Annotated in this window: 99 protein-coding genes and 1 tRNA gene (2 of these 100 only partly in view); 25 read left to right on the top strand and 75 right to left on the bottom strand. The window is 67.1% G+C overall.

Annotated elements, in window-relative coordinates; all coding sequences use genetic code 11:
- On the top strand, positions 1-129 hold the final stretch of the coding sequence (locus AC1DDH_RS09800) for an ABC1 kinase family protein (RefSeq protein ID WP_476955326.1). The gene continues 1584 nt to the left of window position 1, outside the view; only the last 129 of its 1713 coding nucleotides appear in the window; the start codon falls outside the window, past its left edge; its stop codon occupies positions 127-129.
- Between the two features lie 70 nt (positions 130-199).
- Positions 200-1252, top strand: a complete 1053-nt coding sequence (locus AC1DDH_RS09795) for an alpha/beta hydrolase (protein WP_476955325.1) — start codon at positions 200-202, stop codon at positions 1250-1252.
- 43 nt (positions 1253-1295) lie between these two features.
- On the opposite strand, the gene AC1DDH_RS09790 is transcribed toward AC1DDH_RS09795, so the two are convergent.
- The 5 genes from AC1DDH_RS09790 to AC1DDH_RS09770 form a co-directional block, all read right to left on the bottom strand.
- Positions 1296-3050: a gamma-glutamyltransferase family protein gene (locus AC1DDH_RS09790; protein ID WP_476955336.1), complete on the bottom strand. Its 1755-nt coding sequence runs from the start codon at positions 3048-3050 to the stop codon at positions 1296-1298.
- Positions 3051-3156: 106 nt separating this feature from the next.
- Positions 3157-3285, bottom strand: a complete 129-nt coding sequence (locus tag AC1DDH_RS09785; protein WP_263407449.1) for an MFS transporter small subunit — start codon at positions 3283-3285, stop codon at positions 3157-3159.
- A gap of 1 nt (position 3286) precedes the next feature.
- Entirely contained in the window at positions 3287-4681 is a 1395-nt protein-coding gene (locus AC1DDH_RS09780; RefSeq protein WP_476955324.1) for an OFA family MFS transporter, read from the bottom strand.
- 200 nt (positions 4682-4881) lie between these two features.
- Positions 4882-7440, bottom strand: coding sequence for a helix-hairpin-helix domain-containing protein (locus AC1DDH_RS09775; protein WP_476955323.1), 2559 nt, complete (start codon positions 7438-7440; stop codon positions 4882-4884).
- 23 nt (positions 7441-7463) lie between these two features.
- A complete protein-coding gene (locus AC1DDH_RS09770; RefSeq protein WP_476857137.1) occupies positions 7464-8069 on the bottom strand; it encodes an SOUL family heme-binding protein in 606 nt (201 codons plus the stop codon).
- 139 nt (positions 8070-8208) lie between these two features.
- On the opposite strand from AC1DDH_RS09770, the gene AC1DDH_RS09765 reads away from it, so the two are divergent.
- Positions 8209-11850: a TM0106 family RecB-like putative nuclease gene (locus AC1DDH_RS09765; protein ID WP_476955322.1), complete on the top strand. Its 3642-nt coding sequence runs from the start codon at positions 8209-8211 to the stop codon at positions 11848-11850.
- 426 nt (positions 11851-12276) lie between these two features.
- Here AC1DDH_RS09765 and AC1DDH_RS09760 read toward each other — a convergent pair whose 3' ends face one another.
- The 14 genes from AC1DDH_RS09760 to AC1DDH_RS09695 all read right to left on the bottom strand — a co-directional run bounded on the left by AC1DDH_RS09760 (position 12277) and on the right by AC1DDH_RS09695 (position 28091).
- Positions 12277-13104, bottom strand: a complete 828-nt coding sequence (locus AC1DDH_RS09760; RefSeq protein ID WP_476955321.1) for a triose-phosphate isomerase family protein — start codon at positions 13102-13104, stop codon at positions 12277-12279.
- A gap of 70 nt (positions 13105-13174) precedes the next feature.
- The gene (locus AC1DDH_RS09755) at positions 13175-14524 is read right to left on the bottom strand and encodes an MFS transporter (protein ID WP_476955320.1); all 1350 of its coding nucleotides are present in this window, start codon (positions 14522-14524) and stop codon (positions 13175-13177) included.
- Between the two features lie 115 nt (positions 14525-14639).
- On the bottom strand, positions 14640-14765 hold the full coding sequence (locus AC1DDH_RS09750; RefSeq protein WP_476955319.1) for a hypothetical protein: 126 nt from the start codon (positions 14763-14765) through the stop codon (positions 14640-14642).
- 12 nt (positions 14766-14777) lie between these two features.
- Complete coding sequence (locus AC1DDH_RS09745; protein ID WP_026539080.1) at positions 14778-15545, bottom strand: SDR family NAD(P)-dependent oxidoreductase; 768 nt, start codon at positions 15543-15545, stop codon at positions 14778-14780.
- A gap of 36 nt (positions 15546-15581) precedes the next feature.
- A complete protein-coding gene (locus AC1DDH_RS09740) occupies positions 15582-16568 on the bottom strand; it encodes a 3-hydroxyacyl-CoA dehydrogenase family protein (protein WP_476955318.1) in 987 nt (328 codons plus the stop codon).
- Positions 16569-16570: 2 nt separating this feature from the next.
- The gene (locus tag AC1DDH_RS09735; protein WP_018775886.1) at positions 16571-17053 is read right to left on the bottom strand and encodes a ribose-5-phosphate isomerase; all 483 of its coding nucleotides are present in this window, start codon (positions 17051-17053) and stop codon (positions 16571-16573) included.
- A complete protein-coding gene (dhaL, locus tag AC1DDH_RS09730) occupies positions 17050-18822 on the bottom strand; it encodes a dihydroxyacetone kinase subunit DhaL (RefSeq protein ID WP_476955317.1) in 1773 nt (590 codons plus the stop codon). The genes AC1DDH_RS09735 and dhaL overlap by 4 nt, the downstream gene beginning before the upstream one ends.
- A 115-nt stretch (positions 18823-18937) precedes the next feature.
- Positions 18938-19942 (bottom strand): sugar phosphate isomerase/epimerase family protein, encoded by a 1005-nt coding sequence (locus AC1DDH_RS09725; RefSeq protein ID WP_476955316.1) that lies wholly within the window; start codon positions 19940-19942, stop codon positions 18938-18940.
- Positions 19943-20020: 78 nt separating this feature from the next.
- A complete protein-coding gene (locus AC1DDH_RS09720; RefSeq protein WP_476955315.1) occupies positions 20021-21133 on the bottom strand; it encodes a 2-hydroxyacid dehydrogenase in 1113 nt (370 codons plus the stop codon).
- Positions 21130-22470: an MFS transporter gene (locus AC1DDH_RS09715; RefSeq protein ID WP_476955314.1), complete on the bottom strand. Its 1341-nt coding sequence runs from the start codon at positions 22468-22470 to the stop codon at positions 21130-21132. The genes AC1DDH_RS09720 and AC1DDH_RS09715 overlap by 4 nt, the downstream gene beginning before the upstream one ends.
- Before the next feature lie 170 nt (positions 22471-22640).
- Positions 22641-23351, bottom strand: a complete 711-nt coding sequence (locus AC1DDH_RS09710; RefSeq protein WP_459383989.1) for a GntR family transcriptional regulator — start codon at positions 23349-23351, stop codon at positions 22641-22643.
- A gap of 593 nt (positions 23352-23944) precedes the next feature.
- Entirely contained in the window at positions 23945-25015 is a 1071-nt protein-coding gene (locus AC1DDH_RS09705; RefSeq protein ID WP_230008495.1) for an alkene reductase, read from the bottom strand.
- A gap of 82 nt (positions 25016-25097) precedes the next feature.
- Positions 25098-26153 (bottom strand): 2,3-butanediol dehydrogenase, encoded by a 1056-nt coding sequence (locus tag AC1DDH_RS09700; RefSeq protein WP_476955313.1) that lies wholly within the window; start codon positions 26151-26153, stop codon positions 25098-25100.
- Positions 26154-26300: 147 nt separating this feature from the next.
- The gene (locus AC1DDH_RS09695; protein ID WP_476955312.1) at positions 26301-28091 is read right to left on the bottom strand and encodes an NAD(P)-binding domain-containing protein; all 1791 of its coding nucleotides are present in this window, start codon (positions 28089-28091) and stop codon (positions 26301-26303) included.
- Between the two features lie 205 nt (positions 28092-28296).
- Between AC1DDH_RS09695 and AC1DDH_RS09690 the strand changes: the two genes are divergently transcribed.
- Entirely contained in the window at positions 28297-29634 is a 1338-nt protein-coding gene (locus AC1DDH_RS09690; protein ID WP_476955335.1) for a helix-turn-helix domain-containing protein, read from the top strand.
- Positions 29635-29641: 7 nt separating this feature from the next.
- Here AC1DDH_RS09690 and AC1DDH_RS09685 read toward each other — a convergent pair whose 3' ends face one another.
- Both AC1DDH_RS09685 and AC1DDH_RS09680 read right to left on the bottom strand, forming a co-directional pair.
- Positions 29642-30526, bottom strand: a complete 885-nt coding sequence (locus tag AC1DDH_RS09685; protein WP_476955311.1) for a hypothetical protein — start codon at positions 30524-30526, stop codon at positions 29642-29644.
- A gap of 33 nt (positions 30527-30559) precedes the next feature.
- On the bottom strand, positions 30560-31216 hold the full coding sequence (locus AC1DDH_RS09680; protein ID WP_476948326.1) for a DUF6318 family protein: 657 nt from the start codon (positions 31214-31216) through the stop codon (positions 30560-30562).
- A 199-nt stretch (positions 31217-31415) separates the two neighbouring features.
- Between AC1DDH_RS09680 and AC1DDH_RS09675 the strand changes: the two genes are divergently transcribed.
- The 3 genes from AC1DDH_RS09675 to AC1DDH_RS09665 all read left to right on the top strand — a co-directional run bounded on the left by AC1DDH_RS09675 (position 31416) and on the right by AC1DDH_RS09665 (position 32989).
- The gene (locus AC1DDH_RS09675) at positions 31416-31850 is read left to right on the top strand and encodes a pyridoxamine 5'-phosphate oxidase family protein (protein WP_223915503.1); all 435 of its coding nucleotides are present in this window, start codon (positions 31416-31418) and stop codon (positions 31848-31850) included.
- A 162-nt stretch (positions 31851-32012) separates the two neighbouring features.
- Complete coding sequence (locus tag AC1DDH_RS09670) at positions 32013-32486, top strand: very short patch repair endonuclease (RefSeq protein WP_079550431.1); 474 nt, start codon at positions 32013-32015, stop codon at positions 32484-32486.
- A gap of 146 nt (positions 32487-32632) precedes the next feature.
- A complete protein-coding gene (locus tag AC1DDH_RS09665; protein WP_476955310.1) occupies positions 32633-32989 on the top strand; it encodes a hypothetical protein in 357 nt (118 codons plus the stop codon).
- Here the strand turns inward: AC1DDH_RS09665 and AC1DDH_RS09660 are convergent.
- The 14 genes from AC1DDH_RS09660 to AC1DDH_RS09595 all read right to left on the bottom strand — a co-directional run bounded on the left by AC1DDH_RS09660 (position 32986) and on the right by AC1DDH_RS09595 (position 50862).
- Positions 32986-34338, bottom strand: coding sequence for a 5-methylcytosine restriction system specificity protein McrC (locus tag AC1DDH_RS09660; RefSeq protein WP_476955309.1), 1353 nt, complete (start codon positions 34336-34338; stop codon positions 32986-32988). The two genes, AC1DDH_RS09665 and AC1DDH_RS09660, sit on opposite strands and share 4 nt — an antisense overlap.
- Positions 34331-36562 (bottom strand): McrB family protein, encoded by a 2232-nt coding sequence (locus AC1DDH_RS09655; RefSeq protein WP_476851384.1) that lies wholly within the window; start codon positions 36560-36562, stop codon positions 34331-34333. Before AC1DDH_RS09655 ends, AC1DDH_RS09660 begins: the two co-directional genes overlap by 8 nt.
- 68 nt (positions 36563-36630) lie before the next feature.
- On the bottom strand, positions 36631-36975 hold the full coding sequence (locus AC1DDH_RS09650; protein ID WP_308288878.1) for a hypothetical protein: 345 nt from the start codon (positions 36973-36975) through the stop codon (positions 36631-36633).
- Between the two features lie 59 nt (positions 36976-37034).
- Entirely contained in the window at positions 37035-37466 is a 432-nt protein-coding gene (locus AC1DDH_RS09645; protein ID WP_230007937.1) for an acyl-CoA thioesterase, read from the bottom strand.
- Between the two features lie 149 nt (positions 37467-37615).
- Positions 37616-39691, bottom strand: coding sequence for an ABC transporter ATP-binding protein (locus AC1DDH_RS09640; protein WP_476859698.1), 2076 nt, complete (start codon positions 39689-39691; stop codon positions 37616-37618).
- Positions 39688-41421 carry an ABC transporter ATP-binding protein gene (locus AC1DDH_RS09635; protein WP_028275633.1) on the bottom strand — a complete coding sequence of 578 codons (1734 nt, stop codon included), beginning with the start codon at positions 41419-41421 and terminating at the stop codon, positions 39688-39690. The genes AC1DDH_RS09640 and AC1DDH_RS09635 overlap by 4 nt, the downstream gene beginning before the upstream one ends.
- Positions 41422-41732: 311 nt before the next feature.
- Positions 41733-43730: an MDR family MFS transporter gene (locus tag AC1DDH_RS09630; RefSeq protein ID WP_476955334.1), complete on the bottom strand. Its 1998-nt coding sequence runs from the start codon at positions 43728-43730 to the stop codon at positions 41733-41735.
- 103 nt (positions 43731-43833) lie between these two features.
- The gene (locus AC1DDH_RS09625; RefSeq protein WP_079550568.1) at positions 43834-44319 is read right to left on the bottom strand and encodes a MarR family winged helix-turn-helix transcriptional regulator; all 486 of its coding nucleotides are present in this window, start codon (positions 44317-44319) and stop codon (positions 43834-43836) included.
- 204 nt (positions 44320-44523) lie between these two features.
- Positions 44524-46200: a thiamine pyrophosphate-binding protein gene (locus AC1DDH_RS09620; protein ID WP_476955308.1), complete on the bottom strand. Its 1677-nt coding sequence runs from the start codon at positions 46198-46200 to the stop codon at positions 44524-44526.
- Positions 46197-47276, bottom strand: coding sequence for an agmatinase (gene speB / locus AC1DDH_RS09615; protein WP_476955307.1), 1080 nt, complete (start codon positions 47274-47276; stop codon positions 46197-46199). Before speB ends, AC1DDH_RS09620 begins: the two co-directional genes overlap by 4 nt.
- An 89-nt stretch (positions 47277-47365) precedes the next feature.
- The gene (locus AC1DDH_RS09610) at positions 47366-47707 is read right to left on the bottom strand and encodes a P-II family nitrogen regulator (protein ID WP_230007931.1); all 342 of its coding nucleotides are present in this window, start codon (positions 47705-47707) and stop codon (positions 47366-47368) included.
- The gene (locus tag AC1DDH_RS09605; protein ID WP_476873515.1) at positions 47704-49167 is read right to left on the bottom strand and encodes an ammonium transporter; all 1464 of its coding nucleotides are present in this window, start codon (positions 49165-49167) and stop codon (positions 47704-47706) included. Before AC1DDH_RS09605 ends, AC1DDH_RS09610 begins: the two co-directional genes overlap by 4 nt.
- A gap of 240 nt (positions 49168-49407) precedes the next feature.
- Entirely contained in the window at positions 49408-50184 is a 777-nt protein-coding gene (locus tag AC1DDH_RS09600; RefSeq protein WP_476873514.1) for a hypothetical protein, read from the bottom strand.
- Between the two features lie 102 nt (positions 50185-50286).
- Positions 50287-50862, bottom strand: a complete 576-nt coding sequence (locus AC1DDH_RS09595; protein ID WP_018775913.1) for a helix-turn-helix domain-containing protein — start codon at positions 50860-50862, stop codon at positions 50287-50289.
- Positions 50863-51144: 282 nt separating this feature from the next.
- Between AC1DDH_RS09595 and AC1DDH_RS09590 the strand changes: the two genes are divergently transcribed.
- Positions 51145-52668, top strand: a complete 1524-nt coding sequence (locus tag AC1DDH_RS09590; protein ID WP_476851375.1) for a sodium:solute symporter family protein — start codon at positions 51145-51147, stop codon at positions 52666-52668.
- A gap of 108 nt (positions 52669-52776) precedes the next feature.
- Here the strand turns inward: AC1DDH_RS09590 and AC1DDH_RS09585 are convergent, their stop codons facing one another.
- The gene (locus AC1DDH_RS09585) at positions 52777-53013 is read right to left on the bottom strand and encodes a hypothetical protein (protein ID WP_079550403.1); all 237 of its coding nucleotides are present in this window, start codon (positions 53011-53013) and stop codon (positions 52777-52779) included.
- Positions 53014-53247: 234 nt separating this feature from the next.
- Here AC1DDH_RS09585 and AC1DDH_RS09580 point away from each other — a divergent pair, with 234 nt between their 5' ends.
- Both AC1DDH_RS09580 and AC1DDH_RS09575 read left to right on the top strand, forming a co-directional pair.
- Positions 53248-54540 (top strand): VIT1/CCC1 transporter family protein, encoded by a 1293-nt coding sequence (locus tag AC1DDH_RS09580; protein ID WP_476955306.1) that lies wholly within the window; start codon positions 53248-53250, stop codon positions 54538-54540.
- Positions 54540-55499, top strand: coding sequence for a matrixin family metalloprotease (locus AC1DDH_RS09575; protein ID WP_223914243.1), 960 nt, complete (start codon positions 54540-54542; stop codon positions 55497-55499). The genes AC1DDH_RS09580 and AC1DDH_RS09575 overlap by 1 nt, the downstream gene beginning before the upstream one ends.
- A 4-nt stretch (positions 55500-55503) precedes the next feature.
- Here AC1DDH_RS09575 and AC1DDH_RS09570 read toward each other — a convergent pair whose 3' ends face one another.
- From AC1DDH_RS09570 to AC1DDH_RS09550, 5 genes are all read right to left on the bottom strand, one after another.
- Positions 55504-56637 carry an LOG family protein gene (locus tag AC1DDH_RS09570; protein WP_476955305.1) on the bottom strand — a complete coding sequence of 378 codons (1134 nt, stop codon included), beginning with the start codon at positions 56635-56637 and terminating at the stop codon, positions 55504-55506.
- Positions 56638-56745: 108 nt separating this feature from the next.
- Entirely contained in the window at positions 56746-57522 is a 777-nt protein-coding gene (locus tag AC1DDH_RS09565; protein WP_476873511.1) for an SDR family NAD(P)-dependent oxidoreductase, read from the bottom strand.
- A 27-nt stretch (positions 57523-57549) separates the two neighbouring features.
- On the bottom strand, positions 57550-58923 hold the full coding sequence (locus tag AC1DDH_RS09560) for an MFS transporter (RefSeq protein WP_476851305.1): 1374 nt from the start codon (positions 58921-58923) through the stop codon (positions 57550-57552).
- A gap of 193 nt (positions 58924-59116) precedes the next feature.
- Positions 59117-59824 (bottom strand): FadR/GntR family transcriptional regulator, encoded by a 708-nt coding sequence (locus AC1DDH_RS09555; protein WP_079550394.1) that lies wholly within the window; start codon positions 59822-59824, stop codon positions 59117-59119.
- 14 nt (positions 59825-59838) lie between these two features.
- Positions 59839-60333 (bottom strand): SRPBCC family protein, encoded by a 495-nt coding sequence (locus tag AC1DDH_RS09550; protein WP_230008250.1) that lies wholly within the window; start codon positions 60331-60333, stop codon positions 59839-59841.
- Positions 60334-60372: 39 nt separating this feature from the next.
- Here AC1DDH_RS09550 and AC1DDH_RS09545 point away from each other — a divergent pair, with 39 nt between their 5' ends.
- Complete coding sequence (locus AC1DDH_RS09545; RefSeq protein ID WP_476931864.1) at positions 60373-61146, top strand: gamma-glutamyl-gamma-aminobutyrate hydrolase family protein; 774 nt, start codon at positions 60373-60375, stop codon at positions 61144-61146.
- Between the two features lie 21 nt (positions 61147-61167).
- Here AC1DDH_RS09545 and AC1DDH_RS09540 read toward each other — a convergent pair whose 3' ends face one another.
- From AC1DDH_RS09540 to AC1DDH_RS09515, 6 genes are read right to left on the bottom strand one after another with little or no spacing between them, the layout of a single operon-like run.
- Complete coding sequence (locus AC1DDH_RS09540; RefSeq protein ID WP_476955304.1) at positions 61168-62202, bottom strand: Gfo/Idh/MocA family oxidoreductase; 1035 nt, start codon at positions 62200-62202, stop codon at positions 61168-61170.
- Positions 62199-62993 carry a TIM barrel protein gene (locus AC1DDH_RS09535; protein ID WP_476851302.1) on the bottom strand — a complete coding sequence of 265 codons (795 nt, stop codon included), beginning with the start codon at positions 62991-62993 and terminating at the stop codon, positions 62199-62201. Before AC1DDH_RS09535 ends, AC1DDH_RS09540 begins: the two co-directional genes overlap by 4 nt.
- Positions 62993-64096 (bottom strand): Gfo/Idh/MocA family oxidoreductase, encoded by a 1104-nt coding sequence (locus AC1DDH_RS09530; RefSeq protein ID WP_476955303.1) that lies wholly within the window; start codon positions 64094-64096, stop codon positions 62993-62995. Before AC1DDH_RS09530 ends, AC1DDH_RS09535 begins: the two co-directional genes overlap by 1 nt.
- A gap of 31 nt (positions 64097-64127) precedes the next feature.
- The gene (locus tag AC1DDH_RS09525) at positions 64128-65045 is read right to left on the bottom strand and encodes an ATP-binding cassette domain-containing protein (RefSeq protein ID WP_476851300.1); all 918 of its coding nucleotides are present in this window, start codon (positions 65043-65045) and stop codon (positions 64128-64130) included.
- A gap of 15 nt (positions 65046-65060) precedes the next feature.
- Positions 65061-66110, bottom strand: coding sequence for an ABC transporter permease (locus AC1DDH_RS09520; protein ID WP_028275613.1), 1050 nt, complete (start codon positions 66108-66110; stop codon positions 65061-65063).
- 52 nt (positions 66111-66162) lie between these two features.
- Complete coding sequence (locus tag AC1DDH_RS09515) at positions 66163-67158, bottom strand: substrate-binding domain-containing protein (RefSeq protein WP_028275612.1); 996 nt, start codon at positions 67156-67158, stop codon at positions 66163-66165.
- A 348-nt stretch (positions 67159-67506) separates the two neighbouring features.
- Here AC1DDH_RS09515 and AC1DDH_RS09510 point away from each other — a divergent pair, with 348 nt between their 5' ends.
- On the top strand, positions 67507-68247 hold the full coding sequence (locus AC1DDH_RS09510; protein ID WP_243181584.1) for a GntR family transcriptional regulator: 741 nt from the start codon (positions 67507-67509) through the stop codon (positions 68245-68247).
- 94 nt (positions 68248-68341) lie between these two features.
- Positions 68342-69238, top strand: coding sequence for a 5-deoxy-glucuronate isomerase (gene iolB, locus AC1DDH_RS09505; protein ID WP_476955302.1), 897 nt, complete (start codon positions 68342-68344; stop codon positions 69236-69238).
- A 27-nt stretch (positions 69239-69265) separates the two neighbouring features.
- On the opposite strand, the gene AC1DDH_RS09500 is transcribed toward iolB, so the two are convergent.
- Together AC1DDH_RS09500 and AC1DDH_RS09495 are read right to left on the bottom strand one after the other, a co-directional pair.
- On the bottom strand, positions 69266-70093 hold the full coding sequence (locus tag AC1DDH_RS09500) for an aldo/keto reductase (RefSeq protein WP_476857106.1): 828 nt from the start codon (positions 70091-70093) through the stop codon (positions 69266-69268).
- Positions 70094-70139: 46 nt separating this feature from the next.
- A complete protein-coding gene (locus AC1DDH_RS09495; protein ID WP_476955301.1) occupies positions 70140-71405 on the bottom strand; it encodes an MFS transporter in 1266 nt (421 codons plus the stop codon).
- Between the two features lie 164 nt (positions 71406-71569).
- Between AC1DDH_RS09495 and AC1DDH_RS09490 the strand changes: the two genes are divergently transcribed.
- The gene (locus tag AC1DDH_RS09490; protein WP_223915289.1) at positions 71570-72019 is read left to right on the top strand and encodes a MarR family winged helix-turn-helix transcriptional regulator; all 450 of its coding nucleotides are present in this window, start codon (positions 71570-71572) and stop codon (positions 72017-72019) included.
- Between the two features lie 102 nt (positions 72020-72121).
- On the opposite strand, the gene AC1DDH_RS09485 is transcribed toward AC1DDH_RS09490, so the two are convergent.
- The 9 genes from AC1DDH_RS09485 to AC1DDH_RS09445 all read right to left on the bottom strand — a co-directional run bounded on the left by AC1DDH_RS09485 (position 72122) and on the right by AC1DDH_RS09445 (position 82647).
- Complete coding sequence (locus AC1DDH_RS09485) at positions 72122-73537, bottom strand: sugar porter family MFS transporter (protein WP_476955300.1); 1416 nt, start codon at positions 73535-73537, stop codon at positions 72122-72124.
- Positions 73534-74409 carry a sugar phosphate isomerase/epimerase family protein gene (locus AC1DDH_RS09480; RefSeq protein WP_476851295.1) on the bottom strand — a complete coding sequence of 292 codons (876 nt, stop codon included), beginning with the start codon at positions 74407-74409 and terminating at the stop codon, positions 73534-73536. The genes AC1DDH_RS09485 and AC1DDH_RS09480 overlap by 4 nt, the downstream gene beginning before the upstream one ends.
- Before the next feature lie 82 nt (positions 74410-74491).
- A complete protein-coding gene (locus AC1DDH_RS09475; RefSeq protein ID WP_476872066.1) occupies positions 74492-75505 on the bottom strand; it encodes a Gfo/Idh/MocA family protein in 1014 nt (337 codons plus the stop codon).
- 16 nt (positions 75506-75521) lie between these two features.
- Positions 75522-76433 carry a sugar phosphate isomerase/epimerase family protein gene (locus tag AC1DDH_RS09470; protein ID WP_230010006.1) on the bottom strand — a complete coding sequence of 304 codons (912 nt, stop codon included), beginning with the start codon at positions 76431-76433 and terminating at the stop codon, positions 75522-75524.
- A 91-nt stretch (positions 76434-76524) separates the two neighbouring features.
- Positions 76525-78033, bottom strand: a complete 1509-nt coding sequence (locus tag AC1DDH_RS09465; protein ID WP_476872065.1) for a CoA-acylating methylmalonate-semialdehyde dehydrogenase — start codon at positions 78031-78033, stop codon at positions 76525-76527.
- Between the two features lie 47 nt (positions 78034-78080).
- The gene (gene iolD, locus AC1DDH_RS09460; protein ID WP_476872064.1) at positions 78081-80009 is read right to left on the bottom strand and encodes a 3D-(3,5/4)-trihydroxycyclohexane-1,2-dione acylhydrolase (decyclizing); all 1929 of its coding nucleotides are present in this window, start codon (positions 80007-80009) and stop codon (positions 78081-78083) included.
- Positions 80010-80048: 39 nt separating this feature from the next.
- Positions 80049-80999 carry a Cgl0159 family (beta/alpha)8-fold protein gene (locus tag AC1DDH_RS09455; protein WP_476872063.1) on the bottom strand — a complete coding sequence of 317 codons (951 nt, stop codon included), beginning with the start codon at positions 80997-80999 and terminating at the stop codon, positions 80049-80051.
- Positions 80996-81997 carry a 5-dehydro-2-deoxygluconokinase gene (gene iolC / locus AC1DDH_RS09450; RefSeq protein WP_223914263.1) on the bottom strand — a complete coding sequence of 334 codons (1002 nt, stop codon included), beginning with the start codon at positions 81995-81997 and terminating at the stop codon, positions 80996-80998. Before iolC ends, AC1DDH_RS09455 begins: the two co-directional genes overlap by 4 nt.
- 245 nt (positions 81998-82242) lie before the next feature.
- Positions 82243-82647 carry a tautomerase family protein gene (locus AC1DDH_RS09445; protein ID WP_223914264.1) on the bottom strand — a complete coding sequence of 135 codons (405 nt, stop codon included), beginning with the start codon at positions 82645-82647 and terminating at the stop codon, positions 82243-82245.
- Positions 82648-82893: 246 nt separating this feature from the next.
- Between AC1DDH_RS09445 and AC1DDH_RS09440 the strand changes: the two genes are divergently transcribed.
- Both AC1DDH_RS09440 and AC1DDH_RS09435 read left to right on the top strand, forming a co-directional pair.
- On the top strand, positions 82894-83256 hold the full coding sequence (locus tag AC1DDH_RS09440; RefSeq protein ID WP_223914265.1) for an ArsR/SmtB family transcription factor: 363 nt from the start codon (positions 82894-82896) through the stop codon (positions 83254-83256).
- Positions 83253-83735, top strand: a complete 483-nt coding sequence (locus AC1DDH_RS09435) for an SRPBCC family protein (RefSeq protein WP_476857098.1) — start codon at positions 83253-83255, stop codon at positions 83733-83735. The genes AC1DDH_RS09440 and AC1DDH_RS09435 overlap by 4 nt, the downstream gene beginning before the upstream one ends.
- A gap of 184 nt (positions 83736-83919) precedes the next feature.
- Here the strand turns inward: AC1DDH_RS09435 and sucD are convergent, their stop codons facing one another.
- The 4 genes from sucD to AC1DDH_RS09415 all read right to left on the bottom strand — a co-directional run bounded on the left by sucD (position 83920) and on the right by AC1DDH_RS09415 (position 90176).
- Entirely contained in the window at positions 83920-84822 is a 903-nt protein-coding gene (gene sucD, locus AC1DDH_RS09430; RefSeq protein WP_028275595.1) for a succinate--CoA ligase subunit alpha, read from the bottom strand.
- A gap of 12 nt (positions 84823-84834) precedes the next feature.
- A complete protein-coding gene (gene sucC, locus AC1DDH_RS09425) occupies positions 84835-86004 on the bottom strand; it encodes an ADP-forming succinate--CoA ligase subunit beta (RefSeq protein WP_018776032.1) in 1170 nt (389 codons plus the stop codon).
- Positions 86005-86398: 394 nt separating this feature from the next.
- A complete protein-coding gene (pcrA, locus tag AC1DDH_RS09420) occupies positions 86399-88957 on the bottom strand; it encodes a DNA helicase PcrA (protein WP_476955299.1) in 2559 nt (852 codons plus the stop codon).
- 361 nt (positions 88958-89318) lie between these two features.
- Complete coding sequence (locus tag AC1DDH_RS09415) at positions 89319-90176, bottom strand: inositol monophosphatase family protein (protein ID WP_476857096.1); 858 nt, start codon at positions 90174-90176, stop codon at positions 89319-89321.
- A gap of 101 nt (positions 90177-90277) precedes the next feature.
- On the opposite strand from AC1DDH_RS09415, the gene AC1DDH_RS09410 reads away from it, so the two are divergent.
- Positions 90278-90928, top strand: a complete 651-nt coding sequence (locus AC1DDH_RS09410; protein WP_230009516.1) for a hypothetical protein — start codon at positions 90278-90280, stop codon at positions 90926-90928.
- A gap of 257 nt (positions 90929-91185) precedes the next feature.
- Here the strand turns inward: AC1DDH_RS09410 and AC1DDH_RS09405 are convergent, their stop codons facing one another.
- A complete protein-coding gene (locus AC1DDH_RS09405; protein ID WP_476872058.1) occupies positions 91186-92211 on the bottom strand; it encodes a hypothetical protein in 1026 nt (341 codons plus the stop codon).
- Between the two features lie 208 nt (positions 92212-92419).
- On the opposite strand from AC1DDH_RS09405, the gene AC1DDH_RS09400 reads away from it, so the two are divergent.
- Positions 92420-92569: a hypothetical protein gene (locus tag AC1DDH_RS09400; RefSeq protein ID WP_164468567.1), complete on the top strand. Its 150-nt coding sequence runs from the start codon at positions 92420-92422 to the stop codon at positions 92567-92569.
- A gap of 144 nt (positions 92570-92713) precedes the next feature.
- Here the strand turns inward: AC1DDH_RS09400 and AC1DDH_RS09395 are convergent, their stop codons facing one another.
- From AC1DDH_RS09395 to AC1DDH_RS09385, 3 genes are read right to left on the bottom strand one after another with little or no spacing between them, the layout of a single operon-like run.
- Positions 92714-94246, bottom strand: coding sequence for a putative bifunctional diguanylate cyclase/phosphodiesterase (locus AC1DDH_RS09395; protein ID WP_476955298.1), 1533 nt, complete (start codon positions 94244-94246; stop codon positions 92714-92716).
- Entirely contained in the window at positions 94236-94745 is a 510-nt protein-coding gene (locus AC1DDH_RS09390) for a DUF7793 family protein (protein ID WP_476858036.1), read from the bottom strand. The genes AC1DDH_RS09395 and AC1DDH_RS09390 overlap by 11 nt, the downstream gene beginning before the upstream one ends.
- Complete coding sequence (locus AC1DDH_RS09385; RefSeq protein WP_476858035.1) at positions 94742-96775, bottom strand: glycosyltransferase family 2 protein; 2034 nt, start codon at positions 96773-96775, stop codon at positions 94742-94744. Before AC1DDH_RS09385 ends, AC1DDH_RS09390 begins: the two co-directional genes overlap by 4 nt.
- Before the next feature lie 519 nt (positions 96776-97294).
- Here AC1DDH_RS09385 and AC1DDH_RS09380 point away from each other — a divergent pair.
- Positions 97295-98896 carry a chitinase gene (locus tag AC1DDH_RS09380; protein ID WP_476858034.1) on the top strand — a complete coding sequence of 534 codons (1602 nt, stop codon included), beginning with the start codon at positions 97295-97297 and terminating at the stop codon, positions 98894-98896.
- 75 nt (positions 98897-98971) lie between these two features.
- Here AC1DDH_RS09380 and AC1DDH_RS09375 read toward each other — a convergent pair whose 3' ends face one another.
- The gene (locus tag AC1DDH_RS09375; RefSeq protein ID WP_476858033.1) at positions 98972-99769 is read right to left on the bottom strand and encodes a DUF998 domain-containing protein; all 798 of its coding nucleotides are present in this window, start codon (positions 99767-99769) and stop codon (positions 98972-98974) included.
- Between the two features lie 82 nt (positions 99770-99851).
- On the opposite strand from AC1DDH_RS09375, the gene AC1DDH_RS09370 reads away from it, so the two are divergent.
- From AC1DDH_RS09370 to AC1DDH_RS09360, 3 genes are all read left to right on the top strand, one after another.
- A tRNA-Arg gene (locus tag AC1DDH_RS09370) sits at positions 99852-99924 on the top strand.
- Between the two features lies 1 nt (position 99925).
- Complete coding sequence (locus AC1DDH_RS09365) at positions 99926-100543, top strand: DUF6314 family protein (RefSeq protein ID WP_476955297.1); 618 nt, start codon at positions 99926-99928, stop codon at positions 100541-100543.
- Complete coding sequence (locus AC1DDH_RS09360) at positions 100540-100947, top strand: NUDIX hydrolase (RefSeq protein ID WP_223914278.1); 408 nt, start codon at positions 100540-100542, stop codon at positions 100945-100947. The genes AC1DDH_RS09365 and AC1DDH_RS09360 overlap by 4 nt, the downstream gene beginning before the upstream one ends.
- A 46-nt stretch (positions 100948-100993) precedes the next feature.
- On the opposite strand, the gene AC1DDH_RS09355 is transcribed toward AC1DDH_RS09360, so the two are convergent.
- Together AC1DDH_RS09355 and AC1DDH_RS09350 are read right to left on the bottom strand one after the other, a co-directional pair.
- Entirely contained in the window at positions 100994-102907 is a 1914-nt protein-coding gene (locus AC1DDH_RS09355) for an ABC transporter ATP-binding protein (protein WP_476887445.1), read from the bottom strand.
- On the bottom strand, positions 102904-104571 hold the full coding sequence (locus tag AC1DDH_RS09350) for an ABC-F family ATP-binding cassette domain-containing protein (protein WP_476955296.1): 1668 nt from the start codon (positions 104569-104571) through the stop codon (positions 102904-102906). Before AC1DDH_RS09350 ends, AC1DDH_RS09355 begins: the two co-directional genes overlap by 4 nt.
- A 278-nt stretch (positions 104572-104849) precedes the next feature.
- Here AC1DDH_RS09350 and AC1DDH_RS09345 point away from each other — a divergent pair, with 278 nt between their 5' ends.
- From AC1DDH_RS09345 to AC1DDH_RS09335, 3 genes are read left to right on the top strand one after another with little or no spacing between them, the layout of a single operon-like run.
- Complete coding sequence (locus AC1DDH_RS09345) at positions 104850-105596, top strand: hypothetical protein (RefSeq protein WP_230012263.1); 747 nt, start codon at positions 104850-104852, stop codon at positions 105594-105596.
- On the top strand, positions 105593-106324 hold the full coding sequence (locus tag AC1DDH_RS09340) for a hypothetical protein (protein ID WP_476858029.1): 732 nt from the start codon (positions 105593-105595) through the stop codon (positions 106322-106324). Before AC1DDH_RS09345 ends, AC1DDH_RS09340 begins: the two co-directional genes overlap by 4 nt.
- Before the next feature lie 43 nt (positions 106325-106367).
- Entirely contained in the window at positions 106368-107111 is a 744-nt protein-coding gene (locus AC1DDH_RS09335; protein WP_476858028.1) for a hypothetical protein, read from the top strand.
- A gap of 258 nt (positions 107112-107369) precedes the next feature.
- Here the strand turns inward: AC1DDH_RS09335 and AC1DDH_RS09330 are convergent, their stop codons facing one another.
- The 6 genes from AC1DDH_RS09330 to AC1DDH_RS09305 form a co-directional block, all read right to left on the bottom strand.
- On the bottom strand, positions 107370-110405 hold the full coding sequence (locus AC1DDH_RS09330) for an alpha-mannosidase (protein WP_476955295.1): 3036 nt from the start codon (positions 110403-110405) through the stop codon (positions 107370-107372).
- A gap of 90 nt (positions 110406-110495) precedes the next feature.
- A complete protein-coding gene (gene fdhD / locus AC1DDH_RS09325; RefSeq protein ID WP_476955294.1) occupies positions 110496-111368 on the bottom strand; it encodes a formate dehydrogenase accessory sulfurtransferase FdhD in 873 nt (290 codons plus the stop codon).
- Positions 111369-111502: 134 nt separating this feature from the next.
- The gene (locus AC1DDH_RS09320) at positions 111503-113092 is read right to left on the bottom strand and encodes a molybdopterin molybdotransferase MoeA (RefSeq protein ID WP_476955293.1); all 1590 of its coding nucleotides are present in this window, start codon (positions 113090-113092) and stop codon (positions 111503-111505) included.
- The gene (locus AC1DDH_RS09315; RefSeq protein ID WP_079555354.1) at positions 113089-113376 is read right to left on the bottom strand and encodes a DUF6457 domain-containing protein; all 288 of its coding nucleotides are present in this window, start codon (positions 113374-113376) and stop codon (positions 113089-113091) included. The genes AC1DDH_RS09320 and AC1DDH_RS09315 overlap by 4 nt, the downstream gene beginning before the upstream one ends.
- Positions 113377-113397: 21 nt before the next feature.
- Complete coding sequence (mobA, locus tag AC1DDH_RS09310) at positions 113398-114069, bottom strand: molybdenum cofactor guanylyltransferase (RefSeq protein WP_476858025.1); 672 nt, start codon at positions 114067-114069, stop codon at positions 113398-113400.
- 94 nt (positions 114070-114163) lie between these two features.
- Positions 114164-114524, bottom strand: partial view of an HNH endonuclease gene (locus tag AC1DDH_RS09305; protein WP_026266867.1) — the 3' portion only. Its footprint extends 140 nt past the window's final position; 361 of the gene's 501 nt are visible here — the last part of the coding sequence; its start codon lies beyond the right edge, outside the window; the stop codon is at positions 114164-114166.

Here is a 114524-nt window from a genome sequence, read left to right as displayed (position 1 = left end):
ATCTTCGGCGCCCTGCTGGTTTCCGGCTCCGTGGTCCGCGCGGATGACATGGTGCTCGGCAATGTCCTGATGATCGCGTCGGTGCTTCCGCTGCTGCATGGGCTGTGGGCGGGGCGCAGCGGCCGCTGATCGAGCCGGTGACGGGGTTTTGTCGCGCCGGACCCGTTTGGGTTCCGTTGCCGGGGGTTATCATCAAACCGTGAAGGAAGGCCAGCCTTTTCGTCCTGCGAACCCCACCGAAACCCCCGGCCCCGGCCCCACAGGGCCCAACCCCACTTCCTGGAAGTCCTCGATCCTGAACGGGAGCGGCGCTCTCGCGGCGGCCGCCCTGATAGTGGTCCCGCTCTGGATGCTGCTCAGCAACCCGGCCGTCCTCGGCGGCCACCCCGCCCTGCCAACTCTCCTGGTGGCCGCCGTCGCACTGGGGATACTTTGGGCGCTGATTCTGGTCAGACGCTGGTGGTTCGGCGGCAAACAGCAGCGTAGCGGTGACATTTCCACCTGGCAGTTGGTCCGCGGGATCGCAGGCAGGCTCACGGTCCTCGGTTTCGTGGCGGCGCTGATGTGGCTTAGCCCGTTCCCCCACCAACCCGACCGGGAGAATACGGTCCCGGCCAATGGACCCACCGCGACCGCGCCAGCCGGGCCAAAGGCTGCAGAAGACGCAACTTCAATCACCCTTGCCCCGGCGGGCGAAGCCACCACGGGTCTCGTCTTCTACCCGGGCGCCAGGGTCGACGCGCACGCCTATCAGGAGCTGCTGCAGCCGCTCGCGGACGCGGGTCATCTAGTCGTCATCCTGAAACCACCCCTCGGCGTCTCCCTGCTGGACACCAACCAGGCCCGTGCAGCCATGGACCGGCATCCCGAAATCACTTCCTGGGCCGTCGGTGGTCATTCGTTGGGCGGCGTGAGCGCATCATCCTTCGCGGCGGCGAATCACGACGTCTCCGGGCTGCTGCTCTTTGCTTCGTACCCCGCAGAGAACATGGCGGACGCGCAGGGCCTCTCGGTGCTCTCCATCTCCGGCGCAAACGATGGCCTGAGCACGCCGGACAAGATCGCGGCGTCAAGGTCCCTGCTCCCGCCAACCACCACCTACGCAACGGTTGTGGGCGGCGTGCACGCGTTCTTCGGTGACTACGGTGGGCAGCCCGGGGACGGCGAGCCGGGCATCAGCCGCAACGAGGCGCAGCAGCAGATAGTTGCCGAGTCGCTCCGCTTCATGGACCGGCTCAAGGCTTCCGGCTAGGAAGCGAGCATTCCTCAGCTCCACCGCTACGCACCGCCAACCGCTACCGGCCCGCGGCGTACCCTTGCGCACCGCGCGGATTCGCGGCAGCCTGCAGGATCCCGGTCTCAGGATCCCGCACGACGGCGGACAACCGCCCCAGCGCCCAGTCACCAGCCCGGCTGACCACATGCCCGCGGCGTTCCAGCCCCGCGATGACGTCCTCACCGAGCCGGTCCTCGACGACGGCGCCGCCGGGCTCCCAGGTGCGCGGCCAGAAGGACCCGGGCACCGACGTCGTATGGAACGTCGGTGCGTCGATGGCCTGCTGCGGCGAATACCCGCCCACGATGGTCCGCAGCAGGTACGGCAGCTGCCACTGGTCCTGCTGGTCGCCGCCGGGCGACCCCAGCGCGGTCACGGCGTGGCCGTCCCGCAGCACGAGCGTTGGCGTCAAGGTGGTGCGCGGGCGTTTGCCGGGCGTCAGAGTGGACGGCGTGCCGGGCTCCAGCCAGGTCATCTGCAGCCGGGTGCCCAGACAGAAGCCCAGCTCCGGGATCGCCGGGGAGGACTGCAGCCAGCCGCCGGACGGCGTGGCGGAGACCATGTTGCCCCAGCGGTCCACGACGTCGATATGGCAGGTATCGCCGCGGGTCTCCCCCGCGGGTGTCACGGTGGGCTCGCCGAAGCCGAGTCCGGCCGCGGAGGCATGGCCCGCGAGCGCCGGCAGCGTGTAATTGGTGCGCAGTGGCGGCCTGTACGGCGCCAGCCCGGGCACGGTGCCAGGCCGGAAGTCGTGGGAGGCCCGTTCCGTGATCAACGCCCGGCGGCCGGCACAGTAGTCCTCCGACAAGAGGTAATCGAGCGGCACGTCCGTGTCGCCGTAGTACGCTTCCCGGTCCGCGAGCGCGAGCTTCTGCGCTTCCAGTACGGTGTGCGCCCCGAGCTCGGTGGACGGATCAAGGAACCGGTCCTCGAAGCCGGACAGAATGGCCAGGGTCTGCAGCAGCGCCGGCCCCTGGCCCCACGGCCCGGTCTTGGCGATCGTGTGGCCCCGGAACTCCACGGTGGCGGCCGCCTCATACCCGGCCTCGAATCCCGCGAGATCGTCCAGGGCGAGCACTCCGCGGTGATCCGTGCCCGAGGAATGCCGGTGCGGGGACTGAACCGACTCCACGATGGCGCGGGCCACGAACCCCTCCCGCCACTCGCGGCGGGCCGCATCAATTCCCGCCTCGCGGGTGGATTCCCTAACTCCGGCCTGCACGAGCCGTTCCAGGGTGCGGGCATAGGCCGGGTTCCACACCAGCTCGCCCTCAACCGGGATTCGGCCGCCCGGCATCCACAGCTCAGCGGACGTGGGCCAGTGCGCCTCGAACAGCGCGGACACGGCCGCGATGGTGGTTCCGACCCGGCCGAGCATCGGGTGCCCGTCCCGCGCGTAGCCGATCGCGAAGTCCAGGACCGCGTCCAGCTCCCACGTCCCGTGGTCACGCAGCAGCAGGAGCCAGGCGTCGACGGCGGCAGGCACCGCGGCGGCCAGGGCACCCGATCCCGGAACGAGGTCCAGGCCTTCGGCCACGTAGTGCTGCACGGTGGCCCCGGCCGGCGCAGGGCCCTGCCCCATCAGGACTATGGGCTGCTCCGGCCGGTCCGCGGTGACGAAGATCCCGGTCATGTCTCCGCCGGGCCCGTTGAGGTGCGGTTCCACCACGTGGAGCACGAACGCTCCCGCCACCGCGGCGTCGAAGGCGTTCCCGCCGCGCTCCAACACGGACTGGGCCGCCGCCGTCGCAAGCCAATGCGTGGACGCGCTCATCCCGAACGTGCCCTGCAGCGTGGGGCGGGTGGTGAACGCCTCCGGGCGTGTGAACGGCACACTCACCGCGCGCGAACTACCACCGAAGACTTCTGCCACCACGGTGTCAGCCAAACAGGGCCGCCACGCGGGTGAGGGTCTCATAGACGCCATACGCGAGCGGCACGCCGACAAGCCCCCAAGCGATGACCAACCTCCCGGTGGACGGTGTGACCGAACTCTGTGCAGTACTCATTTCAGCCCTCCAAGGCAGGTTCTTCGGCCCGGACGCGGCCAGGACGTGGTTCGTGGAATCGTGCGTCCACCGGCGTGACCAAGAGGTTCGCCACGAAACCGATCACCAGCAGCCCCACCATGGTCAGCAAGGCGGGCTGGTAGGACGCGGCGTTGAGCGCGCCGGGCTTGCCCTGCGCGTCCAGGAAAGCGTTGACGATCAGCGGCCCGGCGATGCCCGCCGCGGACCAGGCCGTCAGGAGCCGGCCGTGGATGGCTCCGACCTGGAACGTGCCGAAGAGGTCGCGCAGGTAGGCGGGGGCCGTCGCGAACCCGCCGCCGTAGAAGGAGATGATGACGAACGCGAGGGCCACGTAGAGGACGGTGGACGTAGAGCCGGCCAGCGCCAGCACGGTGTAGAGCACGGCGCCGACGCCGAGGTAGACCATGTAGATGCGCTTGCGGCCTGTGACATCGGAGGTGGCGGACAAGGCAAAGCGGCCGGACATGTTGCCGATCGAGAGCAGCCCCACGAAGCCGGCGGCCACTGCGGCGCTGGCCAGGGACGTGCCGTCGGGCTGGCGGAAGAAGTCCTGGATCATCGGAGCGGCCTGCTCAAGGATGCCGATCCCTGCCGTGACATTGCAGAACAGGGCGATCCAGACGAGCCAGAACTGCCTGGTCTTGACCGCGTTCCGGGCGGAGACGTTGTCCGTGGTGACCAGCGAGGCGGCCTTGACCTTTGCGGGGTCGAAACCTGCCGGTTTCCAGCCCTCGGCCGGAACTCTGATGGTGAACGCGCCGAACATCATGTAGGCCAGATAGACGACGGCGAGGGTCAGGAAGAGCTTGCCCACCGACTCACCACTGGCCACCCAGCCCTTGGCCCCGGAGTTGGGATCGTACATTTTCAGCAGGGCCGTGGAGACCGGGCTGGCGATCAGGGCGCCGCCTCCGAACCCCATGATCGCCATGCCCGTGGCCAGTCCGGGCCGGTCCGGGAACCATTTGATCAGGGTGGAGACCGGGGAGATGTAACCGATCCCCAGTCCGATGCCGCCGACGACGCCGTAGCCGAGGTAGACGAGCCAGAGCTGGTGGCTGAAGATGCCCAGGGAGCCGATCAGGAAGCCGCTCGCCCAGAACGCGGCTGAGGTGAACATCGCCTTGCGGGGCCCGTTCTTGTCCACCCAGGTGCCCATGATGGCGGCCGAGAGGCCCAGCATCACGATCGCAACGGAGAAGATCACGCCGATCTCGGTCAGGCTCGCGCCGAAGTGCTTCACCAGCGCGGTCTTGTAGACGCTCGTCGCGTAGGCCTGGCCGATGCACAGGTGCACCGCGAGGGCTGCCGGGGGTACGAGCCACCGGTTAAATCCCGGCGGGGCGATGGTTCGTTCGCGGTCCAGCCAACCCATAAGTACTCCCCCTGCTCGTCAACGGACATCGGTGTCCAGCACATTGCGGAAACGGCCCTCTGCCAGGTCCTCTGACCGAGCTTCCGGTAGAGGGCCGTTGCCTCCGGCAATCATGGTGCAGATCGTCAGCAAACGTACTAGTTATGCGCCAAGCGGTAGGGAATCCGCGACGAACGGTGGTGCGGCAGCCGCACCGGGCGCTACTTGCCCAGGCCGGCCTTCCGGAGTGCCTCGGCCATCGCGGTGTTGACCGGCGACGGCGTGGGGGCCGGCTTCTGCGGTTGCCTGCCCGGCGTCCGCCGGTCGGCTGCCGGTTTCCCGGACGGCTGCCTTCCGGACGGTTGATTCGACGGCTGGGTCGACGACTGGGTCGACTGCGCCTGCGCCGCCGGCTGCCGCGGACGTTCCGGCCGCGAGTCCGCACGACCGCCGGCCGGGCGATCTCCGGCACTGCGGCCGCCCGCCGCACGACCGCCGGAGGCCGGTTCGTCGTCGAGCCTGAGGGTGAGCGAGATGCGCTTCCGCTCCGGATCCGCCTCCAGCACCTTGACCCGGACCATCTGCCCGGACTTCACCACTTCACGGGGATCGGAGACAAAGCGGTTGGCCAGGGCCGAGACGTGCACAAGCCCGTCCTGGTGCACCCCGACGTCGACGAACGCGCCGAACGCGGCCACGTTGGTCACCGTTCCCTCCAGCACCATGCCGGGCCTGAGGTCCGAGATCTTCTCGATGCCTTCAGAAAACGCTGCCGCCGCGAAGGCAGGACGCGGGTCACGGCCGGGCTTCTCGAGCTCGGCGATGATGTCCTGCACGGTGGGCAGGCCGAAGGAGCCGTCCACGAAGTCCTGCGGATTCAGCTCCGCAAAGCTTCCCGCAGCGGGCGCTTTACCGGCGGCCGCCTTGATTTTCCGGGCCACGGGGTAGGCCTCCGGGTGCACGCTGGAGGCGTCCAACGGCTCCGCTCCCCCGGTGATCCGCAGGAAGCCGGCGCACTGCTCAAACGCCTTGGCGCCCAGCCGCGGGACCTTCTTCAGCTCGCTGCGCTTGGCGAAGGGCCCGTGCTCGTTCCGGTACGCCACAATGTTCTCGCTCAGCAGCGGCCCGACCCCGGCCACCCGGCTCAACAGTGCGGGCGAGGCGGTGTTGACGTCCACGCCCACCGCGTTCACGCAGTCCTCGACCACCGCGTCCAGGCTGCGGTCCAGCTTCGCGGCCGTGACGTCGTGCTGGTACTGCCCGACGCCAATCGACTTCGGCTCAATCTTCACCAGCTCCGCGAGCGGGTCCTGCAGCCGCCGGGCGATCGAGACGGCGCCGCGCAGGGACACATCCATGCCGGGCAGCTCCGCCGCGGCGAGCGCCGACGCCGAATACACCGACGCCCCGGCCTCGGACACCACAATTTTCTGCGGCTTGTTTTCCGGTCCGGAGGAGAGCTGCTTGAGCAGTTCGGCGGCGAGCTTGTCCGTCTCCCTCGACGCGGTGCCGTTGCCGATCGCGACGAGTTCGACCCCGTGCTTCGTGGCGAGGCCCACGAGGGTCCGCAGCGCCTCGTCCCATTTCCGGGCCGGGGCGTGCGGGTAGACGGTGTCGGTCGCGACCACCTTGCCGGTGCCGTCCACCACGGCGACCTTGACGCCGGTGCGCAGTCCCGGGTCCAGGCCCAGGGTGGCGCGGTTCCCGGCCGGCGCGGCGAGCAGCACATCGCGCAGGTTCGCGGCGAACACACGCACGGCCTCGTCCTCGGCGGCGGCGAACATCCGGCTGCGGAGGTCTGCCGTCAGCCGCGCCAGGACGCGCGAGCGCCAGGCCAGCTGGGCGGTCTGCAGCAGCCAGGCATCGGCGGGCCGGCCGCGGTCGGCAACCCCGAGGAACCTGGCCACGGCCGCCTCGTACCGGCCGCGCGCGGCAGTGAGGGCGGCGTCGTCGTTCGGATCAGCCTCGGCGAGGTCCAGCTCCAGCGCGCCGTCCTTTTCTCCGCGCAGCAGCGCCAGGACACGGTGCGAGGGCATTCCGGCCGGCTGCTGGGAGAACTCGAAGTAGTCCTTGAATTTCTGGCCTTCGGCTTCCTTGCCTTTCTTCACCCGGGACACCATCCGGCCCTGGGTCCACAGCCGTTCCCGGAGCGTGGCGGCCAGGTCGGCGTCCTGCGCTACGCGCTCCACCAGGATGGAGCGGGCACCGGCGAGCGCCGCGGCCGGGTCCCCGATCGAGTGTTCGGCGTTGAGGTAATTGGCCGCCTCGCTCTCCGGGTCCAGTTCGGGGCGCTTGAGCAGGGCGTCGGCGAGCGGCTCCAGTCCGGCTTCGCGGGCGATCTGCGCCTTGGTGCGCCGCTTGGTTTTGAACGGGAGGTAGATGTCCTCCAGCCGCGATTTCGTGTCGGCGCCGACGACGGCGGCCTGCAGTTCCGGGGTCAGCGCGCCCTGGGCGGCAATCGCCTCGAGGATACTCCGGCGGCGGTCCTCAAGCTCGCGCAGGTAGCGCAGCCGCTCCTCCAGCTCGCGGAGCTGGGTATCGTCCAGGGTGCCGGTCGCTTCCTTCCGGTAGCGGGCGATGAAGGGCACTGTGGACCCGGCGTCGAGCAGATCTACGGCGGCCTTGACCTGCCACGGCAGAACGCCGAGCTCGCCGGCGATCTGGGCGGCGATGCCGGACTCCTGGGTGTGCGGCGTGCCGGTCTGTGGTGAGCCGGTCTTCGCGGACGGGCCGGAGGCGGGCGAGGCGGGTGAGGCGGGGCGCTGCGGGTGTTGGGTCACCAAACCATTTTGCCTTACCCCGGTCAGCGGCCGGGCTCGCCCGGAGGAGTAAAGGGCTCCTGCACGTCCTGAACAACCTCGTTGCGGCGCAGGAACCACGGCTTGAACGGCGGATCAAAACGGGCGAATCGTGGCGGCCCCACAGGCTTCAGCCCGGCTAGCTTCAGTGCCTCCTGGAGGCCATCGTTTCGCCGTACAAAGGCCGCCTCCGACCCGCTGCCGGAGAACCGAAGGGCGGCTGCCAGGGAACCTGGCTGGGCCCGGACTCTAACGTCTGGGTTCGCCGGGACCGGCGCCGTCTCCGCCGTCACCCCAGCGGGGAGCACAAAGGCCACGATGAAATCAGCGGGCTCTGCGCTTCCCGGCAGCGGGCCGCTTTGCAATACCGGCGCGGTCATCGCCAGCTTTTGCGACGGCCCGGGCCCCTGGATCACCGGGGCCGTCATCGCCAGCTTCCGTTGCGCCGTGTTGCTGCCGCTGATGTAGTTGAACAGGTGCCGGAAAGCGGCATTCCCGGCGCGGTCGAAGGTCGCTTTGACCTCTATTTCCGCTACGGCGTACGCGGGATAGCGGCGCAGCTCGAAGTGCGCGTAGCGCTGGACCAGCTCATACGGTTGCTGTTCGGTCATAGTCCTCAGACCCTACGCCGGTCCTGCGACAGGAACCAGAGGGCATTGCCTGGTACCTGTCCCGTGTTTGACTGTCAGAGGGCTTTGATAGCTTGAATAGCGGAGGCACCAACAACGGGGCACCACCAACGGGGGCACAGTGTTTTTTCTTGAACCTGAGGTACCGGGCTCATCACCGGATCTGGTCTACTCCGCGAGCGACCTCGTGGTGGCAGCGAGTTGCGAGTATCAGCTGCTGCGCAAACTCGACGAGAAGCTGGGCCGGTCCCCCAGGGCTACGTTCGAAGACGACGAGATGCTCAAGCATGCAGCGGTGTTGGGTGACCTCCACGAGCGCAAGGTCCTCGGCGGTTTCGTGGCGGAGTTTGGCGACTGGGATCCGGCCACCGGGCACGGCGTGTACGACGTCGTCCCGGCCGAGGCCATGGACCGTGCCACGCTGGCGGCCAAGCACGCCGAGTCCATTGGGGCGCTGCGCGAGGGAGCCGACGTCGTCTTCCAGGCCGCCTTCTTCGACGGCCAGTTCCACGGTCGCTCCGACTTCCTCGTGCGGCAGTCCGACGGCAGCTACGCCGTGTTCGACACCAAGCTCGCCCGCCACGCAAAGGTGACGGCTCTGCTCCAGCTGGCCGCCTACGGCGACCAGCTGCTGAAGGCCGGGATCCCGGTGGACCCGGCGGTGACACTCGTCCTTGGCTCGACGGTGCAGCTGCCCGGTGGCGGATTCGACTACGTGCGAAGCCACCACAAACTCTCCGAGATCCTGCCGGTTTTCCGCGAGCGCCGCGAGCGTTTCCTCGCGCTGACCGCCGCGCACATCGCACAGCCGGGAACAGTGGGCTGGGGCGCGCCCGGGCTCACCGCCTGTGGCCGCTGCGATTACTGCCAGGAGCAAGTCAAAGCCACCGACGATCTCCTCCTCGTGGCCCGGATGAACTCCGTGCAGCGCAAGAACCTCCACGAACGTGGGATTAGTTCAGTCACTGACCTGGCGCAAGCGACCCTCACCAAGCCCACACCTACGCTCCTGCGCCTGCAGGAACAGGCGCGGATGCAGAGCGGCGTTGGCCCTGCCGACGGCGAAGTCTGCTACCGCAAGGACGGCGAAGAGCACACCATCCGCTACGGCGTCCTGCCCGGGAACACCTTGGCCGAGCTGCCCCCACCGAGCCGGGGCGATATTTTCTTCGACTTCGAAGGCGATCCGCTGTGGCAGGACCGCGCCACGGGAGTGTGGGGGCTCGAGTACCTGTTCGGCGTGATTGAGGCGCCCACCGAGCCCGGCAGTCCGGGGATTTTCCGGCCATTCTGGGCCCACAGCCGGGAGGCGGAGAAGCAGGCGTTCCTCGATTTCCTTGACTATGTCGAGAAACGCCGGCGGGACCACCCGGACATGCACGTCTACCACTACGCACCGTATGAAAAAACGGCGCTTCGGAAACTCTCGGTGATGCACGTTGCCGGGGAGGACATCGTGGACGAGTGGCTCCGCGAAGGCCTGCTGGTGGACCTGTACCAAACGGTCCGGAACAGCATCAGGATCTCCGAGAACTCTTACAGCATCAAGAAGCTCGAGCCGCTCTACATGGGGGCGAACCTTCGAACTGGCGAAGTGAAGGATGCCGGCGCCTCCGTGATTGCCTATGCACGGTTCTGCGACGCGAGGGACAATGAGCGGCCCGACGAAGCGGCCACAATCCTCGCCGGGATCTCCGACTACAACGAATACGACTGCCTCTCCACGCTGGAGCTCCGGAACTGGCTGCTCGGGCTGGCCAAGGAACGCCGGCTGGAGCCGCACGGCGCGGAGGCGGGCGCGGCGTCCGGCGCGGAGGCGGGCGCGGCGTCCGGCGCGGAGGCGGGCTTAGAGGACGGCCCCGACGACGACGGCTCGGCACGAGCCGATGCCGCGCTTGCCCCGGCTGAGCTGGCACTGATGGAATTTGCTGAGCCGGGCGGCGGCTTGTCCGAGGACGACCGTAAGGCCGTCGCCATGCTGGCCGCGGCCGTGAGCTATCACCGCCGGGAGCGCAAGTCGTTTTGGTGGGCGCACTTCGACCGGTGTGAGCACGGTCCGGACACGCACGAACGGGACCGGAACGTTTTCCTCGTCGAATCCGCGGAACTCCTCGACGACTGGCAACAGGCGGGGACCAAACTTCCGGAGCGGCGGGTCAAGCTGTCCGGCTCCGTGAGTCCCGGGTCGGACCTCCGCGAGGGCAGCAAATGGTTCCGCATGTACGAGCTGCCTCTTCCCGTCGGGCTGGAGGGTACCGGCAAGAACGGAACCGGGCGGAGCGGATGGTTCGGCACGGAGGTCCTGGAGCTGGGGCATGAGGACGGCAAGGACACCGTCATCATCCGGGACCGGCTGCACCGGAAGATACCGCCCTACAATGACCTCCCCATTGCGCTGACGGAAGACCAGCCCCTCGCGACCAAAAGCCTCGAGCAAGCACTGGCAGCCCTCGCTGACACGGTGGTCGCCGGCCTGGGGTCCGGTTCCCTCCCCCGCCATCCTGCGCTTGACCTCGTCCGGCGTCAGCCGCCGAGGCTGGCCGCCGGAGCTTCACTGCCGCAGCCTGGTGCCGGACCGGACCGCTTCATTGAAGCCATCACGGCGGCCGTGCTGGCCCTTGACCACTCCTACCTGGCGGTGCAGGGTCCGCCCGGAACGGGCAAGACCCATGTGGGGTCCCACGTCATCGCCCGGCTCGTGGCCCGCGGCTGGAAAGTCGGCGTCGTCGGCCAGTCGCATGCGGTGGTGGAGAACCTGCTGAAGACCGCCGTCACGAAGGCCGGGGTCGACCCGGCGCTGGTGGCAAAAGACGTGAAGCACAACGACGCCCTGCCGTGGGCCCGGCGCACCGGCAAGGACGTTGCGGAGCTGTTGGGTGCGCCTGGAGGCGCCCTCGTCGGTGGCACGGCGTGGACCATGACCGGCGCCACCGTCCCGGCCGGCTCCCTGGACCTCCTGGTGATTGACGAGGCCGGCCAGTTCTCGCTGGCCAACACCCTTGCCGTGGCCCAGGCCAGCAGCCGGCTGCTCTTGCTCGGCGACCCGCAGCAGCTGCCGCAGGTCAGCCAGGGCAGGCACCCCGAGCCGGTCGACGACTCTGCCCTGGGCTGGATTTCCGCAGGCCACGCCACGTTGCCGCCCGAGCTTGGCTACTTCTTGGCCGACTCGTGGCGGATGAACTCAGAGCTGTGCCTGGCCGTCTCGGAGTTGTCCTACGAAGGCCGGTTACGTTCCGCCCCGCCCGCGGATCTGCGCCGTCTGGAGGGTGTGCCCGCGGGGATTGAGACGGTGATGGTGCCGCAGAGCGGGAACACGACGTCGTCGGCCGAGGAGGCTGCCGAGGTCGTCGGGCAGGTGCGCCGCCATTTGGGCCTTTCCTGGCACACCGCAGACGGAGCCCGGCCATTGGAGGCGGCCGACATCCTGGTGGTGGCTGCCTACAACGCACAGGTCAACGTCATCCGCGATGCGCTGGACGCCGCGAATCTCTCCGGCGTGCGGGTGGGGACCGTGGATAAGTTCCAGGGACAGGAGGCCGCGGTCGTGATTGTGTCCATGGCATGTTCTGCGGTGGCCGAGGCTCCGCGGGGTATGGAGTTCCTGCTCTCGCGGAACCGGATCAATGTGGCGGTGTCCCGCGGCCAATGGCGTGCCGTGATCGTCCGCGCGCCCGAACTGACCAACTACCTCCCCGCCCACCCCGAGGGTCTGGAGCAGCTGGGCGGCTTCATCGGCCTGTGCCAGAGGTCAGTCCGCGCCTAGCTGTCTTTGCCGCACCCTCCGACGAGGGACATGCTCATTCTTCGGTGGCCCGCACCCTCCGACGAGGGACATGCCCATTCTTCGGTGGCCTCAGCCTGGGACATGCCCATTCTTGCCCGCCGACCAAGGGACATCTAGGCATCATGCCCGTCGCACGCGGCCAAGGCCGGACATGTCCACTCTTCGCTGCCCACCCAACGGAACATGCCCATTCTTCGATGGCCACAGCATGGGACATGCTCATTCTTGCCCTCGACCAAGGGACATCTAGACATCATGCCCGTCGCACGCGGCCAAGGCCGGACATGTCCACTCTTCGCCACCCACCCAACGGAACATGTCCATTCCTCGCCAGCCACCCCACGGGACATGCTCATTCTTGCCCTCGACCAAGGGACATCTAGGCATCATGCCCGTCGCACGCGGTCAAGGCTGGACATGTCCCACGGGGGTTGGTTCCGGTGCAGTGAAGCCCTCGGCCAGCAGGAGTGCCTCATCCAGCACGGCGCCGAAATTCACGGGGTCGTGTGCAAACCGGCCGAGGAACAGGCCCGAGAGACCCTCAAGCGTGGGCAGCAGTCCGGGCTTCGCCGATCCGCCGTAAATGAGCGGCAACCCCGGCACGCCGGCGGCGGTGAGCTGGTCCCGGAGCCGGCTGACGACGTCGGACACGTACGCGGCGGCGGCCGGCTCGGCCGCGCCGATGGCCCAAACCGGTTCGTAGGCCACCACCAGGCGGCCGGCGAGGTCCCAGTCGCCGTCGACGGCCGACTCGATCTGGCGAAACACAAAGTCCGCCGCGGCCGCCGGCTGCCCGCCGTCGCGCTCCCCCACGCACAGCAGCGGGGTGAGCCCGGCGTCGTCCGCGGCCCTGACCTTGAGGGCCACCATGGCGTCGTCCTCGCCGAAGTGCCGCCGGCGTTCGGCATGGCCGATCTCCACGAGCCGGACGCCGAGTTCCGCCAGCATGGACGGGGCTACTTCCCCGGTCCAGGGCCCGTCCGCCCAGCCGCAGTTCTGCGCGCCGAGGAGCAGCGGCGAACCCGCCAGGAGCCGGGCCGCCGCGGGCAGGACGGGGAAGGACGGGATGACAAACGGGACAACCCGCCCGGCCGCGAGGGCCGGGCGGGTGTCCACTTCGTTCTGCAGCCGCTCGAGCCAGTCCAGGCTGTCCCGGTAGCCGAGGTACATCTTGGTGCTGACCCCAACCATGATGCGGGTGCTGGAGGTCTGGCTGCCGGGAATCTGCTGCATGTGTTGGTGCTTTCTGCTGGATCCAGTGGATGGGCGCTGGACGTCGCGCTGGAAGTGAGGCCGGGGGCCTTTACTGCTCCAGCAGCTCGTCGGCCTTGTTCTTGAAGCGGCGGGTCGCGAACATCATGGCCGCTGCCAGGAACGGGAGCACGCCGAGGGCATAGACGCCCATGGTCCCGGTGTCCGAGGCGGTCATCTGGTTGACCGAGGTGCGCAGGATCGGCGCGACGAAGCCGCCGAGGTTTCCGAGCGAGTTGATCAGGCCGATCCCTGCGGCCGCGGCGGTTCCGGTGAGGAACGCCGTCGGGTAGGACCACGCGATGGGGCCGATGGAGAGGAACGAGCACACGGCGAGGGTGATGAAGATGATGCCGAGCGCCGGAATGTGGTTGGCGCCGGCCCACGCGGAGCCGAAGATGCAGAGTCCGGTGGAGATGAACAGCCCGGTGCCCCAGACCCGGCGGCGGATCACGGTGTTCGCTGCCTTGCCGATGAAGTAGCAGGCGAAGATGCCGAAGAACCACGGGATGGCTGCCATCAGGCCGACGGCGATGCCCACCTTCTGGCCGGTCAGCTGGGCGACCTGCTGCGGCAGGTAGAAGGTGACGCCGTAGACGGCGATCTGCAGGCAGAAGTAGATGACGGTGAAGTACCAGACCTTGCCGTTCTTCATGGCCGCCAGGACGCCGCGCGGCCCGGACTCTTCCTTGACGGTGTCCTCCAGCGCCATGACCTCCAGGAGCGCGTTCTTCTCGTCCTTGTCCAGGAACTTGGCGTCCTGCGGGCTGTTGATCAGGAAGAAGTACGCGGCGATGCCGGCGATGACCGCCAGCATGCCTTCGACGAAGAACATGACCTGCCAGCCCTGGACGCCGGGGACCTGGTCGCCGATGTTGATCAGCCAGCCGGACAGCGGGGCACCCAGCATCTGGGAGAACGGCTGGGCCAGGTAGAAGATGGCGAACATCTTGACGCGGACCTTGTTGGGGAACCACGCGGCCAGGAACATGATGACGCCGGGGAACAGCCCGGCCTCGGTGACACCCAGCAGGAACCGCAGGATGATGAAGGATGTCTCACCCTGGACGAACGCGAAGCAGGCCGAGACGATGCCCCACGTGATGGCGATGCGGGCCAGCCACACCTTGGCCCCGAACTTGGTCAGGAGCAGGTTGCTCGGGATTTCGAACAGGGCGTACCCGATGAAGAAGATCCCGGCGCCCAGCGCGTAGGCGCCGGCGGTGATGCCCTTGTCCACGCCCAGGGCGGCTTCGGCGAAGCCCACGTTGGTGCGGTCCAGGAAGGCGACCACATACAGGATCACCAGCATGGGCATCAGCCGGCGGGAGGCCTTGGAGATGGCCGATTTTAGGACCGGTGTCTCCAGTAGGTCACGGGTGGACGTTGTTGTTACGGTCATCAAAAAACTCCTCGTCGAGCAATCAGTGGTGTAACTCAGGGGGTAAATCAGTTGCATGAAAGTGGCCGGATGAGGCCAGTCCAAAACAAGCCAGGCCGGCTCCGGTCGGAGAAAACTAGCGCGAAAAAACCATCATCAGGACGCCGGCCACGCAGGCGAGGATCCCGACGGCGAGGTAGATCTTCCGTCCCTTGCTCCAGGTTGCGAATCCGGACGCGGGGGCTTGGCTGTGTTGTGCCACGAGGCTTCTTCCTTAGTGCATGTAGAGTCCGCCATCCACATTCAGCGTCTGGCCGGAGATGTAGCCGGCGTCCTCGCTGATGAGGAAGGCGATGGCTGCTGCGATGTCCCGGGTGGAACCGACCCGGTTGACCACGAGGTCTTTGGTGAGTTCGTCCTTGCGTTCCTCGCTGAGGGTGCCGCCCATGATGTCGGTGTCGATGGGCCCGGGTGAGATGGCGTTGACCGTGATGTCGTATTCGCCCAGTTCACGGGCCGTGGCCCGGGTCAGGCCGATCACGCCGGCTTTCGCCACGGAGTACGGCGTCTTGGAGAAGGTGCCGCCGCCACGCTGCGCTGAGACAGAGGAGATGTTCACGATGCGCCCGATCCTGTTCTTCACCATGGATTCCGCGACGCGGCGGGTGGCGTAGTGGACGCCGTTGAGGTTGATGTTCAGCACCCGGTCCCATTCGGCGGCGTCGAGTTCCAGGTAGGGCACCGGAGAGCTGACGCCGGCCACGTTGGCGAGGGCAACGATCTGCGGCAGTTCCGCCTCGATGGCGTCGATTGCCGCGCGGACCGAGCCTTCGTCGGAAACGTTGGCGCCGGCGCCGAAGGCCTTGACGCCGTGCTCGGCTGCCAGTTCCTTGGCCGCCGCCTTGCAGAGTGCGTCATCGAGGTCGATGATGCCGATGTTCCAGCCCTGTGCGGCCAGGTAGCTGGCGGTGGCGCGGCCGATGCCGCGCTCGGACACGGCGCCGGTGATGATGGCGGTGCGTTCTGTCGGGAAAGTGCTCATGGGAAGGCTCCTGAAGTGAAAGAGGAAGATGCGGAATCAGCTGATGGGGGCGGGGCCGAGCTCGTCGATGAGCTTCTGCATGGCCACGTACGCCTTGTTCCGGTAGGCGATCAGTTCCGGCGTGCGCTCCGCCGGGACGTTCAGGAAGCCGGCTCCGGTCTTGGTGCCCAGCTTTCCGGCCTCCACCAGGTCGGTGAGGATCTTCGGCGTCGCGAACCGTTCCGGGAAATCGGTCTGGAGGGACTTGTAGCAGAAGTTGTAGACGTCCAGCCCGGCCATGTCGGCGATGGCGAAGGGCCCGAAGAACGGCAGCCGGAAGCCGAAGGTGGTGCGGACCAGGGTGTCGACGTCCTCCGCGGTCGCGATCTCCTGTTCCACCAGCTGGGCGGCCTCGTGGAACAGCGCGTACTGGAGCCGGTTGAGCACGAAGCCGGTGACGTCCTTGACGACGGCGGTCTGCTTGTTGGCCGCGTGCACGAGGTCGCGGACGGTGCCGACCGTCGCGGCCGAAGTGCCGGCATGGGGGATGATTTCCACGCCCGGGATGAACGGGGACGGGTTGGAGAAGTGCACGCCCAGGAAGCGTTCCGGGTTGGTGACCGGCCCGGACAGGTCCGCGATGGAGATCGTGGACGTGTTGGACCCGATGATGGCGTCCGGGCGGGCGGCCGCGCTGATGCGGGCGAGGGTCTGGTGCTTGATCTCGATGACCTCGGGGACGGCTTCTTCGATGAAGTCGGCGTCCGCCACGGCCTCCTCGATGTCCTTGGCGGGCCAGAGGTTTTCCTTCAGGATTGCGGTGGCGCCTTCCGGGAAGAGCCCGGCGGCAACGAATTCGTCGGATTCGGCCAGGAGCCGCTCGTAATTCTTCTGGGCCACTTCCGCTGACACATCCGCGAGCGCCACCCGGGCGCCACCGAGTGCCAGGACCTGTGCGATCCCGCCACCCATGTAGCCGGAGCCGACGACGGCGATCTTGCGGGCGGCGTTGATGGCGGCTGCGGTTGCTGTTGATTCGGTCATGTTCAGACTGCTTTCGTGTATTCGGGTTCGTACGAGCAGATGGCGTCCACCTTCGCGGCGGAGGAGGAGTTTTCGTCGAAGCGGTGGCTCAGCCATTCGCCCACGAGCTTCTTGGCCAGTTCCAGCCCGATAACGCGCTGCCCCAGCGTGAGCACCTGGGCGTTGTTGCTCAGGACGGACCGCTCCACCGAGTAGCTGTCGTGGGCCGTGACGGCGCGGATGCCGGGGACCTTGTTGGCCGCGATCGCCACGCCCAGGCCGGTGCCGCAGATCAGCAGTGCCCGGTCGGCGTCGCCGTCGGCGATCTTGCGGGCCGCGTCGACGGCGACGTGCGGATAGGCGGTGGAGTCGTTGGCGCCGACTCCCACGTCCTGCACGGACGCCACGCGGGGGTCGGCTTCCAGGAGCGCCTTCAGCGCGTTCTTGTATTCGACGCCGGCCTCATCGTTGCCGATGACCACCCGCCAGCCTGTTGCTGTGCTCATGCTTGTGCTCCTTGTTCCGCCGGCTCGGGGGTGCCGGGCCGGGATCCTGTGTCTGTGGTGTCGGTGTGGGTGGATATCCGGGTCGCGATGAGGGCGAAGGACACCGCTCCGGGGTCGGGGTGGCCGAGGCTCTTCTCGGCGAGCGGGCGGGCCCGGCCTTTGAGCGGACGCAGCCCGGCGGTCCGCTCTGCGGCGGCTGTGGCGGCGGCCGCCGCCGCCGCGAGGGAACCGGCCACTGGTGTGCCGGCGTCGAACGCGGTGAGGAACGCGTCCTGGAACGGCAAGAGGGCGTCCACCATGGTCTTGTCCCCCGGCTCGGCCTTGCCGAGCGCGGTGATGGCATCCACGAAGGCCGTGACCGCGGCGGCCGCGTCCTCGCCGCTGTAGCTGTCCTGGTTGCCCAGGGCCTGTCCGGCGGCGATGATCGCCGAGCCCCAGAGCGCACCCGAGGTGCCGCCGGCGCGTTCGCTCCAGGCCTCCCCCGCAGCGGTCAGGACCCGCGACGGCGAGGCGCCGCCGTCGTTCGCGGCAGCCTGTTCGGCCGCGGTGACTGCCGCGTCCACGCCGCGGCGCATGCCGATCCCGTGGTCGCCGTCGCCGGCGACGGCGTCCAGGCGGCCCAGTTCTTCCTCATGCTCGACCACCACGTCCCGCGCCTGGCCGAGGAAGTCGGCGGCCATCCGGCCGAGGGCTGCCGCCGCGGCGGTGGGCCGTTCGACGTCGGCGGTCTCTTCGGCGTCCGGACCGGCGAGTTCGCGGCGGGCACGGGGTGCCAGGTTTCCCTTGCGGAACGCCGGGGTGTCGGCCGGGGCGGCCCAGTACTGCTCGAGTTCCTCGTCCAGCCACAGCAGGGTCAGGGACAGGCCGGACATGTCCAGGCTCGTGACGAGCTCGCCGCATTCGGGTTCGACGACGGTGAGCCCGGCGGCGGTGAGGAGCTTCTCGATCTTGCCGAACAGCAGGAAGAGTTCGTCGTACTTGACCGTGCCAAGGCCGTTGACGATTGCGACCACGCGGGTGCCGGCGTCGTCCGGTTTGTCGGCCAGGAGCCGGCTGACCAGGAGTTCGGCCAGTTCGGAGGCGGTGGGCATGGGGTGGTCGGAGATGCCCGGTTCGCCGTGGATGCCCAGGCCCAGGGACATGTGCCCCGCGGGGACAGAGAACAGCGGGGCCTCCGCGCCGGGCAGCGTGCAGCCGTCGAAGGCCACGCCGAGGGACCGGGTGCGGTAGTTGGTCCGGATGGCCAGCCGTTCGACGTCGTCCAGGCTCAGTCCCGCCTCTGCGGCGGCGCCGGCGATCTTGAAGACCGTCAGGTCCCCGGCGATGCCGCGGCGCTTCTCGATCTGCTCCAGCGGGGCGCTGGCGATGTCGTCGGTGACCAGGACAGTGCGGGTTTCGATGCCTTCGGCGTTGAGGCGCAGCTGGGCCTGGCCGAAGTGCAGGACGTCGCCGGCGTAGTTGCCGTAGCTCAGCAGCACGCCGCCGCCGGCGTTGGCCGTCTTGGCCACGCGGTAGACCTGGCCGGCCGCGGGCGAGGCGAACATGTTGCCGCAGGCCGAGGCGGTGGCCAGTCCGGGCCCGACGAGGCCGGCGAAGGCCGGGTAGTGCCCGGAGCCGCCGCCGACCACCAGGGCCACCTGCCCGGAGGCGACTTCGGTGGAGCGGACGACGCCGCCGTCGACTCGGGCCACGTAGCCGCGGTTGGCCGCAACGAAGCCGTCCAGTGCCTCATCCGCGAAATCAGCGGGATTGTCGAAGATCTGGGTCATGGTTCCTCATTGAATCCGTGTTGGAGAACTGATGCTGTGGGTAGAGAGGTGGGGTGGTGCGGCCGCCCCCCCAAGTGGCTTGACGGCCGCACCACGCGCCGGTGTCGGCGCCCGTTCAGGCGCTGGCGAGTACCGTGGCCGCCGGCAGCTGCCGGCCCTGGGCCACCTGGCTCGTGCCGAGGGCGTAGCCGTCGGTCTTCGGCAGGACCTGGCGGCGGAGGTAGTCCTGGTTGCTGGCCGTGACGCTGAGGCCGTCGCCGCCGTAGTGCTCGGTGCACAGGATGCCCTGGAAGCCGACGGAGAGCGCGGTCTTGAACGCCTCGCGGTAGTTGATGAGGCCGCTTTCCATCGGGGCCGGCATCGCCACGTAGGTGTCCCGGGCGACGTCCTCGTCGCGGATGTAGTTCTTCATGTGCCAGTAGTTGGAGTACGGGAGGGTCTTGGCGACCATCTCGCGCCAGTCCTCGATCGGGCGGTGCAGCCGGATGAGGTTGCCGATGTCCGGGTTGATGCCGACGTTGGCCAGGCCGATGTCCTGGACCAGCTGAACGGAGGAATCCGCGGTGCCGAGGTACGTGTCCTCGTACATTTCGAGCGAGAGCAGGACGCCGACCTCGGCCGCGTGCTGGCCGAGTTCGCGCAGGCGGCTGACAGCCTTACCCCACGTTTCCTTGTCCCCTACCGGGTCCTTGTACCCTTCGACGGTCCAGAACCAGAGCTGCTTCTGCTGCTCGGCGGTGATGGCCTGGTGCAGTCCGAACGAGACGACCTCGCAGCCCAGCTCGGCGGCGGCGTCGATGGTGCGGTGGCTGTACGCCAGGTTCGCTTCCCAGTTGCCTTCCTCGATCACGCTGCGGCGGATGGCCGAGATGACGGGGATGCCGATGCCGACGTTATCCGCGGTCTGCTTGAACTCGGCAAGCCGCGCGGAGCTCAGGTCGCCGGGGCGGACCCAGCTGTCCGTGAGGTCGGCATTGGCAAAGCCGGCGTCCTTGACCTCGCTGAGGACCTCGGCCCAGGCGGAGGCGTCGGCGTCGTTGATGTGGCTGCCCTGCGCGTCGGTCCCCGGGAACTGCAGGAGCGCTGCGGTGATGGGCCAGTTTTCGGCTGTATAGGCCATGGGTTCACTCCTTCGTGGAATCCTGTTTCCTATAGGATTTACTATCTATAGGGATGTTGTCAAGGTCACACCCCCGGGTTACGGGCGCTTCGCGGCGAAGGCCGCGGTCGCGAAGACCTCCGGATTCAGGACGTTGGCAGGGCGCTCCCCTGCCGCGACCGCCAGGATTGACCCAATGGCGCTGGCAGCGACGTCCCGCGTGAAGTCCTCGGTCCAGCACAGGGAATGCGGGGAAAGCACCACGTTGTCCAAGGTCAGGAGCTCGTCGTCGGGAAGCAGGGGTTCCGGCTCAAAGACGTCCAGGCCGGCGCCGGCGATCCGGGCGTCCCGCAGGGCGTCCCGGAGGGCATCCGTGTCCACGAGCTTTCCGCGGCCGATATTGATCAAGTAGGCGCTTGGCTTCATCCGCGCCAACGCGGCCGCGCCGATCAGTTTTTCGGTCGCCGGTGTCAGCGCGGCGCAGAGCACGACGTAATCCGAGCGCTCCAGGAGCTCGTTCAGGCCCAGCAGCTGGACGCCGAGTCCGGCGGCCTCCGCGTGGCGGCCGCTGCGGTTGTTGCCCACGACTTTCACCCCGAGCGGGGCCAGGAGGCGGGCGAGCTCAGCGCCCACGCTGCCGAAGCCCACGATGCCGACCGTCTGGCCCACCAGCGGCGCGCCGCGGTAATGCTCGCGCTGCGCCCAGTCAGAGGTCCGGGTCAGCCTGTCCTTAGCCAGGAGCTTGTGCGAGAGCGCCAGGAGCAGCGTCAGTCCCGCCACCGCCAACGGCCGCCGGATGGCATCCGGGGTGTTGGTGACAACGATGCCGGCGCGGGTGCAGGCGTCCAAGTCGATGGTTTCGTAGCCGGCCCCGAACCGGGCAATCAGCCTCAGGTCCGGGGCGTGGTCCACGGTGAGTGAGTCGAAGGCAATGTGCCCCAGGGACAGCACGGCCTGGACCCCGGCGAGGTCGGCCAGCGGAACCGGGTCTGTGTAACTGGGCAGGACGCACCAGCTGATGCCATGCTCGCTGAGCCGCTGCAGCCCCAGATCCCCGTGAATGGAGCTTCCGTCCGGCCGCGCGGCGTCGGCGGTGACGGCCACGGTGAACGGCGAGCGGGCGGTGCCCGCAGTGGAGGTTCCCGCCGCAGTGGTGGTTTCCGCCGCCGGGGCGGCCGCCGTCGTCGTCAATGCATTTGTTGCTGTGCTCATGCGTCGGTTCGGCTTTCTGTCTGCGTTGCAGCGGCCTTGTCCTTGATGGGTTCGCGGACCAGCACGGTGTATGCCACTGCGGCCAGGGCGGCGATGACGCCGCCGATCACGAACGACGGCGCGTAGGAGCCGGTGGCATCGGCGATCACACCGGTCAGCAGAGGGGCAAAGGCGCCGCCGAAGTAGCCGCCGAAGTTCTGGATGGCACCGACGGAGGCAACCTGTGAGTTGTCCACGATGTCGCCGGGCATGGCCCACGCGGCCGCCTGCATGGTGGCGACGAAGCCCAGTGCCACGGTCATGACAGCGATGGCGAGCGGGAGGGAATCTACGAACGGGATGAGGCAGATCAAGATGCCGGCGGCAATCGCTGCAATGGACATCACGTGGCGCTTGGCCAGCAACGGATCGCGGCCGGCCTTCTTCGCATAGCGCGTCATGACCCAGCCGCCGGTGATGCCGAGGATGGCTGCGCCGAGGTACGGGACAGCCGCAAGCCAGCCGGAGGTGGCGATGCTGGCACCGCGTTCTTCCTGCAGGTAGAGCGGCAGGAAGACGATGAAGATGTTCCAGATCCAGATGACGCAGAAGAATCCGGCCATCATGCCCCAGATCTGGCGGTGCTTAAAGAGTCCGAGCCACGAAACCTTCTTGGCAGTCAGGAGCTGGGTGGTGCGCTGGCTTTCGATGTAATCCAGTTCCTTCGCGCTGATGCGCTTGTGCTCTTCGGGAGCGCGGTAGTAAAGGAAGAAGGCCAATGCCAGCACGATGCCTGCGACGCCGAGGAAGAGGAAGATGGCCTGCCAGCCGAACGCGAGCATGATGGCGGTCAGGACGGGCGGCGCGATGGCGGGTCCCCACTTGGAACCGCTGTCCCAGATGGCGGTGGCCTGTCCGCGCTCGGCCCGGGGGAACCAGTCAGCGGTGAGCTTTGCCGACGCCGGCCCGTTGGGGGCCTCGGTGATGCCGAGCAGGACGCGGAAGGTGACGAATTGCCACATCTTGGTGCCGACGGCCATCAGCGCGGTTGCGATGCTCCAGCCCGCGATTGCGAGGAAGTACATCCGTCGGGCGCCCAGCTTGTCCACGAGCCAGCCAGCGGGCAGCTGGGCAAAAGCGTAGGTCCAGGAGAACACGGTGCCCAGGAGGCCAATGTCCGTCCGGGTCATGCCGAAGTCTTTGATCAGTTGCGGCGCGGCGATGGAGATTGCACTGCGGTCCATGTAGTTGATGATGCCGGCGGCCAGCGCCCAGCCGAGAATCCACCACCGCAGATTCTTGATGGCGCGGCGTGTTGCGGACTCCTTGGGCCCTGCGGCCAAAGTTTCTGTTTGCACTCTTCACTCCCTTGTGACTCCCCATGCCGGCACCGTAGCCGTCACAATCGAAGATCCTATAGGGTCTTCGATCAGCTGTGAAGGGGGTCACAAAAAGAGGGCTCAGAAGCCGGGCGCGGCGCGCTGTTACGCGGTGTTGGGCCCGCGTGCGTCAGCCTGGGAAGTGAGCCTCATTCCGCGGGAGCGTCCGCGATGGCGCGGCCGCGCACCTTTTGCACGTGCTCGGCCATGGCGGCTGCGGCCTTCTCCGGATCGCCCGTCGCCAAGGCATCCAGTACGGCCTGATGTTCGGCGATCGCGTGGTCGGCGTCGGTGATCCCCACTCCCCCGAACAGGCGGAAGCGCTGAATCTGTCCGCCGAGGGCGGCGTAGGCGGCCACCATGAACTGGTTGCCCGTCTGCTCCGCGATCAGCCGGTGGAACCGCTCGTCGGCCTCGAGGTAGCCGCGGAACTCGGCGAAGGAAGGCCCGCGCGGCGCGTCCTTGAGATCGGCGACTGCCCGTTCCAGTTCGGCCAGGTGGCCGGGCGTCAGCCGTGCACACGCCAGGCGGGCGTTCACGGGCTCGATCGCGAGCCGGGCTTCCATGAGCTCGGCGAAGTCTTCCCGGGTGAACACCGGAGCAACCCGGTAGCCCTTGAGGGCCACGCGGCGCACCATCCCGGTGTGTTCCAGCCTGGCGAGCGCCTCCCGCACGGGGGTGGGCGAGACGTCGAGTTCACGGGCGGTCCCGTCGATGCTGACCGCGGTTCCGGGTTCCAGCCGGCCATCCATCAGCGACGCCAGAAGTTCTTCATAAACGTGGTCCGCCAGGACCTGCCGGCTGACTGCGCGGCCGGCGGGGCGCCCATCAGAATGGCTGCCGGTGGAAGCTAATTGCATCTTCAGATCCTATAGGACTAGGCACGGCGAGGCCCCCTCCGGGACATGCCCATTTGCCGCCCCCACCGCTGGACATGCACCTCGCTCCGCACCATGGGCCCACGGGGGACATGCCCAATCCCGGCGCCAGCCACGGGACATGTCCAGTGGCCAATTCGTAGAGGGAACATGTCCCGGCGGCTCCGATGTGCAGGACGGGACATGCCCAGCCACACATGTCACCGCGGAGCATGTTCAGTGTCGGACCTGCCCTGCGAGGGACATGCTCATTGTTAGATGCGACCAGTGGGCAGAATGGCATTCTGCCCACTTGTCGTGGCGGCCGCTGGGCATGTCCCATGGCCATGATGCGCCGCGAGGAACATGCTCTCTCGTGCAGATCATCGCGGCACATGTCCGGCAGCGGGTGCGGCCCTGTGACTCGCGCACCCGGTCTCGGACCTGCCCTGCGAGGGACATGCTCATTGTTAAATGCGATCAGTGGGCAGAATGGCATTCTGCCCACTGATCGTGGCTGCGGCTGAGCATGTCCAACCGAGCGTGACCTGCGCGGCGCGTGCGGCGCCGCGGGAGTCACCGCACCGCAGTTGGTCCTAGTTCTGGTAGGCCGGGTAGTCGGTGTAGCCCTCGGCGCCGTCGGTGTAGAACGTGGCCGGATTCGCCTCGTTGACCGGCAGGCCTTCGCGCCAGCGGCGGACCAGGTCCGGGTTGGCGATGGCGGGGCGTCCGACGACGACGGCGTCAGCGTGGCCGTCCGCGACCAGCGCCTTGGCTTCGTCGCGCGTGGTGACGATGCCGAAGCCCGTGTTGATCAGGAATGTCCCGTTGAACCGTGCGCGCAGGTCCTGGACAAGCTCGCTGGTGGGGTCCTTGTGCAGGATGCTGAGGTAGGCCAGCTTCAGCGGAGCCAGCGCGTCCACGAGGTGGGCGTAGGTGGCCCGGACGTCAGCCGCATCGAGTTCGAGGGCACCCTGGACATTGTGCTCCGGCGAGATGCGGATGCCAACACGGTCCGCGCCGACGGCGTCCACCACTGCCTGGGTAACTTCAATCACGAAACGAGCCCGGTTCTCCGGAGAGCCGCCGTAGACGTCGTCGCGCTGGTTGGCGGCCGGAGTGAGGAATTCGTGCAGCAGGTAACCGTTGGCCGAGTGAAGTTCGACGCCGTCGAATCCTGCCTCAACCGCCTTGCGGGATGCCGTCACGAATTCGTCGACAATGCCCGGCAGTTCCTCTGTGGTCAGGGCGCGCGGGACGGGGAACGCCTGCTTGCCCTCATACGTGCGGGTCTCGCCGTCGATGGCAATGGCGCTGGGTGCGACTACTTCGTATCCACCGGTAGTGTCCTGGTGAGTGACGCGGCCGGCGTGCATGACCTGGGCGAAAATGCGGCCGCCCTCGGCGTGCACGGCGGCTGTGACGTTGGCCCAGCCCGCGAGCTGCTCGTCGGTCACGAGGCCGGGCTGGCCCGGGAAGCCGCGGCCTGTGTGGCTGGGGTATGTGCCTTCACTGACGATCAGGCCGAGCGAGGCGCGCTGACGGTAGTGTTCGACCACCAACGGGCCGGGGATTCCTTCTTTGCCGGAGCGGACGCGGGTAAGCGGCGCCATGACGAGCCGGTTGGGTAGTTCCAGCTCGCCGAGGGTCATCGGGGAAAACAGCATGCGCAGTTCCTTTCGCAAGGGGTTGGTTCATTGGCGGCAACTGCGAGGCGTCTGCAACTATTCCCGCGTGAGACTCGGATCACTACGGGTGGACGATGATCTTCACCGCGGTGTCGTTGTGGTTGATCAGCGTGTCAAACCCCTTGTCCACCAAGTCGTCCAAGGCGATCCGCCCCGTGATGAAGGGTTTCAGGTCCACTTTTCCTTCCTGGACGAGCTTGATCGCGGCTTCGTGGTCGCCGCAGTAGGCGATGGTGCCGCGCAGGTCAATTTCCTTCAGCACCACTTTCTGCATGTCGACCGTGGCCGGGTGCCCCCAGATCGAGACGTTGACGACGACGCCGGCGGGCCTCACGACGTCGAGCATGGTGTCCAGCACCGCATTCACACCGGCACATTCAAACGCCGCATCGGCCCCCGTACCGTTGGTCAGTTCCAGCACGCGCGCCTTGACGTCCTCGGCACTCGGATCGAGCACGTGATCCGCGACCCCGGACGAAGTCGCCTTGTCTTTGCGGGCGGCCGACAGCTCGGTAACGATAGTGGTGACGCCGATGCCTTTGAGGACCGCGGCGGTCAGCAGGCCGATGGGTCCGGCACCCCCGACGACGGCGACGTCCCCGCCTTTGACGCCGCTCCGGCCGACGGCGTGATACGCCACCGCAAGGGGTTCGATCAGTGCGGCCTCGTCCAGGGGGATGTCGCCGACAGGGTGCACCCACCGGGTGTCGACGACGATCTTCTCGCTCAAGCCGCCACCGCCGCCCGCCAGGCCGATGAAGCCCAACCTGGTGCACAGGTTGTAGTGGCCGCTGAGGCAGGGACCGCATTCATTGCACACGTAGTACGGCTCCACGACGACGTTGTCTCCGACAGCCAGACCGCTGACGCCTTCCCCCAGCTCCTCGACGGTGCCGGAGAACTCGTGGCCGAGGGTGACCGGGGCGGCCTCGTGGGTGAGCCCGTGGGGGTGGCCGGGCGGCGGGGTGAAAATGGGTCCTTCCAGGAATTCATGGAGGTCGGTGCCGCAGATACCGCACCAGGCCACGGCGATCTTCACCGTTCCCGGTCGCAGCTCCGGCTCGTGAATGTCTTCGATCCGGAGATCCTCGCGGGCGTGGAATCGTGCTGCTTTCATGGTGTTTCACCTTCGCAGTCCAGGACCGTGGATGCGCCCGGTCAGGCGCATCCACGGAATAAAAGTTGGATTTTCACAGCGGGGCCGTAGCCCCAGTCTGGTGGCCGTGCCTGAGATTGTCACGACCCCGTGAGTCAGCGCGTGCGGTTAGCGCGCGTGATGCGTGGGCTGCAGCTCGAAGACCGGCGTCGGCAGTCCTTCCATCCTGGCCTTGAGCTGCAGGGCAAGATAGTTCGAATAGTGCCGGCTCTGGTGCAGGTTGCCGCCGTGGATCCACAGGTTCTCCACGTTGGTGGGCTTCCACATGTTGCGCAGTTCCCCCTCCCACGGCCCCGGATCCTTCGGCGTCTCCGATCCGAACCCCCAGCACTTGCCGACGGCGTCCGCCACCTCGGGCGAGACCAGATCAGCCAGCCAGCCGTTCATCGACCCATACCCGGTGGCGTAAATAATGACGTCGGCATCCAGCTCCGTTCCGTTGGCCATCACGACGGAGTTGCCGGTGATCTTGCTGACCTGGCCATTGGCCAGCTTGACCCGGCCGTCGATGATCAGCTGCGAGGCGCCGACGTCGATGTAGTAGCCGGAGCCGCGCCTCAGGTACTTCAGGAACAAGCCGGAGCCGTCAACGCCGAAGTCCAGATCAAAGCCGGCAGCCTCGAGCTGGGAGTAGAACTCCGCGTCCCGGCGGGCCATCTCCGCATAAACAGGAATCTGGGCTTCGGGCAGAATCCGGTACGGCAAGGAGGCAAACAGCAGGTCGGCTTTCTCCGTGGTGACGCCGTTGGCCAGCGCCTCTTCGGAGTACAGCCCGCCGAGAGCGAGGTCCATGAGGGATTCGCTGCGGGCAATATGCGTCGAGGACCGCTGGACCATGGTGACGTCCGCGCCGTGTTCCCAAAGGTCGGCGCAGATATCGTGGGCCGAATTGTTGGAGCCGATGACCACGGCTTTCTTGCCGGTCCAGTCGCCACCGCCCGGGTGCTTGGACGAGTGGTACTGCTCCCCCAGGAAGGACTCGGCGCCGTCGAACGTGGGGACGCTCGGGTACCCCGATACACCCAGGGCGAAGACGAGCTGCTTCGGGCGCAGGGTGACCGGTTCGCCGTCGCGCATCACCTCAACCACCCACTCCTGGGACGTTTCGTCGAAGCGGGCGTTGGTGCACTCGGTTTTGGACCAGTAGTTCAGTTCCATGATCCGTGTGTAGTTTTCCAGCCAGTCGCCGATCTTGTCCTTGGCCGCGAAAACCGGCCAGTCGTCGGGGAACTTCATGTAGGGCAGGTGGTCGTACCAGACCGGATCGTGCAGGTGGAGGGACTTGTAGCGGTTACGCCAGGAGTCACCCGCGCGCTCATTCTTTTCGATGATGATGGTGGGCACTCCGAGCCTCCGCAGCCGCGCGCCCAGCCCGATCCCGCCCTGGCCGCCGCCGATGATGACGGTGTAGGGCTGGTCTTCGTAGCCGAGTCTCGCCTCCTGCTCCTCCTTCAGTTCCAGCCAGGATTTGCGTCCTTTGGTGATCTCGTGGGCGACCCCCTTGTCCCGGTTGGGGCCCTTCTTTTCCTCAAAGCCCTTCAGTTCCTGCATGGTGGTGAGCAGGGTCCAGCATTTGCCGTTCCGGAGGCGCAGATGGGCGTAGCCCCGGGCCTGGGCGGTCTCGAAGTTTACCCAGGCCTCGGCATTGGCGGCGTCCCCGGTGGCGTCCTCGGCGAGGGTCCAGTTGCTGGGCTGCACGTCGCCCAGGGTCGCCTCGAGCATGCGCCGGATGTCCTCTTTGCCCTCCAGCGTCTTGAGGTTCCAGGTGAAGGAGACGAAATCGCGCCAGTACGAGTCGTCGTCAAAAAGTTCCAGTGCGGCGTCCGTGTTGTGGCTGCGCAGTGCCTCATCGAACTGCGCCAGCCACGCCCCGACGACGCCGTTTGGTGTCTCAGGCATGTTTCCTCTTTCCATTGCTGACAGGGGGCCGCTCCCGTTGCGTGGCGCATAGACCACGCAGTGACCCGCATCACAAGTAAAAGTCGCAGGGGGTTACAATCGGGTTACACGGAGCTCTCAAGCTGCCGGCGGGCGCGCAGGTTGGCCTACGGCGGCAGGGACCCAGCCGGGTGCGACGATTCGAGGGCGAGTTGAGAGAATGAGCATGCGGCAGGGCAACGGCCCCATCACGCATCCCTCGGACCTCAGGTTTTCTGCACCGGCGGAGTACGCCCGAATTCTCCGGGCGGCGCACGAGACCACGATTTCTGGCACTCCGGATCCGCACCTCTCGCCGTCGCTTATCAAGTCCTGGCAGCGTTCCCTGGCTCTGGGCATCAATCCGGACAAGCACCGGCCCCTGCACCGGCATGAAGTCTCCGAGGCGCGATCCCTCAGCACCGGCCATCGGCTGGCTGCGGTGATGCCGGCGCTGTCACAGCTTCTAGCCGATGAGACCGTGACCGGACGCCATCTGCTGATCGTCACCGACCACGAGGGCGAAGTGCTGTGGCGCGTCGGCAGCAAGCAGGCCTTGCGGCTCGCGGACTCGCTGGAGTTCGTGGAGGGCGCCGACTGGTCCGAATCAGGGGTGGGCACGAACGCCATTAGCGAGGCCTTGGTGACGGGTGCGCCGGCGCAACTTTTCTCGGCCGAGCACCTCGTGCGGACCCACCATGACTGGGCTTGCACCGCATCCCCCATTCGCGACCCTTTGACCGGCGACATCGTCGGCGTCCTGGACGTCTCTGGCCCGTTCGAATCGGTCACGCCGGACAGCCTGCGGCTGGTGCGTTGCGGAGTGCGGCTCGCAGAGGAGCTGCTGAAGTCGGCCCCGTTTCCCGACGGCGGCGTCGGGCGCTCGGGGCAGCGGTCCCCGGGTGGCGAGCGGGCAGTGCGCGACGGCGGCGCCCGACCCCAGCTCGTGCTGCGGCTCCTGGGGGACGCGCCATCCGCGGCGGTCGACGGCGGCATCAGCCGTCCGCTGACTGTGCGCCGCGCCGAGATCCTGGCCCTGCTGGCCTCGCGTGATCAGGGCTGGAGTGCCGAAGAATTGGCGTACGAGATCCATGGCGATGCGGGCACCGGTGCGGCGATCCGGACCGAGATGCACCGGATCCGCGCCATTCTGGGCGATGTCCTGGAAGCGAACCCCTACCGATTCTCTTCAACCCTCAACGTCGTGACCGACGTTTCCGACGTGGCCGGTCATCTGCGGGACGGTCGGGTTGCCGAGGCGTTCGCGGCGTACCCTTCAAAACTGCTCACCCGTTCGGTCAATCTGGCGATCGGGTTCATGCGCGACGAGCTCAACACGGCCGTGGGAGCTTCCGTCCGGTCAAGCGGTGATGCCCGGCTGATGCTGCAGTGGTGCACGAGCGACATGGGGTCCTTCGATACGGCGACTGCGGCTGCCGTGGCTGCTTTTATGGGGCCGGACGACCCGCGTTGCCAGCTCGTGAATGCCCGGATGGAACGGGTGGACCGGGAATTGCGAGCCTAGCCACGGACTAGGGCGGCGGCGGGGCGACCCCCGGGCAGCCTTGGCCTCGGGGATTCTGCAGACACGTGTCTGCGTAGTTCCTGGTGATAGTCCGCCAGACACTGACGGTCTGTGGCGGCGAGCTGAATTGCCCTTGGCCGGGGATGGGCAGCGGCGGTCCGCCATTGACGGAGTAGGTTCCCTGGAAATGCGTCGTCAAAACCACCGGGAAGTCGCCGGTCTGGGTGTACACGTGACTCGTCAGGGTCTTCTCGCCCCAGCGATCCTGTGGAAGCGGTCCGCCGGCCACCGCTTGCGGGCCGAGAGAGGTGCCGTCGCCATAGCTCCAGGAGTACTGGACCGGCTTAGCCACAATAGCGACACTTTGGCCCAGCATATCGACGCCAAATGTTTGCTCGATGGCCTCGGCATAGAAATTTGTCTCGGCACCCCTGAGAGTGTGTGGGCTCGGCTGCATGACGCTGCGGCCGGCATTGATTGGTAGTTGCTGAAATTTGGTCTGAATCTGGGTGGCAATCTGGCCCAGCACGTCTACGGGTTTCTCGAGATAGACACACCGATCTGGACGAATCGTTGACCATATGGGTGGGTCAAATACTCGCAGGGAAGTGTACCAACGCACGGGCCGCCCATCGCGACCTTGATCGCACCGAACCGCTCCTGCAAGGCAATCAACGTCGAAGTTGTTCTTTGTGGCGTCGAGACAGAGATACTCGAATTTGTAGATGTTGGGGTTTTCTGCAACTGCACCTGGCGCATCCACCCATACGCCAGCGCCTGCATCATAGCGCCAGACTCCGAGTCCAGAGGTGCTCCAAGAAACTTCTGAGTCGTCAGCCACCGCGGAAATTGGAATCACAAGCAGGGCGACTAATCCAAGGAAAGCCGTCACGAACGATCGCCATGCAATAGGTCCCGGCATTGCCTAGCTCCCGAGCCGATCGACGTTCTGAACGGCCCAACTTCCTTTCTCGTATCTCGCCACCATCAAGTCCCCCAGCATGGCGGACTCGGAAATCGTCTGCGCATCAGTTCCGTCGGCGTTTTTCAGCGATCCAGCCTGTTGTTGCGACTGGATGGCAACTTGGAAATCTCCATTCGGCGTCTTCACGAAAGTCGATTGAACTGCATGGACCGTAACCGTCCCACCGACTATCCACCTTCCCTCACCGTTCCATTTCTGGATCCCAGGAAAGACTTTTCCGCATAGGGCGCATGAAGGGCTGGAGATCGAGTTGATACCAGATAGGTCACCGGTCTCGTACGAATAGTTCAGGAGCGCGTACCAGTACCGCGCAAACGCCTCCAGTCCTTCCTTCGTCTCCGCCTTCGCAGCTTCCGGCAACTCGGGTACTGGCACGTTCTGCGCCTTGCCGGTCGCGTCGGCGGGCTTGTAGCTGGCAGTAGGTGTCGGAGTTGCGCTCGGGGTGGCCGGCCCTGAGGGACTCTGCGAAGCAGCCGGTGCAGATCCGGGAGGCGGCGTTCCACCCCCGCTGCACGCTGTGGCCGATATCAGGGAGATCGACACCCAAGCGACCGCACAGGCTCGCCAGGGACCGGAAAGCGAAGTGCGAGAGGTCATGGTCAGCTACTCCCCCGATAGAAAATCAAGACGATTGAAGCCAATTTGTGGCTTAAGGGTAACCGAGATCACATTTTGCCGGTCAAAATTATCCACAGGCAGCATGTGCCCGCCCCTCGGACCGGCAGAACACCCCGGCTGTCCCTTGCCAGTCCTTTAGCCCCTAGCCAGCGACGGCCTGATTCAGAACAATGAACCCATGATGTTCGAACACGAAGACGGCAATCCGATCCTTACACTTGACGACGACCAAGCCTGGACATTGATTGAGGGCACAAAGCACGGCAGGCTCGTGGTCACCGTGGCCGGAGAACCCGACATTTTCCCGGTGAACTACGCGGCCAGCGGCCGGAAACTGTTCCTCCGCACCGCCCCGGGAAACAAACTGGCCGAGCTCACCATCAACTCGAAGGTACTCTTCGAAACCGACGGAATCCTGTCCGACGAAGCATGGTCAGTAGTCCTGCGCGGCACTGCGCGCGTGCTCGACCAATCGGCGGATATCGCCGACGCCGAGGCCCTCGGGCTGAAACCGTGGGTTCCAACGTTGAAGGACTTCTACGTCGAAATTACGCCGACGTCGCTCAGCGGACGCCACTTCCAGTTCGGCGAACACCCGGAGCGCGAAATCTAACGCCCGACGGCGGCTGCCGGCCCGCCGTTCCCCGGCCCGCCGTTCCCCGGCCCGCCGTTCTCCGGCCCGCCGCCCCCGGTCCGCTTCAGACCCGCGCCCCGAGGCTGCTGCCCGACGGCTGTTGCCCGGCGCCAAGACTTGGCACCCGCCTAGACTTAAACAATGGCGGACAAGCTGACTCCGGAGCGGCGCAGCTGGAATATGTCCAGGATCCGGGGCAAGAACACCAAGCCGGAAATGCTGGTCCGCAGGCTGCTGCACGCGAAGGGATACCGCTACCGCCTGCACGGCACCGCGGGCGGCGGCAAACTTCCGGGCAACCCCGATCTCGTCTTCGCCGGCCGCCGCAAAGTCATCTTCGTCAACGGCTGCTTCTGGCATTTCCACGACTGCCGGGTGGGCCAGCACGCACCCCAGGCAAACGCCGAGTTCTGGGAAACCAAGCGCACGCGCACCCGGAACCGCGACGCCGCCCAGCGGCTTCAGCTCGAACTCGATGGCTGGGAAGTCCTCACCGTGTGGGAGTGCGAACTGAAGGACCGATCGGCGTTGGAGCTCCGCCTCGATGCCTTCCTCCAGGGCCCTCCCCTCCACAGTCCCTTCCTGCACAGCCCGGCCCGGGACGAGCCCTCCTGAGGATCTTCGCTGAGCAGCAACGCCCCGCGTGTCGCGCGGCCCACCTCCGGTGCAGGCTGAACGACCTCAGCTAATATTCGACTCCGGGGGCGATAGGCATTATTCGGTCAGTACCAACGCGTACTGCAAACACGGGAGAGCGCACGATGCCGCACTTGCTGATGTCCAACGACCAGCCCGAAACGGCTGCTGCGCCAACAGATTCCAGTCCCACAGATTCCAGCCCCACAGATTCAGACCCCACAGTTCTGCCGTTCCGTCGCCTCGGCCACGCGAGGCTCCACGGCTTCCGGCCCCGCTCGCTCCGCGGAGCGAACCCGGATCTGGAGCCGCTGCGCCGGCAGGCGGCCTCGATCATTGATGAGGTTCTGGCTGGCACCAACCCGGAAGAAGCTGACGTGCGGGAGAAACTCCAGTGGCACGTCGCCAACAACCCGGGCCAGCCGGAAAAGGCGCTCCTGGAACATTTGCGAACAGTGGCCGACCAGCAGGAATCCGCCTAGCCGGCGGACCTGTCGATACTGGCCTGCCGGAGCACTTCGCCCCACGACTGCTGGGCAAGATCTGCCACGGCGGCCAGGATTTCCGACGGCGGTAGCGACAGATCCAGCGGGAACTCAACAATGTCGATGTCGGTATTGAGAATTCGGCGCAGCTTGATTTCCCCGGCTCCCGGGTAAACGATCCACGCCGTCGGCACCCGCAAGGATGTGCAGTAGGCCAGCATCCGGTAGTGGTCGCCCGAGAGGGACGCGCCGATGTCGGCCGCGGCCTTGTACTTGGCGTCGTACACCATCACGGGCCGGCCGCCGAGGAAGTGGACGGCACCGGGCTGCACCACAATGCGGTCCGAGTCGCGGACGGCCTCGTTCAGCAGGGCGTTGTAGCGCAACCGCATTTCTCCGGGGTAGGCGGCCATGGCTTCGCGCAGGGCTGTTCCCACGAAGTCCTCGAACACCTTTGCCATGTCCACCACGAACGACGCCGACTGCTGCTTTCCGTCGCCGGCCTCCGCCGACGCGTTCCGCAGGATCAGTTCGGCGAGCCGAAGAGCGGCGTGGTAGCGGGTGTTCATCCGGCTGGGCCGCCACTGCGGCAGCGGCGCGCCGGACTGAAGGCGCGTCACGGCGTCGAGCTTTCCCTTGAGCTGGCGCAGGCGGCTCAGGACTTCCGGCCGAACCCGCGGCACCTGGGACATCCGTTCCAGTGCGGCGCGCAGAATCCGGTTCTCCGCGATGTCCTCGGTGAACTCGTCGTAGGAGACTTCCAGCGGAACCAGCATGCCGGGCCGGCGGGAAATCTGGTCCGACATCCGGATCCGGCCCTTGACGGTCCGGAGGGATTCTTCCACCATGAGATACCCCTGCAGCACGCCGCGGCTCAGCGCCCGGTCAGCGAGCTGCGCCAGGGATTCGGCCAGGGCGCTCCAAAGGTCGGCATGCTCCACCGCGGCGACAGAGTCGTCCCGGAACCCCTGGTCCCCCGCGTAGCCGAGCAGGAACAGCAAACGGCTCAGACCGAGCCGACCTTTCGGTCGCACCTCCAGCTGAACGGCGGGAGTGCGCACCGAGCCGACGGTCCCCACCGGTTCGACCCGGTACAGGCCCATGCCCATCGGCGAGGCCTTCGCCAGGCCGCTGGCGTTGACGTAGGCGGCAGTGTCCGGATCAAGCCGCTCCACGACGCCGACGGAGAGTTCGTCGAGGACAATGTGCCGGCAGGCCTCCGCCCCGCCGCGTCCGGATGAACCGCGCCCGGCCGGACCGGCTCCGGATGATCCCCGGTGGTCCGAGGCCTCGCGGTCCGACGAACTGCGGTCCAGTGCTATGGCGTCTCCGGCCAGCCTAGGCATGCGCCAGGCGGCCCAGGAGTTGTTCCAGTCCGAACCGTTCCTCGAGCTGGGCGCGGTTGAGTTGCCCGTGATAGTGCTCCTCCAGCAGCGGCATGAGCTCGTATTTCCAAATTCTGCGCAGGCCCTTAGGCGTCTGCGCGGACTTCTTCATGAAGTACGAGGGACCGATCATGAGGTCGCGGTCCCACTCGTCGATCGCGTCGTTTAAAGCGTCAAGCAGCAGGGCCGGGGTCGTGTCCAGGTCACGGGCTTGGAGGAAGCGCAGCAGCGAGCCCTTCACCGGTTCCGTCTTCGGGTGCAGCTCGATGAAGGAGAAGCGCCGCCGGATGGCCGCGTCCATCATCGCGATGGAGCGGTCCGCGGTGTTCATGGTGCCGATGATGTAAAGATTGTCCGGCAGGGTGAACGGCTCGTTGGGGCTGTACTGCAGGTAGATCCGGTCGTCACGGTATTCGAGCAGGAAGTACAGCTCGCCGAACACCTTTGCCAGGTTGGCCCGGTTCATCTCGTCGATGATCAGGAAGTACGGTTTGCTCTCGTTCCCGGGCTTGGCCGCTTCCTCGGCGAGCCGGCGCAGCGGTCCTGCCACGAGCTTGAAGGAGACCTGTCCCTCGTCCGTCTTGTCCGGGCGGAAGCCCTCGAAGAAATCCTCATAGGCGTACGACGGGTGGAACTGGACCAGCTTGACCCGCTCGTCCGTGGTGTCGCCGGCGAGCTCGGCGGCGAGGTGTTTGGCGAGGTACGTCTTGCCGGTTCCCGGCGGACCGTAGAGCACCAGCTGCCGGTTCTCCTCGAGGAGTTCGGCGATTTCCTGCAGCGGCTCCAGGTCCATGTGCAAGGACGCGGCGAACTCCGGCGTCAGCGGCCGGAACCCGTCACAGGCCGGTTCGACGGCGGCATCCGGCGCGGCGCCGTCGCCGTCCTCGGCTTCCGCTTCAGCCGGCAGCAGCGCCTCGAGCGCCTGGATCACGCGGGTGATGTCCACGATGTTGCCGGAGGTGGTCAGCTGGCGCTGCACGTGGCGGGGCAGGCCGGTGGCGTCGTGTTCCTCATCGAACCAGCGGACCTTGCGGCGGAGCTGGCGGTTGTCTTTGGCATGCTCCGGTTCGCCGAGGACCACGCCGATCCGGACCTTGCCCGAGCTCTGGTAGAGCGCAAGGTCACCCGGCTTCATGACGGTCAGGAAGGCGAAGACTGCGGTCTTGGTGTCCTCACGCTCCACGTAGCCGAGGTGCTTGTAGTCCTCGTCAACGGCATTCTGGACCAGCCCCGCGGAGACGCCGGGGTCCAGCAGGCGGAGGTGTTCGACGTCGAGCGTCACCGCTTCCTCGTCCCGCCACTCCCCCAGCAGCTCGGCGTTGTCGTGGTGGGTGCGCAGGAGCCAGGCGCGGCGGCCGGGGTCGCCGACCTTCCGCCACTGGCTCACCAGCTGGCGTGAGTACCAGTCGATCCGCTGCCCGGCCTGCTGGTCCAGGTGCAGGCGGATCCGGTGGATGTCCGCCGAAATGTCCTCGTCGCTGTCCCCCTTGGCCCCGCCCACGAGGGAAGCGAAAGCGTCACGGATCTCCTGCCGTTCGACATCGGCCACCACGGGTTCGAAATAGCTGGGCCAGACCAGGAACTCAATGCTGCGGCGGATGGCCGGCTGGTCATCCGGGGTGCCGGCGACCAGCCGGTGGAAGGCCAGCGGATCCTTGACCGCGGCCTGGACGACGTGGGCCGGCCGCTGTGCGACATGCTGCACGAAGCGGCAGAGCCATTTCAGGTGGTCCCAGATGGTCCAGTTGAATTCCGCGGTGCGGTCCCGGATCACGCCGTGGTCCGTCATGCCCGCGTAGAGCTCGTCGGGGAGCTCCAGGGCAGGCTCCAGCCAGGATGCCGCCTCGGCGACGCGGGCCCGCTTGACCTTCAGCGACTTGACCTCGTGGGCCAGCGGCAGGGACTGGAGGAAGAGTAGCTCCACGGCCAGTTGCTTCGCCCCGCGGGTGGCGTCTTCCAGGTTCTGGCGCAGGTTAGTCATCATCGGCGCCTTGGGATCCGGAACGCCCCGTTCGAGGCGTTCCAGCAACTCCGCGGCAGCCTGGACGGACCACGTTTTGGTGCGGCCGTCCAGGGGGGACGCCTTGCCGAGCAACCCCGGGCCCAGCACAAACCACGCCGCGTCTTCAATCTCCTTGGAGATACCGAGGGCGCGGTGCAGGGCAGGCTTCTTGGTTGGGGTCATACGTTCAATTTACAGGCTTAAACTGAACGCGCCCATTTAACGCCGCCCCTAAACTACCGGCCAGTAGATTATGGACGGGCGGGCAGCAGACCCGATTTCGCGCCGGGCCGGCGCTTCACGCCGAAGGTGAAATACGTGGCCGGACCGATGAAATTCACCAGCGTGGCGAGCCGCCACATGGCCTTGCTGCCACGGATCTGCGCAGCCGGGCGTCGGCTGATGTCCGTCTGGGCTGCGACCAGCAGCGAGAGTTGGACGATGCCAGCCGAGATGGTTCCGAACCGTGCCATCGGCGAGAGTTCGTTCCACTTCTTCTTGCGGGTGTGCTGCTTGTGGATGTTCTGGTGCAAGGTGTTGCCTAGGTTGTGATGCATGTTCTTGTGCATGTCTTTGCCCATGTTCACGGCGACCACGCCTCCTTATGCGTCGGGATTGTTCATTCTAGGAGCCGTGCCGGGAACCGGAACAGAGGCTATGGGACCGGGTGGGCGCGGGTGTGGGGAGCCAGCCGGTCCTTCTGCTCCGGCGTCAGCCGCAACACCCGGCCGGTTGCCTCGTCCACAAAGGCAAGATGGCTCGTGGCCCGGACACAGTCCTCCCGCGTGACGGGATCCTGCACCAGGTAGTGGATGTCGAAACTGGCGCCCTTAACCGCCCCGATCCACAACTGGACGACGGCGGGCACGTTCCGGTACTCAAGGGTCCTGACGTACCTGATCTTGTGCTCGACGACGAGCGCCAGCGTCCCTTCCGGAATTTCATTGAAGAGCGGCACCAGCGGTTCGGTTCCCGGCAGCCCGGGACCCCGGGGCGGCCCGAAAGCCGCGATCCGTGCTTCTTCGAGGATCCGGACAATCTGGACGTTGTTGATGTGCCCGTAGGCATCCATGTCGCTCCAGCGCATCGGCACCTCCACCTCGAGGCGCCAGGGCTCCGTGGATGTGTTCTCCTCAGCGGGTCCACCCTTCCCGGCGGGGCCCGCGGCTGTGCCTGCGCTCTCCCTGCCGGGCCCGTTCCCGCCGGCTGCGCCGTTCCCGGCGGGGCCTGCGGCGCTCAGCTGTGCACCGCCGTCGCGTCCTCCGCGGAATCCGCCACGGCAGACTCTGCGTCCTCACCGGCGAACTGGGACATGTACAGCCTGTAGTACGCGCCCTGCAGGGCCAGCAGTTCGGCGTGCCGGCCCTGCTCGACGATCTGCCCGTCCTCCATGACAAGGATGGTGTCCGCGTCCCGGATGGTGGAAAGGCGGTGGGCGATGACGAAGCTGGTGCGCTCCGTCCGCAGCGCCGCCATGGCCTTCTGGACCAGGGCTTCGGTGCGGGTATCCACGGAACTCGTGGCCTCGTCCAGGATCAGCAGCGACGGGTTCGCCACAAAGGCCCGGGCGATGGTGATCAGCTGCTTTTCGCCGGCACTGACGTTGTTGCCCTCTTCGTCGATCACCGTGTTGTAGCCGTCCGGCAGCGCCCGGACGAAGCGGTCCACGAACGTGGCCTTGGCCGCCGCCATGATCTGTTCTTCGGTGGCGTCCAGCTTGCCGTAGCGGATGTTCTCGTAGATGGTGCCGCCGAACAGCCAGGCGTCCTGCAGCACCATACCGACCTTGGCGCGCAGCTCCGAACGGCTCAGCCGGGTGATGTCCACCCCGTCCAGGGTGATGCTGCCGGAGTTGAGCTCGTAGAAGCGCATCACGAGGTTGACCAGGGTGGTCTTGCCCGCCCCGGTCGGTCCCACGATCGCCACCGTGTGACCGGGCTCGGCCGTGAAGGACAGGTCCTCGATCAGCGGCTTGTCCGGCGTGTAGCTGAAGGTGACGTGCTTGAACTCGACGTGCCCGTCGGTCTTCGCCGGGAGGTGCTCGGTGGCGGTCTCGGCGTCCTGTTCGTCGGCGTCGAGGAATTCAAAAACCCGCTCGGCGGAGGCGACACCGGACTGCAGCATGTTGGCCATGCCGGCCATCTGGCCCAGCGGCTGGGTGAATTCGCGCGAGTACTGGATGAACGCCGTGGCGTCGCCCAGGCTCATGCTGCCCGAAGCCACGCGCAGCCCGCCGACGACGGCGATCCCGACATAGCTGAGGTAGGAGACAAACTGCATGACCGGCATGATCATGCCGGAGACGAACTGGGCTCCGAAGCTGGCCTTGTAGAGTTCCTCGTTGCGCTCGTCGAAGCGGGCCAGCATGTCAGCGTCGCGGCCGAACACGCGGACGAGGTCGTGGCCGGAGAACGATTCCTCGATCTGGCCGTTGAGCTCGCCGGTGTTCTTCCACTGGGCGGCGAAGAGTTTCTGGCTGCGGGCGCCGATGATGCCGGCGGCCACGCCGGAGAGCGGCAGGGCGACGAGGGCGATCAGGGCCAGCTGCCAGGACACGATGAACATCATGATCACGATCCCGATGACCGTCAGGGCCGAGTTCACGAGCTGGGCGAAGGCCTGCTGGAGCGCCTGCTGGATGTTGTCGACGTCGTTCGTGACACGGGAAAGGATGTCGCCGCGCTGGCGGGTATCGAAGTAGTTCAGCGGCAGCTTGTTGAGTTTCTTCTCGGTGTCATCGCGCAGCGTGCGCACCACGCGCATAACCAGCACGTTGAGGACATAGCCCTGGAGCCACAGAAAGATGTTGGCGACGAAATACATCACCAGCACCACGCTGATGAGGAACGCGAGCTTCTGAAAATCGATGCCGGCGCCCGGCACGACGTCCATCTTGGCCAGCATGTCGGCAAAGTTGTCCTGGCCCTGGGAGCGGAGTCCTTCGATGAACTGTTCTTTGGTGGCCCCGGCCGGGAGCTGCTTGCCGACCACTCCGGCGAAGATCACGTCCATCGCCTGGCCCAGGATCCTCGGGGCAATGACGTTGAGGACGACGGCGACCGTCACCATGGCGAGCACGGCGGTGATGCCGGCGCGCTCGGGTTTCAGCAGTCCCATGAGCCGTTTGGCCGAGGGCCAGAAGTGCTGGGCCTTCTTGGCCGGCACGGCGCCGAACATGCCGCCGTCGGCCTCGCCGGGCGTGTACTCCTCCTCGATGAAGTCATCTTCGATCAGGTCGGTGGCGTCCGTATCGGCAGCGGCCTGGCCGGCTGCGGTGGCCGGCGTGGTGGAGACTTTCTCGTTGGTGCTCATGCCACTGCCTCCGCGCTCAGCTGGGATTCGACGATTTCCTGGTAAGTGCTGGAGCTTTCCAACAGCTCCTCATGTGTTCCGCGGTCCACGATCCTGCCGTTGTCCAGCACGAGGATCTGGTCCGCATCGGCGATGGTAGACACCCGCTGGCCGACGATGATCACCGTGGCATCGGCCGTCTTGGCCTTGAGCGCCCGGCGGAGCCTGGCGTCGGTGGCGACGTCAAGGGCCGAGAACGAGTCGTCGAACAGGAAGACCTTGGGTTCGGTGACGAGCGCGCGGGCGATGCACAGCCGCTGCCGCTGGCCGCCGGAGACGTTGGTGCCGCCCTGGGCGATCCGCGCTGCGAGGCCACCCTTCTTTTCGCGCACGAACTCCGCGGCCTGGGCGACCGTCAGCGCCTCCCACAGGTCCGAGTCCGTGGCCTCGGGCTTGCCGAAGCGCAGGTTGTGCTCAATGGTTCCGGAGAACAGGTAGGGCCGTTGCGGCACCATGGCCACGCGCTGCGTGATCTCGGCGCGGTCCAGCTGGGTGACGGGGACGCCGTCGAGCAGGACCTCGCCCGACTCGGCGTCGTAGAGCCGCGGGAGCAGGGCCAGCAGGCTGGACTTGCCGGCGCCGGTGGAGCCGATGATCGCCACGGTCTGTCCGGGCTCGGCCGTAAAGCTGATGTTGCTGAGCACGGGAGCCTCGGCGCCGGGGTAGGCGAAGGTCACGTTGCGGAATTCGACGCGGCCGGCCTTTGCCGCAGGCGCCACCGGGGTGAGCGATTCGTGGATGGAGGGTTCGACGTCGAGCACTTCACCGATCCGGTCGGCGCAGACCGAGGCGCGGGGAATCATCATGGCCATGAAGGTGCCCATCATGACGGCCATGAGGATCTGCAGGAGGTACTGGAGGAAGGCTGTCAGGGAGCCGACCTGCATCTCGCCGGCATCGACGCGCTGGCCACCGAACCAGAGCACGGCGGCCGTGGAGATGTGCAGGATCATGCCGATGGCGGGGAACATCAGGACAAACAGGGAACCGATCTTCAGCGAGACGTCGGTGAGGTCCTGGTTGGCCGCGCCGAAGCGCTCGGCCTCGTGGGGTTCGCGCACGAAGGCCCGGACCACGCGGATGCCGATGATCTGCTCGCGGAGGACACCGTTGAGCCGGTCGATCTTCTCCTGCATGGAACGGAAGAGCGGCATGAGGCGGACCACGAGGTAGCCCACCACGACTACGAGCAGGGGCACGGACACCCAGACGAGCCAGGACAGGTTGAGGTCCTCGCGCAGGGCCATGAAGATCCCGCCGATGCACATGATGGGTGTGGCCACCATGAAGTTCAGCGCCATGAGCATGAGCATCTGGACCTGCTGCACATCGTTGGTGCCCCGGGTGATCAGGGTGGGGGCGCCGAAGAGGTTGACGTCCCGCGCCGAGAAGCTGCTCACCTTGCGGAACACGCCGCGGCGCAGGTCCCGGCCGAATGCCATCGCCGCCTTCGAGCCGAAGTAGACGCCGGCGATCGCGGTGGCCACCTGGATCAGCGCGACGCCGAGCATGACGCCGCCGGTGCGCCAGATGTAGTCCGTGTCGCCGCGGGAGACGCCCTCGTCGATGATCTGGGCATTGAGGCTGGGGAGGTACAGAGCCGCGATGGTCGAGGCCAGCTGGAAGATGACCACAGCCGCGATGTATGGCAGATACGGCTTGGAATAGCGCCGCATGAGGGTAACGAGCATGCCCACGAGTCCTTACGAAGACTGAATTATAGGGAGACCAAATTATGGGGAGAGCAAAGTATGGGAGAGCTAAATAGTGAAGTTTATTGGAAGGCTGATTGGAGACTAGCCCATGGGACCGACAGCCTTAGCCACCCAACTCTACGAAAACCCTCGCCCGGGAGGAACATCGGGAGCTGAATATCATCCAAACGGCGTACTTAAGCGGCTGCTGTGGTCTCCCCCGCAACCGTCTCGCCGCAAACGAAGGCCCCGCAGCCGCCCCTCGAGGCGGCCGCGGAGCCTCTGCGGTCCGGTACTGTGCGCCGGCGCTACTCGGTGCGGTGCCGGCCGTGGGTGGCGATGTAGTCGGCAGCCGCGCGCTGCATCTTGCGCTGCTTGGCGAGCTGCCGGCGCAGGGCCGTGAGCTCCCCGGCAACCCGGGCCTGTTCCGCGGCGATGGCACGCTGCTCGGCGGCCTGCTCGTGCACGGCGCGCAGGGCGTCCGCCAGCAGCAGCTGCTGCTCCGCGAGGAGCCGCTGGGTCTGGAGCATCACAGGTACGACGTCGGCGGCTTCGGGCCGGTCCTCGGCAACCAAGGTCCGGGTCCGCTGGCGGGCGGCATCGGGGAAGCGGGATTCGGCGCGCTCCCGGCTGAGCACCTCGATGAATTCCCGGTCCAGGTCAACGATGCCGGTTCCGTCGGCGGGCGAAGCTTCCTCGGCGGCGTCGTTCCCTGTGTAACCCGTGTTCCCCAGAGCCGGGGCCGTGGCACCGGCCATCGCGGCCATCCCGGCATCCGGGGCGTCCCCTGCGAGTTCGGCGGGTTCCGGCCGGACGTCGACGGTGCGGCGCAGCGGGCGTTCCTTGATGAACAGGATGGCCACCAGCGCCACGAGTCCGACGACTGCGGAGATCAGGAAGACCTCGGCGATCGCGTCGCCGTAGGCGGCACGCATGATGTCGCGGATCGGTGCCGGCATGTCCTTGAGGTCCATGCTGGCCCCCGCGGATCCGGCGGGAACCTGGATGCCGGCCGAAGCCAGCCCCTCCACGACGAGCTCCTTTACCCGGTTGCCCAGCACGGCGCCGAGGACCGAGACGCCGATCGCACCGCCGACGGACCGGAAGAAGGCCACAGAGGCGCTGGCCGTGCCGATGTCCTTGGCCTGGACCGTGTTCTGGACGGCGAGGACGAGGTTCTGCATCAGCAGGCCCAGGCCGACGCCGAGGATGGCGGTGTAGATACCGGTCAGCCACAGGTCAGTGGTGTGGTCCATGCTGCCGGCCAGGCCCAGGCCGCCGATCAGCAAGATGGCGCCGGCCACGAGGTACCGCTTCCACTTGCCGGTGCGGCTGATGAGCATGCCGGAGGCGACCGACCCGATGAGGTTGCCGGCGATCATGGGCAGCGTAAGCAGGCCGGCCTCGGTGGGGGTGGCGCCGCGTGCCACCTGGAAGTACTGGCCAAGGAAGGTCGAGGAGCCAAACATGCCCACTCCGACGGCCACCGAGGCGAGGATCGCGAGGGCGGTGGTCCGCTCAGAGATGATCTTGAGCGGGATGATGGGCTGGGCGACCTTGGATTCCACCAGCACGAGCAGGCCAAGGAGCACGATGCCACCGCCCACCATGGCGACCGTCTGCCACGACCACCAGTCGTAGTAGTCGGGATTGCCGGCGAAGGAGACCCAGATGAGCAGCAGGCTGACGCCGGAGGTCAACAGGATGGAGCCGAGCCAGTCGATCTTGGCCGGGCGCTTGACGTGCTGGATCTTGAGGGTGACCTGCAGCAGGATGAGCGCGACCACAGCGAGCGGAACGCAGACGAAGAAGGTCCAGCGCCACCCCAGCGGGCTGTCGACAATGAAGCCGCCGAGCAGCGGGCCGCCTGCCGTGCCCACGGCCATGACGCCGCCCATGTAGCCGGAGTACTTTCCGCGGTCGCGCGGCGGAATCATGGAGCCGATGATGGCCTGGGCCAGGGCGGTGAGGCCGCCCATGGCGATGCCCTGGATGACACGGGCGGTCAGCAGCAGCGGGATGGTCTCGGACAGGCCGGCCATAACGGAGCCCGCCACGAAGATCACGATGCTCAGCTGGACGAGGACCTTCTTGTTGAAGAGGTCCGCGAGCTTGCCCCAGATCGGGGTGGTTGCCGCGTTGGCCAGGAGCGCGGCGGTGATCACCCAGGCGAAGTCCGTCTGGGTGCCCTTGAGTTCGGACATGATGGTGGGCAGCGCGTTGGCGACGATCGTGCTGCTCAGGATGGCGGTGAAGAACGCCGCCAGCAGCCCGGTGAGGGCCTCCATGATCTGGCGGTGGGTCATCGCCACAGGTTCTGCGGCGGTCTGGGATGCGCGGGATGCCCCCTGCGGAACGTCCGACGGGGCCGGGGACGGCCCTGTGGCGGCGGCGTGGCTAGCCATATATCTACTCCTCAACAATTTCGGTCGTATTCGTGGGTCCGGCCGTCGTTGCCCGGGCTGAGGTCCTGAGGGACTCAGCAAGTTTTTCGAGGGTGCGCGCCGTCAGTTCGACGTCGTCCTGGCTCCAGTCCTGCAGCAGGTCCTGGATGGTGGCCGTCCGCTGGTCCTCGATGACACGCAGTTTCTCCGTGCCGGCGGCAGACAGGGCGATCAGCTGCGCGCGGCCGTCTTCCGGGTCCGGCCGGCGGACCACATAGCCGTGCTCTTCGAGGTCGGCGATGTGCCGGCTGAGGACCGGGGCGCTGACGCCGAGCCGCTCCGCAAGATGCGTGGCCCGGGATTCGCCCTCCCCCACAAAGCGCAGAACGCCTTGAAGCGCCACTCCGGTGTCCTGCCCGCGCAGGCTGGCGGCGGCAACGCAACGGACCGCGCGCTGCAGATCGAAGATCTGGTAGACGAGTCTGGCTGCAGCGTTGGATTCAACTGACATGATGGACACCCCTCTTTTGTTTGCCCTAGGCAACTATATACGAAAATGGTTACTTCGGGAAACTAACTCTCTCGTGGGAGGTGCCGCGCGGCCTCGAAAGACCCTTAAATAGCAAACGCGGACCAGCCGGGTCTGCCCCTCGCGGTGAGGGGCAGACCCGGCCGGTCCGCGCTGCGCAGCGGTGCTGCTGTGGTGTTGGTGCGCCTACGTGGCCAGGTGGGTGGGGCCGAACATCTGGAGCAGGGTTTCGACGACGACGACGTTGGGGCCGTCCGCGGCGAAGCCCGCCTTCAGGGCGTCCCCGACGTCCTCCGGGGCAACCCGGACGGCCGGGACGCCGAAGGACTCTGCCAGCTTGACGAAGTCGGGGCGGGCGAGCTCAGTGGCCGTGGCCTTGCCGAAGGCGCCGACCATGTATTCGCGCAGGATGCCGTAGCCGCCGTCGTCCACAATGAGCCAGGTGACCGGGACGTTGTGCTGCTTGGCGGTGGCGAGCTCGGAGATGGAGTACATCGCCGAGCCGTCGCCGGAGACGGCCAGCACTCTGGCGTGTCCGGCAGGTGCGCCGACGGATGCGCCGGTGGTTTCGAGCCCGACGGCGCCGCCGATCGCCGCGGGGAAGCCGAAGCCCAGCCCGCCGGCGCCCTGCGCGGAGTGGAACTGGCCGTCGCGGGCATCCCAGCAGCTCCAGCCCCAGTAGGCCGAGATGGTCATGTCCCAGAACGTCTGCATGGCCGCGGGAACGGCCTCGCGGATGTCGGCCATGAACTTCAGTTCCTTGCCGAGGTCCTGGGACTCGAGCCGGGCCTTGACCTTGGCCAGGGTGTCCTTGACGAGTACCTCGGGAGCCGTGCCGTGCCAGTCGGCACGTTCGCCGTGCGGTTCAGTCAGGGCGGCGTCGAGGGCGGCCAGGGCCTGGCCGGCGTCCGCCCGGATGCCCAGTCCCGGGCGGTTGGACTCCAGGACGCGGGGCTCGGCGTCGATCTGGATGATCCGGCCGCGCGGTTCAAAGGTGAAGTAGTTGGAGGTGACCTCGCCCAGGGAGGAGCCGATGACGATCAACACGTCGGCGTCCTCGAGCACCTCCGTCATGTACTGGTCCTCGATCCAGGACTGCAGGGAGAGCTCATGGTTCCACGGGAACGCGCCGTTGCCGCCCGGGGTGCAGATGACCGGCGCCCGCAGCTTCTCCGCAATCGAGAGCAGCGACTTTTCGGCATGGCCCCGGCGGGTGCCGCCGCCGGCGATGATGGCGGGACGTTCCGCCGTCGATAGCCATTTCACGGCTTCGCGGACCAGCTCCACGCGGGGCGGGTTGTCAGCCGCTTCGGCGAGGGCGTCCTCCACGGGAGGCACCATGATGGGGTCCAGCAGGACGTTCTGCGGGATTTCGAGCCACACGGGGCCCTGCGGCGAGGAGATCGCCTCGGTCCAGGCATCCTGGATGGCCGAGGGGATGCCGGAGGCGTGCTGGATCAGCCGCTGGGACTTGGTGACGTTCGCGGCCGAGGCCTTCTGGTCATCGAGCTGGTGCAGCATGCCCTTGCGCCGGGCGCCAAGGCCCTCGAGCGGGATCTGGCTGGCCACGACCACCATGGGAACGCCGGTGGCGTAGGCCTCCTGCAGCCCGGCCAGGGACGTCAGCGCGCCCGGGCCGGTGGACAGGAACAGCACGCCGACTTCGCCAGTGGCGCGGGAGTAGCCGTCGGCGGCGAAGGCCGAGTTGTTCTCGACTCGGGAGGAGACGAAGTGCAGGTTCCCGCGGCCCATCGCGTCGAACAGGCCCAGGGCGTGCTGGCCCGGGATGCCGAAGACCGTCTTGGCGCCGAGTGCCTCAAGGGTTTCGACGACGAGGTCCCCGCCGTTGCGCACGCCGGTCATCGCGAAGCCACCGGCGAAGCCACAGAGGAGCTGAAGCCGGCGGGTCGGTGGGATTCCTGGCCGAGGGCCTGGGCAGCGTAGCCGTTCGGGGCGCCGAAGCGGTCCCCTTCGACGGCGCGGTCCGCCATCAGTGTTACGAGTTCGTAGGCGACGTGGCTTGCCGCCACACCGGTGATCTCGGCGTGGTCGTAGGCCGGGGCGACCTCGACGACGTCGGCACCGACGAGGTTCATGCCGCGGAACCCGCGGATGATTTCCAGCAGCTCGCGGCTCGTGATGCCGCCGGCTTCCGGCGTGCCGGTGCCCGGGGCGTGCGCGGGGTCAAGGACGTCGATGTCCACGGAGATATAGAGCGGGCGGTTGCCGATCCGGTCCCGGACCTTGGCGACCGTCTCCAGGACGCCCTGGTAGTAGACGTCGGCGGAGGTGACGATGCCGAAGCCGAAGCGGTGGTCGTCGTCGAGGTCCTTCTTGCCGTAGAGCGGACCGCGGGTGCCGATGTGGCTGATGGCCTCGGTGTCCAGGATGCCTTCCTCGACGGCGCGGCGGAAGGGTGTGCCGTGGGTGTACTCGGCGCCGAAGTAGGTGTCCCAGGTGTCCAGGTGCGCGTCGAAGTGCAGCATGGCAATGGGGCCGCCGGCGCGCTCGGCGGCGGCGCGCAACAGCGGCAAGGCGATGGTGTGGTCGCCGCCGAGGGTGACGAGCTTGCTGCCGGACGCCGTCAGGTCCAAGGCGTTCTGCTGGATGGTTTCGATGGCGTCGTTGATGTTGAAGGGGTTGACCGCCATGTCGCCGGCGTCGGCAACCTGGATGTTCTCGAAGGGGCTGACGTCCCAGGCCGGGTTGTACGGCCGCAGCAGGCGGCTGGCCTCGCGGATGTGGTTGGCCCCGAAGCGGGCGCCGGGGCGGTAGGAGACGCCGGTGTCGAACGGCACGCCGACCACCGTGACGTCTGCCTTGGCCACCTGGTCCAGGCGCGGCAGGCGGGCATACGTGGCAGCCCCGGCGTAGCGTGGGACGCGGGATGAATCGATGGGGCCAAGGTTGCCATTGGCCTCGATGCGCAGCTCTTCCAAAAGAAGCCTCTCCTTCGAGGATTGACCGACGGTTGTGACAGCCATCATACACTCGAAGTTTCGTATTGCGCATCAGTTGTTTACCAACCTCAGGCGATGGCCGACGCGCCCCGCTCCCCCGTGCGGACGCGGACGGCGTCGCGCACCTCGATAATCCAGATCTTGCCATCGCCGAAGCGGCCCGTGCGCCCTCCCTCTTCAATGGCAGCCATGACGGCGCCGAGGGCGCCCTCGTCGACCAGGACTTCGAGCCGCACCTTGGGCAGCAGGTCCGAGCTGTATTCAGCGCCCCGGTACACCTCGGTATGGCCCCGCTGCCGGCCGTAGCCGCTGGCCTGGCTCACGGTCAGGCCGTTGACCCCGGCCCGCTCCAGGGCCGCGCTAACGGCCGCGACCCGCTCCGGCCGCACAATCGCCGTGACGAGCTTCATGACGACACCCTGCCGCGGACGGCCTCACCCTCGGCCTCGGCGTTGGTCTCGGCCTCGGCTTTGGTCCCGGCTGGGGCTTCGGCCGGGGTCCCGGCGTGGGCCGTCGCGTGGGCCTCGGCCGCATCAGTCCGGGCATGCGGGTCACCGGGGTGGAAGCTGCCGCCGACCATGAGGAGCTCATACGCCGTTTCGGCGTGCTCCGTCACGTCAATGCCGGAGAGCTCGTCGGCCTCGGAAACGCGCATGCCTATGCTCTTGTGGATCGCGAAGCCAATCAGTGTGGTCATGGCGGCGCTCCATGCCGTGACGATCAAGGCGGTGAGAATCTGTGGCCAGAACTGCGCCAGGCCGCCGCCGTAGAACAGGCCGCCGGCCGTCTTGGTGGACGGAAGCGCGAAAAATCCGAGGGCCAGGGTCCCCCACAGGCCGCCCACGAAGTGCACGGCCACGACGTCCAGGGAGTCGTCGAGTCCGATCTTGAACTTCAGCCCGACGGCGAGCGCGCAGACGGCCCCGGCGATCGCGCCGATCAGGATGGCGCCGATGGGGTCGATGAATCCGCAGGCCGGGGTGACTGCCACGAGTCCCGCGACGGCTCCCGAGGCGGCGCCGAGCGAGGTGGCATGCCCGTCGCGCAGCCGCTCGACGAGCAGCCAGCCCAGCAGGGCGGCGCTGGTGGCGAGCAGCGTGTTGGTCCAGGCCAGGGCGGCCGTGGCGTCGGCGGCGAGTTCCGAGCCGGCGTTGAAGCCGAACCAGCCGAACCAGAGCAGCCCTGCGCCGAGCATCACGAACGGCAGGTTGTGCGGGCGGATGTTGGGGTCTTTCATGAAGCCGAGCCGTTTGCCCAGAACCACGGCAAGCATCAGTCCGGCAATGCCGGCGTTCATGTGGACCACCGTGCCGCCGGCGAAGTCGAGGGCCGAGATCTTGCTGCCGATGATGCCGGTAGGTCCGAAAATGCCGCCGCCCCAGACCCAGTGCGCGATCGGCGCGTAAACGAGCGTGACCCAAAGGGCGGCAAAGAGGAGCCAGGGGCCGAACCTGACGCGCTCGGCCACCGCGCCGCTGATCAGTGCGACGGTGATGATGGCGAACGTGGCCTGGAAGCCGACGAAGATCATGTCCGGCAGGCCTGCCGCCTTGGAGCCGATGCTGGTGGTCAGCCCGCTCAGGCCGAAGTTGGTGAAGGGATCCCCGACGAAGCCGCCCAGCGCATCCGGGCCGAAGGCCAGGCCATAGCCCCACAGGGCCCAGACGACGGCCACCACGCCCATGGCGCCGAAGCTCATCATCATGATGTTGAGGACGGACTTCATTCTGACGAGCCCGCCGTAGAAGAACGCAAGCCCGGGGGTCATCAGGAGGACCAGAGCGGACGCCGTGAGCATCCACGCGGTCGATCCGGGGTCAAGGACCTGCGGATCTGTTGCCATTCCTACTGCAAGCACAGAGAACTTCATAGCGGGAGCCTTCCTCGAGTGCCGGCGCTCCGAGGGCGCCGATGCGGCGAGACCATGTGACGTTTGGGACTGACGAGCGTCCCCCCGCCGTTGACGCTACTCACGGCGTGTTTCGGGAAGGCTTTCCCATTCTTGCGGGCACGTTACGTGCCGGCTCCGGGCATTAAATTGCCGTTTCCGGCAGATTGCCAGGATGTGACGCACATCTCACCAGGGCCGATCTCACCAAGGAAAGGGACGTCAGCTGTACTTGAGGGTGAGCAGCAGGCGCTTGAGCTGGCTGTACTGCTCCGTGGTCATCCAGGCCTTGGCGGCGTCGACGGAGGCAAACGCCGGGCTGCCGAAGAGCACCTTGGCCTCCGCCCCGCCGTTGGCGAAGCTGACGTAGGCGGAGCCGGAGTCAGAGACCGCGGGCGCGAAGTCGCGTTGCTTGCGGACGCTCATGTGGAAATCGGACTGGTCGGCGAGGGAATCGAACGCGAAGCCGAAGGCCAGCTGCTCGCCGTCCACATCTTTCAGCCCCGGCACCGGGGCGGTGTCCAGCACGGTGCGGGCCACAGGGCCGGAAGCGTTGCTGGCGCTGGTGCTGCTGGTGACGGAAGCCAGTTCGTTGCCGGTGGCGTCGGCGATGACCGCCTGCACGTCCCGCAGCTTGGCCGCGTTCCCGGGCGAGCCCACCAACCGGACGGACCAGCCGCTCGGATAGGAGAAGGAGAGGTGCCCGTCCGGGAAGGTGAAGGTTTTCACGCCGGCCACCGCGCTGGCCGTGGCTGTGGGCGCGGCCGGGACGGGGGTAGCGGAGGCGCTCGGGGCAGCCGAGGGCAGGGCCGAAGCGGCGGAGGAGGCGGTCGGGGCAGCCGCACCGGATTCCTGCTGCGCCGGGGCCGCGGTTTCACTGGCGGGACCGCTTGCCGTTTCGCCGGCCCGCTGGCCCGCGGCGGCGCACGAGCTCAGGCCAAGGGCGGCCGCGAGCGCGGCGGCCACGGCCAGGGACAGAAAGACGTTGTTGCGGTTCATGGATCCCCCAGTTGATGACGCGAGCGGCTTCCGCTCGTCCTGTGTATCTCCGGCGTGCGCCGTGCGGATACTTTTGCGGTGGTTACGGATGCTTTCATGCCCTCAGCGGCTGGCGGCGGGTACGAGCACCCACAGCACCTCGACGGCGTCGTCCGTGGGATTGACCCAGGTGTGGGGTTCCCGGCCGGGGAACGTTACGGTGTCTCCGGTGCTGAGCTCGAATTCCTCATTCGTGAGGATCAGGCGGATGCTGCCCTTGACCACATGCAGGACGTCGACGTCGCAGTCCACGGCATAGAGTTCGGACTCGCCGCGCCCGCGCGGCTCGATCACGGCCTGGATGATCTGGACGCGGCGCTCGGAGCGCGCGGTCAGCAGCCGCTCGACGATCCCCTCGCCGCCGAGGGAGATTCGAGGGCCCTCATTCTGCTTCGTGAGGTGCGTTTCGGGGGCGGCGAAGAGGTCGCCGATAGAGATCGACAAAACCTGGCACAGCGTTACCAGGGAGGCAACCGAGGGCGAGGTCAGGTCCCGCTCGACCCGGCTCAGGAATCCCTTGGTGAGCCCGGTGGCGTCTGCGACCTGTTCAATGGTGAGCCGCTGGGACTGCCTGGCGGCGCGGATCCGCGAACCGATGGCAACGGGAACATTGCTCGGTTCAACTGGTAGTGCCTTCATTTAGGAACCTTTCACGGCCGGCCGCTTGGCCCCATCATTGGAGCAATCCTAGCGGGAGCGGGCCTTCGTGACGCGGAGGCGGCGGCACCACGCCCGGCGTCTTGACTGTTACCGGAGTCACAGCATACTCTTCTGGGCAACATGTGTTGCCTATAAGGCAAAACCGGAGGTTCCGACGGAAATCCTCCTCTACCCACGTCATGCAGCGGCAGCCTTGCCGACCACCCTGTTGAGGCCCGGCAGGCCCGCATCCGCTGTCAACCAGCTCCAAGGAGCCTTTATATGGACGCAACTTTCGTCAACATCGCAATCGTGGTGGTGTACCTGGCCGCCATGCTGGCGTTCGGATGGTGGGGCAAGTCCCGCACCAAGAACAATAGCGACTTCCTCGTGGCCGGCCGCCGCCTCGGTCCGTTCCTCTACACCGGCACCATGGCCGCCGTCGTCCTGGGCGGCGCCTCGACCGTCGGCGGCGTGGGCCTGGGCTACAAGTTCGGCATCTCCGGCATGTGGCTCGTCGTCGCAATCGGCGCCGGCGTCCTGCTGCTGAGCCTGCTCTTCGCCAGCACCATCCAGAAGCTGAAGATCTATACCGTCTCCCAGATGCTGACCCTGCGCTACGGCAGCAACGCCACGCAGACCTCGGGCATCGTCATGCTTGCCTACACGCTGATGCTCTGCGCCACCTCCACGGGCGCCTACGCCACCATCTTCGTGGTGCTCTTCGGCTGGGACCGCGCCCTCGCGATCGCCGTCGGCGGGGCAATCGTGCTGGTGTACTCGACCATCGGCGGCATGTGGTCCATCACGCTGGCCGACCAGGTCCAGTTCGTCATCAAGACGGTCGGCATCTTCTTCCTGATGCTGCCGTTCACGCTCAACGCCGCCGGCGGCCTCGACGGGATCCGCAGCCGGGTGGACGCCACCTTCTTCCAGATCGACGGCATCGGCGCCCAGACGATCATCACGTACTTTGTGGTGTACACCCTCGGCCTGCTGATCGGCCAGGACATCTGGCAGCGTGTGTTCACCGCCAAGACGCCTGAAGTCGCCCGCTGGGGCGGCGCCACGGCCGGCATCTACTGCATCCTCTACGGCGCAGCCGGCGCCCTGATCGGCCTCGGCGCCCGGGTGGCCCTGCCGCAGATCGACGTCAAGGCCCTGGGCAAGGACGTCGTCTACGCCGAGGTCGCCACCCACCTGCTGCCCATCGGCATCGGCGGCCTCGTGCTGGCCGCCGCCGTCGCCGCCATGATGTCCACCGCCTCCGGCGCCCTGATCGCGGCCGCCACCGTGGCCCGCGCCGATGTGCTGCCGTTCGTTGCCGGCTGGTTCGGCAAGACGGTCAACACCGATGACACCGACAACCCGGAACACGACGTCAAGGCCAACCGCATGTGGGTCCTGGGCCTGGGCATCGTGGCAATCGTGATCGCCATCGTCACCAAGGACGTTGTCGCGGCCCTGACCATTGCGTACGACATCCTGGTAGGCGGCCTGCTCGTGGCCATCCTTGGCGGCCTGGTCTGGAAGCGCGGCACCGGCGTCGCCGCCGCGGCGTCCATGGCGGTGGGCTCGGTCATCACGCTCGGCACCATGATCATCCTGGAAATCAACGCCGAGGTTCCGCTGGACGGCATCTACGCCAACGAGCCGATCTACTACGGCCTGGCGGCTTCCGCGGTCGTCTACATCGCGGTGTCGCTGCTGACCAAGCCGACGGATCCCGCGGTCATGCAGAACTGGCGCCGGCGTGTCGCCGGCCGCGCGGCCGAGGAAGAAAAGGCCCCGGCCCTCACGCACTAGGGCCCAGGCCCGGCTGGGTCTAGACCGCAAGTTAAAGGTCGACGGCGGCGCTCCCCATTCGGGGGCGCCGCCGTCGGCCTTTAGGCAACTTAACGGGCCGCGGGAGGATCACTCATTTTCCTCCGGCGCAAGGAATTCTTCACCTTCCACGGGTACCACCGGCTTCTCGTCGCCCAGGAAGTCTTCCGCGTCCAGGGGAACGAGCCGGTCGGCCTCTTCGAGAAGCTCCTCGTCCTCGGTCTCCGCGGCATCACTGACGGGCGCGTCCTCGGCGTAGTCGTAGGCGGGATCGGACTCGAGTGACTCCCGGGCCGGCTGGATGGGATGTGATGCGGTGCTATCCATGATGCAACCTCCATGCGGCTTCGGTGGCGGCAAGGCCCCGGGGAGCCCGCCCTGGGTTTCATTCGAACACCGCGGACCCGGGCGGTCAAGGGCTCACAATTGCTGCCGGAAAGCGGCTGCGGGCGGGCCCGCCGGGGCAGGGCAGTTACGGCCTCCCTAAACTTTCCACTGAGGATTGCCAGCCGGAAAAGCGCGGAAATACGGGGTAGTCTGGAGTCGCAATGGGGCCGGACCATGCCCGACCAAACCCAGGAGTTTTTCGTGTCTCAGCACACCGAATCGGACCGCAACGATTCTTCGCAGCACCACCCGACACAGCCCTCTTCGGTCCGCGATACGGACCCGCGCCCCGCCTCGCCGCACGCCTCTGCTGGCCCCGGGGCGGCTCCCTCCACTGCCGCTCCCGTCAGCGCACCGAGCCCCTCGCCCGCAACAGACGCGAGCGCAGCGCCCAGCGCAGCGGACATCAAGCGCTGGCGACAGTATCTCGCCGATGAACGTGCCGAGGCGGCCGTCTACCGGGACCTGGCGCAGAACCGCGCCGGGGAGGAACGCGCCATCCTGCTGGCGCTGGCCGAGGCCGAGGGACGCCATGAAGCGCACTGGCTCCAGTTGCTGGGCGATCACGCCGGCAAGGACCGGCATGCCTCCCTCCGGAGCCGGTTCCTGGGCTTCCTGGCCAGGCACTTCGGCTCGGTCTTCGTCCTGGCCCTGGCCCAGCGGGCGGAGAGCCGCTCCCCGTACGCCACCGAATCGTTCGCCACCCCGGCCATGGTCGCCGACGAGCAGATCCACGAAGAAGTGGTCCGCGGGCTGGCCACCCGGGGCCGCAACCGGCTGGCCGGAACGTTCCGCGCCGCCGTCTTCGGCGCCAACGACGGGCTGGTCAGCAACCTGTCCCTCGTCATGGGCATGGCGGCCTCGGGCGTGGGCAGCCAGGTGGTACTCCTCAGCGGCGTCGCCGGGCTGCTGGCCGGCGCACTGTCCATGGGGGCCGGCGAGTTCATTTCCGTGCGGTCGCAGCGGGAGCTCCTCGCCGCGACCCGACCCACCCAGATCACGTTGGCGGCGGCGCCGCTGCTCGATATCGAGCACAACGAACTCCTCCTCGTCTACCTGGCCCGCGGCATGTCCCGGGAGGCCGCCGAGCACCGCGTCGCGGAGCGGATGGGCCTGTTGGACTGCGACTGCGATCCCAGCCTGTCCCTGCGTCCGGAACTGCCCGAAAGCGAGGACCAGCACGAGGCGGTCGGCACCGCCTGGGGCGCGGCGGCGTCGAGCTTCTGCTTCTTCGCCTCGGGCGCGATCGTGCCCATCATTCCCTTCCTGCTGGGCATGACAGGACTCGCCGCACTGGTGGTTTCCGCGTCCCTCGTCGGCTTGGCGCTGCTGCTTACCGGCGGCGTTGTGGGCCTGCTCTCCGGTACCTCGCCCGCCACCCGCGGCGTGCGCCAGCTGGCCATCGGCATGGGTGCCGCGGGCGTGACGTACCTGCTGGGCATGGCCTTCGGCGCCGTGGTTGGCTAGTGGACGGCCCTGAATTTCGGGACCGCGGACCTCGGCACAGCCGGCCAGCCACCGCTCTGCGGATCATCAGGAACCTCGCCGCCGCTGCGGTGATCGCCGCCGGCGCCTTCCTCACCGCCGGACTCGTCTACGGCGATCCGAGGTTCACGGGCCTCTTCGAGGTCTCCCGAGGAACGGGGAACAACGCAGGGCACAGTGCAGAAAACAAAGCAGGCAGTGACCTGCAGGCACAGCCCCAGGCTGGCCAGAAATCCGGCCAGCCTGCCGTGCCGGCCGGCGAAGACCGGACGGACACTCCCCCGCCCGGGCTCGAGGAGCAGGACCACCCCCTCGGCGCGGCCCGGAAACCGGAGGCCGCCAGCACCTCGTACAAGTTCCTCGCAACGAATGACGACGGCACTCCGGTGGGTTACTCGCCGTGCCGCCCGCTGCACTACGTCATCAATGCCGCCCTGGCCCCGCCGGGTGCCGAGCGGCTCGTGGACGACTCGATCAGGACGATCTCGGAGGCCACCGGAATCACCTTCATCAATGACGGCCCCACGTCCGAGGCCCCCTCGTCCACACGTGCGCCCTACCAAAAGGATCTCTACGGGGACCGGTGGGCGCCGCTGCTGATCGCCTGGACCACCCCGGAGCAGGCGCCGCAGCTCAAAGGCCCGGTGATCGGCACAGGCGGAAGCACACACTTCAGTTTCGGCGACGGCCCCAAGAGCTTCGTCACCGGCAGCCTGGAGCTGGATGCCCCGCAAATCGCGGAAGACCTGGACCGCTCCGAGGGAGCGGCCTATGCCACGGCCGTGATCTTGCACGAGCTCGGCCATGTGATGGGCCTGGAGCATGTCGATGACCCGGCCCAGCTGATGTACCCCGAGATCGGAGCCCCGGACGGGCTTGCCGCCGGCGACCTGAACGGACTCTACGAGCTCGGCCACGCCCAGTGCCGCAAGGATCTCTGACCCCCTAGCGCTCCAGCGCCTCAAGGGCTTCTTCGACCGTATCGACCAGGAAGATCCTTCCCTCCATCCGGCGCCCTGACGCCAGGCTCTGTAAGAGGGGCCAGGCCGGGAATCGCCGCAGCCAGTGTTCGTGACCCACCAGGACCATGGGAGTGACGGTTTCCGGAGCGGCGTAGTAGTTCTCGCAGGCGTCCTGGAAGATCTCCTGGACCGTGCCGCCCGAACCCGGCAAAAAGACGATGCCGCCGTTGCACAGTTCAAGCAGGATGGCTTCCCGGATGGCATTCGCGAAGTATTTGGCCACATGCGTGGCAAAGAAGTTCGGTGGTTCATGGCCGTAAAACCATGTGGGAATCCCCAGCGACGGCACACCCGCCGGGTGGCGTTGGGCGACCGCCGCGGCCGTCCGCGCCCAGGCGGCCACCGAGGGGCGGAAGGACGGCACCGCCGAGAGGTCGGCCAGGGCCCGCCGGAAGTCCGGTTCGGGGGCCTCGCTGAGGAAGGCGCCAAGATTCGCGGCCTCCATGGCCCCGGGGCCGCCGCCCGTGGCTACCACCCGGCCGCTGCGGGCCAGCAGCCGGCCCAGCAGCGCGGCTCCCTCAAAGACGGCGGTGCCGCGGCGGGCAATGTGTCCGCCCATGACCCCCACCATCGTGCGGCCGGCGCGGAGATAGGTGCCGGCCAGTTCGTCGAGGGCCACGCCGATCGAGTGGTCATGCAGGGCGGCGGCCAGCGTCGCATCCAGCCGGCGTCGCTGGCCCGGCCGGATGCTCCACTGGTACACCCGCGCGTCGAGCGTGTCCTCGTAGGGTGAGGTGGCGATCCCGGAATAGAGTTCCTGCGGCGTGTACAGCTGCCCGCGGTAGGGGTTGAACGGCACGGCCGTGAGCCGGGGAAAGATGAGGGCGCCCCGGCTGCGCAGCAAGTCCTCCACACCGTCGTCGAACCTGCAGCCCAGGAAGACCGCGCCCTGGGCCTCAAGCGCCTCCAGCTGGGCCCGGCGGCCCCGCAGGTCCAGCGACTGGACATGCCAGCCGTGCATGCTGCGCGCCCCCGCCGCGACCAGCCGGTCGAAACCGGCAAGGCTCTCGACCTCCAACGTGCGGGGGCTGGGGTGAAGGCTGCGGGCGGCGTTCATGGAGCCAGCCTAGACCGTGGCCAAGCTCCCCCGTTGCGCTATCACTCTTAGTGGCCATTCCGGGATCTTAAGGCCCAAAAGTGATAGCGCAACGGGGGTGCGTGCGGATTAGGAGACCTGGAGGCCGCCGTTGATGTCATAGGTGGCCGCGGTGATGTAACCGGCGTCCGGGCCGAGCAGGAAGGCGATCAGGGCCGCCACTTCCTCGCGGCTGCCGACCCGCCCCATCATGATGCCCTCAGACATCTGCGCCTTGCGTTCCTCGCTCAGGGTGCCGCCCATGATGTCGGTGTCGATGGGGCCTGGGGCGATGGCGTTGACCGTGACCCCGAACTCGCCCACCTCGCGGGCCAGGGCGCGGGTGAATCCGATGATTCCGGCCTTGGAGGCGCTGTAGGCGACCTTTGAGTAGGTGCCGCCGCCCCGCTGTGCCGAAATCGAGGAGATGCTCACGATCCGGCCGAGCTTGCGCTCGATCATGCCTTTGAGCACGCGCTGGGAAACGATGAAGGATCCGCGCATGTTGATGGCGAAGACCTTGTCCCATTCCTCGACAGTGGTGTCCATGAACGGCGTCGGGGAACTGATGCCGGCCAGGTTGGCCAGCGCGACGATCGGGGGCAGCGAGCCCTCGATCTCGGTGATGGCCCGGTCAACCGACGCGGCGTCGGAGACGTCCGCACCGACGCCGATGGCCTTGACCGCACGGTTGGAACCGATTTCGGCGGCAGCGGCGCTGGCGTCCTCGGCATTGATGTCCAGGATTGCGATGGACCAGCCCTCGCTGGCCAGGCGGTCGGCGGCGGCACGGCCGATGCCGCGGGCTGACGCGGCTCCGGTCAGGACCACGGTGCGTTCAGTGGGGAACGGGGTATTTGATGTCATGACGAAGATTCCTTCGGGGGTTTCGGATCAGGATACTTTGGCCGGGTCGACGGCGGCAGCCGCTGCGACCGCGGGGTCAAGGCTGGCGTCGCCTTCGGGGCGCCGGCGGGCGTACAGGTAGGTGGCCACGGCCGTGATGCACAGGCACAGGGACAGGAACAGGAGCCCGCTCTGGTTGCTTCCGGTGGCGTCCTTGAGGAGGCCGACCGCGTACGGGGAGATGAAGCCGCCGAGGTTTCCGAGGGAGTTCACCAGGGCCAGCCCGGAAGCGGCAGCCGCACCGGTCAGTGCCGCGGAGGGCATCGAGAGGAAGGGGGCGATCGCCCCGTAGATCCCCATGGCGGAGAGCGTCAGACCGACCATCGCGAGGAACGGGTTGACCGGCAGCAGGTAGCCGGCGGCCACGAGCCCGACGCCCGCAAGCACCATGCTGACCGAGGCGTGCCAGGCACGCTTGCCGGTCCGGTCCGCGCGCTTGCTCCAGAAGTAGACGAATACTGCGGCCACGGCATAGGGGATGAAGACGATGAAGCCGACCTCTGCCGTGGAGAACTTGCCCAGGGCCGCGACGATGGTGGGCATCCACAGGCCCAGGCCGTAAATCCCGCACACCAGGCCGAAGTACAGGGCGGAGTAGACCAGGGTGCGCTTGTCCTTGAGCCCGGCCATGAAGTTGTGCTTGCCCGACTGGGACTTGGCGGCCAGTTCGGCGTCCATGGTGGCGGTGAGCCAGTTGCGCTCGTCGGCTTCGAGCCATTTGGCGTCCCGCGGACGGTCAGTCATGAGGATGGGGGTCAGCAGGCCGAGGGCGATCGCCGGGATGCCTTCGATGATGTAGAGCCACTGCCAGCCCTGGAGGCCCATGACGCCGTCCATCTGCAGCAGGAGCCCGGACACCGGGGCGCCGAGCGCGTTGGATACGGGCTGGGCAAGGATGAAGATGCCCAGCACGGTGACGCGCTGCGCGGCAGGGAACCACAGCGTCAGGTAGAACAGGATCGCCGGGAAGAACCCGGCCTCGGCGGCACCGAGCAGGAACCGGACGATGTAATACGTGGTTTCCCCGTTCACCAGGCACATGGCGGTGGCGAAGATGCCCCACGTGATCAGGATGCGGGCCAGCCATTTCCGGGCTCCAAACCGGTACATGCCGGCGTTGCTGGGAACCTCCAGGAGGGCGTAGCCAAGGAAGAAGATGCCGGCGCCCAGACCGTAGGCAGCGGAGTTCAGGCCGATGTCCTCGCTCATGGTGAGTTTGGCGAATCCGACGTTGTTGCGGTCCAGGTAGGCAACGAAGTAGAGCAGGACAATCAGGGGCATGACGCGGCGGCGGACCTTGCGGAGCGTGCGGTCGCCCAGTTCGCCGAGTCCGAAGGACTTGGGGGTTAATGAAGTCATCATCGACCTTCTTAAGTGTTTTCCTGCCCTGCGGCTGTGCCGGGTGAGGAAAGCGGTGGATTGGGGTGATCATCCTGCCCGACTGGAAGCGCGTGCTGCAGGATACTTATTGAGTCAGATGTCAGACATCTGATTCAGGAACTAGCCAAAATCTTAGAATGTGATTCGGATTACGTCAAGAGTCCGGAGGCGGACGTCAGGACTTGGCGCCCCGGACGTAGCGTTCGTAGTCCGCATTGGTCTGGTCCATGTGCTCATCCATCGCCTGCCGCGAGCGCTCGGCGTCGCCGCTGAGAATGCTGTCCAGGACCCGCTGGTGGTAATCGATGGCGTGCTGCTGGATCACCTCGACGGCCGACGTTTCGCGCCGGGTCACGTACAGCAGCTGGCCCAGCTGGGCGAACAGGGCCCGGACAAAGGGGTTGCCGGACGCCTTCAGGACGGCGTCGTGGAAACCAATGTCCGCCTCCACGAAGCGGTCCAGGTCGCCGGAGTCGTGGAAGCGCTTCATGTCCGCGATGCACTCGCGCATGCGCTCGGCCTGCTCCGGGGTATAGCGTTTGGCGGCGAGCGCCGCGGCCCCGGTCTCCACCATGCGGCGCATCTCAATCAGCCCCACCGAGACCTGGTCGGCCGCATTGCCATGGGAGGCTGCCTTGAAGATCGCGTCCAGACCGGTCCAGTTGTCCGTGGGATTGACGAAGGTTCCCCGGCCGGCCTTCACATAGAGGATGTTTTGCGCCCGGAGGGCTTTGAGGGCCTCACGCACGGTGAGCCGGCTAACGCCGTAGGCCTTGGCGATGTCGGCCTCGGGCGGAATCGGGTTGTGGGGCAGGAGCTTTCCGTCAAGGATTTCGGTCAGCAGGCCGTCGACGAGATCGTCGACCAGTGTCCTGCGGCCCATCCCAGTTCCCACCTTCAGTCTCGTTTCGTGCTGCCATCCACATTACCCATGTCCGGGTGCGCAGCCATGTAGGCGTCGAGCTTGGCAAGCGTCTGTTCCAAATTGACCGGATGGCGGCGCAGGTAGCCGGCCAGCCGGAGAAAGCTCTTTCCACGGACCCGCCGCGCGTCCCATTGCTCGGTCACCAGCGTGCCGGGGGTACCGTCCGGGCCCGTGGCCGGATCCAGCAGGTAGCGCCACACGTGGCCGTAGAAGTGCCGCCACGCGATCCGGTGGCCTTCCTCGAACTCGCAGACCCTGTTCAGGATCTTGTAGTTCACCCGCATGCGCATTTGCATGCCGAACCTGGCGCCGAGGTACAGCCGTCCGGGCCCGCGCGGCTGGACGCCCTTGACCGTGTCCGAGCCGTCGATCACGCTGTGCAGGGCAGGCGTGGCGAGCACCTCGAAGATGGCTTCGGGGGCGGCGGCGATGTACCGGCTGCGGGACACGAGATAGCGGGGATTCATCTAGTAATCCTAGTCCGCGATCGTGTTGCAGAATGAGGCATGCAGACTTCCCGCAACCCCCTTCGCGGCCGGCCGCGCATCGGCGTTCCCGTCCGCCTCAGCAGTTCCTCCGATCCCGACCCGCGCGTGGCGGAAGCCAACGCATTGTTCGAGTACATCGTGGGGCTGCTGCGCGAGGGCGGCGGCGAACCGGTGCTGCTCGACGCTTCGGGGCCCGACGACGGCGGCCTCGCCGCGGCGATGGCCTGCCTTGACGGCGTCGTCCTTCCCGGCGGCGGGGACCTCGACCCCGCCCTCTACGGCGAGCTGCGCGGTGACGTCTGCTACGACGTCAGCCCTGCCCAGGACGCGCTGGATCTCGCCGTGGCGCGTCTTGCGATCGACGCCGGGCTGCCTGTGTTCGGCATCTGCCGCGGGCATCAGCTGCTCAATGTGCTTTACGGCGGGACGCTCATCCAGGACATGGCGCCGGGGACGGTGGCGCACCGCGAGCCCGCGCCGGTGCACGGGGCCGGCCCGTGGGCCTGGCATGAGGTGGCGGTGCGGGCCGGCTCCAGGGTGGCCGCGCTCTACGGCGGCGGTTCCGGTGCCGTGAACGTGAAGATCGCCTCCGGCCACCATCAGGCCGTGGCCCGGGTGGCCGGAGGGTTGCAGGTGACGGCCGTGGCCGAGGACGGGACCGTCGAGGCGCTGGAGGATCCGGAGCGCTGGGTGGCCTCGGTCCAGTGGCACCCCGAGGCCCTGGAGCTCCCGGCCGGGGAGCGGCTCGCGCCGTTCCGGGCCTTCGTCGAGGCGTGCCGCACCCGGCCCTGAGCCGGACGCCCCGGTCCGTAATCAGCCGCCGACGCTCACCGTCACCTTGACCGGGGCACCGGTGGCCAGCGATTCCTGGGCGGCATCGGCAACCCGGGAGGCCGCGACGGCGTCTTCCGGAGTACATGGATTCTCCCGGCGGCCAAGGATGAGTTCGACGAACGCCTCCATTTCGGAACGGTACGCCGTCTCGAACCGCTCGGCAAACGTCAGATGCGGCTTCCCCGCGGGGAAAGCGATCCCCGCTTCGGCGGAGGCCAATGCCGTCTTGTCGTCCAGGCCCACCATCAGCGAGCCGCGGGAGCCCTGGATTTCCAGCCGGACATCATGGCCCGCCCCGTTGTAGCGGGTCGCCGAAACCGTTCCCACGGTGCCGTCGTCGAACGTCACCAGCGCGAGGGCCGTGTCCACATCGCCGGCCTCACCGATGGCCTGATCCCCGTTGTTGGAGCCCTTGGCGTAGACCTCGACGATTTCGCGGCCTGTGAGCCAGCGCAGGATGTCGAAATCGTGGACCGAGCAGTCACGGAAGAGCCCGCCGGAGCTGGCCAGGAACTCGACCGGGGGCGGCGTCATGTCGCACGTGACGGCACGCAGGGAATGGATCCAGCCCAGCTCGCCGGCCTGGTAAGCGCGGCGGGCCTCCAGGTAGCCGGCGTCGAACCGGCGCTGATGCCCGATCTGCACCACGCCGTTCCGGTCCCGGATGTAGTCGAGCACCGGCAGGGCGTCGGCCACGTTCAGGGCCACAGGCTTTTCGCAAAACACCGGGATCCCGGCGTCCACGCCGGCCTTGATGAGCTCGGGGTGGGTTCCGGTTCCGGTGGCGATGACCAGGCCGTCCAGCCCCGAGGCCAGCAGCGTCTGGACCGAGGGCAGGAATTCGGCACCGAGACCGCTTGCCACCGTCCGGGCGTGCTCTTCGGCGACGTCGGTGAGGCGGAGGCGGACACGGATCCCTTGTGGGTTCAGGACCTCGTTGAGTGCGGCGATGTTGTTGGCGTGCATGACCCCGATCCGCCCAACGCCGGCGAGTCCAAGGATTACGTCTTTCATACTTCTACTCTCATGTTTGGTGCGGGCACGGTGAACGCCGCACGGAAGGCCTCCAGGGCCGCATAACTGTCGCCACTGGCCCACGCTTCCATGCCCACGGTTCCTTCGTAGCCTGCGTCCGCGAGCGCCCTGGCCACGGCCGCGTAGTTGATTTCCCCGGTTCCGGGTTCGCAACGGCCGGGAACGTCTGCCACCTGGATTTCGCCGAGGTATGGCAGGGCGGTCCGGACGAGCTCGACCAGGTTCCCCTCCCCCATTTGGGCGTGATAGAGATCCAGCATGAGCCTGGCGTTCGGGTGCCCGGCCGCCTGCACGAGCGCCAGGGTGTCCTTGGCCCGTGCCAGCGGGATGCCGGGGTGGTCCCGGATGGTGTTGAGGTTCTCGAGGCAGAACGTCACCCCGTGCTTCTCACCGAGCTTCCCGAGCCGTTCCAGGGTCCGGGCGCCGGTGGCCCACATGTGTCCGCTGGAGCGGTAGACAGGCCGCGCCGCGTGGCCGTCGACGAGTTCCGCCGGGTGGACCACCATACGGCTGACGCCAAGTTCCAGGGCGGTGGGGATCAGGGACTCGGCGGTCCGCACCACCTCGTCCGCCGTGTCCGGATCCACGAGGCTGCCGGAGCTGTATCCGGTCATGGAGGAGAACACCGCCCCGGTGGCCTTGAGCGCGCCGATGTCCTTGGGCCGCGAGTCCCAGAGTTCGACGTCGAAGCCGGCCTCGTGGAGCCGGCGCACCCGCTCCGTGAACGGCAAGTCCGTAAAGACCATCTCAGCGCACACGGCGAGCCGCATCAGAGGACCACGTTCTCGTTGACGGCCACTGTGTTGACCGTTGCCGGGGTCCCCCGCTTGACGGACTCGATGCAGGCCAGCGCCACGGCCAGTGCGCGCCGGGCGTCGCTGGCTCCCGGAGTGAGAGTGAAGGGCTTCGACTCCGGAGCGGTACCGTCACGCCGGGCGCGCACGGCGTCGGCGAAGTCCGCCAGCTCGTCTGTGTAGGCCTGCCGGAAGAGCTCGACGTTCAGCCGTGGGGTGTCGGCGGACATCCCCTCGGCTGTGAACCGGCGGGCAGCGGTTTCGGTGGCGCGGCCGGCCTGGACCATGCCCTTGGAGCCGAAAACCTCGCCGCGGATGTCGTAACCGTACAGCGCGCTGAAGTTTGCCTCGGCGACGGCGATCGCGCCGTTGCTGTAGCGGATGGTCACGACGGCGGTGTCCAGGAACCCCTGGTCCCGCAGTCCCGGCTCCACAAGCGCGTCGGCAACCGCATAGACCTCCACAGGTTCGGCGCCTTCGTTGAACCAGTTCAGGGTGTCGAAGTCGTGGATCAGGGTTTCGAGGAAGATGGTCCACGCGGGGATCCTTGCGGCGTGGCCGATGCTCCCCGTGCCCGGGTCCCGGGTCAGCGAACGAAGCAGTTGCGGCTGCCCCACGATTCCGGCGGCGAGGTCCTTCTTGGCCGCTTGGAAGTCTGCGGCGTACCTGCGGTTGAAGCCGATCTGGAAGTGCACCCCGGCGGCGTCGACGGCGTCAAGGGCTGCGTCGAGCTCCTCGAGCCCCTGACCGGCGGGCTTCTCGCAGAAGACGTGCTTTCCGGCCGCTGCGGCCTGGCCGATCAGGGCGGAATGGAAACGCGCGGGGCTGGCGATGACGACGGCGTCAATCGCCGGGTCGGCCAGGAGATCGGCAGCGTCGGCGGTCACCTTCGTGGTGCCCAGGGCGCCAGCCAGCGCCCCGGCGGATTCCAGGTTCGGATCCGCGATGGCGGCAAGGACGGCGCCGGGGACCCGGCGGGCAATGCTCTCGGCGTGGAAGGCGCCCATCCAGCCCGAGCCGATAAGTCCGATTCGCACGGGTAGGACGGCGTCGGAGGCATTGCGGTTGAGGTAAGCCAAAGGCTTGTCCTTTCAGGAGTTGGGGCGGCAGTTACCCGTAGGTCTTGCCGGTGGTCTGGGACACGTCGGCGACTTCGCCCTGGACTTCCTTGACGACGTCGCTGTGGCCGCCGAGTTGTTCGAGTTCGTGGGCGAGTTCGGCGAGTTCCGCGCCGCCGGCCATCTGGGCGGTGAGCTCGTCCAGGGTGATGTCCTTCTTGTCGTAATAGCCGATCGACTTGCCCCGTTTGAGCAGCAGGAACCGGTCCCCGACAGGGAAGGCGTGGTGCGGGTTGTGGGTGATGAAGATGACCCCGAGGCCGCGGTCGCGGGCCTGCAGGATGTAGCGGAGCACCACGCCGGACTGCTTCACGCCCAGGGCCGCGGTGGGCTCGTCCAGGATCAGGACCTTCGCGCCGAAGTACACGGCCCGGGCGATCGCGACGCACTGGCGTTCACCGCCGGAGAGCTGGCCGATGGGCTGCTCGACGTCGCGCAGGTCGATGCCCATCGCGGCGAGTTCCTTGAGCGTGATGTCCTTCATCTTCTCGACGTCCATGCTCTTGAACGGGCCGAAGCCGGACGTCAGTTCCGAGCCAAGGAAGAAGTTCCGCCAGATCGGCATCAAAGGCACCACGGCGAGGTCCTGGTAGACCGTGGCGATCCCGACGTCCAGGGCGTCCCGGGGGGAGCTGAACTTCCGCTCCTCCCCCATGATCTTCAGGACCCCGGCGTCGTGCTGGTGCAGGCCGGCGATGATCTTGATCAGCGTGGACTTGCCCGCACCGTTGTCGCCCAGCACGCAGGTGACGCGGCCGTTGTCCACCGCCATGGTGACCTCGGAGAGGGCGATGATGTTCCCGTAGTGCTTCCCGACCCCGTCGAGGGAGAGCAGGTGCACCGGGGTGTGGGTGAGGGGATCGTTTTCGTTCTGCAGCAGGGTCTGCTGGTCGATCTCTTTGGCATTCATGGTTCCGGGGCCCTTCTACTTCAGTTCCGCGCGGCGCTTGACGATGAGGTTGACGATGGTGGCCAGCAGCAGCATCAGGCCCAGGAAGAACTTGAACCAGTCCGGGTTCCACTGCGCGTAGACGATGCCCTTGTTGGCCATGCCGAAGATGAACGCGCCGATCGCGCCGCCGATCGCCGAGCCGTACCCGCCGGTGAGCAGGCAGCCGCCGATCACCGCGGCGATGATGTAGAGGAACTCGTTGCCCACGCCCTCACCGGACTGCACGGTGTCGAAGGCGAAGAGGTTGTGCATGCCCAGAATCCAGGCGCAGAACCCCACGGCCATGAACAAACCGATCTTGGTGGCCTTGACCGGCACGCCCACGGCGCGGGCCGCGTTCGCGTCCCCGCCCACGGCGAAGATCCAGTTCCCCACCCGGGTCCGCATCAGCACCCAGGTCGCGACCGCGACGAGCGCGAACCAGTAGAACACGGTGATCTTGATGTCGACGCCGCCGACGCTCACCGAGGAGGCGAACACCGCCCGGGCCGATGCGAAACCGTCCATGGTCGAGATCGAGGGCGAAGACACCGAGCCGCCGATCAGCCGGGTCAGGCCCAGGTTCAGGCCGGTCAGCATCAGGAACGTCGCCAGGGTGACGATGAAGGACGGCAGCTTGGTCTTGATCAGAATCCAGCCGTTGATGAACCCGACGGACAGGGAGACCACCAGGGCCAGCCCGACGCCGACCCAGACGTTCGTGGTGAAGTACCAGCTGAACAGCGACGCCGTCAGCGCCGAGGTGATCACGGCGACGCCGGTGGAGAGGTCGAACTCCCCGCCGATCATCAGCAAGGACACCCCCACCGCCATGATCCCGATCGTAGAGGACCCGTACAGGATGGTCGCCAGGGCACCGGGCTGGGTAAAGGTCGGGGACACCAACGCGAAGAAGATGAAGAGGACGATCGCGCCCACCAGGGCACCGACCTCGGGACGTCCGAGCAGTTTCTGGAACGGACTGCGCTTGGCGACGCGCTCATCGGGCGCCGGCGACTTTGTCTTGGTCTGGGTGATGGTCATGATAAGTCTCCTAGCCGCCGGGCCGGCCTGGGCCGGCCCGGCCAGCGGGCTGTTAGCGGACGCCCTGCTGGGCGAAGGTCAGGACATCGGCCGCATTGGATTTGTCGATGACCGCCGGGCCTGTCAGCACAGGCTGGCCGCCGCCGATCTTGAAGCCGCCGCGCTTGTTCTGCCAGATGGCGTCAACGGCTCCGTAGCCCTGCAGCCACGGCTGCTGGTCCACGGTGAACAGAACTGCACCATCCACGATCTTCTGGGCGAGCTCCGCGTTGAGGTCGAAACTGGCAACCTTGGCAGAGCTGCCGGCGTCAGTGACCGACTTGAGGAGAGTCAGGGTGATGGGGGCGCCGAGGCCGATGATGACGTCGGCGTCCTTGGAAGCCTGAAGCTTGGCAGTCGCGGTGGACTGAACGGAGGTCATATCCTTGCCGTCGACGTAAAGGATCTCCGTTCCGGGAACCTTCGCCTTGACGCCCGCGCACCGTGCTTCAAGTCCCACGTGGCCCTGTTCCTGAATCACGCAGACCGGGTGCTTGTAGCCGTCCGCGGCCAGCTTGGTGCCCACGGCTTGACCGGCGAGCTGCTCGTTGGAACCGAAGTGGGTGAATGCTCCGAGCTGGGAGGAGACCGATTCACCGGCGTTGAGGCTCACAATCGGGATGCCGGCGTCGGAGGCCTTCTTCAGGACGTCCTTGAGGGCTTCGGGCTTGGCGAGCGTGACCGCGATGCCGTCGACCTTCTGGTCAATGGCTTGCTGAATGAGCTGGGCCTGGCGCCCGGCTTCGGGATCGGACGTATAGAGGAGCTCAACGTTGTCCTTCGCCGATGCCTCCTCGGCGCCCTTGCGAACAATATCCCAGAAGGTGTCACCGGCTGCGGCGTGCGTGATAAGGGCGACCTTGATGCGGGAGGTGCTGGCTGCCTGGCCTCCGCCAGCCGCATTGCCTGAGTCTGCGGGCTTGCCGCCGGTGCTCGAACACGCGCTCAGGGCCAGCATGGGTACAACGGCCGCCACGAGGGTCGCCTTCCGCCACGAGAACTTGGTCACGATCAATCTCCTTTGATTCCGGGCCACGCCGGCCGCTTCATCGCGTCGGTCCATGAGCCATCTACAACCGATCATGGTGACTCCAATCACAGTTGTCAATAGTTTGTCCTGACATTAGGATGTTTGGACGTAACGAAGTGTGATCGGAATGTCCCATTCGCGGGGCTTGACGGGCCAGCGCCGACAGCCCGACCCCCGCAAACAAGGCCCGTCAGAGCAGCCCTTGGCACCTCTTGGCAGCCCTGCTACTATCAGAAAAAGGCAGTATGTCCTATCAAGCGAACATACACTGACATACGCGGGCAGGCCGACACGACGACCGCCGCGGAGCACAAGGGAGCATGCCCAGTGGCGAATCAACTGAATCTGCGGATCGACCGCTCTTCCCCGGTGCCGCTGTACCACCAAGTGGTCCAGGGCATCGAGGCAGCGATCCACACTGGGCTGCTGGAACCCGGCAGCAGGCTGGAAAACGAGATCGACCTGGCCGCCCAGCTGAACCTGTCCCGGCCTACGATGAGAAAAGCCATGGACGAGCTGGTCCGCTCGGGCCTCCTGGTCCGCAAGCGCGGCGTCGGCACCCAGGTGGTGTCCAGCCAGGTCCGCCGCCCGCTGGAACTCTCCAGCCTCTACGACGACCTGAGCAACAACGGCAGCAAGCCCACCACCGACGTGCTCAGCTTCTCGCATGAGGAGGCGGACGGCGCGATCCGGACAGCACTGCAGCTTCCGGCCGGCGCCAAGGTCTACCACTTCACCAGGCTCCGGAAAGTGGGCGGCAAGCCGCTGGCCCTGATGGAGAACTGGGTGCGGGATGACATCACCGCCCTCGACGAGGCTTCCCTGGGCGCGCAGGGCCTCTACGCCATTCTGCGCAACGGCGGCGTGAACTTCCGCCTGGCCTCACAGCGGATCGGCGCCATGATCGCCAACGACTACCAGGCGCCGCTGCTCGAGACCACCCCCGGCTCCGCCCTGGTGACCATGGAGCGGACCGCGGTGGACGACACCGGACGCATGGTGGAAACCGGCCACCACGTCTACCGGGCGGATTCCTACAGCTTCGAAATGACACTGGTCCAGAGGTAAGCGTCCAGAGTTAGGCGCCAGCGACGGGCGCAACCGGCTCCAACCCGCACACACACGCGCCTGCCTCCGGCGCGACAACGAAAGGGCAGCTTCCATGGCCAACTGGGTCTATCCGCTCGGCACCGCAGCCGAAGGCAAGTGGGACATCTCCATCGGGACGTCCGACTCCAAACTGGAAGTCGACGGCTGGGCGCATACCGGGCTGAAGGTTGCCACGCTGGCAGCCGGCGCCGCCGTCGAACTCGACGCCGCGGCGGAGGAACGCATCGTGATCCCGCTCAACGGCCCTTTCGTAGCGACCGTCGACGGGCAGGACTATCCCCTGGCCGGCCGGGACAGCGTCTTCAGTGGCCCCAGCGACGTGCTCTACACGGGAGCCGGCAAGGCGGTGGCCATCACATCGGCCGACGGCGGACGGGTGGCCGTGGCCACCGCGCCGGCCAAAGCCTCCTACCCGACCCGCCTCATCACGGCCGCCGAGATGCCAGTGGAACTGCGCGGGGCGGGCAACTGCTCCCGCCAGGTCCACAACTTCGGCACCCCCGCCGCGCTGGAGGCGGACCGCTTCATCGTCTGCGAGGTCCTCACCCCGGCCGGAAACTGGTCGTCCTATCCCCCGCACAAGCACGACGAGGAAAAGGACGGCGAGACCAGCCTCGAGGAGATCTACTACTTCGAAACCCGCGTCACGCCCGGCGCCCTGCAACGCCCCGGCGCCGACGACGCCATCGGCTACCAGCGCGTCTACGCCTCCGACGAGCGGCCCATCGACGTTGCGGCCGAGGTCCGGACCGGCGACGTCGTCCTGGTGCCCTACGGCTGGCACGGACCCGCCATGGCCGCCCCCGGCTACGACATGTATTACCTCAACGTCATGGCCGGCCCTGGCCCGGTCCGCGACTGGCTCATCAGCGATGACCCGCACCACGGCTGGATCCGCCAGACCTGGGAGGGCCAGGACCTGGACCCGCGGCTGCCATTCGGCCGCTAGGCCGTTCGGCTGCTCAGGCGCTGACAGCTAGCCATTGAACGTGGCCGGGTGCGGTCCGGTGCGCCCGTTCCGCTCAAGGGCATTCACGGCCGCCAGTTCGCCCGCGGAAAGCTCAAAGCCGAACACCTCCAGGTTTTCCCGGATCCGGGCCGGCGTCACTGACTTCGGGATGACGATCCTCCCCTGCTGCAGGTGCCAGCGCAGAATGACCTGCGCCGGGGTTCTGCCGTGCCGCGCGGCGATCTCCGTGATGGCCGGATCCGCCAGCAGTGCCCCCTGGGCCAACGGACTCCAGGCCTCCGTCGCAATGCCCTGCGCGGCGTTGAACACCGTCACGGCGTGCTGCTGAAGGGCCGGGTGCAGCTCCACCTGGTTGACGGCCGGCACCGTTCCGCCCAGGTCGATGAGCCGCTGCAGGTGTCCCGGCTCGAAATTGGAGACGCCGATGGCCCTGACCCGGCCGTCGGCAAGGAGTTTCTCAAGGGCCAACCAGGAGTCGGCGTACCGGTCCGATGCCGGCGCCGGCCAGTGGATCAGGTAAAGATCCAGGTAGTCGAGACCCAGCTTGTCCAGGCTCGCGTCGAAGGCAGCAAGGGCCGGTTCGTAGCCGAGGTCGTCGATCCACAGCTTGGAGGTGATGAACAGCTCCTCCCGCGCGATCCCGGATTCCGCGAGCGCGCGGCCGGTTCCGGTCTCGTTTCCGTAGATGGCGGCCGTGTCGATGCTCCGGTAACCGGCCGCGAGCGCCGCTGCTACCGCCTCGGTGGTCTCGGCGTCGGGAATCTGGAAGACGCCGAAGCCCAGCTGCGGCATCCGCACCCCGTTGTTGAGGACGATATGGGGCCTTGAGTTCATGGTGTCTCCTGTTGTTGTGGTCGGGCGGTCTGTTGTGTTCGAGCGGTCAGCGGGCAACGGCTGCAGCCTCGGTGACCGGAAGGTCTGTGCTGGTTTCCGCCGCTGCAACGGCGGGCACGGTTGATCCGCCGGTTCCCGGCAGGTCGGCGTCGTGCTTCTTTGCGTGAGCCGCGGCGAACGCCATCACTGCCAGGCCCAACAGGGTGATCCCGGCGCCGGCCCAGATGGGCGAGGTGTAGCCGAGGCCGGCGGTGATGGTGACGCCGCCCAGCCAGGCGCCCAGGGCATTGCCGACGTTGAATGCGCCGATGTTGGCGCCGGAGGCCAGGGTGGGAGCGCTGCTGGCGTATTTCATGACGCGCATCTGCAGTCCCGGAACCGTGGCGAAGCCGAAGCCGCCCAGCAACACCATGGAGGCGATGGTCAACGGCTGGTTGCCGGCGCTCAGGGCGAAGACCACGAGCACCACCACCAGAATGGCGAGCACTACCAGCAGGGTGCGGTCCACATTCTTGTCGGCCGCCTTGCCGCCCACGGTGTTGCCGATGAAGAGCCCGACGCCAAAGAGGATCAGCAGCCACGGGACCGTGGTGGCGGAGAAGCCGGTGACCTCGGTGAGGGTGAAGGCGATGTAGGTGAAGGCGCCGAACATGCCGCCGTACCCAAGGATGGTGACGAGGATGGAGAGCCAGACCTGTCCGGACCGGAAGGCACGGAGCTCGCCGCGCAGACCGCCGGAGGCAGAACCAGGGGCTGAATCTCCCGAACCTGTTCTGGGCACCAGGGCGAGGATGCCGGCCAGGGCGAGGACACCGATCACGGTGATCGCCCAGAACGTGGAGCGCCAGCCCGCGGCCTGGCCCAGCATGGTGCCGAACGGGACACCGAGCACATTCGCAGCCGTCAGGCCGGTGAACATGATCGCGATCGCACCCGCCTTCTTAGTGGGCGCCACCATGCTCGCGGCCACGACGGCGCCGATGCCGAAGAACGCGCCATGTGCGAGGGCGGCAATGATGCGGCCGATCATCATTACCGAGTAATCCGGCGCGAGCGCCGAGACGAGGTTGCCGGCGATAAACAGCACCATCAGCACGGCCAGCACGGGCTTGCGTTCGAAGCGCGTCACGGCGGCGGTGAGACCCAGCGCCCCGACCACGACGGCGAGCGCGTAGCCGGAGATGAGCCAGCCCGCGGTCGCCTCGGTGACGTGGAAGTCTGCGGCCACTTGCGGCAACAGGCCCATGATGACGAACTCGGTGAGTCCGATGCCGAACCCGCCGAGGGCGAGGGCTATCAGGCCAACAGGCATGGAGGTGCTCCTTACAAAGCTGTACGGGATGGGGTATGGCGCGTAAGCTAGTAGTTGCAGACGCGTTATTTATTCTTGCACAAGCAGATACAGCGCGCAAGCAACTATTATTTGATGTGCCCGTCGCCACCCCGCCGGGCACGCGAGTTGAAGGGAAACACGTGATGGGCATCAAGGACGACGCCGTCGAGGTCCGGGCGCAAGGCTGGCGGACCCTGGCGGCCCTGCACGGGCTGATCGAGGCCGAGCTGGAGCGGTCCTTGCAGGCCGAAGCGCAGCTCTCGGTCGTGGAGTACACCGTGCTGGACGCGCTGAGCCGGCAGGACGGCTGGCACATGCGGATGCAGCAGCTGGCCCGCGCCACGGCGTTGAGCGCGAGTGCCACCACGCGCCTGGTCAACCGGCTCGAGGACCGCGGGCTGCTGACCCGGATCCTGTGTGCGGATGACCGCCGCGGAATTTACACCGAGCTCACCCCCAGCGGCATCGCCCTGCTCGAGCAGAGCCGGCCGGTCCACGACGCCACGCTGGAGCGGGCGCTGGCCGAGGCCCAGGAGGTCCCCGAACTGGCGCCGCTGGTCGACGCCCTCCCCCGGCTGCACGCCGCGGCCTAGCGCGGCAACCGCCTCGCGCGAGTACGCAGAAAGAACGCAGAAAGCCCCGCCGGGGACGAATCCCGGGCGGGGCTTGTGCGTGCAGGGCTTTCTTGACTGCGGCTAGACGGTGACCGGTTCCCTGGCGGCCGCCTGTTTGAAGAAGTATTCCAGGTCCTCCAGGCTCTTGTCCTTGGTCTCCGGAATGTACTTCGCGGCAAAGGCGATGGCCCCGACGCCGAGCACAGCGAAGACGAAGAAGGTGCTGGACAGTCCGATCGCGGCGAGGAGCTGCGGGAAGCCGAAGCCAACAAGGAAGTTCACGATCCACAGCACGAAGGCCGAGGCGCCCATGCCCAGGCCGCGGATCTTCAGCGGGAAGATCTCTGAGAGCATCAGCCAGGTGACCGGTGAGATTGCACCTTGCTGGAAGGCCAGGAATGTCACGGTCAGGGCCAGGACGACGAAGCCCCGGGCGGGGCCCTCGGGGAGGATGAGAGAGAAGACGCCGATCAGGAACAGCGCCGTCGTGGTGCCGAGCTGGCCAGTGATGAGCATCCTCCGCCGTCCCACTTTGCCCAGCAGCCAGATGCCCAGAAACGTGGCGAGAACGGAGATGACCCCGTTGGCGATGTTGGCCGTGAGGGCCGCTTCGCGGCCGAATCCGGACTCGGCGAGGATCTGCGTGCCGTAGTACATGATCGAGTTGACGCCCGTGATCTGCTGGATGACCGCGAGCCCGATCCCCACCACGAAGATGTGCCGGAGCCACGGAACACTGAGGTCCTTCCAGGAGCCCATCTTGGCCTTGTAGTCCTCCACGGCCATGGCCTTGACTTCTTCAAATTCAGCCCTGGCCTCGGACTGGGAGCGGATCCGCTGCAGCACACTGAGGGTTTCGCCGAAGCTGCCCATCGATGCCAGCCAGCGCGGGCTTTCGGGCATGAAGTTCATGCCGACCCAGAGCGCGATCGCCGGCAGGGTTGCGATGACCAGCATCCAGCGCCAGATCCCGCCGGCCTCGCCGAAGCTGTTGCCGAGGTAGGCGTTGAACATGAAGGCCAGCAGCTGGCCCGTGACGATCATCAGCTCGTTTTGGGTGACAATTCGTCCGCGCCGGGCACTCGGTGAGACCTCGGCCAGGTACACCGGCACCGTCACCGAAGCCCCGCCCACGGCCAGGCCGAGGATCAGGCGTGCCAGGATCATCACCTCCGTGTTCGGCGCGAAGGTACACGCAAGGGTGCCGGCGAGGAACACCACGGCCAGCACCATGATCATTTTGCGCCGGCCGTGGCGGTCCGCCAGGCGCCCGCCGAAGAGGGCGCCAAAGGCCGCCCCGAACAGCAGCGAGGAGGTCACGAGCCCTTCGGTCAGTGGCGTGAGGCCCAGGTCCACCTGCATGTACGGCAAAGCGCCGTTGATCACGCCGGTGTCGTAGCCGAAGAGCAGTCCGCCGAAAGTGGAGACGATCGTCGCGGTCCGGAGGGCCCGTTTGTGGTTGACGGGCCGTGTCACCTCGGCGACGGGCGCCGTCATAGGCTCGCCTTCGCGACGCGCTGTTTCATGGTCTCCAGCTGGTACCGGGAGACGTCCGCGGCGTTGTCGTCCTCGGCGAAGACGCTGGAGACCATCACCGTATCTTCACGGTCCAGGAAGCCGATCTCCTGCAGGCCGCCGAAAAACTCGTCCCAGTTTACGTCGCCGTCGCCGATTTTCAGGTGCTGGTGCACGCGGACGGGGTTGCCGGGCGGGTTGGTGATGTAGCGCAGGCCGTGTGAGGCGTGGTGGTCCATCGTGTCGGCCACGTGGACCAGGCGCAGCTTGTCGCCCGCGGCCCGCATGATCTCCAGCGGTGCGTTCTTCATGTGGAAGCTGTGCGAGGCCACGTAGACCAGGCCAACATTCTTCGAGTTCAGCCCGCGGATCACGCGGATCGCGGCCAGGCCCTCCTCGACGAAGTCGTCCGGGTGCGGATCGATCAGCAGGTCGATCCCCTCCCGCTCGATGATGGGGAGCAGCTCCTCCATGGAGCGGTAGAAGGCCCGCTCGGATTCTTCGGCCTTCTCCGGCCGGCCGCTGAATTCGGTGTTCATGGTGCCAACGCCCAGGTCCACGGTGATCTGGATGGCGCGCTTCCAGTAGCGGACGGCCGCCTCGCGTGCGTCCTCGTCCGGGCCGGACCAGCGCAGCACGGGCAGCACCGACGCGATTTCGATTCCCGCGTCCTTGCAGGCCGCCTTCAGCTTGCCCACGAGCTCGTCGTCGGCCTTCGGGTGGTTGAAGAAGGGGATGAAATCGGCGTGCGGGGTCATCTGCATGTACTTGTAGCCGAGGTCGGCCACCACGCGCGGGAACTCGAGGAGTCCGTGGCTGTGGTGGAACGGCGTGGGATCTAGGGCGATTTTCACGGTGAACACTCCATTGTGGATCTGGCGGGCGTGCGGCCGGCCGGCGCGTTCTTTGCAGTAGAAGGCGCCGGCCGGCGGGGTTTTAGCGGTACAGGGCGGGCTTGGCGTTGAGCTTCACGGCGACCTTTTCGCCGTTCTTCTGCGCCTCGACGCCGGCCTCGCAGCAGGCGGCCGTGGCGTAGCCGTCCCAGGCGGTGGGGCCGCCGATCTCATCGCGCAGGGCGGCGTCCACCCAGGACTGGATTTCGACGTCGTACGCCGCCCCGAAGCGTTCCTCGAAGCCGGGGGTGACGTGGCCGCCCCAGCGGCCGTTGCTGCGGGTGTACGGGCCTTTGTCGCCGCCGATGCTGACGATGCCGTCTTCGAAGGAGGCCTGGGTGGCCACCTCGTAGCCGAACTTCGCGTTGACGTAGATCTCGACGTCGGCCAGGACACCGGACTCGGTCTCGATCAGGACGTGCTGCGGGTCGTGTTGCCCGGCCGGGGCGTTCCGTGTGGCCTTGCCGAGGCGGACCTGGACCGAGGTGATTTCCTCGCCGGTGAAGTAGCGGATGGCGTCGAATTCGTGGACCACGGAGTCGTTGATCAGCATCTCGTTGGTGAAGCCCGCCGGGGTGGTGGGGTTCCGGTGCTGGTGGTGCAGCATGAGCAGCTCACCGAGTTCGGAGTCGCGGATGATTTTGCCGAGGGCGGCGTATTCGGCGTCGAAGCGGCGCATGAAGCCGACCTGGATGCGCTTGTGGCCCAGCACCTGCTCGGCTTCGACAATCTTCCAGGAGGATTCGGCATCCGGGGTGAGCGGCTTCTCGCAGAGGATCGGGATGTCCTTGGCGATCGCCCTAAGCAGGATGTCCTCGTGCAGGAAGCCGGGGGTGGCGATCAGGACGGCGTTGACGTCGCCGTTGTTGAGGGCCTCCTCGGCGTCGGCGAGGGCGACGGCGCCGGGGATGCCTTCGATGGCGGCCTGGGCACGGGCGAGGTCGACGTCGACGACGGCGGCAACTTCGGCGCCGTGGATGCGGGTGTTGAGCCGCTGGATATGGTCTGCGCCCATACGGCCGGCGCCGATGACAGCTACGCGGAGGGTCTTGGTCATGATCTTGTCCTCAGTTCTAGTTGACGGCGGTGCGGGAGCCGCAGGAGAGCAGGTAGTTCCGGGTGCGCTTGGCGATCGGCATCGGGACGTCGAAGGCCACGGGATACATGTCCTGTTCCACAATGCCAAAGATCGGCCGGTTGAGCGCCTCCACGGCTTCGATGACGGCGCGCAGGTCCGGCAGCCCGTTCGGCGGCTCGGTCATCACGCCGGCCAGGTTGGCGGCGGCCCACGTCATGTTTTCCTCGTTGACCTTTTTGAGGATGTCCGGGTTGATCTGCTTGAGGTGCAGGTAGCCGATCCGGTCCGGATAGTTCTTGATCAGGTCGAGGCTGGAGGCCCCGCAGTATTCGGCGTGGCCGGTATCCAGGCAGAGGTTGAGGTACTTCGGGTCCGTGGCCGCGAGCAGGGTTTCGATGTCCTCCTGCGCGCCGACGTGGGAGTCGGCGTGCGAGTGGAACTGCTGCTTCAGGCCGAAATCCTCCAAGAGGGTCTTGCCCATGCGGTTGTGGCCGGAGAACAGGTCGCTCCACGCCTTCTCGGTGAGCGTGCCGCTCTCGACGGCCTCGCCGGTGACGTCGTCGCGCCACATGGCGGGAATGACCACGATGTGTTCGCCCCCCATGGCTGCCGTGAGTTCGGCGACCTTGCGGGCCGGCTCCCAGGCTTCGTCGTACTGGTGGGCCCCGCGGTGGAATGCGGTGAACACGGTGCCGGCCGAGATCTTGAGGTCGCGCTGCTTGAGCTCTTCGGCGAGACGGGCCGGATCGGTGGGGAGGTAGCCATAGGGGCCAAGTTCGATCCACTTGTAGCCGGATTCGGCGACCTCGTCGAGGAAGCGTTCCCACGGGGTCTGCTGGGGGTCATCCGGGAACCAGACGCCCCAGGAGTCCGGCGCGGTGCCGATGATCAGCTTGTTCTCTGTCATTTCCATTCCTTCTCATCGAGTGCTCCGCAGGTGCCGTTTTGGACGCTCAAAACGGCGGTTGCGGAGCAGTCGATCGTGGTTAGTCGAGGCGTCAGTTGGACGGGAAGTTGTAGGAGGCGCCGGAGGCGTGCGTCGGTTCGGGCCAGCGCGAGGTGACCACCTTGCCGCGGGTGTAGAAGGAGACGCCTTCGGGGCCGTAGATGTGCTTGTCGCCGAACAGCGAGGCCTTCCAGCCGCCGAAGGAGTGGTACGCCACCGGCACGGGCAGCGGCACGTTGATGCCGATCATGCCCACGGTGACGGAGCGCTGGAACTTCCGGGCCGCGGCGCCGGAAGAGGTGAAGATCGCGGTGCCGTTGCCGTAGGGGTTGGAGTTGATCAGGGCGATGCCGGCGTCGAGGTCCTCCACCCGGACCACGACCAGGACGGGGCCGAAGATTTCCTCGGTGTAGGCGGTCATCCCGGCCGTGACGTGGTCCAGGACGGTCGGGCCGACCCAGAACCCGTCTTCGTGGCCGGGGACCACGAGGTCGCGGCCGTCCACCACCATCGCGGCGCCGGCGGTTTCGGCTTCGGTGACGATCTTCACGATGCGTTCCTTGGACGCCGGCGTGATGACCGGGCCCATTTCGGCGTCGGGCACGGTGCCGTTGTTGACCTTGACGGCCAGGGCGCGCTCCTCGACCTTCTTGACCAGCAGGTCGGCGGCTTCGCCGACGGCGACGGCGACCGAGATGGCCATGCAGCGTTCCCCGGCGGAGCCGAAGGCGGCGGCGGCCAGGTGGTCGGCAGCGTTGTCGAGGTCGGCGTCGGGCAGGATGATCGCGTGGTTCTTCGCCCCGCCCAGGGCCTGGACGCGCTTGCCGTGGGCGGTGGCGGTCTCGTGGACGTACTTCGCGATCGGGGTGGAACCGACGAAGGAGATGCCGTCCACGTCCGGGTGGGTCAGGAGGCCGTCGACCGTTTCCTTGTCGCCGTGCAGGACCTGGAAGACGCCGTCGGGCAGCCCGGCCCGCTTCCACAGCTTGGCGAGCAGCATTGAGGCGGAGGGGTCGCGCTCGGAGGGCTTGAGGATGAAGGCGTTGCCGGTGGCGATCGCCATCGGGGCCATCCACAGCGGGACCATGACCGGGAAGTTGAACGGGGTGATGCCGGCGACGACGCCGAGCGGTTCGCGGAAGGAGAAGACGTCGATGCCGGTGGAGACCTGGTCCGAGTAGTCGCCCTTGAGCAGCTGCGGGATGCCGCAGGCGAACTCGATGACCTCGAGTCCGCGGCCGATCTCGCCCTTGGCGTCGGAGAGGACCTTGCCGTGTTCGGCGGTGATCAGTTCGGCGAGCTCGTCCACGTGGGAGGCGACGAGTTCGCGGAACTTGAACAGCACCGCGGTGCGCTTGGCCAGGGAGATGTCGCCCCAGGAATCGGCGGCAGCGCGGGCGGCGGCGACGGTGGTGTCCAGGTCTTCCCGGTTGGCCAGCCGCAGCTCCGCGGAGACGGCGCCGGTGGCCGGGTTGTAGACGGGCTGGGTGCGGGTGCCCTCACCGGCGGTTTCGGCGCCGTTGATGAAGTGGCTGATGGTGGTGACGGTCGTCGTTGACATAGTGGTGGACTTCCTTGGTCTGTGGCTGTTCGTGGTGATGAAGGGGGTCAGCCGAGCAGCTTGCGCTGGCGGGCCTTGTGGTCGGTGTAGGTCTGGAAGGCCTGCTTCGTGGAGTCGAGCTCGGAGACCTGGGAGACCGGAACGTCCCACCATGACTCGGAGCTGGGGGCATCCAGCAGCGGGTCGGATTCAACGTGGATGACGATCGGGCCGCCGCGTTCGGGGGCTGCTTTGGCGTCCCGGATGGCCTGCTCGAGCTCGGCGATGACCTTCTCCCCCGGTTCGATCCGGATCACCTTCACGCCGAGGCTTTCGGCGTTCAGGGCCAGGTCGACCGGGAGCCGGTCGCCGTCGTCGAAGCTGTGGTGTTCCTCATCCAGCGCCCGGTACTGGGTGCCGAAGCGCTGGGAACCGAGGGACTCGGAAAGCGAACCGATCGAGGCGTAGCCGTGGTTCTGGATCAGGACCACGATCAGCTTGATCCGCTCGGCGACGGCGGTGACGAGTTCGGTGTGCATCATCAGATAGGAGCCGTCCCCCACCATGACGACGACGTCGCGCTGCGTGCCGCCCTTGGCGGCTTCGGCCAGGGCGGCGCGCTTGACCCCGAGGCCGCCCGGGATCTCGTAGCCCATGCAGGAGTAGGCGTATTCGACGTGGTAGCCGAACGGGTCCCGGACGCGCCACATCTTGTGCAGGTCACCGGGGAGTGAGCCGGCGGCGCAGATGACGACGTCCTGGGCGTCCATGGCGCGGTTCGTGGCGCCGATGATCTCGTTCTGCGCCGGCAGCGGCGTGAACCGCGTGTCGAATGCCTCGTCCACGGTGGCGTCCCAGCGTTTCTTCTCGGCCGCGATCCGCTGCTCGAGGTCCGCGCCGATGCGGTAGCCGCCGAGGGCCTGGTTCAGCTTGACCAGGGCCTTGCGGGCATCGGCCACGATCGGCAGTGAGGTGCCGTGCTTGTAGGCGTCGAGGGCGGCGACGTTGATGTTGAGGAATTTCACGTCCGGGTTCTGGAACGCGGTCCGGGAGGCGGTGGTGAAGTCCTCGTAGCGGGTACCGATCCCAATGATGAGGTCGGCCTCGGCGGCGATGGCGTTGGCCGCCGTCGTGCCGGTGGAACCGATGGCCCCGAGGGAGAACTTGTGGTCCCAGGGCAGCACGCCGACGCCGGCCTGGGTGTTGCCGACCGGGATGCCGGTCAGCTCGGCGAACTTCGCGAGTTCCTCGTTGGCGTAGGCGTAGAGCACGCCGCCGCCGGCGATGATCAGCGGGCGCTTGGCGGCGCGGATCGCCTCGGCGGCGCGGCGGATGTCCTCGTCGTCGGCGTCCGGGCGGCGGATCCGCCATTCGCGTTCGGCCAGGAATTCCTCGGGCACGTCGAAGGCCTCGGCCTGGACGTCCTGGGGCAGCGAGATGGTGACGGCGCCGGTCTCGGCCGGGTCGGTGAGGACACGGAGTCCGTGGTGGAACGCGGAAAACAGCTGCTCTGGCCGGGAGACGCGGTCAAAAAACTTCGACAGCGGCCGGAATGCGTCATTGACGGTGATGTCGTAGGCGTAGGGCTGTTCGAGCTGTTGCAGCACGGGGTCGGCGGCGCGGGTCGCGAACGTGTCACTCGGCAGCAGCAGGACCGGCAGCCGGTTGGTGGTGGCCAGCGCCGCGCCGGTGAGCAGGTTCGAGGAGCCCGGACCGATCGAGGTGCTGATCGCGAAGGTCTGGCGGCGGCGGGTGTGGCGGGCGAAGCCGACCGCCTGGTGGGACTGGGCCTGTTCGTTGCGGCCCTGGTAGTACGGCATGATCGTCGGATCGAGCTGCTGGTACTGCTTGAGGGCCTGGCCGACGCCGGCGACATTGCCGTGGCCGAAGATGCCGAACGTGCCCGGAATCAGGCGTTCCCGGAAGTCCTGGCCGCCGACCGAATCGACGGTGTACTGCTTGGACAGGTATTCAACGACGGCCTGCGCGACCGTCATTCTGCGTGTTCCTGATGCCGTGCTCATTCCCATGGGAAGCTACTCCGATACTTCTTTGGTGCGGGTGGATTCGGTGTGGTGCAGCAGCGAGGCCGCGGTTGCCACGGCGCCGGCGACGTCGCCGTCCTGCGGGTAGAGCAGGGTCCGGCCGACGGTGAGGCCCTGAACGCCGGGCAATGCGAGGGCAGTCTGCCAGCTGGCGAACACCTCGTCCTGGCCAGCGTCCGGGTCTCCGCCAAGGAGCACGGTGGGCATCGTGGTGGACGCCATGACGCGGTCCATCTCGGCCACCACGGGGAGCTTCATCCAGGTGTAGGCGCTGCTCGCGCCAAGGCCTTCGGCGATGGCGACTGACTTGATGACGGCGTTGGTGGAGAGGTCGTTGCGGACCTTCCCGTTTTCGCGGACGGAGAGGAACGGTTCCACCATGGCGATCAGCCTGCGTTCGGCGAGGGAGTCGATGGCCCTCGCAGTCGCTTCGAGGGTGGCGACGGTGTCCGGGTCGCCGAGGCAGATGCGGGTCAGCATCTTGCCGCCGTCGGCGCCCAAGGCCTCGAGCGCGGCCGCGGTGTGGCCGGTAAAGCGGTCATCGAATTCGTTCACCAGGCCGGACAGTCCGCCACGGTTCATCGAGCCGAAGAGCAGCTTGCCCTCGAGCGCGCCGAGCAGGAGCAGATCGTCCATGATGTCCGGCGAGGCGAGGACACCGTCCACGTCCGGGTTGGCCAGGGCGATCTGCAGGCGGTCCAGGAGCTGGCGGCGGTCGGCCATGGCCACCGGATCGTTTCCGACGGCGAGCGCGCCGCGGGCCGGGTGGTCGGCGGCGACGATGAAGTTCTGCCGGTGGGCCCTGACGCCGGGGTGGCGGCGCCGGGCCTTGGCGGCGCGGGCAATCGCTTCCGGGTCTTCGAGCCGGATAATGCTCAGGTGCTCGTAGCGGCGGGGATCATCGTTCACCCCACGGGTGGCGACGGCTGGGTTTGCACTCACAGTGCTGCTCCTTCGGTGGCGTAGGTACCCGGCAGCAGCCGGCCGCGTTCGGCGAGCAGGCCGGTGACTTCGTCCGGCGTCGGCATCGCGTCGGCGCAGGACAGTCGGGAGGCGACGAGGGCGCCGGCGGCGTTGGCGAAATCGAGGACCTGGGCCAGGGGCCAGCCGGAGAGCAGGCCGTGGCAGAAGGCCCCGCCGAAGGAGTCTCCGGCACCGAGGCCGTTGACGGTTTCCACGGGCACCGGGGCAGAGACCACACGCTCGGTGCGGGTCTTGGCCATGACCCCTTCAGGGCCCAGCTTCACGACGGCGATTTCGACGCCGGCCGCGAGCAGCCGGTCCGCCTGTTCGTCCGGGGTGCCCTCCCCGACGGCGACGGCGCATTCCTTGTCGTTGCCGATCGCGACGGTGACGTGCGGCAGGATCCTGGCGACCTGTTCCCGGGCTTCCTCCTCGGAGGCCCAGAACATCGGCCGGTAGTCGAGGTCCAGGATGGTGAACTGGCCTTCCTTGAGCCCGGTGCGGGGCCGTGCCTCGTGGGCCGTGAGCTGGGCGGTGCGGCTGGGCTCCTGGCAGAGTCCGGTGACGGTGGACCAGAAGATCCCGGCGTCCCTGATGGCGTCCAGGTCCAGTTCCTCGGCCTTGATCTGCAGGTCTGGTGCCGTGGGGAAGCGTCCATAGAAGTAGAGCGGGAAGTCCTCCGGCGGCTTGATGGCGCAGAACGTGACGGCGGTGGGCCATTCCTTGACCGCCGTGACGAAGGAGTCGTCCACGTTGAATTTGCGCAGTTCGCGGTGCAGGTACTTGCCGAAGGCGTCGTCGCCGGTGCGGGTGATGACGGCGGTGCGGCGGCCATGGCGGGCAGCGGCGACCGCTACGTTGGATGGGGATCCGCCAAGGTACTTTCCGAAGGACGTGACATCCTCCAGATCCACCCCGATGTCGTTCGGGTAGATATCAACACTGATGCGCCCGATCGTGAGCAGTTCGTGGGTCACGGTGATCGTGGACCTTTCTGGTGTGGACTCGATACCTTTGCGCAGCCTGAGCTTCGGCGTTTCTGCGGTGCTTATTCGGTGCTTTGGGGCCTGGCGTGAGCCGGGCCACAACCACTACTTTGCCTTAGAATCCATGTACTGTCAAAGGTTTGTACTGACATATTTACAACATGACACGGGGGCTTCAAATGACGCCCCGCGCAGCGCCGCGGCGGCGGGGCAGGCGCCGGAATTACCCCGGGTGTTTACCTGGCGGGAACGCCGAGTTCGCCGGTGACGTACTGGGCCTGCCCGAAACCGAACGACCAGTCCCCCGCGGTGTTCTCGACATATCCGATGAAAACGTCCTCGCCGGCGACCCCCGCGGCGGCCAGCCTGTCCGCAATGGCGGCAAACAAGGACTGCTTGGCGGACTGGCTTCGCCCGGCCTGGGTGAAGATCTGGATCATCACCACGTCCGGCGTCCGCTCGAAGCCGAGCCCGGCATCCTGGGCGACAATTTGCCCCTCGGGATGCTCGGTCAGCACGTGGAAGTAGTCCCGCTCCGGAATGCCAAATTCGGCCACGATCGCGTTGTGGATGCCCTGGCTGAGCCCGCGGAGCTGCTCCGCGCCGCGGCCCTGGTTGACGTCAATTCGTACGAGAGGCACTCGCATCTCCTTCACTAGTTTGTCCTGACATACTAACAAAGTAATTTGGAGCTGCGCAAGGATTCCGTGACAGCACACAGCAACGCGGGGTCACTTAGCGCCCATCCTCGGGTGCGGAATGGGCGCTAAGTGACCCCGCGTTGGGGTATTGCGCAGGCCGGAGCCCAGGGATAGCGTTAACAACCTAGAGATTGATCAACAAGGCGGTTGATTATCCATGGTCGGGACGGGAGGTGGGGACACCAAGTGGATTCCAGCGACGACAGCGAGCTCGACGCGGCCTTCCTGGCCCTCGCCGATCCGGTCCGCCGCCGCATCATTGCCCGGCTCAGCCGGGGCCCGGCCACCGTCAATGAACTGGCGGAGCCCTTCGCGATCACCAAGCAGGCGGTCTCGAAACACATCCAGGTCCTCGAGCAGGCGCAACTTGTCACGCGCACCCGTGACGCCCAGCGCCGGCCCGTGCACCTGAACCCTGCACGGCTGGAAGCGCTCACCGCCTGGATCGACCAGTACCGGCTGGTCCGCGAGGGGCAGTTCCGCAGCCTTGACGCCGTGCTTGAAATCCGCGCCGCCCAGAGCGGCACACAGGCAAAGGATGCATCATGAGCAACGCACTGAAATTGACCGTCCCCGAGGGTCTGCCGTTCATCGATTTCGAGCGTGAATTCGATTTTCCGGTGTCCGAGGTGTTCCGGGCGCACAAGGATCCCGAGCTCGTCGCCCAATGGCTTGGCCCGCGGCGGCTGACTATGGCTGTTGACCACTACGACTTCAGGACCGGCGGCAGCTACCGCTACACCCACACCGCGCCGGACGGCAGCGCCTATGGTTTCACCGGTGTCTTCCACACTGTCCGCGAGAATCATTTCGCCATCCAGACCTTCGAATTCGATGGCTACCCGGACGTGGTGAGCATTGAGTCCCTGACCTTCGAGGACTTGGGCGGCGGCCGTTCGCGGCTCAGCGGCCACGCGGTCTACCCCAGCATGGAGGCCCGCGACGGCATGGCGCAGTCCGGAATGGAGGGCGGCATGACCGAAGCCTACGAACAGCTCGAGGAAGTCCTCAGCGGGGCCAAGGTCTAGGACCTCGGGGTCTTAATGAGTACGACGGCGCCAGGTCACCTCCCCGGGGAAGATGGCCTGCCGCCGTCGTACCTAAAGAAACAACGCGGGGTCACTCCGCGCCCATCCCACCGAGTGGAATGGGCCGTAAGTGACCCCGCGTTGCTGTTGTGCAGTGGTGCTTATTTGCCGTGGCGCTTCGGACCTAGAGGGTCGCGAAAACCTCGCGCAGGAGCTTGGCAGTCTCGGACGGCGTCTTGCCGACCTTGACGCCGGCAGCCTCGAGGGCTTCCTTCTTGGCCTGGGCGGTGCCCGCGGAACCCGAGACGATGGCGCCTGCGTGGCCCATGGTCTTGCCCTCCGGAGCGGTGAAGCCGGCCACATAGCCAACAACCGGCTTCGTGACGTGGGCCTTGATGTAGTCGGCCGCACGCTCTTCGGCGTCGCCACCGATTTCGCCGATCATGACGATCGCCTTGGTCTCCGGGTCAGCCTCGAAGGCTTCGAGGGCATCGATGTGGGTGGTGCCGATGACCGGGTCGCCGCCGATGCCGATGGCGGTGGAGAAGCCGAGGTCGCGCAGCTCGTACATCATCTGGTAAGTCAGGGTGCCCGACTTGGAGACGAGGCCGATGGGGCCCTTGCCCGTGATGTTGGCCGGGGTGATGCCGACGAGGGCCTCACCCGGGGTGATGATGCCGGGGCAGTTCGGTCCGATGATGCGGGTGACCTGCTTGCCGTTGGCGTCCACCTTGGACTGGGCCAGTGCCCAGAACTCGGCGGAGTCCTGGACCGGCACGCCTTCGGTGATGACAACGACGAGGCCGATGCCGGCCTCGATGGCTTCAACGACGGCGTCCTTGGTGAAGGCCGGCGGCACGAAGACGATGGAAACGTCAGCGCCGGTCTCGGCCATGGCTTCCTTGACGGTGCCGAAGACGGTGATCTCGGCGTCGCCGTGCAGGACCGTGGTGCCGGCCTTGCGGGCGTTGACGCCGCCCACAACGTTGGTGCCGGCCTTGAGCATCAGGGCGGTGTGCTTGGTGCCTTCGCCGCCGGTGATGCCCTGGACGATGACCTTGGAGTCCTTGTTCAAATAAATAGACATAGTCGAGTCCCTCTACTTCGCTGCGTTGGCGAGCTCGGCAGCCTTGTCGGCGCCCTCGTCCATGGTGGCGGCCAGGGTAACCAGCGGGTGGTTGGCCTCGGCCAGGATGCGGCGGCCTTCCTCAACGTTGTTGCCGTCGAGGCGGACTACCAGCGGCTTGTTCGCGGAGTGGCCCAGCTCGGCCAGTGCACCGACGATGCCCTTGGCGACGGCGTCACAGGCGGTGATGCCGCCGAAGACGTTGACGAAGACGGACTTGACCTGCGGGTCGCCCAGGATGACGTCGAGGCCTGCTGCCATGACCTCGGCGGAAGCTCCACCGCCGATGTCCAGGAAGTTCGCGGGCTTGACGTTGCCGTGGTTCTCGCCGGCGTAAGCAACGACGTCGAGGGTGGACATGACCAGGCCGGCACCGTTACCGATGATGCCGACTTCGCCGTCCAGCTTGACGTAGTTGAGGTCCTGCGCCTTGGCCTTGGCCTCGAGCGGGTCAGCAGCGTCTTTGTCTTCAAGGTGGGCGTGCTTGGGGTGGCGGAAGTCGGCGTTCTCGTCGAGGGAGACCTTGCCGTCAAGGGCAACGATGTCGCCGGCGCCGGTCAGGACCAGCGGGTTGACCTCCACAAGAGTGGCGTCTTCCTTCTTGAAAACGTCCCAGAGCTTCAGGATTACGCTGGCGACCTTGCCACGCAGTTCCTCGGCGAAGCCTGCCGCGGCGACGATTTCGTCGGCCTTGGCCTGGTCGATGCCCACGGCCGGGTCGATCGAGATCTTGGCCAGGGCCTCGGGGCGCTCAACGGCGAGCTGCTCGATTTCCATGCCGCCTTCAACCGAGCACATGGCCAGGTAGTTGCGGTTGGCCCGGTCCAGAAGGACGGAGAAGTAGTATTCCTCGGCGATGTCTGCACCCTGGGCGATCATCACCCGGTGCACGGTGTGGCCCTTGATGTCCATCCCGAGGATGTTGGTGGAGTGTTCAAACGCTTCGTCAGCGGTCTTCGCGACCTTGACGCCGCCGGCCTTGCCGCGGCCTCCGGCCTTGACCTGCGCCTTTACGACAGTTACGCCGCCGATTTTTTCGGCAGCTGCCTTTGCTTCTTCAGGGGTGTGCGCCACGATGCCAGCAAGCACGGGTACACCGTGCGCCTCGAACATATCGCGCGCCTGATATTCAAACAGGTCCACGGTTTAGTGTCCTTCTACGTCGAAGTAGTTTCTGTACAGCCGGACCCCACGTTCTCGCGGTTACCGGGCTGCGGAATAAACGCACCCTGCGACAAGCTTGGAAACGAGCCACACGGCGCAATGCTCCTTTGGGAACTCTAGTCCTTCGATCGGACCAGCCCGTTCCAGAGTACCGGTTATGTGAGTAAGGACACTATTCTATGGAGCGTAGAAAAACCGCTAGATTACGGGGTTTTTGGGGTGTCCGACGGCGCTCCGAAGGCCGGCGCGGGCGGGCCAGACCCGCGTTCGTAATGTACGGCGAACGCCCGCGCATCCGGCTGCACGGGGTGCTGGCGGACCGGTCTCCGGACTCCCGCCGGGTCTTCAGCCAAACGTCCAGCTACGCGGTCAGTTAGGCGTCCAGCTTGGTCAGCGGCGCGTAGCGCAGCAGCAGCCGCTTCTCGCCGATGTCGAACTTGACCTTGGCGACCGTCTTGTCCCCGGCGCCCTCCACCGCCAGGACGGTGCCGTTGCCGAAGCTGGTGTGGTTGACCTTGTCCCCCACGCTGACGGCGACGACTTCCTTCTGCGGCTGGACCCTGTTCTTGGCCACCGCGGCGGGAACGTCGGCGTTGAAGCCGGCGGACGGGCTGGCCGCGGCGCCGCGGGCTGTCCCGGCACCCCAGAACGATCCGCCGTAGCGGCTGGACCCGATCCCGGCACCGCTCCCCCAGCCTCCGCTCTGGCGGCTGGCGCCTTCGCGCTTCCATTCGACGAGCTCGGCGGGGATCTCCTCGATGAACTGGCTCGCAGGGTTGTACTGGCTCTGGCCCCACATGCTGCGGACCTCGGACCTGGTCAGGTAGAGACGCTTGCGGGCACGGGTCAGCCCCACGTAGGCCAGCCGGCGTTCCTCGGCCAGTTCCTTGGGATCGGTGGCGGAGCGCTGGTGCGGGAACAGCCCGTGCTCCATGCCGGTAAGGAACACCACCGGGAATTCCAGGCCCTTCGCGGTGTGCAGCGTCATCAGGGTCACGACGCCGAGCCGCTTGGCTTCGGCGACGGCGGCCGCCAGGTTTTCGGCGTCACCGCCGGGGGCGTCCGGGATCTGGTCGGCGTCGGCCACGAGGGAGACCTGCTCCAGGAAGGCTCCGAGCGAGCCTTCGGGGTTGTCGCGTTCGTATTCCCGGACGACGGCGACCAGTTCGGCGAGGTTCTCTACCCTGGACTCGTCCTGCGGATCGGTGCTGGAACGCAGCCCGGCAAGGTAGCCCGTTTGTTCGAGCACGGCTTCGAGAGCCGCGGCCGCGCCGGAGCCGGAAGCGACCTCGGCGAGGTCGTCGAGGAGTTTCACGAAGCCCAGCACGGCGTTGACCGAGCGCGTCGCCATGCCCGGGGCTTCATCTGCGCGCCGCGCGGCGGCCATGAAGGACGTGCGCTCACGCTCTGCCAGGGCGGCGACGGCACCCTCGGCTCGGTCACCGATCCCGCGCTTGGGTTCGTTGAGGATGCGGCGGAGGTTGACGTCGTCGTCCGGGTTGACCAGGACGCGCAGGTAGGCGAGGGCGTCCTTGATCTCCTTGCGCTCGTAGAAGCGGGTGCCGCCGACCACCTTGTAGGGCAGGCCCACGCGGACCAGGACGTCCTCGATCGAGCGGGACTGGGCGTTGGTGCGGTAGAAAATGGCGACGTCGCCGGGGCGCAGGTTGCCCTCGTCCTGGAGCCGGTCAATTTCCTTGGCGATGAACTGGGCCTCGTCGTGTTCATTCTCGCCGACGTAGCCGACGATTTTCTCGCCGTCGCCCTCGGCCGTCCAGAGCCGTTTCTCCGGCCGGTTGGGGTTGCGGGAGATCACCGAGTTGGCGGCGCTGAGGATGGTCTGGGTGGAGCGGTAGTTCTGCTCGAGCTTGATGGTGCGGGCGTCCGGGTAGTCCTTCTCGAACTCCACGATGTTGCGGATGTCCGCGCCGCGGAAGGCGTAGATGGACTGGTCTGAATCGCCGACGACGGTGAGCTCGGCCGCGTCGGGGCCCTCGCCGACGATCTCGCGCACCAGGGCGTACTGGGCGTGGTTGGTGTCCTGGTATTCGTCTACGAGGACGTGCCGGAAGCGGCGCCGGTAGGAGTCGGCGAGCGCCGGGAAGGCCCGGAACATGTAGACGGTCTCGGCGATGAGGTCATCGAAGTCCATGGCGTTGGCCTGGCGCAGGCGCTGGGTGTAGCCCTTGAAGACCTCTGCGACGGCCTGCTCGAAAGGATCGTTGTAGTTTGCGCTCGAGGAATAGCTGTCTGCGTCGATCAGCTCGTTCTTGAGCGCGGAAATCTTATGCTGGATGGCCTTGGGCGCGAAGCGCTTGGGGTCAAGGTCCAGATTCTTGGCGACCAGGGTGATCAGTCGCAGCGAGTCGGCGGAGTCGTAGATCGAGAAGTTGGAGTTGAGCCCGACGTTCTTGGCCTCGCGGCGCAGGATCCGGACGCAGGAGGAGTGGAAGGTGGAGATCCACATGGTCTTGGCCCGGCCGCCGACCAGCGCCTCGATCCGTTCCCGCATTTCGGCCGCGGCCTTGTTGGTGAAGGTGATGGCCAGGATCTCGCCGTGGTGCGCCCGCCTCGTGGCGATCAGGTAGGCGATCCGGTTGCTGAGCACGCGGGTCTTGCCCGACCCGGCGCCGGCGACAATCAGCAGGGCACTGCCGGCGTGCTTGACCGCTTCTTCCTGCTGGGGGTTCAGCCCCTCGAGGAGTTCGCCGGCGTTCGGAAGCTGCGGGCGGTCCCAGCCGCCGTCAGGGCCGTCGCCGTGCGGGGCGGCGCCGTGCGGGCTGCCGCCGTGCGGGCTGCCGCCGTGCGGGGCGGAATCCGGTCCGGAATCCAGGCCCGCCAGGCCGGACCCGGAGCGCGATTTAGTGCCTGCCGCCGCCTTGGAGGCAGCTTGGAAGGGTCCGTCGGCGTAAGGGTCAAACAACATATCCATGGTGTATCTAAGTCTAGGCGGTGGCGCTGACAGCCGTGTCCGCCCGTCGGGACATGCCCTCCCCTGCCCGCGCCCAGTGGACATAATCCCCCTGCGCCCAGTCCTGGCCGCGAAGAATGAGCATGCCCCGCGGAAGCTGTCATGGAGAAGACCCGGGTTGTTCTGAAGACCGCCGAGGTTGTTCTGAAAAATGAGCATGCGCTACGGACACAGCTCTGCCCAACGGACATGTCCTCCGCCACCTGTGCCCACTGGACATACTCCCTTTGTACCCGCTCCTGACAGCGAAAACTGAGCATGTCCCCCGGACCCCGCCGCGAAAAATGAGCATGTCCCGCGGGGAGGTCCGGCAGGCGGGAAGCTAGCCGACGCCCCCGGAGCTGAGCGCGGCGCGCAGCTGCTGGACCGCCGTCGTGCCTCCCGCGATGAACCAGTCGAGTCCGTTGACGCGCACGACGTCGGTCGCGCCGCCGGCCGCCTCCACGATCGCCTTCCCGGGCAGCCAGTCCCACTCGGGGCAGCTGTGCTGGAACCAGCAGCCGAGCTCTCCGTCCGCGACCCGGCCGAGGTCGCAGGAGCCGGACCCGAACATGCGCAGCGCGGCCGCCGACGTCGCTGCCGCGTGCCAGGGCATGGCACACATCGGATCGGCAAGCCACGTCGGGTGGATGTAGGTTGCCGCGCCGAGATCAGCCAGCGGCGTGTCGGAACGTCCGGTGCCACCGGACGCGCCGGGCAGGAAGGTGACCAGTTTTTCGCCATTGAGCGTCGCCGCACGGGACGTCCCGCCCAGCCAGAGTTTGTCCTCCTCCGGCTGGAAGATGGCGCCGAGCCCTGCACCGGAGGAATCCTTCAGGGCAATGGCCGAGCACCAGTACGTGGATCCATGCAGGAAGTTGAAGGTCCCGTCGACGGGGTCAATGACCCAGGTCCGGCCGCTGCTGCCCGCCACAGAGGCGCCCTCCTCGCCCAGGACGGCGTCATCGGGGCGGCAGCGCCGAAGCTGTTCCAGCACGTAGGATTCGGCGGCGTGGTCGGCGGCCGTGACCACGTCCGAGACCGACGTCTTCTGCCTGCCTTCAAGCCCGGCCTGCCGCATCAACAGCGCCAGGGTGCCGGCCTCGCGGACCAGGGCCTCGGCCAGTTGGTAGTCATCCAGTGAGGGGTCGAGATCTGCGGTGCTGTGCCGGCCGAGCCGGTGTTTTCCTAGTTCGGTCACGCGTCCCAGACTATCGGCGCCCGATGGCAGTGAACAGCCGGCGCGGGCACCAGGGCAGACGGCGGCGCGGAGGGGTGTGCAGGACGGGCGATAATGGAGCCATGGCCAAGACACCCGCGCAGCGGATCAAAAAGCACGGCGCCAACGCGGCGGTCCCCCAGCACCATCTCCCTCCGGTGATCAATCCAACCACCAGCCGGACACCGCAGAAGGCACAGAGCAACAGCAATCTGATTGTCATCGCCGGGGTCGTGGCCAGCCTGTTCCTGTTCTGGTATCTGCACCTGCTCACCCTCAACCAGCTCACCCAGTTGTCGGGCGGCCAGGCAATGCCCGACTCGTTGGTGGGCGGCTTTGACCTGGGGTTCGTGGAGCAATTGCGCGCGGCCATGGACGCCGATGCCCGGGGCCAGCTGAACTATGTCCACAAGACGGCTGGGATGCTCTTCCCGCTGATCTTTGGCTTCACCTGGCTGCTGCTGATCGGAACCAACGTGGCCCGGAAATCCCTGCGCTGGGCGCTGTGGTCGCTGCCACTGCTCTTTGCTGCGGTCCGGCTGTGGGGCAACACGGTGATCGATGAAATGATGTCCGCCGACACTCTCGACGGCGGTCAGGTCGCCATGGCCTCCGGGCTCACCGTGGCCGGCTGGGTCCTCTTGGCGCTGAGCATCGTGGCCGGCGTCGCCGCCGTGTTACTCGGACGCAAGGCTGCCGCGGCTTCCGCCACCCCGGGACATGTCCAGTCCTGATTCGCGCGGCAGGGCTAGTTCTCTATTCCCGGCTTAGGACACCGGACATGTCCGTTCCTGGTCGCGGCGGCAGGGCTGTTTCCCGATCCGCGGCATAGGACACGGGACATGTCCATTCTTGGTTGCGGTGGCTGGAGTCGTCCCTCGCACCCGGCCTCGAGCGCGGGACATGTCCAGCGTTCGGCCCGGCCGGTGGGCATCTTGCCATTATGTCCATCCCTCAAGTCCAGCGGAGGGCATGTCCACTCAGAGCTGGCTCAGGGCGCGGCCGTGAGGAATTCCCGGGCCTGTTCGGCACGTTGCGGGGCGCCAGCCTTCTCAAAGTGGTCTGCTGCTTCCAGCAGGTGCGTCTGCGCCTCGGAAGCGTTCCCCACGGCAGCATGGGACCGGCCCAGCAACAGAGAGGCCTCGCCCAGAATCTGCGGTGACGTCTTTTCCGCGACGGTGCTGATCTCGGTCAGGATGGCGATGGCCGCCTGCGGGTCACCCGCCAGGAAATTCCAGTGACCGCGGTTCAGTTTCAGCAAAATGTGGTCCTCATCGGATCCGCCAATGACGTCCGTGGCCAGTTCAGCGCGTTCGATGCAGCGGAGTGTGTCCGCATCGGCGACCTCGGCGGCCAGGCGCATTGCCGCGGATGCTTTGTTGAATTTGGCCCAAATATCAAGATTTCGAGCCGGCGAAAAAGTTTCCGCCGCGAGCTCGTGATATTCAAGCCCCTCTGCCACTTTATTGCAGAGAAACGCAACATTGCCGATAACCCAGTAGGCCTTGCCGACCAGCTGGTCGTCGACCTCGTTGGATATGTCGTCGGCCAGCATCAGGCTCTCGCTCCAGGCCTCCTCCAACCTGCCGCTTTCGGCGAGAGCAGCGATGAGGGCCTGCCGGGCTTTGACGTTATTTTCCACGTCACCCGCCCCCGAAGATAAACGCGCGGCCATCCGCGCTGCGTCGGCCGCCTGCCCCAACATCCCGGCGCCCTGCCTGGCTTTTGCGAGCAGGATATTCGCCTTGCCGCGGGCATCTTCAGCCGGAGCTCCGAAGGCGCCATCCACCAATTCGGCGGCAAGCGCGGCGCAGGCCTCAAAATCGCCGGCGTCAAGCAGATTCTCCGCCTGAAAGAGCCGCATGCCCCAGGCAGCCGTCAGGTCACCGTCGTTCGTCGCGATTTCCGAGGCCACCTGGGCGCTGCTGGCCGCACGGCCGAAGTCGTGGCTGCTTCGATGTTCCCGAGCCTGCAACTCTGCAGCGGCGTAGGACGGTGAAACTGAGTTTCGTTGCATGCCTCAATTATCCGTTGCCGCGAGAGCGGAATCGAACCAGCCACGCAAGAAGGACCTGCGCAGGGTTCACGCAAGATTCACACACGAGTGTGAATATCACATCCGGCGACAATTCTTTATAAATTGTTACCTTGTGGCGTGTCGATCTCCCCTATACTAAACCTGCATCACATGAGTCACATCAGCCTCTTACGTATCAGGAGTCCAAATGAAGAAAATCCTTGCAACGCTCCTCGTCGCCGGCGCGCTGGCCGGCGCCGGCCTGTCCGCCTCAGCAGCAGTGTCTGCCTCCAGCGGTTCGAGCCAGGGCTCCGTTGTAGCGGTCGGCTGGTGGCCGAACTCCACTCCGAAGAACTAATCGGAAACGGAACGGCTGCGGCGGGCATCGGACATTAAGTCCGGGCCCGCCGCTTTTCATTTAAGGGACATCATCTAGACCGCATCGCGGCGACATGGAGACGAAAGCACAGCACCAACCAGCCCCGCAACCATCAACCCGGAGCTACAAGAGCTTTCCACCCCCCGCAAACAACGCCACGATCTCGCCCGCCGGCGCGGGCCGGCCAAAGTAGTAGCCCTGCCCGCTGCCGCAGCCCATCTCGCGCAGGACTTCCGCCTGTTCCGCCGTCTCGATCCCCTCGGCCAGCGCCTTTAGGCCGCAGGCGTGGATGAGGTGCAGCACAGCGGCTACGAAGTCCCGCTGTTGCTCGTCGTCGCCGAGGCCGCTGATCAGGCTTCGGTCGATCTTGACCACGTTCACCGGCAGCTTGCGCAGGTAGCTGATGGAGGAATAGCCGGTCCCGAAGTCATCGATCTCGAGTTGGACGCCGAGCCGGCGAAGGCCGTTGAGCGAATACTGGTCGACGTCGCCGCCGTTGACCGCCATGGACTCGGTCAGTTCCACGATCAGGTTTGATGCTTCCACGCCGGTCTCCCTGAGGATGTCCCGCACATGTTCGATCAGCTCGAGGTTTTGCAGTTCGGTGGTGGAAATGTTGACCCGGACGTTAAAGGTGCTGTCCACCTGCAAGTCCTGCTGCCATTTGCGCAATTGGCGCACTGCATTGCGCAGCACCCAGTGGCCCAGGTCCACGATCATGCCGGTTTCCTCGGCCAGGGGAATGAACTGGTCCGGCATGAGCAGACCGCGCTCCGGGTGGTTCCACCGGACCAGCGCCTCCACACCCTCGATCCTGCCGGTCGCGAGGTCTACCACCGGCTGGTAGTGCAGGGTCAGCTGGTCCTGCCGGATGGCTTCGCGCATTTCCGTAATCATGACGCTCTGCAGCCGGCGCGCGTACAGCAGGGCCGGCTCGAAGACTTTGATGCTGCTGTGCTGCTGCGCCTTGGCCGCGTACATGGCCGTGTCGGCCTCCATGACCAGGTCATCGACGGACTGGCCGGGTTCCGCGATCCGCAGGCCGATGCTCGTTCCGCAGGTGACTTTCAGGTCCCCGACGTCGAGGCTCTCACTGAGTGCCTTGAGGATCCTGTTCGCCACCCTGCGTGCCCGGACCAGATTGGACTTCGGCAGCATGACGGCGAATTCGTCGCCGCCAAGGCGCGCCACGGTGTCAGTCTCGCGGACGGCGTCCTGGAGCCGGCGTGCGATGGCCCGCAGGACGTCGTCGCCGGCGCTGTGCCCCAGGGTGTCGTTAATGCCCTTGAAGGAATCAAGATCCAGAATCAGGAGGGCCGGCGGCATTTCGCCGCGCGAGGACTCCGCGAGGGCATGGCTCAGGACCGAGTTCAGTGCCGTCCGGTTGGCGAGTTGGGTCAGTGGGTCGGTCAGCGCCATGCGTTCGAGCTCCACCTGTGCCTCGCGCAGCATTGCCGTGCGGCTTTCGACCCGCTCTTCCAGCTCCTGGTAGATGGTCTGCAGGTCATCGGCCATCAGGTTGATGCCGGCGATGACGGCGGCGACGTCGTCGCGGGCTCCCGAATGCGGGATCCGGGTGCTCAGATCGCCGCCGGCGATCCGCACGATGCCTTCCACGAGGGCGTGCAGCCTGGGGTCCGGTGATTCATTCTTCACGGGTGTACTGCCTTAGCCACTCAACGGCCGCGGATTCGGAGGTGAAGAACTGGGCCGGGATCGTCTCGCTTCGGGACCGCAGGAGGTAGTGGGCAATGACCCGGTCCACCGGGCTCTCGCCCACCAGGGCGAACGCTGTCGCCGCTATGGAACCGCTGTAGACCCGGCGGGCCTCCATGCTGACACCGACGACGCCGGTGATCACCAGGAGCACCGGCATCCGCCGTCCCGCGGCGAGCGTGCGGACGATGTCGCCGGCGATGCGCGCCTCCGGACCCTCGATCTCCTGGTTGGCGGGCAACAGGACCTCGATGATTCCGCCGTCGATCATCCGCACCCCGATGCTACGGGCGGCACCGCCGTCGGCGAGCGCACCGTCGGCCGCCCGGGCCGCGGTGACCGCCGCCGCCCCCAGAACGACGCCGGCCGCGGCCGCTGCCGTGTCCGGCAGGCCCTCCGGCAACCGCCCCTCGGGCCCGGCCAGGGCCTCGAGCGTCATCGGACCGCAATTCGACGGCGGCGGTCCGCGGAGCCCCGGAGGTCACGGTTCAGCCGTCGGTCGCCGTGATAGAGAATCGTTTCCCAGTCGACTTCCTCGGCTGTCTTGGCAATCACGGGACTCTCCTTCGCTTTCTTGGGCCTGGGACTGACATACAGCCAGTTAACCACCCCGAGGAAGACATCCACCGCGGAGTTGAAGACTCCGATGTAGGCGCGGATCGCGCCGGCAGCGAGGATGGCGTTGACGGAGGCGAAGGCCACATTGCCCCAGTTCCCCACTTGCGCGTCCCGCCATACGGTCAGCAGCGAGAAGGCGACGATCGCGTACGGGGTCAGGACGTAGATCGCCGGGGCGGCGGTGCGGTCCTTGACCTTGGGCGTGCGGGCGAAGGGAATCTTGTCGCCTGTGACGGCCTGCTGCAGCGATTTCAGCACGCCCGCCAGGTTGACCGGCAGCAGCACGAGGTTGAAGCCGTAGATCCGGAGGATGTCGCTGAAGCGGTGGCCGCAGTCGCGCAGGTCGCTGCCCATGGCCAGGAAGTACGGCAGGGCGGCGATGAATACGATCGGGCTCAGCAGCCGGCTGTCATAGGGGTACGCCAGGAGGAAGACGAGGCCAAAGCTGGCCCACGCGATGGAGGCCATGTAGTTCACCCGCAGCAGCACCTCCCGGAACAGGATCGCGCGGCGCTCGGACCGGTGTTGGCGGAGCTGGACCCACAGCTTGGGCAGGATCAGCAGGCCGCCGTTCGCCCAGCGCCGGCGCTGGACTACGAGGGAGCCGAAGTCCGGGGGCGTGGCGCTGTAGCTGAGCCGCTCCGGATAGTTCACCAGGGTCCAGCCGTGCTGGCCGAGATCGATGCTGGATTCGGTATCTTCGATGACGGTTCGGTCCTGGATGTACGTCCGGATCTCGAAGGCTCCGTTGGTTTCCACCTCGACGATGTCCTCCAGGGCGCGTTTGCGGATGACGGCGTTGGCGCCCACCCAGAACGTCGCACCGTAGTAGGTCATGCCCTGGTGGAGGATGTGCTGGAGGTCGGTGGTGGCTCCGGCGACCCGCTCGATGCGGGTGGGGGCACCACGGAAGGAGGAATACGGCGTCTGGGTGACCGCGACGCGCTCGTTGCCGGCCGATTCCAGGAAGTAGACCAGCCGGAGGCAGTAGTCGCGCAAAAGCAGCGAGTCGGCGTCGAGCGTCAACAGGTAAGTCGTGTCCCGGACGTCCATGATCTCGCAGTCCACTTCCGGGGCGACGCCGGCGCCCACCTTGCGCAGGATCACGCCGTCGGCGGTGGTTTCCTTCTGCCAGGTGTGGCCCATCAGGGAAATGTAGGCATTGAGGTTCATGGCCTTGTTCGCCTCGTGGGAAAGGCTCGCGTATTTTTTGCGTTCGAACGTTTCGGTGGAGACGTTGAAGATCCAGGTCAGCCGGAGGTACAGCTCTTCGATCCGGGTGCGCGGCGGCGAGGTCTGCTGGGCCAGGGCAGCGTTCAGTCCCAGGAGTACGAGCCTCAGCTCGCGGGCCAGGCCCATCAGGACGAGGTCGACGAAGAACTCGTCGACGTGGTCCTCCACCGTTTCGGCAGCAGCCATCGATTCAAGCCATTCGGCGGCTGCCTCATATTCGGCGATCAGCAGGGCCACCTCGGCGGCAGTGCCGCGCCCGTGCGCCTTTTCCCGGTTGCGGAAATCGGCCAGGGCAGCATTGAAGCGCGACGCCGGGACACTGAGTTCTGCGGCGATCTCCGCGGTCAGTGCGCGGGTCTTGTCCAACCGGACCCGGTCACCAAGGTCTGAGGGATGCGGCGGGTCATCGAGCAGCAACACCACTTTGAGGTCCGGGAACTCCTGCAGCGCCGCGGACCACAGCGTCGCCCGCACCACCTGGGGTTCTTCGGCGTAGGAGGGCACCAGCACGGTGATGCCCTCGGCGTACTCGGCGAAGTGCCGGTCAAGCTCGCCGCGCGGCACCCTGGCATGGTCCCGGAACCGGTACAGGGCGCCCTGCCGGGCCATCAGGTACATGAGGGCGGAAAACGTCAGGAATGTTACGACGATTAGGTAGGAGACCGTCTCAAACTGAAACCGGAAACCCGCATTGGGGTTGTCCGCGAGCTCTTTCAGAATGGTGGAAATAACGTATGTTACCCAGGCCGCCAGCGTCGTGAGAATTCCCAGGCGGCCAAGGATTATTTTGCGCCGGGACGGTCTCGGATGAACAATTGACAGCGGCTCGGAACGCCGCTCTGCTCCCCATTGACGGCGCCGGACCGCACCTTTTTGTTCGGTGGTCGCGCTTTCCGAATCCAAGCGCGGCAAGACAAGCTGATCTGGCATTAGTCCCCATAAGACTGCAAAGTCGGCATATTGGCGCGCGCCTACGGCAAAACCCGCACGCCGCACCGGAATGTTCCGGTGAGTGCCCTTATGATAATGCAAGGTCAGAGGCTTGCCGGACATCAGACACCCCGGAAATTTCACGAGCTGATGCCGGCTGCCGGCGCGTGCCCGGCTGCCCAACGAAAGACGCACAAGGGGGGCCCCGTGTCCGAACGATTCCCAGGCCGCAAACTATCTGTGGTCCGGCTGGGTGTACTCATCGGCGCCGTGGTGGCGGCCGCCGGCGGCGGCGTTGTCGCATGGGGCAACTTCCAGGACGTCCGGGCGGCCGAGGCCATCCCGTCCGTTTTCTCGGGATATGTCGATGTCACGGCCACGCCCCGGTACGCATTCGAGGACCCGGCGTCCAAGGAAGCCGAAAAGGTCGTGCTGTCCTTCGTGGTGGCTGATCCCAAGGAGCCGTGCTCACCTTCCTGGGGGGCGGCCTACTCCCTCTCCGACGCCGCGGCCTCACTGGACCTGGACCGGCGGGTGGCCCGGCTTCAGCAGCTCGGCGGCAGCGTGGCGGTGTCCTTCGGCGGGCTGGCCAACCAGGAGTTGGCCGTCACGTGCACCGATCCTGCCCAGCTCAAGTCGGCGTACCGGACCGTCGTCGACCGCTACCAGGTCAGCAGCATCGATCTGGACGTGGAAGGCGAGGCCCTGTCCGACCCCGCGGCCCTTCAGCGGCGCTCAGTGGCCATCGCCGCGCTCCAGCAGGAGCGCCAGCGCGAGGGCAAGTCCCTGAGCGTCTGGCTGACGCTGCCGGCGGATCCCAACGGCCTCACGGCGACCGGCAGCGACGCTGTCCAGAAGATGATCGCTGCGGGGGTCGACCTCACCGGCGTGAACGCCATGACCATGGACTACGGCGGAAGCATGCTGCCGGGCCGGTCGATGTACGAGAACGCGGTATCCGCCGCGGAAGCCACCCATCAGCAACTGACCGGCCTGTACCGGGCCGCCGGCACCGAACTCGGCAGCGGAACGGTGTGGCGCAAAGTCGGGTTGACGCCGATGATCGGCCAGAACGACGTCGCCGGCGAAATTTTCACCCTCAAGGACGCCCAGGAACTCAGCGCCTACGCCAGTGCCCGCGGCATCGGCCGGCTTTCCATGTGGTCCCTGAACCGTGACCGCACCTGCAGCCAGAACTTCCCGGACGTCACGAAGGTTTCCGATGGCTGCAGCGGCGTGGACCAGGGAAGCTCGTCCTTCGCCACGATCCTCGGCGCGGGTGTCATGGCCAGCCCGTCGTCTGCGCCTGCCGCCGCGGCTGCGCCGACGCCGGTCCCGGCCGTCAGCGACAATCCCTCCACCAGCCCGTACCCGGTGTGGTCCGAGAACACCGCCTACACCGCCGGGGAGCGGATCGTATGGCATTCGAACGTCTACGAGGCCAAATGGTGGACCCGCGCCGACACCCCGGATGATCCCGTCCTCCAGGGCACCGCGACCCCCTGGCGCATTATCGGTCCGGTCCTGGCCGCTGACCGGCCTACCCCGCAGCTGACGGCACCGGCCGGGACCGCCCCGGCGTGGCAGCCCGCCACGGTCTACCGCAAGGGCGCACGGGTGCTCTTCGAAGGTCGGGTCTTCGAAGCAAAATGGTGGACCCAGACCGACAGCCCCGAAGCTGCGCTGCAGGGATCGCCGGAGTCGCCGTGGTCAAAGCTGCGGGACGAGGAACTGATGAAGCTCATGGCCCCGGCGACGGCGACTGCCACCCCGCTTCCCAGCGCGACGGCGTCCGCGCCGGCGCCCTAAGGGCCCGCTTCACCGGGCCCGGGCCCTCCAGCCCGGGCCTTGTGGCCTGCACGGGCCCGCCTCAACGTGCCTGCCTCAGCGGGCCTGGGCCCGGGCGAGCTTGCGCGCCGTGCGTTCGTGCTGGACCCGCTGGGCGATGACAAGGCCGGCCGCGGCGACGCCGACGGTGATGGGATAGCCCATGAGCCGTTCCAGGGCACCGGGTTCCGGCACGTGCATGCCTGTCAGCCCGCCCGCAATGAGCGCCGCCAGGGACACCGCCCCGCAGCCCAGGATGAACCACCCGAGCGGCGTCTGCCGGAGCCAAAGCCAACCGAGAATCAGGAGCGCCAGGGCGCCGGCGGCGAAGTACATCAGGGCGCCGGCCAGGTGCCAGGCCGATCCCGTGTCCTCGGGCACCAGCCCCACGATGACCGTTCCTGCCCCGGCGGCGCCGGTCAGCAGCCGCGCGGCGGCCGCTGCCACCACCCCTGCAGCCCACCGCGCGCGGCCGTGCGGCCGCCCCGGTACCCGGCCGCGCCCGACTGGCACTGCGGTCCGCGCGGCACAGCACAGGAGCGCCGAGCCGAGCAGCAACGCGCCGACCACCATGCCAAGGCCTTGGACCACAAATGACGCGTTCATCAGCAGGTGCGCCGGCGAGCAGACGTCCCGGCCGGAGAACTCTCCGCACGCCACGGCGCCGAGGTCGCTGATGTAGCCCGTGCGGCGGCTGTATGGCTCCGCTCCCGCCCAGGCACCGATCACAGCCGACTCGGCCACGAAATACTGCAGCACGCTCAGCTTCGCCAGGGCCCCGACGTAAAACCTGGTCGCGGCCACATCGGGGTAGTAGAGGGCTCCGGCGGAAAGCTCGGTGGTTCCTGCAGTCATGCCAAGAGCGTAGTACGCGCGCTCACCTTGTATGCTTATATCCGTGTCCGACCGGACCGGCCCCGGCCGCCCGCGGATACCCGCCCTCGTAGCTCAGTGGATAGAGCACGGCTCTCCTAAAGCCGGTGTCGTTGGTTCGATTCCAATCGAGGGCACTTGAACATTCCTGCCCCGGACGAAACCCCGGACACGGGTCCGGGCTTTGACCTCCGCGCCTACCTGCGCGGTTCCTGGTCCGTCGACCGCACCCTGCTGGACCGCAGCACCGGCACCAGCGGAACCTTCACCGGCGTCGTACGCTTCACTGCCGACGACGACGGCGGCCTGTGGTGGCGTGAAGAAGGCACCGTGCGCTGGGCACCCCCGGGCGGCGCGCCGTTCTCCGGCCCGGCGAGCCGGGTATATCTGCTGCGGCCGGCGGACACCCCCGATGTCCTGGACGTGTACTTCCCGGACGGCCGCCCCTTCCACCGCATGGGCTTCGCCGGGCAAACCAATCAGGACGAGCACTGGTGCGACCCGGACACGTACCGCGTGACATACACCTTCCGCGGTCCGGACCAATGCGGCTACCGCTGGGACGTCACCGGGCCGGCCAAGGACCAGCTGCTGGAGTCCGTCCTGCGACGGCTAAAAGCAAAACCAGAAGCAAGACCAGAGGCAAGCCCAGGCCCGGATCCCGAGACAAGGCCAGGCGTGACGCCGGGAGTAACCCTGGATATGACCCCCGATGCGACGCCGGATGCCGCGCCGGATTCAGGGCGCGCCGGGTGAACCCGCGCATCGTCGTCTCCGCCGTCTGCGTTTTCGATCGCTCCGGACGCCTCCTGACCGTCCGCAAACGCGGCACGGACAAGTTCATGCACCCCGGCGGCAAACCCGAGGCCGGCGAAACAGCGGCCCAGGCAGCGGCGCGCGAGCTCCAGGAGGAAGTGGGGATCGTGCTGGCCCCGGACCGCCTGGACCTGCTGGGTTGCTGGCTGGCGGATGCCGCCAACGAGGCGGCCACCCAGATCGAGGCCACGGTCTTCACGGCGCCCGGGGTGTGGAGCGCCCGGCCCTCGGCGGAAATCGCCGAGATCCGCTGGCTGGACCTGTCCGCCGAACTGCCCGGCGACCTCGCCCCGCTGCTGACGGACCATGTGCTGCCGGCCCTGTCCGCCAAGCCGTCCTGCTAGGACCTCCACCGGCCAGGACCTCCAACGCCGGCTTCCAAACGGCGGCTCAGTAACCGGGCACGGATTCCTGGGCCACCGCGCTGGCCTCGGAGAACTGCGTCCGGTACAGCTCCGCATAGCGGCCCTCGGCGGCAAGAAGCTCCCGGTGGGTACCGCGCTCCACGATCGAGCCGTCCTCCACCACCAGGATCGCGTCCGCCGCACGGATCGTCGAGAGACGGTGGGCGATCACGACGGCGGTACGGCCTTCCAGCGCGGCGCCCAGCGCCTCCTGGACGGCGGCCTCGTTGGTCGAATCCAGCGCGGCGGTGGCTTCGTCGAGGATGACCACCCGCGGCTGGGCGATCAGCAGGCGGGCGATCGTCAGGCGTTGCCGCTCGCCGCCGGAGAGCCGGTAGCCGCGCTCCCCCACCACAGTGTCCAGCCCATCGGGCAGGGACCGGATCATGTCTTCGAGCCGGGCGCGGCGCAGCGCATCCCACATCTGCTCTTCGGTGGCCTCCGGCCGGGCCAGGCGCAGGTTGGAGGCGATGCTCTCATGGAACAGGTGACCGTCCTGCGTCACCATGCCGAGGGTCGCGCGCATCGAGTCGAACGTGAGGTCACGGACGTCCACGCCCGCGCCGGGCGTCGTGCCGCCGAAGCGGATGGCGCCGGAGTCGACGTCGTACAGGCGTGACAGGAGCTGCGCAATGGTCGACTTGCCTGCCCCGGAGGAGCCGACGAGGGCCACCGTCTGGCCCGGCTCCACCCGGAAGCTGATGCCGTGCAGCACTTCCTCGCCGCCGCGGGTGTCCAGGGTCAGCACGTCCTCCAGGGAGGCCAGCGAGACTTTGTCCGCCGAGGGGTAGGCGAAGCGGACGTTGTCGAACTCCACCGAGAGCGGACCTGGCGGGGAGGCCACCGCGTCCGGCTTCTGCTGGATGAGCGGCTTGAGGTCCAGGATCTCGAAGACGCGTTCGAAGCTGACCAGGGCGCTCATGATCTCGACCCGCGCGTTTGAAAGTGCCGTGAGCGGCGCGTACAGGCGGGTGAGCAGCAGTGCCAGCACGACGACGTCGCCCGCGTTCAACTGCCCGGCGAGCGCGAGCCAGCCGCCCAGGCCGTACACCAGTGCCAGTGCCAAGGCCGAGACCAGTGTCAGCGCCGTGACGAAGGTGAACTGCAGCATGGCGGTGCGGACGCCGATGTCCCGGACGCGGCCGGCCCGGAGGGCGAACTCGCGGGATTCCTCGTCGGGGCGGCCGAAGAGCTTGACCAGCGTGGCGCCAGGCGCGGAGAAGCGCTCGGTCATCTGGGTGCCCATGGTGGCGTTGTGTTCGGCGGCTTCGCGCCGCAGATCGGCCAGCTTGGAGCCCATCCGGCGGGCCGGGATCAGGAAGATCGGCAGCAGGATCATGGCGAGCACGGTCACAAGCCACGATTTATTCAGCATCACCGCGAGGGTCAGCGCCAGGGCCACGACGTTGCTGACCACGCCGGAGAGCGTGCCGGCGAAGGCTGACTGCGCGCCAATGACATCGTTGTTCAGCCGGCTGACGAGGGCCCCGGTCCGGGTCCGGGTGAAGAACGCGATCGGCATCTTTTGGACGTGGTCGAAGACCTTCGTGCGCAGGTCCACGATCACGCCTTCGCCGATAGTGGAGGACATCCAGCGCGTCACCAAGCCGATTCCGGCCTCGGCGATCGCGACGACGGCGATCAGGACGGCGAGCCAGATCACGGTTCCGGCATCCGCGTGGGCGATGATCGCGTCGACCACCTGCCCGGCGAGGACCGGGGTGGCGACGGCCAGGAAGGCCATCACGATGGACAGCAGCACGAAGGCGATCAGTTTGCCGCGGTGGGGGCGGGCAAAACTGAAGACGCGCTTCAGGGTCTCCTTCGAGAACGGCTTGGACCCGCTGGAGGCGCGGGTGATGTTGTAGAGGGAGCTCCAGGCGACCCGGTCCATGCTCATTTGGTGTTGCCTTTCGGGGCATCGGCGTGCAGTTCGGTGACGACGCCGTTCTCGACGTTCCAGCGCACGTCCAGGCGGACGTTTTCCAGCAGCCGGCGGTCGTGGGTGACCAGCAGTAGCGCGCCGTCATAGCTGTCGAGGGCTTCCTCGAGCTGTTCGATGGCGGGCAGGTCAAGGTGGTTGGTGGGTTCGTCCAGAACGAGCAGGTTCACGCCGCGGGCCTGCAGCAGCGCCAGGGCTGCCCGGGTCCGTTCCCCCGGGGAGAGGGAGTCCACGGCCCGGTTGGTGTGATCGGCTTTGAGGCCGAATTTGGCCAACAGGGTGCGCACCTCGGCCGGGGTCTGCTCCGTCAGGACGGCCTCAACGGCGTCTGCGAGCAACAGTCCGCCGGCCAAGAGCCCGCGCGCCTGGTCGATCTCGCCGACGGCCACGGACGCGCCCATGGACGCGTCACCGGAGTCGGGCTGCTGGACGCCGAGCAGGAGCCGGAGCAGGGTGGATTTGCCGGCGCCGTTCGGACCCGTGATCCCGATCCGTTCCCCCGCATTCAGCTGCAGGTTCACCGGGCCGAGAGTGAAGTCGCCCTGTACCGCGACGGCGTCGCGCAAGGTGGCCACGACGGCGCTGGAGCGGGGTGCCGCCCCGATGCTGAACTGCAGCTGCCATTCCTTGCGCGGCTCTTCCACTTCTTCGAGCCGGGCGATGCGGGACTCCATCTGCCGGACCTTCTGGCCCTGCTTCTCGGAGGACTCGGTGCTGGCCGCCCGGCGGATCTTGTCGTTGTCCGGGTTCTTCTTCATGGCGTTGCGGACGCCCTGGGAGCTCCATTCGCGCTGGGTGCGGGCCCGGGAGACGAGGTCCGCCTTGATGTTCGCGTACTCCTCGAAGCGTTCCCGGGCGTGCCGGCGGGCGACGGCGCGTTCCTCCAGGTAGGCCTCGTAGCCGCCGTCGTATACCGCCACCGAGTTTTGGGCCAGATCCAGTTCCACGATCGTGGTGACGCAGCGCGCCAGGAACTCGCGGTCATGCGAGACCAGGACGGCGCCGCCGCGCAGGCCCTGCACGAAGGCCTCGAGCTTGGCCAGGCCGTTGAGGTCCAGGTCGTTGGTGGGTTCGTCCAGGAGCACGATGTCGAACCGGCTCAGCAGCAGGGCGGCGAGCGCCACGCGGGCCGCCTGGCCACCGGACAGGCCAGTCATTCCGGCGTCGGGGCCCACATCGAGGCCAAGGTCCGCCAGGACGGACGGGATGCGGTCCTCCAGGTCAGCGGCGCCGGAGGCCATCCAGCGGTCGAAGGCCAGGGAGTAGGCGTCGTCGGAGCCCGGAGCGCCGGAGCCCAGCGCCTCCGCGGTGGATTCCATCTCCAGGGTCGCCTGGGCACAGCCGGTGCGCCGGGCGATGTAGCCCGCGACCGTTTCGCCGGCAATCCGTTCGTGTTCCTGCGGCAGCCAGCCGACAAAGGCGTCGGCGGGGGCCAGGCTCACGGTGCCTTCCTGCGGACCGTCGACGCCGGCCAGCAGCCGCAGCAGGGTTGATTTGCCGGCACCATTGGCGCCGACGACGCCGACGACGTCGCCGGGGGCTACGGTCAGGGACAGCTTCGAGAAGAGTGTGCGGTGATCGTGTCCACCGGAAAGATCCTTGGCAACAAGGGTTGCAGTCATTACTTCATCCTCTCACTGCGGCCCAAAACGGGCCTCCCGTCTGGGAGAAACTGCGGGTCCGGACGGGACAGAAAACCGGCCGGGCATAGAAGAACCCGCCGGTCCGGACTTGGGGGGTGTACGGACCAGCGGGTTCGACCATTTAGCATAGTTGAATTAGGACCTCACGCAAAATCCCAGCCCGCACCGCCACACCGCCGCCACCCCCCGCCTCAATCGCCGCTGCCCCACCGCATGCCAGTAGCCATACTGCCCGTCGACTCCGCAGGAAGCCCTAGATGCCACTACCCGCAAAGGCGTTCCAACTCTGGCTTCATCGGGTTGCCCCGTCCGCGAGCACAGCCGATCTCTGCCGGATCTCCGGGATCAAGCGCACCACCTTCGCCCAGCAGTTGGTCCGCGGGAAGGTGGCCGAAACCACCCTGGTCAGCATCAGCCGGGCCCTGGATTTGAGTCCGCTGGCGGAACTCGCTTCCTTCGAGCACTATGCGGAGCTGGCCGCCCCGCCGCAGCCGCCGACCCCGGCCGAACTCGTCAGCCAGGTCGCCACTATGGACCTGTTGCGCGCCGTCATTTCGCGTTCTTCCCCGGCCTACGGCGGCTACGGCGACCAGGGCAGCTCAATGACCCCGGCTCTGAGCCCCGCACCGCACGCCACGTCGGTCCGGAACTGGGTGGATGCGATTGACGATGGTGAATTGCGCCACCGGGTTTCGGCCGCCACCGGGGTGGCACCGCAAAATTACTCCGCGCAGCTCACGGCAAACCGGCTGTCCCCCGAGCTTGCGGTCGCGACGGCCCGCGCGGCGGGCGTAGGCTTCACGGGCGGGCTCGTCGCCACGGGCCTGATAACTGAGGCTGAGGCCGGCTGGACGGCCGGGGCGAAGCAAGCCGCGTTGGACGCTCTTTCCGACGGCGACCTTAGTGCCCTGGCCGGGGAACGTCTTCAGGCGCTCGGAAAATCGCTGCGGCGCCATGAGCAGGAGCAGGCACAAACACAAAAGATTTGGGAGAACCTCGGATGATCGCGATCCTGCAGTGGACCACACTGGCGATGTGCTGCGTCGCCACGCTCGTCCGCGTGCCCAGTGTCCTGCGGGGTGAGAACCGGTCCCTGTTCTGGATCCTTGCGCTGATGACCCTGGCGATCCTGCTCAGCATCGATGCCCCGTATCTGGCCGTGGACCAAGCCCTGGGAGGCATGAACGTCGCCAACCTGCTGCTGCGCTTCGTCATTTTCGCCGTCATCTTCTTCCTTGGTCTCCGGATGGCCCGGGGCTTCAGCGCGTGCGACGCCCTGCGGCTCATCACCGGCCCCATCGGCATCGCAGTAGCCGCTGCCGCCTCGGCTGTGGTGGTGGTGGTCTTCCTCATGATGGATACCGCCGGCTCCTCGGCGGGTTTGGTCGCCGTGTTCGCCAAGGACGGCCGCAATGCCGCCCTGGTGGAGTATTACGGGGCCGCCGGGCGCCTGTACCCGGCGTTCATCACCGCGGCCCTGTTTCCGGCGATGCTGCGGACCCTGCGCAGCGGACTTCCGGCCCTTGTCCGGTCCAGCGCCGGGTTGCTGGCCGTGGGCACCGTGGCCATCTGCCTCAGCCTGCTCTCCCCGGTCATCCCTCCGCCCCTCGGGTTCATGCGGTTCGTCATCAACTACTCGGCGGTCCTGTGCCTGGTCCTGGGACTGTGCATGATCTGGCTGGCTAAGACGCTTGCGAAGCGTGCGCCGAAGAAGCATGCTGGCATGATCTGACCACTTTGGGGCTGAGCAGGCAAGCGATGTGGGAGAACCGGGAATGATTGCAACCCTCCAGTGGGGCACGCTGATCATCTGCACCGTGGTGCTCCTCCTCCGCGTTCCGGATGCGTTCCAGGGGCGGAACAGGACCGTCTTCTGGATCCTGGTGCTCGCGACCCTGTGCAGCCTGCTCTCGGTGCCCGGCCCCTATGAGGCGATCGATGGGGCGCTGGGGGGATGGAACCTCGCCCACCTGATCTTGCGCTTCCTCGTATTCGCCGCGGTCCTGCTGGTGGGTCTGCGCGTGGCTCGGGGCCTGGCAGACGAGCCCGGCTACCGCCTCATCGCGGGGCCGGCAGGGCGCTGGGCCCTGGCCCTCAGCGCCGTCGTCGTGGCGGTGACCTTCTTCTTCATGGACACCCGCGGGTCCTCGGCCGGCATGCTGGACATCGCGGACAACGGGGGACGCAATGCCGCCCTGGCGCCGTTCTACGCCGCGGCCGGCCGCACCTATCCTGCTTTCGTCTCCCTCGCCCTGCTGCCGGCATTGGTGGCCACCACCAGGAGCCAGCTGCCGCGGCTGGTGCGTGCCGCGGCCCTCCTGACATGCCTCGGCGCCCTCGCCACCGCCTGCAGCGTACCTGCCTCCTTCGCCCCGAAAGCGTGGACCCTCGCTCAGCAGACGGTCAACTATTTGGCCGTCCTGGGCTATGTCCTGGGCCTGGGACTGTTCTGGGCTTCCGGGCTCGCCGCCAAAGAATCTCATAACGCTCGCGCAACATTTCGCAAGAACCAAAAGTAGGCATTCACAAAATCATTAGACCGTGAGAGAATCATGAATGTGTGAATGCGGCAATCGCTTCGTGTACGGAAGTCAGCCGTGCGAAGCAGAGGCAGCCGTCCAAGCGCCATTGGGGGGATGAGTGGTAGCGGTCCGGTAGGACCGCTCCCACTCAGCCTGTTTAAGGGGTTTTCCGGTTGTTCCCGACAGTATTCGGATTCCCCGACACTGCGGGCCGGATTCCCCTGCGGGAAAGGCGGCGTCAGGCGGCCCTGCCTGTTAGCGCACAAACCTCAGCGTGACCAGCTGGAAGGGCCGCAACGTCAGCTCGGCGGAATTGCCGCCCGCCGTCACTCCCGGGGCATCGACGGGCCGTTCCAACAGATCCACGGCGTGCAGCCCGCGGACCGGGAAATTGGCCTTCACCGCGCCGGTGGACCGCTCCCCCAGTGCTTCGTAGAACCGGACAATCACATCCCCGGAACCGTCTTCAGCGAGTTTGACCGCTTCAATGACAAGGGCCTGATTGACCACCGTGACCAGCGGTTCCACCCCGTGCGCCCCGTGCACCATCCGCGGCGCCAGGTTGGTGCGGTAGCCCTCTTCGACGGCGTCGGCGATCGTGGCGCCCGGACGGACCGTGACGTGCAGCTCGTGCCTGCCCTGGTCCGCGCCGGGATCCGGAAACTTCGGTGCCCGCAGGAGCGAGAGCCGCACTGTGGTGGTGGTGCCGCCGTCGTCCTCCCGGACATTGCGGGTGACGTCGTGGCCATAGCTGGAAGCGTTGGAGATCGCCACCCCATAGCCCGGCTCGGCGACGTGGATCCAGCGGTGGGCGCAGATTTCGAATTTCGCGGCCTCCCAGGACGTGTTGACATGGGTCGGGCGGAACACGTGCCCGAACTGCGTCTCCGCCGCCGACCGGTCGGCCCTGACATCCAATGCAAAACCCAGCTTGAGCAGCTTTTCGCTCTCCTGCCAGTCCACGGCCGTAGTGATCGCGAGCGAGTCTGCACCCGGCGCTAGTGTAATCCGTTGGGTCACCGCGGAGGACCCGGCCATCCGCTCCACCACCACGACGGCGGCCGGGTTTTCGCCCCGGGGGTCGCGCTCCAGCGCCACCGAAAGCGCCTGTTCCAGACGGACGACGTTCCTGCGGTAGAAGGCGTCGATGTCCCACGCGTCCCATTCATTGGGCGTGTCCCGGTGCAGCTCCAGGAGGTTTCCCACCTCGCCGGGAGCAATCGCCTCGCGTCCGGTGGCCCGGTCCGTGAGGGAGACCAGCAGTCCGCGGGCATCCACCACGGCACGGATGATGCCATTGTCCAGGATGTAGCCGCCGCCGTCCTCAGTGACCTCTACCGGCTGCCCGGGCCGGACCGGTTCAGCAGCCGCCAGGGCAGGCACGCCCAGGCGCTCGTGCGGGGCGGCGTTGAGCAGGAATTCCCGGCTGCCGGTGCCGAGGGCCGCCGCGGCGGCGTTCGTGATGATCGCTTCCAGTCCCCGTTCGACGGCGGCGTAGTTCCGTTCGGCGTCCTGGTGGACCCAAGCGATGGAACTTCCCGGCAGGATGTCGTGAAACTGCTGCAGCAGGACCAGCCGCCAGAGGCGCTTGAGCTCCGCAGCCGGGTAGCGGTGCCCGGTCCGCACAGCCGCGGTGGCACTCCAGAGCTCGGCTTCCCGGAGGAGGTGCTCGCTGCGCCGGTTCCCCAGCTTGGTCCTGGCCTGGCTGGTGTAGGTGCCGCGGTGCAGTTCCAGGTACATCTCCCCCACCCAGACCGGAAGGGGCTCATACTCGGCCTGGGCCTGGCTGAAGAAGCTGGCCGCCGAGCCGACCCGCACCTTCGGGGATCCTTCCAGATCCGCCGTGCGCTGCGCTGCGGCCAGCATCTCGCGTGTTGGGCCCCCGCCGCCGTCGCCGTACCCGAACGGAACCAGCGACGTGCCTCCGCGTCCGTGGTCCCGGTAGTTCCGTTCTGCGTGCGCCAGGTCCCGGGCACTGAGGTCGGAGTTGTAGCTGTCCACCGGTGGGAAATGGGTGAAGATGCGGGTGCCGTCGATTCCCTCCCAGTTGAAGGTGTGGTGAGGCATCCTGTTGACCTGGTTCCAGGAGATCTTCTGGGTCAGGAACCAGCGGCTGCCTGCGGCCTTGATGATCTGCGGCAGGGCAGCGGAATACCCGAAGGTGTCCGGCAGCCACGCCTCCTGGCAATCAACCCCGAATTCGGCCAGGAAAAAGCTTTTACCCTCGAGGAACTGCCGTGCCATGGCCTCGCCGCCGGGCATGTTGGAGTCGGATTCGACCCACATCCCGCCGACGGGAACGAACTGGCCGGCGCGGACCTTGTCCCGGATGCGCCCGAAGAGCTCCGGATAGTACTCCTTCATCCACGCGAGCTGCTGGGCGGAGGAGCACGAAAAGATGAAATCGGGATTCTCGTCCATCAGGGCCACGACGTTGGAGAACGTCCGGGCGCACTTGCGGATGGTTTCCCGGACCGGCCACAACCAGGCCGAATCGATGTGGGCGTGGCCCGTGGCCACAAGCTGGTGCGCCGAGGCATAGGCCGGCCGGGACAGGGCTCCGGCCAAGGCGGCCCGTCCGGCCTCCGCGGTCCCGGCAACGTCGTCGGGGTCCATGATGTCCAGCATGCGTTCGAGCGACCGCAGGATGTCGTGGCGGCGGGGCAGGTCCATGGGCAGTTCGTGCATCAGCCCGCTGAGCGTGAGGATGTCCTGCTGCAGTTCCCAGACGGTCTGGTTGCGTTCGGCGATGGCGATCCTGCCGAGGCGGTACTTCGGCTCGCTGCCCGACGTCGCCTTGTCGCCGTAGGGGGTGGCGGCGAAAGTCCAGTTCTGGGACAAGTCGGGATTGGCCGCGGCTTCGACGTAGAAGTCAACGGCCATGCCACTGCCCAGGACCTTGAGCGGGATGTACTGGTTCCGCGGCGAGATCGCCTTGATGATGGTCCCGTCGGACCGCCAGGCAATGCCTTCGCACTGGAATCCCGGGAGGTCGCCGCTGAAGCCGAGGTCCACGAGGACTTCCACGGAGGTTCCGGCCGCGGTTCCCCAGGCGTCCGGCACCTCACCCCGGAGCCGGAGCCACTTGGTGCTCCAGGGCCGGCCCCAGGCCACGCCTTGTTCCTGGGGCGTGAACTCCTGCCGCAGGGCCTCGAGCACCGGCACGGGTTCGTCCGGCGCGTCCCAGTTACTTAGCGTCAGCGGCACGCTGCGCGGGTAGACGGCCGGGCCGATCCGGTCACGCAGAAAGCGGTCCAGCCGGACTTCCGTAAGACGGCGGTCGTCGTGCAATGTGATCCTCTTCAGCGCTGGGGGGTCCGATCGACTCCAATCGATGGATAAAACTTACGCCGCGGAGAACCCGTTGGCCAACTGTTGCCCCTAGCCGGCCGCGGGCGCCGGAACGGCTACGCGTTGCTGGCCCGCGTACACGTTCAGGCTGGTCCCGCGGCTGAACCCGGCCAGTGTCATCCCGCTGGCCTCGGCGAGCTCGACGGCCAGGCTGGAGGGGGCACTGACAGCGGCGAGGACCGGGATGCCGGCGAGGGCAGCCTTTTGGACGAGCTCGAACGATGCACGGCCGGACACCTGCAGTACGGTGCCCCGGAGCGGGAGCAGGCCTTCGCGGAGCGCCCAGCCCACCACCTTGTCCACCGCGTTGTGCCGGCCCACGTCTTCGCGCAGGCACAGCAATTCGGCCGAGCCGTCGTCGGAGATCCTGAAGAGCCCGGCGGCGTGCACGCCGCCGGTGACTTCGAAGACCTCCTGGGCGGACCGGAGGGCGTCCGGGAGGGCCGCGAGCGTTTCGACGGGGACGGTCAGCGGATCGTGTGCCGGGCTGTAGTGCGAGGACTTCCGTACGGCATCGATCGAGTCAGTGCCGCAGATGCCGCAGGAACTGGAGGTGAAGACGTTGCGTCCGGTATGGGGTCGTACGACGTCGGGCCTGAGCTGGGCCTCCACCACGTTGAACGTCTGCATGCCGTCGGCGTCTTCGCCGGCGCAGAACCTGAGCGAGACCAGCTGTTCGGGAGCCCAGATGATCCCCTCCGAGACGAGGAAGCCTGCGACGAGGTCGAAGTCATTGCCCGGCGTTCGCATGGTGACGGAGAATGACATGTTGCCGAGCCGGATTTCCAGCGGTTCCTCGACGGCAAGGACGTCCTCCCGGTGCCGGACCGGGAATTCGAGGGCCTGCGGGGACCCGTCCAGGACGATCTTGTGCACCTTGCGGCGCTGTGTCACACGGCCCATCCGGTGCTCCTAAGCAACATAGTGTGCCGCTGTTTGAAGCTAGCGGCTGTTTGAATCTTTGGCTGGTTCCATCATTGTAAGTGCCTGATCCTGGCGGCGTGCCTTGTCTCCGCGCCGGCGCAGCGGGCCAGGACTCAGCCCAAAAGGGCACTCCAGTCCACCGGCCCGTCACTGGCCGAGGTTTTCCTGGCGGTCCGCTTCGCCGCCGGCTTCTGTTCGGCGGCCGCTGCCGACGCGTCAGGCAACGGCGCACCCCACGGGAGGGCGAAGGCGGGGACCAGTTCCCCCAGCTGCACGCCATGGGGCGGGACCACCAGCACACCGTCGGCGGCGGCCAGCCCCCGCATCATTCCCGGGCCGGTGTGCTGCGCCGGCGATGCCATGCCATAGAGCAGCCGGAAGGGCATGAGCCGGGTCCGGCCCGGGTCGGCGTCAATTGTCGAGCCGCAGGGCACCTCGCTGAGCGGGGGGATCGCGCTGTGCCCGAGTGCCGCCAGGAGTGGGGCACCGATCGTGGACAGCGCCATCATGGCCGCTAGCGGGTTTCCTGGCAGGCCGAGGATGTAACGGCCGTCCGGCAGCTCGGCCAGCACGGCGGGGTGGCCCGGGCGCATGGCGATTCCGTCGATCAGCAGGCGGCCGCCGAGCTCGGCGACCGAGCGCCTGAGGTGGTCTGTCCCGGAGCGCCCCGTGCCGCCGGTGGTGACCACGACGTCGGCAGGCAGGTTTTCACCGGCAGGATCGGTGTCCTCGAGGGCGGCGAGCCACTCGGCGTAGGTGTCGCCGACTTTCACTTCTTCGGTACAGATCCCGCCGAGCATTCCCACCACGGCGGCCAGTTGGGGTCCGAAGGTGTCGCGGACCTGCCCGGGTGCCGGTATCCCGCTCGTCACGACCTCGGAGCCAGTGAAAACGAGGCGGACCACGGCCTTGCCGAGCACGGGAAGGGTGTCACTTCCGGCCAGCGCGGCGAGGGCCAGATGGGCCGGGTTCAGGACCGTGCCGCGCTTGATCAGTACGTCCCCGGCGGCGGCTTCCTCCCCGGCCTTCCTGATGTGGTCGCCGTTGCGCGGGTCTCCCGGCTTCGCGGTGCCGCCCAGCTTCAGGACGGGCAGGCCGTCCTCGTCGGCGTCGATGATGCCGCTTTCGCTGCGCAACACGGCCTTGGCCCCGGGCGGGATGAGGCCGCCGGTGGCAATCGGGCTGCCCTGATGTGGTGCCAGACGCTGGCCGGGTTCGGCCAGGATCCAGGGGCCGCTGCCGTTGACGGCCCAGCCGTCCATGGCAGAGGAAGCGTAATGGGGCATGTCCTGCCGGGCAACGACGTCCGCCGCGAGCGTCCGGCCGAGCGTCTGCCGCAGCGGAACAGGGGCGGCCGGGATGGGAACGGCGCACTCGAACGCGAGTTGCCGGGCCTCCTGCCACGTGTGGGCCAGGTGCCTGTGCGGCTCCGCGGCAGTGTCCTCGTCCGCGGCGTCCTGGTCCGCGGCGTCCTGGTCCGCGGCGCCCTGGTCCCCTGCCTCCTCGTCCGCTGCATCCTGGTCCGCAGTGTCTTCGCCCGCTGCATCCTGGTGCGCCGCGATGTGAGGGCCACCAGGGCCGTCTACGGGAGCCTCTCCACCGCCAGTTCCGACGCCATTTCCGCCGGTATCGTTGACGCCATCTTCACCGCCATCTCTGCCAGGGGCAGCGGGGCCGTTGCCGTCCGGGGCCGCAGCCGTCATGCCCCGGAAGTTTCGGCGGCTGCGTAGTCCTTGGCGAGCCGGCGGGCCACGGCCATCGCGGACTCCATGGACACGGAGTCCGTGGCCTGCCCGGAGCCTGAGGCCAGGCCGGCCGCAAAGCCGGCAATGAATGTGGTCAGCGGTGCCGCCGGGCGCACCACGGAATGGGCGGCCACGCCGGCCAGGGCGAGGACCTCATTCACGTCAATCTCAACGTCGTCCAGCTCCAGGGCCTGGAGCAGGGCACGGCACCAGTCTTCCAGTGTTTCGTCCTGGCTTTTCACCGTTTGCCTCCATGGTCGAGTTCAGCTGTGCAGAGCCGGGCCGGAGCCCGGACCGCCGTCGGGAATCCTGCCGGATACCCCCAGTGCGGACGCGTCATCCCAGGTGTCGACGTCATCCGTGGAACCCGGGGGAACGCGAACTTCCCGCACGTCCAGCCTAGCAAGAAGGGCGAACACCGACGCGTTTTCCAGCCGGTCCCGGGACGCGGCGTCCGCGACAGAACGATGTAGCACGGCCGTGCCATAAAAGCCCGCGAGCGGCTGTTTCCGGCCGTCGGCCGAGACGGCCATGACGCCGTCGGCCGCGTCCCTTTCCGGCGTGCCTGCACCGGACGCGGCCAGCGCCTCGGCCAGGGCATGGACCGCGCCTTCCGACCGGGGCATGTCACACGCCAGGACGAGGGTATAGGGCGCGGCTGCTGCGTGCCGGCTCGCGTGATCGGCGGCCAGGGCGGCCAGCCCCGCCGCGATGGCTGCGGCCGGACCCGCGAAGGGCGGCTCTTCCCGGCAGGTCAGGACGCCGCCGGGCAGGCCCCCGGGGTCGGGGCCGACGACGACGGTGCGCCCCGCCGCGCCGGCGGCCCGCAGTGACCGCTCCAGGAGGGTGGCGCCGTCGTAGACCAGCCCGGATTTGGGCACGCCGCCGAGGCGTGAGGACCGCCCCCCGGCGAGAATGATGGCATCGAACTCCATCGTTTCAGCCTAGCGCGGCGCCAGCGGCCACCGAACAAGCCGTCACGTGCGCCGGCAGCGTCTTCACCGGCTGATCAATCAGCAAGGGGGCAGATCAGGCAGCCGATTCAGGCAGCAGGAACGGATCCCAGGCCGGCGTCGGCTTCTCGAGTTCCTTGATCTGCCAGATGGCACCCTTTGGCGGGCCCGGAACAAAACCGATCTTCCAGCCCATCTCCGCCGGCGTATGGTCGCTCTTGGCGTTGTTGCACCGCAGGCACGCCGCCACCAGATTCTCCCAGGAGTCGGCCCCGCCCCGCGATTTGGGCTGGATGTGGTCGATGGTGTGGGCAGCCTTGCCGCAGTACGCGCAGCGGTGGGCATCCCGGCGCAGCACGCCGCGGCGGCTCACCGCAGTCATTGTGTTGTACCTGGGCCGGATGTAGCGGTTCAGCAGGATCACGGACGGGCGGCCC

It is taken from the genome of Arthrobacter sp. 10T425, from assembly GCF_056393985.1.
Note: the sequence above shows the minus strand (reverse complement) of the source record. Positions and strands in the feature narration are given on the sequence as shown.

Coding starts and splice junctions, on each gene's coding strand:
- AC1DDH_RS09680 (WP_476948326.1), bottom strand. CDS start 31,216: ATGACCTCTCGCACTTCGCTTTCCGGTCCCTGGCGAGCCTGTGCGGTC.
- fdhD (WP_476955294.1), bottom strand. CDS start 111,368: ATGGGCCGTGTGACACAGCGCCGCAAGGTGCACAAGATCGTCCTGGAC.
- AC1DDH_RS09340 (WP_476858029.1), top strand. CDS start 105,593: ATGATCGCGATCCTGCAGTGGACCACACTGGCGATGTGCTGCGTCGCC.
- AC1DDH_RS09605 (WP_476873515.1), bottom strand. CDS start 49,167: ATGAAGTTCTCTGTGCTTGCAGTAGGAATGGCAACAGATCCGCAGGTC.
- AC1DDH_RS09790 (WP_476955336.1), bottom strand. CDS start 3,050: ATGAGCGCGTCCACGCATTGGCTTGCGACGGCGGCGGCCCAGTCCGTG.
- sucD (WP_028275595.1), bottom strand. CDS start 84,822: ATGTCTATTTATTTGAACAAGGACTCCAAGGTCATCGTCCAGGGCATC.
- AC1DDH_RS09590 (WP_476851375.1), top strand. CDS start 51,145: ATGGACGCAACTTTCGTCAACATCGCAATCGTGGTGGTGTACCTGGCC.
- AC1DDH_RS09745 (WP_026539080.1), bottom strand. CDS start 15,545: ATGAGCACTTTCCCGACAGAACGCACCGCCATCATCACCGGCGCCGTG.
- AC1DDH_RS09610 (WP_230007931.1), bottom strand. CDS start 47,707: ATGAAGCTCGTCACGGCGATTGTGCGGCCGGAGCGGGTCGCGGCCGTT.
- AC1DDH_RS09375 (WP_476858033.1), bottom strand. CDS start 99,769: ATGACTGCAGGAACCACCGAGCTTTCCGCCGGAGCCCTCTACTACCCC.
- AC1DDH_RS09520 (WP_028275613.1), bottom strand. CDS start 66,110: ATGACCATCACCCAGACCAAGACAAAGTCGCCGGCGCCCGATGAGCGC.
- AC1DDH_RS09630 (WP_476955334.1), bottom strand. CDS start 43,730: ATGACCCACCGCCAGATCATGGAGGCCCTCACCGGGCTGCTGGCGGCG.
- AC1DDH_RS09345 (WP_230012263.1), top strand. CDS start 104,850: ATGCCACTACCCGCAAAGGCGTTCCAACTCTGGCTTCATCGGGTTGCC.
- AC1DDH_RS09695 (WP_476955312.1), bottom strand. CDS start 28,091: ATGCCTGAGACACCAAACGGCGTCGTCGGGGCGTGGCTGGCGCAGTTC.
- iolB (WP_476955302.1), top strand. CDS start 68,342: ATGGCCAACTGGGTCTATCCGCTCGGCACCGCAGCCGAAGGCAAGTGG.
- AC1DDH_RS09525 (WP_476851300.1), bottom strand. CDS start 65,045: ATGAATGCCAAAGAGATCGACCAGCAGACCCTGCTGCAGAACGAAAAC.
- AC1DDH_RS09600 (WP_476873514.1), bottom strand. CDS start 50,184: ATGAACCGCAACAACGTCTTTCTGTCCCTGGCCGTGGCCGCCGCGCTC.
- AC1DDH_RS09710 (WP_459383989.1), bottom strand. CDS start 23,351: ATGCAATTAGCTTCCACCGGCAGCCATTCTGATGGGCGCCCCGCCGGC.
- AC1DDH_RS09785 (WP_263407449.1), bottom strand. CDS start 3,285: ATGAGTACTGCACAGAGTTCGGTCACACCGTCCACCGGGAGGTTGGTC.
- AC1DDH_RS09740 (WP_476955318.1), bottom strand. CDS start 16,568: ATGACCGAATCAACAGCAACCGCAGCCGCCATCAACGCCGCCCGCAAG.
- AC1DDH_RS09640 (WP_476859698.1), bottom strand. CDS start 39,691: ATGAGCACCAACGAGAAAGTCTCCACCACGCCGGCCACCGCAGCCGGC.
- AC1DDH_RS09735 (WP_018775886.1), bottom strand. CDS start 17,053: ATGAGCACAGCAACAGGCTGGCGGGTGGTCATCGGCAACGATGAGGCC.
- AC1DDH_RS09495 (WP_476955301.1), bottom strand. CDS start 71,405: ATGCCTGTTGGCCTGATAGCCCTCGCCCTCGGCGGGTTCGGCATCGGA.
- AC1DDH_RS09555 (WP_079550394.1), bottom strand. CDS start 59,824: ATGGGCCGCAGGACACTGGTCGACGATCTCGTCGACGGCCTGCTGACC.
- AC1DDH_RS09410 (WP_230009516.1), top strand. CDS start 90,278: ATGGCCAAGACACCCGCGCAGCGGATCAAAAAGCACGGCGCCAACGCG.
- AC1DDH_RS09470 (WP_230010006.1), bottom strand. CDS start 76,433: ATGACAGAGAACAAGCTGATCATCGGCACCGCGCCGGACTCCTGGGGC.
- AC1DDH_RS09595 (WP_018775913.1), bottom strand. CDS start 50,862: ATGAAGGCACTACCAGTTGAACCGAGCAATGTTCCCGTTGCCATCGGT.
- AC1DDH_RS09435 (WP_476857098.1), top strand. CDS start 83,253: ATGAGCAACGCACTGAAATTGACCGTCCCCGAGGGTCTGCCGTTCATC.
- AC1DDH_RS09490 (WP_223915289.1), top strand. CDS start 71,570: ATGGGCATCAAGGACGACGCCGTCGAGGTCCGGGCGCAAGGCTGGCGG.
- AC1DDH_RS09675 (WP_223915503.1), top strand. CDS start 31,416: ATGATGTTCGAACACGAAGACGGCAATCCGATCCTTACACTTGACGAC.
- AC1DDH_RS09705 (WP_230008495.1), bottom strand. CDS start 25,015: ATGCTGTTTTCCCCGATGACCCTCGGCGAGCTGGAACTACCCAACCGG.
- AC1DDH_RS09565 (WP_476873511.1), bottom strand. CDS start 57,522: ATGACATCAAATACCCCGTTCCCCACTGAACGCACCGTGGTCCTGACC.
- AC1DDH_RS09580 (WP_476955306.1), top strand. CDS start 53,248: ATGCCCGACCAAACCCAGGAGTTTTTCGTGTCTCAGCACACCGAATCG.
- AC1DDH_RS09665 (WP_476955310.1), top strand. CDS start 32,633: ATGCCGCACTTGCTGATGTCCAACGACCAGCCCGAAACGGCTGCTGCG.
- AC1DDH_RS09655 (WP_476851384.1), bottom strand. CDS start 36,562: ATGACCCCAACCAAGAAGCCTGCCCTGCACCGCGCCCTCGGTATCTCC.
- AC1DDH_RS09390 (WP_476858036.1), bottom strand. CDS start 94,745: ATGACGCTCGAGGCCCTGGCCGGGCCCGAGGGGCGGTTGCCGGAGGGC.
- AC1DDH_RS09725 (WP_476955316.1), bottom strand. CDS start 19,942: ATGGCCTATACAGCCGAAAACTGGCCCATCACCGCAGCGCTCCTGCAG.
- AC1DDH_RS09660 (WP_476955309.1), bottom strand. CDS start 34,338: ATGCCTAGGCTGGCCGGAGACGCCATAGCACTGGACCGCAGTTCGTCG.
- AC1DDH_RS09770 (WP_476857137.1), bottom strand. CDS start 8,069: ATGACCGAACAGCAACCGTATGAGCTGGTCCAGCGCTACGCGCACTTC.
- AC1DDH_RS09545 (WP_476931864.1), top strand. CDS start 60,373: ATGCAGACTTCCCGCAACCCCCTTCGCGGCCGGCCGCGCATCGGCGTT.
- AC1DDH_RS09320 (WP_476955293.1), bottom strand. CDS start 113,092: ATGACGGCTGCGGCCCCGGACGGCAACGGCCCCGCTGCCCCTGGCAGA.
- dhaL (WP_476955317.1), bottom strand. CDS start 18,822: ATGACCCAGATCTTCGACAATCCCGCTGATTTCGCGGATGAGGCACTG.
- AC1DDH_RS09535 (WP_476851302.1), bottom strand. CDS start 62,993: ATGCGGCTCGCCGTGTGCGCTGAGATGGTCTTTACGGACTTGCCGTTC.
- AC1DDH_RS09720 (WP_476955315.1), bottom strand. CDS start 21,133: ATGAGCACAGCAACAAATGCATTGACGACGACGGCGGCCGCCCCGGCG.
- AC1DDH_RS09385 (WP_476858035.1), bottom strand. CDS start 96,775: ATGTACCTGATGGCCCGGCAGGGCGCCCTGTACCGGTTCCGGGACCAT.
- AC1DDH_RS09540 (WP_476955304.1), bottom strand. CDS start 62,202: ATGAAAGACGTAATCCTTGGACTCGCCGGCGTTGGGCGGATCGGGGTC.
- AC1DDH_RS09350 (WP_476955296.1), bottom strand. CDS start 104,571: ATGACTGCAACCCTTGTTGCCAAGGATCTTTCCGGTGGACACGATCAC.
- iolD (WP_476872064.1), bottom strand. CDS start 80,009: ATGACGGTCGCGCAGGCCGTCGTTGAATACCTGTCCAAGCAGTACACC.
- AC1DDH_RS09755 (WP_476955320.1), bottom strand. CDS start 14,524: ATGACCGTAACAACAACGTCCACCCGTGACCTACTGGAGACACCGGTC.
- AC1DDH_RS09485 (WP_476955300.1), bottom strand. CDS start 73,537: ATGACGGCGCCCGTCGCCGAGGTGACACGGCCCGTCAACCACAAACGG.
- AC1DDH_RS09670 (WP_079550431.1), top strand. CDS start 32,013: ATGGCGGACAAGCTGACTCCGGAGCGGCGCAGCTGGAATATGTCCAGG.
- AC1DDH_RS09570 (WP_476955305.1), bottom strand. CDS start 56,637: ATGAACGCCGCCCGCAGCCTTCACCCCAGCCCCCGCACGTTGGAGGTC.
- AC1DDH_RS09620 (WP_476955308.1), bottom strand. CDS start 46,200: ATGACCGGCGTGCGCAACGGCGGGGACCTCGTCGTCGAAACCCTTGAG.
- AC1DDH_RS09560 (WP_476851305.1), bottom strand. CDS start 58,923: ATGATGACTTCATTAACCCCCAAGTCCTTCGGACTCGGCGAACTGGGC.
- AC1DDH_RS09690 (WP_476955335.1), top strand. CDS start 28,297: ATGCGGCAGGGCAACGGCCCCATCACGCATCCCTCGGACCTCAGGTTT.
- mobA (WP_476858025.1), bottom strand. CDS start 114,069: ATGGAGTTCGATGCCATCATTCTCGCCGGGGGGCGGTCCTCACGCCTC.
- AC1DDH_RS09585 (WP_079550403.1), bottom strand. CDS start 53,013: ATGGATAGCACCGCATCACATCCCATCCAGCCGGCCCGGGAGTCACTC.
- AC1DDH_RS09760 (WP_476955321.1), bottom strand. CDS start 13,104: ATGCAGCAGATTCCCGGCAGCCAGACCTCCAGCACCCGCATCATGGTT.
- AC1DDH_RS09500 (WP_476857106.1), bottom strand. CDS start 70,093: ATGAACTCAAGGCCCCATATCGTCCTCAACAACGGGGTGCGGATGCCG.
- AC1DDH_RS09700 (WP_476955313.1), bottom strand. CDS start 26,153: ATGAAAGCAGCACGATTCCACGCCCGCGAGGATCTCCGGATCGAAGAC.
- AC1DDH_RS09335 (WP_476858028.1), top strand. CDS start 106,368: ATGATTGCAACCCTCCAGTGGGGCACGCTGATCATCTGCACCGTGGTG.
- AC1DDH_RS09635 (WP_028275633.1), bottom strand. CDS start 41,421: ATGCTCGTTACCCTCATGCGGCGCTATTCCAAGCCGTATCTGCCATAC.
- AC1DDH_RS09625 (WP_079550568.1), bottom strand. CDS start 44,319: ATGTCAGTTGAATCCAACGCTGCAGCCAGACTCGTCTACCAGATCTTC.
- AC1DDH_RS09645 (WP_230007937.1), bottom strand. CDS start 37,466: ATGCGCTGGAGCGACATGGATGCCTACGGGCACATCAACAACGTCCAG.
- AC1DDH_RS09780 (WP_476955324.1), bottom strand. CDS start 4,681: ATGGGTTGGCTGGACCGCGAACGAACCATCGCCCCGCCGGGATTTAAC.
- pcrA (WP_476955299.1), bottom strand. CDS start 88,957: ATGGATATGTTGTTTGACCCTTACGCCGACGGACCCTTCCAAGCTGCC.
- AC1DDH_RS09405 (WP_476872058.1), bottom strand. CDS start 92,211: ATGCAACGAAACTCAGTTTCACCGTCCTACGCCGCTGCAGAGTTGCAG.
- AC1DDH_RS09355 (WP_476887445.1), bottom strand. CDS start 102,907: ATGAGCATGGACCGGGTCGCCTGGAGCTCCCTCTACAACATCACCCGC.
- AC1DDH_RS09465 (WP_476872065.1), bottom strand. CDS start 78,033: ATGTCAACGACGACCGTCACCACCATCAGCCACTTCATCAACGGCGCC.
- AC1DDH_RS09400 (WP_164468567.1), top strand. CDS start 92,420: ATGAAGAAAATCCTTGCAACGCTCCTCGTCGCCGGCGCGCTGGCCGGC.
- AC1DDH_RS09550 (WP_230008250.1), bottom strand. CDS start 60,333: ATGAATCCCCGCTATCTCGTGTCCCGCAGCCGGTACATCGCCGCCGCC.
- AC1DDH_RS09475 (WP_476872066.1), bottom strand. CDS start 75,505: ATGACCAAGACCCTCCGCGTAGCTGTCATCGGCGCCGGCCGTATGGGC.